The 112,790-nt window shown below is 68.2% G+C and carries 113 protein-coding genes and 3 pseudogenes (2 of these 116 running past the window's edge); 52 read left to right on the top strand and 64 right to left on the bottom strand.

Going from position 1 to position 112,790, the window contains the following annotated elements; all coding sequences use genetic code 11:
- Positions 1 to 472, top strand: partial view of a hypothetical protein gene (locus CGZ91_RS03230; protein WP_094452468.1) — the 3' portion only. Its footprint begins 35 nt before the window's first position; only the last 472 of its 507 coding nucleotides appear in the window; the start codon falls outside the window, past its left edge; its stop codon occupies positions 470 to 472.
- Positions 473 to 495: 23 nt separating this feature from the next.
- On the opposite strand, the gene CGZ91_RS03235 is transcribed toward CGZ91_RS03230, so the two are convergent.
- The 3 genes from CGZ91_RS03235 to CGZ91_RS03245 are packed head-to-tail and all read right to left on the bottom strand — an operon-like array spanning position 496 to position 3,304.
- The gene (locus tag CGZ91_RS03235) at positions 496 to 1,437 is read right to left on the bottom strand and encodes a ribose-phosphate diphosphokinase (RefSeq protein ID WP_094451761.1); all 942 of its coding nucleotides are present in this window, start codon (positions 1,435 to 1,437) and stop codon (positions 496 to 498) included.
- Between the two features lie 38 nt (positions 1,438 to 1,475).
- A complete protein-coding gene (locus CGZ91_RS03240; RefSeq protein ID WP_094451760.1) occupies positions 1,476 to 2,153 on the bottom strand; it encodes a response regulator transcription factor in 678 nt (225 codons plus the stop codon).
- Positions 2,150 to 3,304: a sensor histidine kinase gene (locus CGZ91_RS03245; protein ID WP_094452469.1), complete on the bottom strand. Its 1,155-nt coding sequence runs from the start codon at positions 3,302 to 3,304 to the stop codon at positions 2,150 to 2,152. The genes CGZ91_RS03240 and CGZ91_RS03245 overlap by 4 nt, the downstream gene beginning before the upstream one ends.
- A gap of 197 nt (positions 3,305 to 3,501) precedes the next feature.
- Between CGZ91_RS03245 and phoU the strand changes: the two genes are divergently transcribed.
- A complete protein-coding gene (phoU, locus tag CGZ91_RS03250; RefSeq protein WP_094452471.1) occupies positions 3,502 to 4,155 on the top strand; it encodes a phosphate signaling complex protein PhoU in 654 nt (217 codons plus the stop codon).
- A 40-nt stretch (positions 4,156 to 4,195) separates the two neighbouring features.
- Here the strand turns inward: phoU and CGZ91_RS03255 are convergent, their stop codons facing one another.
- A complete protein-coding gene (locus tag CGZ91_RS03255; RefSeq protein ID WP_094452473.1) occupies positions 4,196 to 4,945 on the bottom strand; it encodes a phosphoglyceromutase in 750 nt (249 codons plus the stop codon).
- Between the two features lie 55 nt (positions 4,946 to 5,000).
- Between CGZ91_RS03255 and CGZ91_RS03260 the strand changes: the two genes are divergently transcribed.
- Positions 5,001 to 5,774 (top strand): SDR family NAD(P)-dependent oxidoreductase, encoded by a 774-nt coding sequence (locus CGZ91_RS03260; protein WP_094452475.1) that lies wholly within the window; start codon positions 5,001 to 5,003, stop codon positions 5,772 to 5,774.
- Between the two features lie 6 nt (positions 5,775 to 5,780).
- Here CGZ91_RS03260 and CGZ91_RS03265 read toward each other — a convergent pair whose 3' ends face one another.
- The 5 genes from CGZ91_RS03265 to CGZ91_RS03280 are packed head-to-tail and all read right to left on the bottom strand — an operon-like array spanning position 5,781 to position 8,733.
- A complete protein-coding gene (locus tag CGZ91_RS03265) occupies positions 5,781 to 6,470 on the bottom strand; it encodes a hypothetical protein (protein WP_094452477.1) in 690 nt (229 codons plus the stop codon).
- On the bottom strand, positions 6,470 to 6,958 hold the full coding sequence (locus CGZ91_RS03270; protein ID WP_094452479.1) for a hypothetical protein: 489 nt from the start codon (positions 6,956 to 6,958) through the stop codon (positions 6,470 to 6,472). The genes CGZ91_RS03265 and CGZ91_RS03270 overlap by 1 nt, the downstream gene beginning before the upstream one ends.
- Positions 6,916 to 7,242 (bottom strand): hypothetical protein, encoded by a 327-nt coding sequence (locus CGZ91_RS14195; protein ID WP_179229190.1) that lies wholly within the window; start codon positions 7,240 to 7,242, stop codon positions 6,916 to 6,918. The genes CGZ91_RS03270 and CGZ91_RS14195 overlap by 43 nt, the downstream gene beginning before the upstream one ends.
- Entirely contained in the window at positions 7,239 to 7,586 is a 348-nt protein-coding gene (locus CGZ91_RS03275) for a hypothetical protein (protein WP_094452481.1), read from the bottom strand. The genes CGZ91_RS14195 and CGZ91_RS03275 overlap by 4 nt, the downstream gene beginning before the upstream one ends.
- A gap of 25 nt (positions 7,587 to 7,611) precedes the next feature.
- Positions 7,612 to 8,733 (bottom strand): GTPase family protein, encoded by a 1,122-nt coding sequence (locus CGZ91_RS03280; protein ID WP_229116386.1) that lies wholly within the window; start codon positions 8,731 to 8,733, stop codon positions 7,612 to 7,614.
- A 234-nt stretch (positions 8,734 to 8,967) separates the two neighbouring features.
- Between CGZ91_RS03280 and CGZ91_RS14200 the strand changes: the two genes are divergently transcribed.
- The 3 genes from CGZ91_RS14200 to CGZ91_RS03295 all read left to right on the top strand — a co-directional run bounded on the left by CGZ91_RS14200 (position 8,968) and on the right by CGZ91_RS03295 (position 13,721).
- Positions 8,968 to 9,786 carry a flagellar basal body-associated FliL family protein gene (locus CGZ91_RS14200; RefSeq protein WP_179229191.1) on the top strand — a complete coding sequence of 273 codons (819 nt, stop codon included), beginning with the start codon at positions 8,968 to 8,970 and terminating at the stop codon, positions 9,784 to 9,786.
- Between the two features lie 152 nt (positions 9,787 to 9,938).
- Positions 9,939 to 11,795, top strand: a complete 1,857-nt coding sequence (gene typA / locus CGZ91_RS03290; RefSeq protein WP_094452485.1) for a translational GTPase TypA — start codon at positions 9,939 to 9,941, stop codon at positions 11,793 to 11,795.
- A gap of 162 nt (positions 11,796 to 11,957) precedes the next feature.
- Positions 11,958 to 13,721 (top strand): L,D-transpeptidase family protein, encoded by a 1,764-nt coding sequence (locus tag CGZ91_RS03295; RefSeq protein WP_094452487.1) that lies wholly within the window; start codon positions 11,958 to 11,960, stop codon positions 13,719 to 13,721.
- A gap of 87 nt (positions 13,722 to 13,808) precedes the next feature.
- On the opposite strand, the gene CGZ91_RS03300 is transcribed toward CGZ91_RS03295, so the two are convergent.
- The 7 genes from CGZ91_RS03300 to CGZ91_RS14810 form a co-directional block, all read right to left on the bottom strand.
- On the bottom strand, positions 13,809 to 16,310 hold the full coding sequence (locus CGZ91_RS03300) for a glycoside hydrolase family 65 protein (protein WP_094452489.1): 2,502 nt from the start codon (positions 16,308 to 16,310) through the stop codon (positions 13,809 to 13,811).
- A complete protein-coding gene (locus tag CGZ91_RS03305) occupies positions 16,307 to 17,077 on the bottom strand; it encodes an HAD family hydrolase (protein WP_094452491.1) in 771 nt (256 codons plus the stop codon). The genes CGZ91_RS03300 and CGZ91_RS03305 overlap by 4 nt, the downstream gene beginning before the upstream one ends.
- 30 nt (positions 17,078 to 17,107) lie before the next feature.
- Positions 17,108 to 18,112: an asparaginase gene (locus tag CGZ91_RS03310; RefSeq protein WP_229116387.1), complete on the bottom strand. Its 1,005-nt coding sequence runs from the start codon at positions 18,110 to 18,112 to the stop codon at positions 17,108 to 17,110.
- Positions 18,113 to 18,122: 10 nt separating this feature from the next.
- The gene (locus CGZ91_RS03315; protein WP_094452493.1) at positions 18,123 to 18,608 is read right to left on the bottom strand and encodes a hypothetical protein; all 486 of its coding nucleotides are present in this window, start codon (positions 18,606 to 18,608) and stop codon (positions 18,123 to 18,125) included.
- 30 nt (positions 18,609 to 18,638) lie between these two features.
- Positions 18,639 to 19,619, bottom strand: coding sequence for a CAF17-like 4Fe-4S cluster assembly/insertion protein YgfZ (gene ygfZ, locus CGZ91_RS03320; protein WP_094452495.1), 981 nt, complete (start codon positions 19,617 to 19,619; stop codon positions 18,639 to 18,641).
- A complete protein-coding gene (locus tag CGZ91_RS03325; RefSeq protein WP_094452497.1) occupies positions 19,616 to 20,110 on the bottom strand; it encodes a nitrobindin family protein in 495 nt (164 codons plus the stop codon). Before CGZ91_RS03325 ends, ygfZ begins: the two co-directional genes overlap by 4 nt.
- A 196-nt stretch (positions 20,111 to 20,306) precedes the next feature.
- A complete protein-coding gene (locus CGZ91_RS14810; RefSeq protein ID WP_094452499.1) occupies positions 20,307 to 20,990 on the bottom strand; it encodes a winged helix-turn-helix domain-containing protein in 684 nt (227 codons plus the stop codon).
- Positions 20,991 to 21,022: 32 nt separating this feature from the next.
- On the opposite strand from CGZ91_RS14810, the gene CGZ91_RS03335 reads away from it, so the two are divergent.
- Positions 21,023 to 21,295 (top strand): hypothetical protein, encoded by a 273-nt coding sequence (locus CGZ91_RS03335; protein WP_144276762.1) that lies wholly within the window; start codon positions 21,023 to 21,025, stop codon positions 21,293 to 21,295.
- Here CGZ91_RS03335 and dtd read toward each other — a convergent pair.
- Positions 21,261 to 21,698, bottom strand: coding sequence for a D-aminoacyl-tRNA deacylase (gene dtd / locus CGZ91_RS03340; protein WP_094452503.1), 438 nt, complete (start codon positions 21,696 to 21,698; stop codon positions 21,261 to 21,263). The genes CGZ91_RS03335 and dtd overlap by 35 nt on opposite strands.
- The gene (locus CGZ91_RS03345) at positions 21,695 to 22,321 is read right to left on the bottom strand and encodes a hypothetical protein (RefSeq protein WP_094452506.1); all 627 of its coding nucleotides are present in this window, start codon (positions 22,319 to 22,321) and stop codon (positions 21,695 to 21,697) included. The genes dtd and CGZ91_RS03345 overlap by 4 nt, the downstream gene beginning before the upstream one ends.
- A gap of 97 nt (positions 22,322 to 22,418) precedes the next feature.
- Between CGZ91_RS03345 and mshD the strand changes: the two genes are divergently transcribed.
- From mshD to CGZ91_RS03385, 8 genes are all read left to right on the top strand, one after another.
- Positions 22,419 to 23,294: a mycothiol synthase gene (mshD, locus tag CGZ91_RS03350; RefSeq protein WP_094452508.1), complete on the top strand. Its 876-nt coding sequence runs from the start codon at positions 22,419 to 22,421 to the stop codon at positions 23,292 to 23,294.
- 11 nt (positions 23,295 to 23,305) lie between these two features.
- Positions 23,306 to 25,375 (top strand): RNA degradosome polyphosphate kinase, encoded by a 2,070-nt coding sequence (locus CGZ91_RS03355; RefSeq protein WP_094452510.1) that lies wholly within the window; start codon positions 23,306 to 23,308, stop codon positions 25,373 to 25,375.
- A complete protein-coding gene (locus CGZ91_RS03360; protein ID WP_094452512.1) occupies positions 25,372 to 26,214 on the top strand; it encodes an NUDIX hydrolase in 843 nt (280 codons plus the stop codon). The genes CGZ91_RS03355 and CGZ91_RS03360 overlap by 4 nt, the downstream gene beginning before the upstream one ends.
- Positions 26,215 to 26,376: 162 nt before the next feature.
- Positions 26,377 to 27,504: a phosphate ABC transporter substrate-binding protein PstS gene (gene pstS, locus CGZ91_RS03365; RefSeq protein ID WP_229116428.1), complete on the top strand. Its 1,128-nt coding sequence runs from the start codon at positions 26,377 to 26,379 to the stop codon at positions 27,502 to 27,504.
- Between the two features lie 120 nt (positions 27,505 to 27,624).
- On the top strand, positions 27,625 to 28,650 hold the full coding sequence (pstC, locus tag CGZ91_RS03370) for a phosphate ABC transporter permease subunit PstC (RefSeq protein ID WP_094452516.1): 1,026 nt from the start codon (positions 27,625 to 27,627) through the stop codon (positions 28,648 to 28,650).
- On the top strand, positions 28,650 to 29,891 hold the full coding sequence (gene pstA / locus CGZ91_RS14490; RefSeq protein ID WP_229116389.1) for a phosphate ABC transporter permease PstA: 1,242 nt from the start codon (positions 28,650 to 28,652) through the stop codon (positions 29,889 to 29,891). Before pstC ends, pstA begins: the two co-directional genes overlap by 1 nt.
- Positions 29,892 to 29,910: 19 nt before the next feature.
- A complete protein-coding gene (gene pstB, locus CGZ91_RS03380; protein ID WP_094452518.1) occupies positions 29,911 to 30,687 on the top strand; it encodes a phosphate ABC transporter ATP-binding protein PstB in 777 nt (258 codons plus the stop codon).
- A 97-nt stretch (positions 30,688 to 30,784) separates the two neighbouring features.
- Positions 30,785 to 31,627, top strand: coding sequence for a DUF2510 domain-containing protein (locus CGZ91_RS03385; protein ID WP_179229192.1), 843 nt, complete (start codon positions 30,785 to 30,787; stop codon positions 31,625 to 31,627).
- A gap of 72 nt (positions 31,628 to 31,699) precedes the next feature.
- On the opposite strand, the gene CGZ91_RS03390 is transcribed toward CGZ91_RS03385, so the two are convergent.
- Positions 31,700 to 32,962 (bottom strand): glycoside hydrolase family 3 N-terminal domain-containing protein, encoded by a 1,263-nt coding sequence (locus CGZ91_RS03390; RefSeq protein WP_094452522.1) that lies wholly within the window; start codon positions 32,960 to 32,962, stop codon positions 31,700 to 31,702.
- 47 nt (positions 32,963 to 33,009) lie between these two features.
- Positions 33,010 to 34,422 carry a mycothione reductase gene (locus tag CGZ91_RS03395; protein ID WP_094452524.1) on the bottom strand — a complete coding sequence of 471 codons (1,413 nt, stop codon included), beginning with the start codon at positions 34,420 to 34,422 and terminating at the stop codon, positions 33,010 to 33,012.
- A 63-nt stretch (positions 34,423 to 34,485) separates the two neighbouring features.
- Here CGZ91_RS03395 and CGZ91_RS03400 point away from each other — a divergent pair, with 63 nt between their 5' ends.
- Positions 34,486 to 35,247, top strand: a complete 762-nt coding sequence (locus CGZ91_RS03400) for an SDR family NAD(P)-dependent oxidoreductase (protein WP_094452526.1) — start codon at positions 34,486 to 34,488, stop codon at positions 35,245 to 35,247.
- A gap of 26 nt (positions 35,248 to 35,273) precedes the next feature.
- On the opposite strand, the gene ccsB is transcribed toward CGZ91_RS03400, so the two are convergent.
- The 17 genes from ccsB to CGZ91_RS14205 all read right to left on the bottom strand — a co-directional run bounded on the left by ccsB (position 35,274) and on the right by CGZ91_RS14205 (position 48,562).
- Positions 35,274 to 36,272, bottom strand: coding sequence for a c-type cytochrome biogenesis protein CcsB (gene ccsB, locus CGZ91_RS03405; protein ID WP_094451729.1), 999 nt, complete (start codon positions 36,270 to 36,272; stop codon positions 35,274 to 35,276).
- Positions 36,269 to 37,885, bottom strand: coding sequence for a cytochrome c biogenesis protein ResB (gene resB / locus CGZ91_RS03410; RefSeq protein ID WP_229116390.1), 1,617 nt, complete (start codon positions 37,883 to 37,885; stop codon positions 36,269 to 36,271). The genes ccsB and resB overlap by 4 nt, the downstream gene beginning before the upstream one ends.
- Before the next feature lie 32 nt (positions 37,886 to 37,917).
- Positions 37,918 to 38,628 carry a cytochrome c biogenesis CcdA family protein gene (locus CGZ91_RS03415; protein WP_094452991.1) on the bottom strand — a complete coding sequence of 237 codons (711 nt, stop codon included), beginning with the start codon at positions 38,626 to 38,628 and terminating at the stop codon, positions 37,918 to 37,920.
- 47 nt (positions 38,629 to 38,675) lie between these two features.
- A complete protein-coding gene (locus CGZ91_RS03420) occupies positions 38,676 to 39,251 on the bottom strand; it encodes a TlpA family protein disulfide reductase (protein ID WP_094452530.1) in 576 nt (191 codons plus the stop codon).
- 2 nt (positions 39,252 to 39,253) lie between these two features.
- The gene (locus CGZ91_RS03425) at positions 39,254 to 39,892 is read right to left on the bottom strand and encodes a histidine phosphatase family protein (protein WP_229116391.1); all 639 of its coding nucleotides are present in this window, start codon (positions 39,890 to 39,892) and stop codon (positions 39,254 to 39,256) included.
- A gap of 53 nt (positions 39,893 to 39,945) precedes the next feature.
- A complete protein-coding gene (locus CGZ91_RS03430) occupies positions 39,946 to 41,598 on the bottom strand; it encodes a bifunctional uroporphyrinogen-III C-methyltransferase/uroporphyrinogen-III synthase (RefSeq protein ID WP_229116429.1) in 1,653 nt (550 codons plus the stop codon).
- An 81-nt stretch (positions 41,599 to 41,679) separates the two neighbouring features.
- On the bottom strand, positions 41,680 to 42,384 hold the full coding sequence (locus CGZ91_RS03435; RefSeq protein ID WP_094452534.1) for a redox-sensing transcriptional repressor Rex: 705 nt from the start codon (positions 42,382 to 42,384) through the stop codon (positions 41,680 to 41,682).
- A gap of 88 nt (positions 42,385 to 42,472) precedes the next feature.
- Complete coding sequence (locus CGZ91_RS03440) at positions 42,473 to 42,736, bottom strand: glutaredoxin family protein (RefSeq protein ID WP_094451724.1); 264 nt, start codon at positions 42,734 to 42,736, stop codon at positions 42,473 to 42,475.
- Positions 42,733 to 42,834, bottom strand: a complete 102-nt coding sequence (locus CGZ91_RS03445) for a 30S ribosomal protein bS22 (RefSeq protein ID WP_094451723.1) — start codon at positions 42,832 to 42,834, stop codon at positions 42,733 to 42,735. Before CGZ91_RS03445 ends, CGZ91_RS03440 begins: the two co-directional genes overlap by 4 nt.
- A 78-nt stretch (positions 42,835 to 42,912) precedes the next feature.
- Positions 42,913 to 44,061, bottom strand: coding sequence for an ATP-dependent DNA ligase (locus tag CGZ91_RS03450; protein WP_229116392.1), 1,149 nt, complete (start codon positions 44,059 to 44,061; stop codon positions 42,913 to 42,915).
- A 9-nt stretch (positions 44,062 to 44,070) separates the two neighbouring features.
- Positions 44,071 to 44,301 carry a helix-turn-helix domain-containing protein gene (locus CGZ91_RS03455; protein ID WP_094451722.1) on the bottom strand — a complete coding sequence of 77 codons (231 nt, stop codon included), beginning with the start codon at positions 44,299 to 44,301 and terminating at the stop codon, positions 44,071 to 44,073.
- Between the two features lie 170 nt (positions 44,302 to 44,471).
- Positions 44,472 to 45,617: an acetoin utilization protein AcuC gene (locus CGZ91_RS03460; RefSeq protein ID WP_094452536.1), complete on the bottom strand. Its 1,146-nt coding sequence runs from the start codon at positions 45,615 to 45,617 to the stop codon at positions 44,472 to 44,474.
- A complete protein-coding gene (gene proC / locus CGZ91_RS03465; RefSeq protein ID WP_094452538.1) occupies positions 45,614 to 46,477 on the bottom strand; it encodes a pyrroline-5-carboxylate reductase in 864 nt (287 codons plus the stop codon). The genes CGZ91_RS03460 and proC overlap by 4 nt, the downstream gene beginning before the upstream one ends.
- Positions 46,477 to 47,502 carry an aspartate-semialdehyde dehydrogenase gene (locus tag CGZ91_RS03470; protein ID WP_094452540.1) on the bottom strand — a complete coding sequence of 342 codons (1,026 nt, stop codon included), beginning with the start codon at positions 47,500 to 47,502 and terminating at the stop codon, positions 46,477 to 46,479. Before CGZ91_RS03470 ends, proC begins: the two co-directional genes overlap by 1 nt.
- A 52-nt stretch (positions 47,503 to 47,554) precedes the next feature.
- Positions 47,555 to 47,800 (bottom strand): CPBP family intramembrane glutamic endopeptidase, encoded by a 246-nt coding sequence (locus tag CGZ91_RS14495; protein ID WP_229116430.1) that lies wholly within the window; start codon positions 47,798 to 47,800, stop codon positions 47,555 to 47,557.
- Entirely contained in the window at positions 47,686 to 48,390 is a 705-nt protein-coding gene (locus CGZ91_RS03475; RefSeq protein WP_229116393.1) for a hypothetical protein, read from the bottom strand. Before CGZ91_RS03475 ends, CGZ91_RS14495 begins: the two co-directional genes overlap by 115 nt.
- A 16-nt stretch (positions 48,391 to 48,406) precedes the next feature.
- Entirely contained in the window at positions 48,407 to 48,562 is a 156-nt protein-coding gene (locus CGZ91_RS14205) for a hypothetical protein (RefSeq protein WP_179229193.1), read from the bottom strand.
- Positions 48,563 to 48,805: 243 nt separating this feature from the next.
- On the opposite strand from CGZ91_RS14205, the gene CGZ91_RS03480 reads away from it, so the two are divergent.
- Both CGZ91_RS03480 and CGZ91_RS03485 read left to right on the top strand, forming a co-directional pair.
- A complete protein-coding gene (locus CGZ91_RS03480) occupies positions 48,806 to 49,099 on the top strand; it encodes a SemiSWEET family sugar transporter (protein WP_229116394.1) in 294 nt (97 codons plus the stop codon).
- A 161-nt stretch (positions 49,100 to 49,260) separates the two neighbouring features.
- Positions 49,261 to 50,565 (top strand): hypothetical protein, encoded by a 1,305-nt coding sequence (locus CGZ91_RS03485; protein ID WP_094452542.1) that lies wholly within the window; start codon positions 49,261 to 49,263, stop codon positions 50,563 to 50,565.
- 86 nt (positions 50,566 to 50,651) lie between these two features.
- Here CGZ91_RS03485 and CGZ91_RS03490 read toward each other — a convergent pair whose 3' ends face one another.
- Positions 50,652 to 51,092 (bottom strand): protein-tyrosine phosphatase family protein, encoded by a 441-nt coding sequence (locus CGZ91_RS03490; protein WP_094452544.1) that lies wholly within the window; start codon positions 51,090 to 51,092, stop codon positions 50,652 to 50,654.
- A 629-nt stretch (positions 51,093 to 51,721) separates the two neighbouring features.
- Between CGZ91_RS03490 and CGZ91_RS03495 the strand changes: the two genes are divergently transcribed.
- Complete coding sequence (locus CGZ91_RS03495) at positions 51,722 to 54,193, top strand: phosphoketolase family protein (protein ID WP_094452546.1); 2,472 nt, start codon at positions 51,722 to 51,724, stop codon at positions 54,191 to 54,193.
- A gap of 568 nt (positions 54,194 to 54,761) precedes the next feature.
- On the opposite strand, the gene CGZ91_RS03500 is transcribed toward CGZ91_RS03495, so the two are convergent.
- Both CGZ91_RS03500 and CGZ91_RS03505 read right to left on the bottom strand, forming a co-directional pair.
- Entirely contained in the window at positions 54,762 to 55,163 is a 402-nt protein-coding gene (locus tag CGZ91_RS03500; protein ID WP_094452548.1) for a four-helix bundle copper-binding protein, read from the bottom strand.
- A 208-nt stretch (positions 55,164 to 55,371) separates the two neighbouring features.
- Positions 55,372 to 55,959, bottom strand: coding sequence for a CueP family metal-binding protein (locus CGZ91_RS03505; protein WP_094452550.1), 588 nt, complete (start codon positions 55,957 to 55,959; stop codon positions 55,372 to 55,374).
- Positions 55,960 to 56,191: 232 nt separating this feature from the next.
- Here CGZ91_RS03505 and CGZ91_RS03510 point away from each other — a divergent pair, with 232 nt between their 5' ends.
- Genes CGZ91_RS03510 through CGZ91_RS03530 form a run of 5 tightly spaced genes read left to right on the top strand, consistent with a single transcriptional unit; the run spans position 56,192 to position 60,781 of the window.
- Positions 56,192 to 56,461 carry an SHOCT domain-containing protein gene (locus tag CGZ91_RS03510; RefSeq protein WP_094452552.1) on the top strand — a complete coding sequence of 90 codons (270 nt, stop codon included), beginning with the start codon at positions 56,192 to 56,194 and terminating at the stop codon, positions 56,459 to 56,461.
- Complete coding sequence (locus CGZ91_RS03515) at positions 56,458 to 57,921, top strand: multicopper oxidase family protein (protein WP_094452554.1); 1,464 nt, start codon at positions 56,458 to 56,460, stop codon at positions 57,919 to 57,921. Before CGZ91_RS03510 ends, CGZ91_RS03515 begins: the two co-directional genes overlap by 4 nt.
- Before the next feature lie 60 nt (positions 57,922 to 57,981).
- Positions 57,982 to 58,899, top strand: coding sequence for a cation diffusion facilitator family transporter (locus CGZ91_RS03520; RefSeq protein WP_094452556.1), 918 nt, complete (start codon positions 57,982 to 57,984; stop codon positions 58,897 to 58,899).
- 59 nt (positions 58,900 to 58,958) lie between these two features.
- The gene (locus tag CGZ91_RS03525) at positions 58,959 to 59,663 is read left to right on the top strand and encodes a response regulator transcription factor (protein WP_094452558.1); all 705 of its coding nucleotides are present in this window, start codon (positions 58,959 to 58,961) and stop codon (positions 59,661 to 59,663) included.
- Positions 59,660 to 60,781 (top strand): HAMP domain-containing sensor histidine kinase, encoded by a 1,122-nt coding sequence (locus tag CGZ91_RS03530; RefSeq protein WP_094452560.1) that lies wholly within the window; start codon positions 59,660 to 59,662, stop codon positions 60,779 to 60,781. The genes CGZ91_RS03525 and CGZ91_RS03530 overlap by 4 nt, the downstream gene beginning before the upstream one ends.
- Here the strand turns inward: CGZ91_RS03530 and CGZ91_RS03535 are convergent.
- On the bottom strand, positions 60,746 to 61,012 hold the full coding sequence (locus CGZ91_RS03535) for a DUF2933 domain-containing protein (protein ID WP_144276764.1): 267 nt from the start codon (positions 61,010 to 61,012) through the stop codon (positions 60,746 to 60,748). The two genes, CGZ91_RS03530 and CGZ91_RS03535, sit on opposite strands and share 36 nt — an antisense overlap.
- A 690-nt stretch (positions 61,013 to 61,702) precedes the next feature.
- Here CGZ91_RS03535 and cmtR (CGZ91_RS03540) point away from each other — a divergent pair.
- The 16 genes and pseudogenes from cmtR (CGZ91_RS03540) (at position 61,703) to CGZ91_RS03610 (ending at position 77,524) form a co-directional block, all read left to right on the top strand.
- Entirely contained in the window at positions 61,703 to 62,062 is a 360-nt protein-coding gene (gene cmtR / locus CGZ91_RS03540; RefSeq protein ID WP_028708027.1) for a Cd(II)/Pb(II)-sensing metalloregulatory transcriptional regulator CmtR, read from the top strand.
- Positions 62,059 to 62,655, top strand: coding sequence for a cadmium resistance transporter (locus tag CGZ91_RS03545; RefSeq protein WP_030153505.1), 597 nt, complete (start codon positions 62,059 to 62,061; stop codon positions 62,653 to 62,655). The genes cmtR (CGZ91_RS03540) and CGZ91_RS03545 overlap by 4 nt, the downstream gene beginning before the upstream one ends.
- 370 nt (positions 62,656 to 63,025) lie before the next feature.
- On the top strand, positions 63,026 to 63,667 hold the full coding sequence (locus CGZ91_RS03555; protein ID WP_094452564.1) for a DUF305 domain-containing protein: 642 nt from the start codon (positions 63,026 to 63,028) through the stop codon (positions 63,665 to 63,667).
- Between the two features lie 252 nt (positions 63,668 to 63,919).
- Positions 63,920 to 64,758 (top strand): annotated as a pseudogene (locus tag CGZ91_RS03560) (fructose bisphosphate aldolase).
- Positions 64,759 to 64,961: 203 nt separating this feature from the next.
- Complete coding sequence (locus tag CGZ91_RS03565; protein WP_094452566.1) at positions 64,962 to 65,189, top strand: heavy-metal-associated domain-containing protein; 228 nt, start codon at positions 64,962 to 64,964, stop codon at positions 65,187 to 65,189.
- A gap of 3 nt (positions 65,190 to 65,192) precedes the next feature.
- Positions 65,193 to 68,282 (top strand): heavy metal translocating P-type ATPase, encoded by a 3,090-nt coding sequence (locus tag CGZ91_RS03570; protein WP_094452568.1) that lies wholly within the window; start codon positions 65,193 to 65,195, stop codon positions 68,280 to 68,282.
- Between the two features lie 98 nt (positions 68,283 to 68,380).
- Positions 68,381 to 68,653, top strand: coding sequence for a metal-sensitive transcriptional regulator (locus CGZ91_RS03575; protein WP_229116395.1), 273 nt, complete (start codon positions 68,381 to 68,383; stop codon positions 68,651 to 68,653).
- A 110-nt stretch (positions 68,654 to 68,763) separates the two neighbouring features.
- Positions 68,764 to 69,831 carry a type II glyceraldehyde-3-phosphate dehydrogenase gene (locus tag CGZ91_RS03580; protein WP_094452572.1) on the top strand — a complete coding sequence of 356 codons (1,068 nt, stop codon included), beginning with the start codon at positions 68,764 to 68,766 and terminating at the stop codon, positions 69,829 to 69,831.
- A gap of 202 nt (positions 69,832 to 70,033) precedes the next feature.
- Positions 70,034 to 72,064, top strand: a complete 2,031-nt coding sequence (locus CGZ91_RS03585; protein ID WP_229116396.1) for a copper-translocating P-type ATPase — start codon at positions 70,034 to 70,036, stop codon at positions 72,062 to 72,064.
- An 84-nt stretch (positions 72,065 to 72,148) separates the two neighbouring features.
- Positions 72,149 to 73,057: a DMT family transporter gene (locus tag CGZ91_RS03590; protein WP_094452576.1), complete on the top strand. Its 909-nt coding sequence runs from the start codon at positions 72,149 to 72,151 to the stop codon at positions 73,055 to 73,057.
- Positions 73,054 to 73,671, top strand: a pseudogene (locus CGZ91_RS14915) (HAD family hydrolase); the annotation flags it as partial. The gene CGZ91_RS03590 and the pseudogene CGZ91_RS14915, both read left to right, overlap by 4 nt.
- Positions 73,672 to 73,964: 293 nt before the next feature.
- Positions 73,965 to 74,087, top strand: a pseudogene (locus CGZ91_RS14920) (hypothetical protein); the annotation flags it as partial.
- Positions 74,088 to 74,132: 45 nt separating this feature from the next.
- Entirely contained in the window at positions 74,133 to 74,330 is a 198-nt protein-coding gene (locus tag CGZ91_RS14500; RefSeq protein WP_229116398.1) for a hypothetical protein, read from the top strand.
- A gap of 313 nt (positions 74,331 to 74,643) precedes the next feature.
- Complete coding sequence (cmtR, locus tag CGZ91_RS03600) at positions 74,644 to 75,003, top strand: Cd(II)/Pb(II)-sensing metalloregulatory transcriptional regulator CmtR (RefSeq protein ID WP_026936347.1); 360 nt, start codon at positions 74,644 to 74,646, stop codon at positions 75,001 to 75,003.
- Positions 75,000 to 76,916, top strand: coding sequence for a heavy metal translocating P-type ATPase (locus tag CGZ91_RS03605; RefSeq protein WP_094452578.1), 1,917 nt, complete (start codon positions 75,000 to 75,002; stop codon positions 76,914 to 76,916). Before cmtR (CGZ91_RS03600) ends, CGZ91_RS03605 begins: the two co-directional genes overlap by 4 nt.
- Positions 76,916 to 77,524, top strand: a complete 609-nt coding sequence (locus CGZ91_RS03610; RefSeq protein ID WP_026936349.1) for a cadmium resistance transporter — start codon at positions 76,916 to 76,918, stop codon at positions 77,522 to 77,524. The genes CGZ91_RS03605 and CGZ91_RS03610 overlap by 1 nt, the downstream gene beginning before the upstream one ends.
- Before the next feature lie 385 nt (positions 77,525 to 77,909).
- On the opposite strand, the gene CGZ91_RS03620 is transcribed toward CGZ91_RS03610, so the two are convergent.
- A complete protein-coding gene (locus CGZ91_RS03620; RefSeq protein ID WP_094452582.1) occupies positions 77,910 to 78,713 on the bottom strand; it encodes a sugar phosphate isomerase/epimerase family protein in 804 nt (267 codons plus the stop codon).
- 105 nt (positions 78,714 to 78,818) lie between these two features.
- Between CGZ91_RS03620 and CGZ91_RS03625 the strand changes: the two genes are divergently transcribed.
- The 6 genes from CGZ91_RS03625 to CGZ91_RS03650 all read left to right on the top strand — a co-directional run bounded on the left by CGZ91_RS03625 (position 78,819) and on the right by CGZ91_RS03650 (position 86,280).
- Positions 78,819 to 79,454, top strand: coding sequence for a VOC family protein (locus tag CGZ91_RS03625; protein ID WP_094451808.1), 636 nt, complete (start codon positions 78,819 to 78,821; stop codon positions 79,452 to 79,454).
- A 41-nt stretch (positions 79,455 to 79,495) separates the two neighbouring features.
- Positions 79,496 to 80,578, top strand: coding sequence for a histidinol-phosphate transaminase (locus tag CGZ91_RS03630; protein WP_094452584.1), 1,083 nt, complete (start codon positions 79,496 to 79,498; stop codon positions 80,576 to 80,578).
- Positions 80,579 to 80,597: 19 nt separating this feature from the next.
- On the top strand, positions 80,598 to 81,626 hold the full coding sequence (locus CGZ91_RS03635) for a Gfo/Idh/MocA family protein (protein WP_094452586.1): 1,029 nt from the start codon (positions 80,598 to 80,600) through the stop codon (positions 81,624 to 81,626).
- A gap of 33 nt (positions 81,627 to 81,659) precedes the next feature.
- On the top strand, positions 81,660 to 83,054 hold the full coding sequence (gene radA, locus CGZ91_RS03640; protein WP_094451715.1) for a DNA repair protein RadA: 1,395 nt from the start codon (positions 81,660 to 81,662) through the stop codon (positions 83,052 to 83,054).
- Positions 83,055 to 83,071: 17 nt separating this feature from the next.
- On the top strand, positions 83,072 to 84,124 hold the full coding sequence (gene disA, locus CGZ91_RS03645; protein ID WP_094451714.1) for a DNA integrity scanning diadenylate cyclase DisA: 1,053 nt from the start codon (positions 83,072 to 83,074) through the stop codon (positions 84,122 to 84,124).
- 518 nt (positions 84,125 to 84,642) lie between these two features.
- Positions 84,643 to 86,280 (top strand): DUF222 domain-containing protein, encoded by a 1,638-nt coding sequence (locus tag CGZ91_RS03650; protein WP_179229194.1) that lies wholly within the window; start codon positions 84,643 to 84,645, stop codon positions 86,278 to 86,280.
- A gap of 833 nt (positions 86,281 to 87,113) precedes the next feature.
- Here the strand turns inward: CGZ91_RS03650 and CGZ91_RS03655 are convergent.
- Positions 87,114 to 87,965 carry a hypothetical protein gene (locus CGZ91_RS03655; protein ID WP_144276766.1) on the bottom strand — a complete coding sequence of 284 codons (852 nt, stop codon included), beginning with the start codon at positions 87,963 to 87,965 and terminating at the stop codon, positions 87,114 to 87,116.
- Positions 87,966 to 88,052: 87 nt separating this feature from the next.
- Here CGZ91_RS03655 and CGZ91_RS03660 point away from each other — a divergent pair, with 87 nt between their 5' ends.
- Entirely contained in the window at positions 88,053 to 88,913 is an 861-nt protein-coding gene (locus CGZ91_RS03660; RefSeq protein WP_094452592.1) for an HhH-GPD family protein, read from the top strand.
- Between the two features lie 37 nt (positions 88,914 to 88,950).
- Positions 88,951 to 90,240 carry an extracellular solute-binding protein gene (locus tag CGZ91_RS03665; protein WP_179229195.1) on the top strand — a complete coding sequence of 430 codons (1,290 nt, stop codon included), beginning with the start codon at positions 88,951 to 88,953 and terminating at the stop codon, positions 90,238 to 90,240.
- A gap of 16 nt (positions 90,241 to 90,256) precedes the next feature.
- Here CGZ91_RS03665 and CGZ91_RS03670 read toward each other — a convergent pair whose 3' ends face one another.
- The 11 genes from CGZ91_RS03670 to hpt all read right to left on the bottom strand — a co-directional run bounded on the left by CGZ91_RS03670 (position 90,257) and on the right by hpt (position 101,144).
- Positions 90,257 to 91,222 (bottom strand): hypothetical protein, encoded by a 966-nt coding sequence (locus CGZ91_RS03670; RefSeq protein WP_144276767.1) that lies wholly within the window; start codon positions 91,220 to 91,222, stop codon positions 90,257 to 90,259.
- 116 nt (positions 91,223 to 91,338) lie between these two features.
- Positions 91,339 to 93,858, bottom strand: coding sequence for an ATP-dependent Clp protease ATP-binding subunit (locus CGZ91_RS03675; RefSeq protein WP_094451707.1), 2,520 nt, complete (start codon positions 93,856 to 93,858; stop codon positions 91,339 to 91,341).
- Positions 93,859 to 94,045: 187 nt separating this feature from the next.
- A complete protein-coding gene (locus tag CGZ91_RS03680) occupies positions 94,046 to 94,381 on the bottom strand; it encodes a histone-like nucleoid-structuring protein Lsr2 (RefSeq protein ID WP_094452598.1) in 336 nt (111 codons plus the stop codon).
- A 205-nt stretch (positions 94,382 to 94,586) separates the two neighbouring features.
- Complete coding sequence (locus CGZ91_RS03685; RefSeq protein WP_144276768.1) at positions 94,587 to 95,237, bottom strand: hypothetical protein; 651 nt, start codon at positions 95,235 to 95,237, stop codon at positions 94,587 to 94,589.
- Positions 95,238 to 95,393: 156 nt separating this feature from the next.
- On the bottom strand, positions 95,394 to 95,897 hold the full coding sequence (locus tag CGZ91_RS03690; RefSeq protein ID WP_094452602.1) for a DUF3180 family protein: 504 nt from the start codon (positions 95,895 to 95,897) through the stop codon (positions 95,394 to 95,396).
- Positions 95,898 to 96,488: a 2-amino-4-hydroxy-6-hydroxymethyldihydropteridine diphosphokinase gene (gene folK, locus CGZ91_RS03695; RefSeq protein ID WP_094452604.1), complete on the bottom strand. Its 591-nt coding sequence runs from the start codon at positions 96,486 to 96,488 to the stop codon at positions 95,898 to 95,900.
- The gene (gene folB / locus CGZ91_RS03700; RefSeq protein WP_229116400.1) at positions 96,485 to 96,892 is read right to left on the bottom strand and encodes a dihydroneopterin aldolase; all 408 of its coding nucleotides are present in this window, start codon (positions 96,890 to 96,892) and stop codon (positions 96,485 to 96,487) included. Before folB ends, folK begins: the two co-directional genes overlap by 4 nt.
- Positions 96,885 to 97,823 (bottom strand): dihydropteroate synthase, encoded by a 939-nt coding sequence (folP, locus tag CGZ91_RS03705; protein ID WP_229116401.1) that lies wholly within the window; start codon positions 97,821 to 97,823, stop codon positions 96,885 to 96,887. The genes folB and folP overlap by 8 nt, the downstream gene beginning before the upstream one ends.
- The gene (gene folE, locus CGZ91_RS03710) at positions 97,820 to 98,407 is read right to left on the bottom strand and encodes a GTP cyclohydrolase I FolE (RefSeq protein WP_229116402.1); all 588 of its coding nucleotides are present in this window, start codon (positions 98,405 to 98,407) and stop codon (positions 97,820 to 97,822) included. The genes folP and folE overlap by 4 nt, the downstream gene beginning before the upstream one ends.
- A gap of 7 nt (positions 98,408 to 98,414) precedes the next feature.
- Positions 98,415 to 100,499: an ATP-dependent zinc metalloprotease FtsH gene (gene ftsH, locus CGZ91_RS03715; RefSeq protein WP_094452611.1), complete on the bottom strand. Its 2,085-nt coding sequence runs from the start codon at positions 100,497 to 100,499 to the stop codon at positions 98,415 to 98,417.
- A 93-nt stretch (positions 100,500 to 100,592) separates the two neighbouring features.
- On the bottom strand, positions 100,593 to 101,144 hold the full coding sequence (gene hpt, locus CGZ91_RS03720; RefSeq protein WP_094451700.1) for a hypoxanthine phosphoribosyltransferase: 552 nt from the start codon (positions 101,142 to 101,144) through the stop codon (positions 100,593 to 100,595).
- Positions 101,145 to 101,178: 34 nt separating this feature from the next.
- Here hpt and tilS point away from each other — a divergent pair, with 34 nt between their 5' ends.
- A complete protein-coding gene (gene tilS / locus CGZ91_RS03725) occupies positions 101,179 to 102,192 on the top strand; it encodes a tRNA lysidine(34) synthetase TilS (RefSeq protein WP_094452613.1) in 1,014 nt (337 codons plus the stop codon).
- On the opposite strand, the gene CGZ91_RS03730 is transcribed toward tilS, so the two are convergent.
- Genes CGZ91_RS03730 through CGZ91_RS03755 form a run of 6 tightly spaced genes read right to left on the bottom strand, consistent with a single transcriptional unit; the run spans position 102,165 to position 107,130 of the window.
- Positions 102,165 to 102,908 carry a hypothetical protein gene (locus CGZ91_RS03730; protein ID WP_094452615.1) on the bottom strand — a complete coding sequence of 248 codons (744 nt, stop codon included), beginning with the start codon at positions 102,906 to 102,908 and terminating at the stop codon, positions 102,165 to 102,167. The genes tilS and CGZ91_RS03730 overlap by 28 nt on opposite strands.
- Complete coding sequence (locus CGZ91_RS03735; protein WP_094452617.1) at positions 102,905 to 103,840, bottom strand: vWA domain-containing protein; 936 nt, start codon at positions 103,838 to 103,840, stop codon at positions 102,905 to 102,907. Before CGZ91_RS03735 ends, CGZ91_RS03730 begins: the two co-directional genes overlap by 4 nt.
- Positions 103,837 to 104,826 (bottom strand): VWA domain-containing protein, encoded by a 990-nt coding sequence (locus CGZ91_RS03740; protein WP_094452619.1) that lies wholly within the window; start codon positions 104,824 to 104,826, stop codon positions 103,837 to 103,839. Before CGZ91_RS03740 ends, CGZ91_RS03735 begins: the two co-directional genes overlap by 4 nt.
- Positions 104,817 to 105,302 (bottom strand): hypothetical protein, encoded by a 486-nt coding sequence (locus CGZ91_RS03745; protein WP_094452621.1) that lies wholly within the window; start codon positions 105,300 to 105,302, stop codon positions 104,817 to 104,819. The genes CGZ91_RS03740 and CGZ91_RS03745 overlap by 10 nt, the downstream gene beginning before the upstream one ends.
- A complete protein-coding gene (locus CGZ91_RS03750; protein WP_094452623.1) occupies positions 105,289 to 106,173 on the bottom strand; it encodes a DUF58 domain-containing protein in 885 nt (294 codons plus the stop codon). The genes CGZ91_RS03745 and CGZ91_RS03750 overlap by 14 nt, the downstream gene beginning before the upstream one ends.
- A gap of 12 nt (positions 106,174 to 106,185) precedes the next feature.
- Positions 106,186 to 107,130 carry an AAA family ATPase gene (locus tag CGZ91_RS03755; RefSeq protein WP_094451805.1) on the bottom strand — a complete coding sequence of 315 codons (945 nt, stop codon included), beginning with the start codon at positions 107,128 to 107,130 and terminating at the stop codon, positions 106,186 to 106,188.
- Between the two features lie 201 nt (positions 107,131 to 107,331).
- Here CGZ91_RS03755 and CGZ91_RS03760 point away from each other — a divergent pair, with 201 nt between their 5' ends.
- Positions 107,332 to 108,339 (top strand): RNA polymerase subunit sigma-70, encoded by a 1,008-nt coding sequence (locus CGZ91_RS03760; RefSeq protein ID WP_094452625.1) that lies wholly within the window; start codon positions 107,332 to 107,334, stop codon positions 108,337 to 108,339.
- A gap of 42 nt (positions 108,340 to 108,381) precedes the next feature.
- On the top strand, positions 108,382 to 108,738 hold the full coding sequence (locus tag CGZ91_RS03765) for a VOC family protein (RefSeq protein ID WP_094452627.1): 357 nt from the start codon (positions 108,382 to 108,384) through the stop codon (positions 108,736 to 108,738).
- A gap of 11 nt (positions 108,739 to 108,749) precedes the next feature.
- Here CGZ91_RS03765 and dacB read toward each other — a convergent pair whose 3' ends face one another.
- Positions 108,750 to 110,072 (bottom strand): D-alanyl-D-alanine carboxypeptidase/D-alanyl-D-alanine endopeptidase, encoded by a 1,323-nt coding sequence (gene dacB / locus CGZ91_RS03770; RefSeq protein ID WP_179229196.1) that lies wholly within the window; start codon positions 110,070 to 110,072, stop codon positions 108,750 to 108,752.
- A 177-nt stretch (positions 110,073 to 110,249) separates the two neighbouring features.
- Between dacB and CGZ91_RS03775 the strand changes: the two genes are divergently transcribed.
- Positions 110,250 to 110,798, top strand: a complete 549-nt coding sequence (locus CGZ91_RS03775) for an inorganic diphosphatase (RefSeq protein WP_324252636.1) — start codon at positions 110,250 to 110,252, stop codon at positions 110,796 to 110,798.
- Between the two features lie 78 nt (positions 110,799 to 110,876).
- Here CGZ91_RS03775 and CGZ91_RS03780 read toward each other — a convergent pair whose 3' ends face one another.
- The 3 genes in view from CGZ91_RS03780 to CGZ91_RS03790 are tightly spaced (each overlapping or abutting the next) and all read right to left on the bottom strand, a layout consistent with a single transcriptional unit that may run on beyond the window.
- Positions 110,877 to 111,416 carry a hypothetical protein gene (locus CGZ91_RS03780; protein WP_094452631.1) on the bottom strand — a complete coding sequence of 180 codons (540 nt, stop codon included), beginning with the start codon at positions 111,414 to 111,416 and terminating at the stop codon, positions 110,877 to 110,879.
- Positions 111,413 to 112,756: a DUF58 domain-containing protein gene (locus CGZ91_RS03785; protein WP_094451689.1), complete on the bottom strand. Its 1,344-nt coding sequence runs from the start codon at positions 112,754 to 112,756 to the stop codon at positions 111,413 to 111,415. The genes CGZ91_RS03780 and CGZ91_RS03785 overlap by 4 nt, the downstream gene beginning before the upstream one ends.
- On the bottom strand, positions 112,753 to 112,790 hold the end of the coding sequence (locus tag CGZ91_RS03790; protein WP_229116403.1) for an AAA family ATPase. It continues 1,057 nt past the right edge of the window; 38 of the gene's 1,095 nt are visible here — the last part of the coding sequence; its start codon lies off the right edge, out of view — the gene reads right to left on this strand; its stop codon occupies positions 112,753 to 112,755. Before CGZ91_RS03790 ends, CGZ91_RS03785 begins: the two co-directional genes overlap by 4 nt.

Raw genomic sequence — 112,790 nt, forward strand, 5'->3', positions numbered from 1 at the left:
TGTCTGCGCCGCAACCGTGGGTCTGACCGGCTGCGGATTCAATGCTGACACCCTGCAGCCCTACACCCAGGCCGACGGCGCCAACGTCGAGGCCGGAGACGTCAAGGTTCGCGATCTGGTGGCCGTCCTCGACGGTGAGGGCGAGGCCTTCCTGACCGGTCAGATCATCGCCGACGCCGACGACGAACTGGTCGAGGTGACCGGCCAGGCGATCGGTTACGACAACCAGCCCGCCGGCCAGCTCAGCGTCGATTTCGACCAGATCGAACTCACCGCCAACGAGCCCGCCAACCTGCTGTCCACCCCGATCAGGCTGACCTCCGACGAGCTGGCAGTCGGCTCCACCGTGCGCCTGACGCTGGTCTTCGCCAGCGGCGCCCAGGCCGAAGTGGTCGCCCCGGTGCATTCGGCTGATGACGCCGTCTACGGTTCGGCCTCCCCGCAGGCCCCCTCAGCGAGCCCGCGAGGCTGATCGTTCAGGTCAGCCGCACCCGGTCACTGGAAGAGGCTGCTGACCGATTCGCCGCAGTTGATGCGGCGGACGGCTTCGGCAAACAGCGGGGCCACGGTGCAGACCTCCATGTTGGGCAGCCGCTTCTCCGCGGCCAGCGGCACCGTGTTGGTGGTGAGGATCCGGTCAACGCCATCCAGCGAGCCCAACCGCTCGATGGCCTTGCCGGTGAACAGGCCATGAGTGCAGACGACTGCGATGGAGTTCACGCCGATCTCGCGCACCTTGATGATCAACTCGACCATCGATCCGGCGGTGGCGATCTCGTCGTCGAGGACGATCACGTCCTTGCCGGTGACATCACCCACGATGGTGTCGATCACCACCCGATCGTCGGCCAGCCGGCGCTTGGAGCCGGCTGCGACCGGTACGCCCAACAGCCGCGCGAACTGATTGGCCACCTTGGCATTGCCGAAGTCGGGTGAGACCACCACGGCGTTGGACAGGTCCTGGTCCTCGAACTGACGGGCCAGTTCCCAGACCGCGCTGAGGTGGTCCACCGGCATCGAGAAGAAGCCGTGCACCTGCTCCGAGTGCAGCGCCATGGTGACGACCCGGGTGGCGCCGGCGGTGTGGAGCATGTCCGCGACCAGACGGCCGCCGATCGAGATCCGCGGCGCGTCCTTCTTGTCGGATCGGGCATAGGAGAAGTGCGGGATGACGGCCGTGATGTGGGCTGCGGAGGCACCGCGGGCGGCATCCAACATCATCAACAGCTCAAAGAGATTCTCCTGTGCCGGCGGCACCAACGGCTGCACGATGTAGACGTCACGGCGGCGGCAGTTGGCCTGCAACTGCACCTGCAGGCAGTCATTGCTGAAGCGTGTGGTGTCCGAAGGCGACAGGTCCACGCCGAGGATCTGGCACATTTCCTCGGCAAACTCACGGTGCGCGGAACCACTGAAAACGGTGATGTCGTTGGCCACGCGCCAACCCTAACGGCAGCGGTGGCTGCCCGGGGCAATCAGCCCTCGAACTTGTAACCGAGCCCGCGCACGGTCACCAGGTAGCGGGGCCGGCTCGGGTTCTCCTCGATCTTGGCGCGCAGCCGCTTGATGTGGACGTCGAGGGTCTTGGTGTCGCCGACATAGTCGGCGCCCCAGATCCGATCAATCAGTTGGCCGCGGGTCATCACCCGACCGGAGTTGCGCAGCAACATCTCCAACAGTTCAAACTCCTTGAGCGCCAGCCGCACCGGCTCCCCGGCGACGGACACCTCATGGCGCTCGACGTCCATGCGTACGCCACCTGCCTCGATGACATCGGGGATCAGCTCCACGTCCTGGGCGCGGCGCAGCACGGCCCGGATCCGAGCGGTCAGCTCACGCTGGCTGAAGGGTTTGGTGACGTAGTCGTCGGCGCCCAACTCCAGCCCGACCACCTTGTCGACCTCGGAGTCCCGAGCGGTGACCATGATCACCGGCACGCTGCCCCGCTGGCGTAGTTGTCGGCAGACCTCGGTGCCCGACAATCCGGGCATCATCAGATCCAACAGCACCAGGTCGGCGCCGCCACGATCAAACTCGACCAGACCCTGCGCGCCGTCGGGAGCCGCGACTACGTCGAAGCCCTCCTTCTCCAGCATGTAGGTCAGCGCCTCGCGGTAGGAGTCCTCGTCCTCGACCACCAACACCCGGGTCACACTGCCTCCTGTCTGCGGCCGGCCTCAATCAGGGCCGGGATACGGATCGTGAACGTGGAACCCTGTCCGGGTTTGCTCCACACAGAGATGGTGCCGCCGTGCGCGGCGATCGTGTGCTTGACGATGGACAGACCCAATCCTGTCCCACCATTCGCCCGGGAGCGAGCGTAGTCCACCCGATAGAAGCGCTCGAAGATGCGATCCACGTCGGCCGGATCGATGCCGATGCCGTTGTCGGAGACGGTGATCTCCACGAACTCCTCGCCGTCGTCATCGACCATCCGGCTCGCCACCGCCACCCGGGCGCCAGGTTCGGAGTAGCGGATCGCATTCTGCACCAGGTTGGCCACCGCCACCGTGAGGTGCTCGGCGTCTCCGATGACCAGGCAGCCACGGTCGACTGCCCGGCTGATCGTCACCTCGCGGGCCTCCGCTTCGATCAGCGAGCGGGCCACCGCCTCGCTGAGCACCTCGTCCACCTCGACCTCGTCGGCGGCCATCAAGGGGTCATCGGCCTGCAGTCGGGACAGTTCGATGACCTGCTGGACCAGGGCGCTGAGCCGTGCCGACTCGATGTTCATCCGGCCGGCGAAGCGGCGTACCGCCTCAGGGTCGTCGGCGGCCTCCTCGACCGTCTCGGCCAGCAGCGACAGCGCCCCGATCGGGGTCTTCAACTCGTGACTGATGTTGGCGAGGAAGTCGCGGCGGGTGGCATCGACCCGGCGGGCGGCAGTCTCGTCCTCGACCAGCACGAACACCTGTCCGGTACGCAGCGGCATCACCCGGACCGACAGCACCACCGCGGGCATGCCCCGGCCCCGCTCGACGTCCACGCTGATCTGCTGCAGTCGGCTCTCACGGCGGGCCGTTCGGATCGCCTCCTGCACCTGCGGCGCAATCACGTGCCGGCCCCGCACCAGCCCCAGGCTGCGGACCCGGGGGCTGGAGCGCTGCACCAGTTCGCGTTCGTCGAGCACCAAGGTGCCGGCCCGCAGGCTGGCGAGGATCTCCTCGGCCACCGGCGGCAGCACGGTGTCGGGTTGGTCGGTCTGCTGGTGGCTGTTGCGGACCATACGGAACAGCCAGCCGGCCGCCACCACGGCGGCAGCTCCGATCAGCGCCCCCAGCGCCAGCCAGCCGACAATGTCCACGGCCCGATCGTGTCACACTCCGACCTCCCAGCAGGCGCAAGCGCCATCAGCTTTGCGGTCTGGACGGGATGTGCGCCCGACGGGCGAGCGTCCTATCATGAGAAGTTCAGAGGAAGTTCACTCAACCCTCGCCCGAGTGCGCGCCGGGGCCATCTGGAACTCCTACGTTTGCTGTCACCCCAAGGACGGAGGCATCGGTGCGCGACTCCTACCATGATCGACTCGATCTTCTGATGGCCGACCTGCTGGAGATGACTGACCGGGTCCGGACCGCTGTCCAGGACGCCACGCGCGCCCTGGCCGAGGCCGACGTGCAGCTCGCTGAATCGGTGATCTCCGGCGATCAGGCCATCGACGCGCTCGCCAGCGAGGTCGAACAGACCGGATTTTCGGTATTGGCGATCTCCTCACCGGTCGCCGGCGACCTGCGGATGGTCACCTCCGGGCTCCGTGTGGTGATGGCCCTGGAGCGGATGGGAGATCTGGCCGCTCACATCGCCAAGATCGCCCGGCTGCGCTATCCCGACCCTGCGGTGCCGCCGCGGATGATGGACAGTTTCCTGCGGATGGCCGAAGTGGCCGAAGCGATGGTGGCGACCGCCGGGCGTACGCTGCAAGACCGCGACGCCGACACCGCCGCCCAGCTCGACGCCAACGACGAGCAAATGGACAAGCTGCGCCGCGATCAATTCGTCGAGATTCTCGGCGACGACTGGGACGAGGGCGTCGCTGCCGCCGTCGATGTTGCGCTGTTGGGTCGTTACTACGAGCGTATCGCCGACCATGCGGTCTCGGTCGGCAAGCGAGTGGTCTTCCTGGTGACCGGGATCCAGCCCAGCGAACAGAACTGACTGCTCGCCGGACCGGATCCCTGCTCGGGTCGGGCCCTGGTTACTTCTTGCCCTGGTTCTTGACGGCCTCGATCGATGCGGCGGCTGCCTCCGGGTCGAGGTAGCGGCCGCCGGGATTCTCGGGCTTGCCGTCGGCGTCGATCTCGTACACCAGCGGAACGCCGGTGGGGATGTTCAGCCCGGCGATCTCCTCGTCGCTGATGCCGTCCAGGTGCTTGACCAGTGCGCGCAGCGAGTTGCCGTGGGCGGCCACCAGCACGGTGCGGCCGGCGAGCAGGTCCGGAAGGATCTGGTCGTACCAGTAGGGCAGCATCCGGGCGACGACGTCCTTGAGGCATTCGGTACGCGGGCGTACCTCGCTGGGCAGGTCGGCGTAGCGGGGGTCGTGGTACTGGGAGAACTCGTTGTCGATGTCCTGCTCGGGTGGTGGGGTGTCGTAGGAACGGCGCCACGTCATGAACTGGTCCTCGCCGTACTCCTCGCGGATCGCAGCCTTGTCCTTGCCCTGCAGCGCGCCGTAGTGACGCTCGTTGAGGCGCCAATGGCGCTTCACCGGGATCCAGTGCCGGTCGGCGGCGTTCAGCGCCAGCTCGGCGGTGTGGATCGCGCGACGCAGCACCGAGGTGTGCACCACGTCGGGCAGCAACTGCTCGGAAGCGAGCAACTCACCACCGTGCTGGGCCTCTGCCCGGCCCTTGTCGTTGAGGTCCACATCCACCCAGCCGGTGAACAGGTTCTTGGCATTCCACTCGCTCTCGCCGTGGCGGAGCAGAATCAGCTTCGAGGTCATACCGCCAGCCTAACGGCGTCCGCAGGCCATCCGCACCGGTGCGAAACTGGGGGCCATGAGCGAACCTGTCAGCACTTCCGTCCAACCGCACCAGCAGGGCCGGATCGCCGTCGTCACCGGTGCCAGCAGCGGCATCGGGGCGGCAGCCGCGACTGCCCTGGCCAAAGCCGGCTGGCAGGTCTGGTGCTGCGCCCGACGTACCGATCGGATCGAGGCGCTGGCTGAGCAGATCGGCGGCCACGCGCTGGCGCTGGACGTCACTGACCCGGTCCAGGTGGACCGGTTGGCGGCCACCGTCGGCGACCGGGTCGACCTGCTGGTCAACAATGCAGGCGGCGCGCTGGGCCAGGAACCCGTCGCCGAGGCGGACCTGGACCTGTGGCAGCAGATGTACGCCACCAATGTCATCGGCGCGGCCGCGGTCACCAAGGCGCTGCTGCCGGCGCTGCGCCGGGCCGAGGGGCAGGTGCTGTTCATCACCTCGACCGCGGCCGAGGCGGCGTACGAGGGCGGCGCCGGCTACTGCGGCGCCAAGATGGCCGAGCGTGCCGTGGCCCGCTCGCTGCGGCTGGAGTTGGTCGGTGAACCGATCCGGATCAGCGAGATCTCACCGGGCATGGTGCACACCGAGGAGTTCTCCTTGACTCGCTTCGGCGGCGACCAGGCTCGGGCCGACGCGGTGTATGCCGGCGTCGCGGATCCGCTGCTGGCGGCCGACATCGCCGAGGCAATCCTGTGGGTGGCAGAACGCCCCAGCCACGTCAACATCGACTCGATGGTGGTACGCCCGCGGGCCCAGGCCGCCAACCACAAGGTGCACCGCAGCTGAGTGGGCTCACCCCAGTCGTGCGGCCAGATCCTTGTCCAGGTTGTCGAGGCGGGCGCTGATGGCCGCCAACGAGCGGGCGAACTGCTCCTCGGCGGAATGATCCGGGACCGGATCGCCAGCCAGCGCCAGATCGGCGGCCTCCCAGAAGGCCCGGTTGACCGGTTCCAGTTCCCAATGGTCCTCGGTTGCGATCTCCACCCCGGCCACCTGTCGGGAGCGGTCCAGCAACACGGTCACCAGTCCGTCCCCACTGGCGAAGCCATGCCGCTCCAGCTCTACGCCAGTGGGTTCGCCATCGGCCTCCTGCCAGTCCTGGCCGCCCTGATCGGCGATGGCCTGCTCGAGCTCATCGGCGTACGCCGGCTCCTGCAGCAACACCTGCTGCATCCCCGACACCATGGCCTTGCGGGCGGCCTCGAGCGCCTGACCGAGCTCGGCGGCGTACTCGATGGCGGTGAGATTGACGACAGCCGGCACCCATTCCAGGTGCACCAGGCGCAGCAGCCCGGACAGGTGTACGCACACCTGCCGGCTTCGTGAGAAGCCTGAGGCCCGGAACTCGCTCAGCCACTGCGCCAGTGCGACGGCCTGGTCGAGTCCGGGCAACACCAGCCCGGGCACCAGTCCGTCGACCTCAGCCGCGATGGAATCGGCCAGGTCGGGGGCGGAGGCGCCGGCGGACTCGTCCTGGGTCATCACAGCGCCGCCACCGCGGGCGTGTCGGCCGCACCTGATCCGGAGATCGTCGGGCGCTTCGCCATCACCTCATCACTGGTCGGCACCGCGTCGACCTTGTCAAGCAGTGGCTTGACCTTGTCATGCATCTCCTTGACCTTGCGCAGCACCTGCTCGATCCGGTCCAGAATGGGCTTGTACTTGGCGATCAGGGTGGCGAGCTTCTGCAGCATCGCCATGATCTGCTGCAGCATCTGACCGACCTGGCCGACCACCTGGGCGACCCGAGCAACGACGTGGGAGACCTGGCCGATCGCGCTGATCAGCCAGGCCGCCAGCGACCCGCCAAAGGTGCTGGCGGCCGCTGCCTGAGCCACCAGGTAGGTCTGGATGAGTTGCTTCACCAGATCGGTGACGATGCTCCAGATCAGGTTGGCGGCCTCGGTGGCAACCTCGGCGGCCGCGTTCAGGATCTCCTGGGTGGCAGCGACGATCTGGCCGGTGGCCACGGTCGCCTCGCCGGCCTGGGTCCTGGTGTGCGGAAACCGTCGGCAGCCTCCCCGGTCCACCGGTCCACGCCGATCGCGTTGGTGCTGATGCTGGTGCCAAGTGTCTCCACCTGCTGTCCCAGGGTGAGGTATCGCTGACCAGCTTCGGTCAGCGCCGCCGGGGCACCACAGACCCATTCCAAGGCTCCCTGGAACCAGCTGCGCGCGAAGCCGAGGGCTCGGTCGACCAGCCCTGGCAGCATCGAGAAGACGCCCTTCTCCAGATCAAATCCGGCAACAGTCATCGCTGCTTCAGCTCCTGTCCGATGATCTCCGCGAGCAGGCTGTGATCGGTCTCGATCTCGCGGTAGGCCGCAGCCGTGTCCTGGGCGCGGTTGTTGGCGTTGGTGAGCAATGCGTTGGCGGTCGCGAAGGCTTCGGTGCCCTTCTCGACGTGTTCGGTGTACTTGTCATGCACCTGGGAGGAGACCATCGGCAGCCGACCGAACACGCCCCGGTCGAGGTGGAGGGCCTGGAACTCTTCGGTGTGGCGGGCCATCGTGTCCGTGAGTTCTTGGACCGAGGAGGCAAAAACATCCAGTTGTGCAGGGTCAACCGTGAAGCTGGACCCGGGAGCGACCTGACTCATACCTCAAAAAGAGGCAGCCAGCGGGTCAGTCCCGGTTGCGTCGACGGAAACGATTGGCGAACTCCTTGCGGAACACCTCGCGTACCTGATCGGTGTCGACGCTGCCGTCCTCCCGGTCAAAGGCACCTTTGGCGGCCATCTGACACACGGTCAGCCAGGCCCCACCGACCGCGGCGGTGAGCGCGCTGGCCACCGAGGCGCCGATGGCGCCGCCCACGATCGCGCCGGCACCCGGCACCAACTTCACCAATCCGGTGGCGATCCGCCGGCCACCCTCGGTGGCGGCGATCGACGACACCGCGGCCATCGCCGCGGCCGTGCCCAACGGCACGTTGTAGAGGTGAGCGATGCGGGCCATCATCGCCAGTTGCAGCGGCACCAGCACGGTGGCATCGGCGAACGGGATGGGCACCGCGGCGACGCCCGCGGCTGCCGCTACCGTCGAGGCAATCTGAACTTGGGCAGACTTGGCCTTGGCGGCCATGTCCACCCGTTGCGCCACGATGAGCGCGGTTCGGACGGCTTCTGGGCTGACGCGAAAGGTGGCCTGCAGCAGGTCGATCAAGCCGTGTGCCGACTGACCAGTGAACTGGTCCCCCACCGCGTTGGTCATCAAGGGTCGACCACCCACGATCGGCAGCCCGCGGGCCTCGATCGCATCGGCCAGCGCCACCGCATCCGGGTGGTAGTCGTTGCCATTCTTCGGCACCTGGGTGAGCACGACCAGCACCGGCAACTCCAGATCGGCCAGCTCCGTGACCAGGGCCGCCTCGGAATCCTCGAAACGTCGGTCCATCCCTCGTACGCAGTACCACGCGGCGTGGATCTGTTCGGCGATCGGCAGGTTGCGGCGCTTGGTGACCTCGGCCTGCAGGTCCTTCGCGAGCCGCTTGTCGTCTCGGCCGATCTCCACCCCCTTGGTGTCGAGCAGGCCGAGGGTGCCGCGCTGGTCCAGATACAGGTGGGAGCCCTCGGTGACGGGCGCTCCGATGCCGGTCTGCGCCAACGGTTCACCGAAGACGGCGTTGACCAGCGTCGACTTGCCGACGCCGGTCTTGCCGAAGATCGCGAGGTTGAAGCGCCCGAGCTGGTCGAGCTGTTTGTGGAACTCGGCCGTGAACGCACCCTGCTGAGGCAGATCAATCACGCGCCCATTGAATCGCATGCCACCAACCAACCGCCGACCACCAGCCGAGCGCCGTTGGTGATTCGCCCCGCAGGGAACCCGGGCCTGGCTGGCGATCGTCTCAGGCCGCGGATGCCTCGGCATCGGCCCGATTTGTGCGATTTGTCCCGACGGGACACGACGGAACGGCACCGAACCGATAGCATTGGACATGACCCACCCCAGTGTGGGCCCCGAACGAGGATGGGACGAGACATGAGCAACGGATATCCCCAGCAGGGCGGCGGTTTCGGCGGCCAGCAGGGCGGTGGATTCGGCGGTCAGCCCGGTGGAGCGCCTCAGGGTGGCGGCTTCGGTGGCCAGCAGGGTGGCGCCCCTCAGGGTGGCGGCTTCGGTGGCCAGCCCGGTGGCGCCCCGCAGGGTGGCGGCTTCGGCGGCCAGCCCGGCGGCGCCCCGCAGGGTGGCGGCTTCGGCGGCCCGCAGGGACCGCAGGGTGGCGGCGGCTTCGGCGGCCCGCAGGGACCCCAGGGCCCCCAGGGCGGCGGCTTCGGCGGCCCGCCCCAGGAGCCCAAGAAGTCCAACACCAACACGATTCTCGGGATCGTCGCCGGCGTCCTGGTGCTCGCGCTGATCGGTGGCGCCGTGTGGTTCTTCGGCTTCCGGGACGGCGACGACCAGGCTGACCCGCCGCCCACGACGGCGCAGACGACCGACAGCGATCCCACCGGAGGCACCGAGACCACCAGCTCGGCACCGACGAGCTCCGGTCCGACGAGCTCTCCGACCAGCTCCGGTCCGACCAGTTCTCCGACCAGCTCAGCCCCGACCAGCTCCGGTGACAAGGCGTCGCTGCAGGAGCTCGAGGACGGCATGACCAAGATCTTCGCCGCTCCGGAGGTGCTCGGCAGCGAGGAGCTGGGCCGCAAGCTTGCCGCCTGCGTCGCCCCGAAGATCTACGACGAGGTGTCCGACGAGACCGTCAACAACCTCGCCGCGGGACGCGACCTGATGAAGCAGTCCGAGGTCCCGTTCGTCACTGAGCAGATCCAGAGCTGCTCCAGCGAGATCGCCTGATCTGACAGCTTCCACTGACGTGGGCCCCACCCTGGCGGGTGGGGCCCACGTCTGCGTTCGGGCCGTCACGATGGTGCTCGATCGGCCACCGCGTTCTACACTCATCCACGGCCCGCGCCTCGGATGGGTCACCCAGACCGAAGGAGCCGCGTATGGCCACTCGTACCGACCTGCGCAATGTCGCGATCATCGCCCACGTAGACCATGGCAAGACCACGTTGGTGGACGGCATGCTGTGGCAGTCCGGGGCATTTCGGACCGGCCAGGACGTCGACGAGCGGGTCATGGATTCGATGGACCTGGAGCGCGAGAAGGGCATCACGATCCTCGCCAAGAACACTGCGGTGGCGTACACCACCCCCGCGGGCGAGGACATGACCATCAACATCATCGACACCCCCGGCCACGCCGACTTTGGCGGTGAGGTCGAGCGCGGCCTGGAGATGGTCGACGGTGTCGTGCTGCTGGTCGACGCCTCCGAGGGCCCGCTCCCGCAGACCCGATTCGTGCTGCGCAAGGCTCTGGCCAAGAAGATGCCGATCATCGTGGTCATCAACAAGGTGGACCGCCCCGACGCCCGGATCAGTGCCGTCGAGGAGGAGGTCTACGAACTGTTCATGGACCTGATCGAGGACGACGACGCCGACAACGCCCTGGACTTCCCCGTCGTGTACGCCTCAGCCAAGGCACGCCGCGCCTCCCGCAACCAGCCCGCCGACGGCGAGATGCCGGACAGCGACTCCCTGGAGCCACTGTTCGCCACCATTTTGGACACCATCCCCGCGCCCGAGTACACCGAGGGCGCCCCGCTGCAGGCCCATGTCACCAACCTCGACGCCAGCCCCTACCTGGGCCGGTTGGCGCTGTGTCGGATCGTGCAGGGCACCCTCAAGCGCGGCCAGACCGTGGCCTGGTGCCGCGCCGACGGCGCCGTCCAGAACGTCAAGCTGTCCGAGCTGCTCATCACCAAGGCGCTGGAGCGCGTCCAGGCCGATTCCGCCGGCCCGGGCGACATCGTCGCGATCGCCGGCATCCCCGAGATCACCATCGGCGAGACCCTGGCCGACCCGGAGAATCCGGTCCCGCTGCCGCTGATCACCGTCGACGAACCGTCGATCTCGATGACGATCGGCATCAACACTTCGCCGCTGTCGGGCCGCTCCGGCAAGCAACTGACCGCCCGGCTGGTCAAGGCCCGGCTCGATGCCGAGCTGATCGGCAACGTGTCGCTGCGGGTCAGCAACACCGAACGCCCCGACACCTGGGAGGTCCAGGGCCGTGGCGAGCTGCAGCTCGCCGTCCTGGTCGAGCTGATGCGCCGCGAGGGCTTCGAGCTGACCGTGGGCAAGCCCCAGGTCGTCACCCGGATGATCGACGGCAAGCTGCACGAGCCCGTGGAACGTCTCACCATCGACATCCCCGATGACTTCGTGGGCACAGTCACCCAGTTGATGGGCCTGCGCAAGGGCCACCTGGAGCAGATGGTCAACCACGGCACCGGCTGGGTCCGCGTCGAATACATCGTGCCGGCCCGCGGCCTGATCGGCTTCCGCACCGAATTCCTCACCGAGACCCGCGGCACCGGCCTGATGCACCACGTCTTCGAGGGCATGGCACCCTGGGCCGGCGAGCTGCGTACGCGCCCAACCGGCTCGTTGGTTGCGGACCGACAGGGCAGCGTCACCTCCTTCGCACTGTTCAACCTGCAGGAGCGCGGCACCATGTTCGTCGGCCCCGGCGACGAGGTCTACGAGGGCATGGTGGTCGGCGAGAATGCCCGCGCCGACGACATGGACGTCAATCCGACCAAGGAGAAGAAGCTCAGCAACGTACGGTCCTCGACCGGCGACGAGCTGGAGCGACTGGTGCCGGCGAAGCTGCTCAACCTGGAGCAGGCGATGGAGTTCTGCCGCGAGGACGAGTGCCTGGAAGTGACCCCGGACAAGGTCCGGATCCGCAAGGTGACACTGGCCGCCAACCAGCGCGCCAAGGAACGCCGCAAGTCCTGACTGGACGCGGGGCGTCACGGCTGACTGGACGCGGGAGGTTGCGGCGTACGAGACTGTTTTCGGCGCCGCACACCCGCTGCCGGGAAAGGTGTCGAACTGCGAGGCAACCTTCTCACCGGCTGACCACGTAGTTGATGGGGAACAGACCGAAGGGACCTGACAATGTTCATCAAACTCAGCCGCGCCGTCCTGGCCGGCTTGGCGATCTCCGCGATGGCAATCGGGGGCACAGGCATTGCCGCCGCCCAGACGCCGTCGGACACGCCGTCACCGACCAGCTCGCCGTCCCCGCAGCCCTCGGGCAGCCCGTCGGCCTCACCGAGCAGCTCCCCCACCGCCAGCCCGAGCGAGAGCCCCTCGGCAACCCCCAGCTCGCCCAGCACGAGCCCCAGCGCATCCCCGCAGCAGCGCGCCCCGCAGGCCAACGCGGTCAGCATCTCCAAGGAGAACCAGGCTCGGTACGACGCCTTGTCTGCCGAGCTGAAGTCAACCCTGGGCGCCGTCAAGGGTGACACCGTTCACGAGAACGGCCTGGTCATCGACCGCTTCACCAACGGCGCTCTGGTGTGGTCCAGCGACAACGGCTCCAAGGTGATCCAAGGCCACATCTACAACCAATGGAACCGGGATGCCGGCGCCCGCAAGGCGTTGGGCGCCCCCACCACCGACGAGGTGGCCGGTGACAGCAACTCCCGGGTCAGCTACTTCACCAACGGGATCATCAACTGGTCCGCCAGCACCGGCACCAACGCTGTCTACGGCGCGATCTACGGCCACTACAAGGCCAACCGTTCCGCACTGGGTCTGCCCACCAGCTCCGAATTCACCGGCCAGCGCGGCGCCAGGGTGACCCGTTTCCAGAAGGGTCTGGTCATCTGGACCGCCAAGACCGGTCCCCGCATCGTCAGCGGCAAGATGCTGGAGCACTACGGCGCGCTGGGCTGGGAGGGCGGCATCCTCAACGTCCCCAGCAGCGATGAGTTCACTGGGCAACGCAACCTCCGGGTGCAGCGCTTCGCTGGCGGCCTGATGGTCAACACCCCCGGTGTCGGCCCGCGCGAGGTCCACGGTCGGATCCTGGACCGGTACGCGGCGTACGGCTGGGAGGGCGGCGTCCTCGGCGCCCCGACCAGCGACGAGTTCACCGGCGGTCGTGGCGCGAAGGTCAACACCTTCGAGGGCGGCGTGATCGTCTACACCCCCAGCACCGATGCGCACGCCGTCTACGGCGCCAACTTCGACCGCTACGGTGCCCACGGCTGGGAGGGTGGCGTCCTGGGCGTCCCCACCACCGATGAGTTCAACGGCGCCAACGGTGCCCGTTCGCAGCGCTTCGCCAACGGCCTGATCATCTTCAAGCCCGGCATCGGCTCGTACGCCGTGCACGGCGCGATCCTGTGGCAGTACAGCCAGATGGGCTTCGAGGGCGGCGCGCTGGGCGCTCCGACCAGCGACGAGTACGCCATCAACGGCGGTGTCGCGCAGAACTTCGAGCGCGGCACGGTTCGCTACAACTTCTCCACCGGTGCGCTGACGGTCCAGACCCAGGCCAACCTGCCGGCCGAGTGCATCACCAGCGGCCGCGTGCTGTGCATCTCCAAGAACGACCGCAAGCTGCGCTACGTGGTCAACGGCAAGGTCGAACTGAGCCTCGACGTCCGCTTCGGCAGCGAGCTCACCCCGACCCGCAACGGTACGTTCAGCGTCTACTGGAAGCACCGCGACCACGTCTCCAGCATCTACGGCACTCGGATGCCGTTCTCGATGTTCTTCTCCGGTGGCCAGGCCGTCCACTACTCCGATGACTTCGCCCGCCGCGGCTGGAATGGCAGCAGCGCCGGCTGTGTCAACGTCCGCGACTGGGACCAGTTGGAGTGGCTCTACGGCCAGGTCCGTGAGGGCGACCGCGTGGTGGTCTACAACTGATCGGTGATTGATTCGCTGATCCACTGACAGCGCCGGCCAGGTGATCCTGGCCGGCGCTGTTGCGTTGTGGGTGGGGCGTCGGCGAGCTCAGACGTCGTCGAAGTTGACCAACTGCTCCAGCGGCATCGGGGTGGGCTTGCGTGCCGTCAGCAGGCTGCCGTCGCTGCGGTGGGTCGGGACCGCTTCGGGAGCGGCGGCACGATGGTCGACCAGCTCGGTCGACAGCGGATGCTCCGGGTCGATCTCATGGCGTACGCCACGGACCCAGATGGTCGCCGACCCCTCCTCGGTGGAGGCCTCGAAGTGCTCCCGGGTCGCCGCGAACCGCAGGCGTACACCATTGAGCTTGAGGGAGAACTCGATCCGGCCCAGTTCGTCGGACACGCGGGGATCGAAATGAGTCTCCGAGCCGACCGTCCGCATCCCGCCAAAGCCCTGCACCAGCGCGCACCAGACGCCGCCACAGGAGGCGACATGGACACCGTCGACGGTGTTGCGGTGCAGGTCGGCGAGGTCGGTGTAGAGGGAGTGCCGGAAGTACTCCATCGCCTCCTCCTCATAACCCACCTCCGCCGCAACGATCGACTGGACGACGGCCGACAGGCTGGAGTCGCCGGTGGTGATCGGGTCGTAGTAGTCGAAGTCGGCCCGCTTCTCCGCCAAGGTGAACCGGTGTCCCTGCAGGAAGAGCGCGATGACGACGTCGGCCTGCTTGAGGACCTGGTGACGATAAATCACCAGCGGATGGAAGTGGAGCAGCAGCGGCCGCTCACTGTCGGGGGTGGCATCCAGGTCCCACAGCTCTCCTTCCAGGAAGTGTGCGTCCTGCGGGTGTACGCCCATGGTCTCGTCGTAGGGGATCGCCATCGCGTCGGCGGCCCGCTGCCACTCATCCAGTTCGTCCTCGGTCAGGTCGAGGCGACGCTTGAGGGCCGCGTAGTGCTCCGGCGCCCGCTCGGCGAGCTGGTCGACGGCATACCGGGCATTCTCCAGGTTGGACTTCGCCATCACATTGGTGAAGAGGTTGTCGTTGACGACGGTGGTGTATTCGTCGGGCCCGGTGACGCCATGGATGTGGAAGGTCGTCACACCGTCAACGACCCGGAAGAAGCCCAGATCCGCCCACATCCGCGCGGTTTCGACGAGGATGTCGATGCCCTTGTCCCGCATGAAGGCCTCATCCCCGGAGACCAGCACGTACTGGCACAGGGCGTAGGAAATGTCGGCGTCGATGTGATACTGCGCGGTGCCGGCGGCGTAGTAGGCCGAGGCCTCCTCGCCGTTGATGGTCCGCCACGGGAAGAGCGCGCCGCGTACCGCCAGCTCGCCAGCGCGTTCCTTGGCCTTGCCCAGCATCGAGTGCCGAAACCGCAGCGCGTTGCGTGCCAGCTCGGGGTGGTTGTAGGTGAGGAAGGGCAACACGTAGATCTCGGTGTCCCAGAAGTAGTGCCCCGAGTATCCCGACCCCGTGACGCCCTTGGCCGGGATGCCGACGCTCTCGGCGCGGGCGCTGGCCTGGGCCAGCTGGAAGAGGTTCCAGCGGATCGCCTGCTGCACCTCGGGGTTGTCGGCGACCCGGACGTCGCAGTCCTCCCAGTAGCGCGCGTACCAGTCGGCCTGGTCAATGAGGTGCTGGTCCAGGCCGAACCGGACGGCGCGGTCGAGGGTACGCCCGGCGCGGTCGACCAGCTCGTGGACCGGCACGTTCGCGGCGCTGTGGTAGCTGGCGTACTTCACCAGCGAGACGGTGACGCCCTGCCGCGCCTCGACGGTGAAGATGTGCTTGGCGACGTCGTGGTAGATCTCCTGGGCGACCTCGTACTCACAGTCGGCCAGCAGTTCCTCGTGGACCGCTGCCGCGAGCGTCATGCCGGAATTGGCCAGCAGGTAGCCCAGCACGGCGCGCTTCTCGTCGATGCTGTCGTGCTTGGGCTGCAGCACCCGATGCTCGAATGCAGCCGCTCGCCGCGGGTCCTTGTTGGCTCCGTGACCGTTGCCGTTGGCGGAGTATTCGTCCTTGCCATCCTGCCGGTTCAGCAGTTGGGAGGAGATCACCACCGAGCCGTCGCCGTCCAGCAGGGTCACCTCCAGGCTCATGATCGCCAGGTGTCGCTGGGTCATGCTGACCAGCCGGCGCGTGACCACCCGGACCCGGCTGCCGCGGGAGGTGCGCCAGACCAGCGAGCGGGTCAGCACCCCGGTGCGGAAGTCGAGTTCGCGCTCGTACTCGGACAGGTCGGCCTGCCAGACGTTGAGCGGCTCGTCGTCGACGTAGAGCTTCATCACCGTGGCGTCAGGGGCGGTGATCATGGTCTGCCCGGTCCGGGCGAAGCCGTACGCCTCCTCGGCGTGCTGGATCGGGTAGGTCTCGTGGACGCCATTGAGGAAGGTGCCGTGGGCCGCGGTGGGCCGGGCCTCCTCGGGGGTGGCGCGGATGCCGAGGTAGCCGTTGCCGACCGCGAAGGTGGTCTCGGTGGAGCCGAGGTCCTCCAACTCGGGTCGCGTCTCGCGCAGTGCCCATTCGTCGGCCGGGAAGCGGGAACGGTCAAGCAGGGCGAGCCGCTCGGCCCGCCGCTGGTCCGGGCTCATCGCTGATCCTCCGAGCCTTCCTGCGGGGCGGGCGGCTCGAAGCTCGCCTCGCCGAACCACGCGGCGACCAGGTCGCCGAGGTCGCTGACCACACTGGTCGCGCCGGCCTCGCGCAGCGTGTCGGCGCCGGCGCCGCGATCGACTCCGATGACCTGAGCGAAGGAGCCGGCCGCACCGGCCTGGACGCCGGACACCGCATCCTCGACCACGACCGCGTCAGCTTCGGCGACCTCCAACAGCTCGGCGGCATACCGGAAGGTGTCCGGCGCAGGCTTGCCGGCCAAGCCCTCGCGGGCGGCGACCGACCCGTCGACGACCACGCCGAAGCGCTGCCGCAGGCCAGCAGCGGTGAGGACCGCCTCGGCGTTGCGCGATGAGGACACCACCGCGATCGGGGTGCCGGCCATCCACAAACGGTCCAGCAGGCGTACCGATCCCGGATAGGGCTTGACGCCCTCGCTGGCGAGCACCTGGGTGAAGAGCTCGTTCTTGCGGTTGCCCAGCCCGCAGACGGTCTCCTCGCCTGCCGGGTCGTCGACCTCACCCTCGGGAAGCTCGACACCTCGGGCGGCGAGCATCCCGCGTACGCCATCGAACCGCGGCAGACCGTCGATGTGGTCGAAGTAGTCATCGTCGGTGTACGCGGCCAGCCCACGTTCCTCGAAGAACGGGCTGAACAGAGCGGCCCACGCCTTGCGGTGGACCTCAGCGGTCGGGGTGAGCACCCCGTCCAAGTCGAACAGGACAGCACCTGGGGCAGTCGTCATGCGGCCAACCCTAGTCGGGTGGAACCTGATTCAGTCCAGCGCTGCGGTGATCTCGCCGACGGGTTCGCCGTGGCCGAGCACCGGCACCGATGCCAGTTGGTCCAGCGCGCCCTGGTCCGCTGTCACGTCCAAGTCGCGCAGCAGTGCAACCGCGATCGGCATCAGCGCCCGCGCCGACCCGTCGTCCATCTTGATGGCGATGCCATACCCGGACTCGAGGCCGATCGCCAGGCAGCCCTCGGCCCCGCCCTTGGTGACCAGTCCGCGTACGGCCCGGTGCAGCCGCAGCTCATCGGTGTCGCTGCCGCTGACGAACTGGGGGTAGGCCCGGTATGCCTGCGCCAACGCGGCTGGCGCGAACTCCTTGGTCGCAGCCCAGCGGCCGAAGCCACGTGCCAGACCGGTCAATGAGATCGACCACAGCGGCGCGCCACACCCGTCCACCGTCGCATCGCCCGGCTGCTGACCGCTGTACTCTGCGATCACGGCTTGGACCTCCTGCTGCAACGGATGCTCGGGATCGCGATAGGTGCTCACGTCGAGCCCGGCCCGGACACAAGCCAGCAGCATCGCCGCATGCTTGCCCGAACAGTTCATCAGGACCGGCGCCGGCGACGGCCCGTGCGCGTGCACCCACAGGTCCCGCGGCCGACCGTGGTGCGGCAGATCCGCCGGCGTCTGAAGCGCGGTCTCCGGCAACTCGGCAGCAGCCAGGATCCGGCGTACGCCGTCGATGTGGAAGTCCTCGCCGTGGTGGGAGGCCGCCGCCAGGGCCAGCAATTCCGCCTCCAGATTCATGCCGAGCCGCTGCATCGCGATCGCTTGGAACGGCTTGGCGGCGCTGCGCGGATAGAACGGCAACTCGACTTCGCCGATCCGGCGTACCACCCGACCGTCGGGGTCGGTCACCACTGCCCTGCCGTGATGCACCGATTCCACCAGCGGCCCGCGGCGCATCGTCGCGATGATCGGATCCAACGCCAGGGCGGCGGACTGCTGACTGGGATCGGCACTGGTCCTGCGGGAGGGGGTCATGTCGCAGATGTTAGTAGTGCACCGGATGGAGTTGACTGTGCTTGATGCGCCGGGCCAGTCGCGCCCGGCGCAGCGGCCAGCGGTTCAGCCTGAACCAGCACAAGTGCAGGTGGATCAGCAACCCCAGCACGAGAAACGCCACCGTCACCGGGGCCCAGATCCGGGCAAAGAAGGTCAGCATGGCGACCATGAACACCGCCACCACGAACATCACTGCGGCCGAGATCCGCGCCACTCCGAAACCGGCCAGCCCCGCGATCTTGGTCCGTTCCATCTTGATCAGGTCCGCTTCGGCGCGCGCCTGCGCACCCAACAGAACCAGGGTGATGAGCACCGGGATGTAACACAGGACGATGATCGGGGTCCGGAACTGCGGCTCAAGAAACGCGAGCACCACCAGTGCCGCCGCCAGCCCGAACCACGCCCTGGCCCGATACTGCCGATCGCTCAGCAGCGCCGGGAAGCGACTCTCCGCGAGCCCCTGCTCGGCCTTCACGCCTTCCCGACCTTCACCACTGCCGGACGCTCACAGCTTCGGCTTGATGTGCAGTCCAACCTCGGGATCGACCAGCGGCTCCTGGGCAGCGCTCAGCTCGGCGTCAACCAACAGTTCGGCATCCGCCGGTACACCACGGCGTACCACTCCCAATGCCACCGGGCCCAGTTCGTAGTGACGGGCCGCCGATCCGACGAAACCAATCTTCTTCCCTTCGTGGAAGACCTCGGTGCCGTGCGCAGGCAGTTCGTCGACGCTGCCATCCAGGTGCAGCAACACCAACCGGCGCGGCGGCCGCCCCAGGTTGTGCACCCGCGCGACCGTCTCCTGACCCCGATAGCAGCCCTTCTCCAGATGCGTTCCCCACAGCCCCAGTTCGTTGGGGATGGTGCGGTGGTCGGTCTCACAACCCAGCCGCGGCACACCGGCAGCAATCCGACGCGCCTCGTACGCCCACACCCCGGCCTGATGGTCGAAGTGCCCCAGGAAGTCCGCCACATGGTCACGCGGCACGAAGGCCTCTCGCCCGCCCAGCGAATCGGCGGCGCTGCGTGTGATGAGATGCTCGGGCAAGCTGGCCGGCGGCGTACCGATCGACCAGATCACGGCCAGGTCCGGCGTCCGCTGCGTCACCTCGACGCGCAGCATGAAACGCATCGAGTCCAGAAAACCGGCCAGCGCCTCGCCGGCACCGGGCTCGGTGTGGATCCAGGTGTTCTCTCCGTCATCGACCAACTGCATCGCATGCTCGATGTGCCCCCGCGCCGACAGCAGCAGCGCGGTGGTGCCGACTCCAGCGGGCAGCGCGCGCAACTCCTGACTGGTGAGGTCGTGCAGCCAGCTGAGCCGATCCGGGCCGCTGACCTGCACGACGTCGCGGTGCGACAGGTCCACGACCACAGTGCCATCACCGTCAGCGGCCCGCTCCATCAGCCGCTGCTCCTTGTTGGGGTCGCCCAAGTGCCAGACGGCGCCGGCGTCGACGCCCGCCTCGACCATGACCGACATCATCCCTCCGCTCGGGCCAATCGGGCCCACAGATAGGTCTGCATCTCGTGCTCCTCGGTGGCCCGGTCCAAGGTCCACAGCAGGTCACCCTCGACGTGACCATAGAGCCGGTGCCCGGCGGTGAAGGTGACCTCGGAGCTGGTGGAACGGATCACCGCATCGGTCTTCAGCTCGATCTTCTTGCCGGTGACGTCGCCGTACCACATCTCGATCCGGCCCTCGGCGTTGCTGAGCAACAGTTCGACCTGGTTGCCGCCAGCGGGACGCCAGAATCCGCTCTCCATCGCCAACGGCTTGGTCGCCTTGCCGGCCTCGTCGACGGCGAACATCTGTGACATGTAATGCAGGTAGGGCCCACCGTTGTGGGCGACATCGACCTGCTGGCCGTACTCGAACTCGCCCTCGCCGGGCCAAGTCCCCTTGCCGCTGCCCTCCCAGCGACCGATCAGCCAGGACAGTCCCAGCAGGCTCTCGTGCAGATTGTCGGGGGCCACGGATGCTCCTCAGGTCGGTTGGTCAGTGCCGGGTTGGTCAGAGATGACGTTGTGGGGCTGTCGCGCATCAGTCCACGTCGCGACGCTGCCGCCAGCCCAACCTCACCAGCCCCGCCAGCGCGGCGAGGCCGACCGCGGCCACCACGATGGCGAAGATGATGGTGGCGAGGGTCGACGGGTTGGGCACGGGGCCAGTCTAGGTGCTGTCTGCAGTGCCGTGCGGTGACTCCGGGGTGCGGGCGCTGAAGCGGTAGCCGACATTGCGTACGGTCTGGATCAGCCCCTCCCGGTCCGGCCCGAGCTTGGCGCGCAGCCGGCGTACGTGCACGTCCACGGTCCGGGTGCCACCGAAGTAGTCGTATCCCCAGACGTCCGCGACCAGCTGCTGCCGGGAGAACACCCGGCCGGCGTGGCCGACCAGATATTTCAACAACTCGAACTCGGTGTAGGTCAGGTCGAGTGGGCGGCCGTCCAGACTGACGCTGTTGGCGTACTCATCGATGATGATCCCGCCGGCCACGATCGTGGACAGTTCCGAGCCACGCGCGAGTCGCAGCCGCGCCGCGAGTTCGGCGGGGCCGACATCGGGCAGCAGGATGTCGGTCATCCCCCAGTCCGCGTTCACCACGGCCATCCCGCCCTCTCCCAGCACCGCGATCAGCGGCCGGCCAGCGAACAGCGTGGCGAAGTTGCGGGCAAAGGCGCGGGCCGCAGCCAGATCGGTGCGGGCATCAAGCAGGTACGCCTCCGCGTCACCCCACTGCTCCCACCGCGAAGCATCCGGTGGCAGGGTGCGGATGGTGTGCCCGAGCAGCTCCAGCGCCGGCACGATCTCGGTCGCCGACTGCGACGTGGAAGTGAAAACGACGATGAGGGACATCGCTTCTCCTTCCGGTGGAGCACAATCGTGGCATGCACACGGTGCGCCTGAGGTATCCCGCCGCATTGCAGGAAGCGGCCGGCTGCGAATCGGAGTCGGTGGCGGCGGCCAGCCTCAGCGACGCAATCGCCCAGCTGCGGCAGCGGCACGCCACCAACGGGGCCTACCTGGCGATGATCGCCGCGGCCACCGTCGCGTGGCCCGGCGGGTCATTCCGGGTCGACGACCCGGCGTTGCGCGACCCCCTGACCACAGCGCTGGTGGTGCAGTTCACCGCGGTGCCGGCACCTCCAGCAACACCGTGACCGGCCCGTCGTTGACCAGCTCGACCTGCATGTTTGCCCCGAAGATTCCGGTCTCGACGTGGGCGCCCAGGTCCCGCAGGGCCCGGATGTAGGCCTCGACGAGCGGCTCGCTGACCGGCCGCGGCGCAGCCGCCGACCACGACGGCCGGCGCCCTTTGCGGGTGTCGGCGTAAAGGGTGAACTGACTCACCACCAGGAAGGGCGCATCCCGGTCGGCCGCCGAGGTCTCGTCGGCCAGGATCCGCAGCCCGTGGCTCTTGCGCGCCAGCTCGACCGCATGGGCCCCGGTGTCGGCATGGGCCACCCCGACCAGCACCACCAGACCGGGCCGGGGCAGTCGCCCGACCACCTCGCCGGCCACCCGTACCTCGCCGCTGAGGGCTCGCTGGACCAGTGCCCTCACGACTGCTCCGTCCGGTCCGAGGGCCCGCTCTCTGCCTCCCCCTCGGACTGCTCAGCCTCGTACGCCGCCCACTGCCGGCGTTGTTCCGCCTCGAAGGCGGCGTCCTTGGCCGCAGCGCGGCCCGCCACTGCGGCGCTGATGCGCTGCGCGTGATGGTGCGGCAGCCCCGACGGGCCGCTGTCGCGTACGTAGTTGACCCCGGACAGACCGACCGCGCCGATCCCGGCAGCGATCGCCACGATGGTGGCGGTGTAGGCCGTCGTCGAGCCCTGCACCCGGATCACGACCGCCAGTCCGGCCCACATCAGGCCCAGCGCGGCAAGATAGCCGCCCAGGTGCAACCACCAGGACACCTGCCGCAGCCGAGGCGTCCAGTCCTTGGCGGGCCGGCGCCACCACCAGGCCTGCAGCACGGCGACGGCACCGACCAGGGCGGCGCAGACGAAGGCAACCACCGGCCACGGCTGCAGGCCGGTGACAAAACGGGGTGCGTACGCCATGGCCCAGCCAGCCGCAGCCGCCGAGACGACGCCCAGCACCGCCCCGATCCGAACAGCGAGCAGCACCAACCTGCGGTCGACTGGATGGTCGAGGGTCGGGCGGGTGGTGGAACCGGAACTCACCGCACCACTCTAGGCCTCCGGCCGCGGCGTCAGGAGCACGGCAACCGGCCGGCGGGCAGTCCGCCAGCTGTCGCGCCGGTGTGGGAAACTGCCGCACATGGCCCACAGCACCCCCGCGCCCGTCGTTCACCACGGCGACCTCCCGCATCCGGCAGCGGTTGCCTCTCTCGTCGAGACCGCCGCCGCCCATGACGGCGTCCCGGCACTCAATGAGGCTGCCCTGCGCGCACTGCGACAGGCCAAGCAGCCTGACCAGTGGTGGGTCACCGCCGACGGTGAGCCGGCCGGTGAGCCGCTGGCGTACGCCGCCCTCGACGCCGGTATCGGGCAGCTGGTGGTCCACCCCGAGCACCGCCAGGACGGGCTCGCCGAGGCCTTGCTGGCGGCAGCCGACATCGACAGCTGGTGGGCCTTCGGTGACCTGGCCGACGCCCGCGCCGTCGCCGAACGCCTACAGATGTCCCCGGTGCGTACGCTGCTCAAGCTCGGCCGCCCGCTGGCCGAGGTCGGCCCCGAGCCGATCCCCGACGGCGTCGTCATCCGGCCCTTCACGCCGGCCGATGCAACCACGGTGATTGAGATCAATGCCGCCGCCTTCGCCCACCACCCCGAGCAGGGCGCGATGGACGAGAATGACTTCCTGGGCCGCGCCGCCGAAGAATGGTTCGATCCGGCCGGACTGCTGCTGGCAGTACGCGAGGAGCAGGTCATCGGCTTCCACTGGACCAAGGTGCACCGCGACGGCACCGGCGAGGTCTACGTGCTGGCGGTACGCCCCGATGCCGCCGGCGGCGGGATCGGCCGGGCGCTGCTGGCAGCCGGCCTCGACTTCCTGCGGCAGCGCGGCTGCACCGAGGTCATCCTCTACGTCGAGGGAGACCAGGAACGGGTGGTGCGGATGTATCGCGCCGCCGGCTTCGAGACGCTGTCCACTGACGTGGTGTACGCCAGCGCGGGAGATGACCAGGAGTGAGCAGCCCAGCCATGTCCGCCCTGCCTGCCGATCGCTACCTGGACCGGGAGATCTCCTGGTTGGACTTCAACGAACGGGTTCTGGACCTGGCACGGGACCGGGACCGGGTCCCGCTGCTGGAGCGCGCCAAGTTTCTCGCGATCTTCAGCTCCAACCTGGATGAGTACTACATGGTCCGGGTCGCCGGGCTGAAGCGGCGCATCGCCGCCGGCGTCGCCACCCCGGGCGCCAGCGGACTGATGCCGCGCGACCTGCACCAGCTGATCCTGGACCGGACCCGGGAGCTGACCACCGAACAGGCTCGGGCCTACCGTGACGACATCGCCCCCGAGTTGGCAGCCGAAGGCATCCGGGTGGTCGGTTGGGACGATCTGTCCCCCGATGAGAAGAACCGGATGCACACGCTCTTCGCCGAGCGGATCTATCCGGTACTGACCCCGCTGGCAGTGGATCCCTCCCACCCCTTCCCCTACATCTCGGGGCTCTCGCTCAATCTGGCCGTGATGTTGCGCAACCCCTACACCGGCGCGCAGCAGTTCGCCCGGATCAAGGTGCCACCCCTGCTGGACCGGTTGATCAAGCTGGCGGAGGGCCGCTTCGTTCCGATCGAGGACGTCATCAAGCAGCACCTGAACCAGGTCTTCACCGGCATGCAGGTGCTGTCCTGCGACACCTTCCGGGTCACCCGCAACGAAGACCTGGAGGTCGAGGAGGACGACGCGGAGAATCTCCTCTTCGCCCTGGAACAGGAGTTGCTGCGCCGCAAGGTCGGTCGCCCCCCGGTCCGTCTCGAGGTGGAGGCCGGGATCGATGAGGAATTGCTGGATCGGCTGATCCGCGAGCTCGACATCTCCACCCGCGAGGTCTTCCAGGTCGATGGCCCGCTCGACTTCACCAGTCTGTTCGCGGTGGCCGACGAGGACCGCGAGGACCTGTCCTATCCGGCCTTCCTGCCGATGACCCATCCCGATCTGGCGGAGGTCGAGACCGCCAGCCCCGCCGACATGTTCTCGGCGCTGCGCCGCCGTGACGTGCTGTTGCAGCACCCCTACGACTCCTTCGCGACCAGCGTCCAGCGCTTCATCGAGCAAGCAGCCGCGGATCCTCACGTCCTGGCGATCAAGCAGACCCTCTATCGCACCTCGGGCGACTCCCCGATCATCGATGCGCTGATCGACGCCGCACAGGCCGGCAAGCAGGTGCTGGCGGTGGTCGAGATCAAGGCCCGTTTCGACGAACAGGCCAATATCGCCTGGGCCCGCAAGCTGGAGGAGTCCGGCTGCCACGTCGTCTACGGCATGGTCGGGCTGAAGACCCACTGCAAGTTGGCGTTGGCGGTGCGGGACGAACGCGACGGGCTTCGTCGGTACGCCCATGTCGGCACGGGCAACTACAACCCCAAGACGGCCCGCAGCTACGAGGACCTCGGGCTGCTGACCGCCAACCCGATCATCACCGAGGACGTCGCGCGGGTGTTCAACCACCTGTCCGGGATGACGCACCACTCCAGCTACCGTCGGCTCCTGGTCGCCCCGGACGGGCTGCGGGTGGGGTTGTTGGAACAGATCGACAAGGAAATCGCCAACCACCGGGCCGGGCTGCCGGCGCGGATCCGGATGAAGGCCAACTCGCTGGTCGACGAGGCCGTCATCGACGCCCTCTACCGAGCCTCCCAGGCCGGCGTATCGGTCGACCTGTTCATCCGCGGCATCTGCGCGATCCGCCCCCAGGTGCCCGGGCTGAGCGACAACATTCGGGTCCGCAGTGTGCTGGGTCGATTCCTGGAACACTCCCGGGTGTTCTGGTTCGCCAACGGCGGCGCCCCCATGGTCGGCATCGGCTCGGCGGACATGATGCACCGCAACCTGGACCGCCGGGTCGAGGTGATCGTGCTCATCAGCAATCGGCGTCACGTCGACGAGCTGACCGAGATGTTCGACCTCTGCTTCGATCCCGGCACCGCGGCCTGGGAGCTCACCGACGGCGACTGGAGGATGCGCACCAGCGACGACCAGGGCAACCTGCTGCGAGACTTCCAGGAGACCACGATCCAGCTCAAGGGAAGGCGACGCCGGAAATGATCCGAGCTGCGGGCGCAGTCGTGATCCGCGACGGCCACGTCCTGGTCGTCCACCGACCCCGTTATGACGACTGGTCGATGCCCAAGGGCAAGGTGGAACGCAATGAGGTGACCCCGGTCACCGCGCAGCGCGAGGTGCTGGAGGAGACCGCGGTCGCGGCCCGGCTGGACTGGCCACTGCGCACCACCCGGCACCGGGTCGGGGACCGAAAGAAGCAGGTCTGGTGGTGGCGAGCCAGTGTCCGCGCTGAGGCCGAGATCCGGCCCCCGGACAGCGAGGTCGACAAGGTCGAGTGGTGGCCCATCGACCGCGCCCGTGAGCAGCTCAGCTATCCCGACGAACAGGAGTTGCTGGGTCGGGCCCTGGCCGCCCCCACCGACGGCGGATTGGTGCTGGTGCTGCGACATGCCAAGGCCGTCAAGCGGTCCGTCTGGGAGGACGCCGAACCCGAACGCCCCCTCAACAAGCAGGGTGAGCGCGAGGCCTGCGACCGCCGCGATCTGATGGCGGCGTACGGCGTCGACCAGATCTGGACCTCGCCGTGGCGACGCTGCTGGCAGACCGTGGCCCCGTACGCCGTCACCACCGGGCTGCCGGTGCGCTCGGTACCGGGACTGAGCGAGGACCACGTCGGCGATGTGGCCGGCATCGAGAAGATCATGGCCGAAGCGATGGCCCTGGCTCGCGGCGGGGCTCGTGTCGTGGTGTGTGGCCATCGACCGCTGCTGGACGACATGTTGACGGCCGTCGGCGCTGTACCGCGGCCACTGCGGCCCGGCGAGAGTGTCGCGGTGCATGTGGCCGGGGCCGACCATTACCAGCAACACGACCTTTCGTGACCGACCCGTGCACGATGGTTCATCACCTGTTCACCAAATGTGCTGACTTCGGTCACCTGGGACCCCTACCTTCACTGGTGGCAGAGATGACAACTTTGCCCGCACGCCTTGGCTACTCGGGCGTTGCGATCCCTCAAGCCACGAAGGAACTCACTCGTGTCGATGAACCGCTTCGCCAAGATCGCCGCTGTCGCGGCTGCCTCCACTCTGGTGCTGGCCGCCTGTAGCAGCGAGTCCGCTGACCCGACCCAGCCCGCTTCGAGCGGCCCGGCGACCTCCTCGTCCTCCTCCTCGGCTTCGACCGAGACCGGTGGCGGCACCGGCTTCACCCCCGAGTGCCCCGGCGGCCAGCTCACCGGTTCCGGCGCCTCCTCGCAGGTCACCGCTGTGACCGAGGTCATCTCCGCCTATTCCGCCGAGTGCGGCGACACCCAGATCGAGTACACCGGCCCCGGATCGGGCGACGGCATCAAGGCCTTCGTGGCCAACCAGGTTGACTGGGCCGGCTCCGACTCCGTCCTGAAGGACGATCAGACCACTCAGGCTGCTGAGCGTTGCGGTGGCAACGACGCCTGGAACCTCCCGATGGTTGTTGGCCCGATCGCTTTCGCCTTCAACATCGACGGAGTCGACGAGCTGAACCTCACGGCCCCGGTCGTCTCCAAGATCCTGCTGGGCGAGATCACCAGCTGGAACGACCCGGCCATCGCCGAGCTGAACCCCGACGCCACCCTGCCGGACCAGGCCATCTCGGTCTTCTTCCGCTCCTCCTCCTCGGGCACCACCGAGAACCTGACCAAGTATCTGGCCGAGGCCGGCGAGTGGCCGCACGAGCCCTCCAAGGACTGGGCCGGCTCCGTTGGTGAGGGCCGTCCGGCCACCGCTGACGTCGCCGACTCCGTCGCCAACACCCCCGGCGGCTTCTCCTACATGGAGTGGGGCGCAGCCTTGGAGCGCAACCTGGGCGTTGCTTCCCTCGACGGTGCTGAGCTCAACCCCGAGAACGTCGGCTCGGCTCTGACCGCTGCTGAGAACGTCGGCGAGGGCAACGACATCCGTCTCGAGCTCAAGTACTCGGGTCTGCCTGAGGGCGCCTACCCGGCCATCATGGTGACCTACGAGATCGTCTGCTCCGCTGGCGGCCCCGAGAACACCGAACTGCTGAAGGACTTCCTGGGCTACTGGGCCTCCGAGGACGGCCAGGCTCCCCTCGAGGACCTCGGTTACTCCCCGCTGCCGGCCGAAATGATCGCTCAGGTCGAAGAGGCCATCGCTGCCATCGAGGCGTGATCCATCCTCCTCACCGCCGGTGACATCCAAGGAACGGCCCCCTCGCCTCGGGCGAGGGGGCCGTTTCTGGGGTCAAAGCCTTGACCTGTCCGCAAGCTCCACGCTCTGATAGGGAGTGCGATGTCCAGCAATGATGTTCCCCCGCCAGGGGATGACCCGACGCCCCGCCGTGCCGTCACGACCCAGGAACGCGGCGGCGAGACCGACCGCGCCGCTCACGCGAAGGTCAGCCGGGTCGGCGACCGTGCCATGACGATCTCGAGCACGGCAGCCAGCGCCATCATCGTGCTGGCGGTGGCATTCGTCGCACTTTTCCTCACCACTTCGGCGGTGCCCGCGCTATTGGCGAACAATGCCAACTTCTTCGGCACCAACGAATGGACGATGGATCCGAACAACCTCCGGTTCGGCATCCTCGGCCTGCTGTGGACCACCGTCCTCACCTCGACCATCGCCTTGCTGTTGGCGGTGCCGGTCTCGGTCGGCATCGCCCTGCTCATCACGCACTACACCCCCAAGCGCATCGGGCAGCCGATCGCCTTCGTGGTGGACCTGCTGGCGGCAGTGCCCTCGGTGATCTTCGGCCTGTGGGGCTTCCAGTTCCTTGCTCCCTTCCTGCGCCCCTTCTCGGAGTTCCTGCGCTCCACGGTCGGCGCGGTCATCCCCGGCTTCCGCGGCGGTCTGGCCGTCCCGGACGGTTCGGCCTTCACCGCCGGCATCGTGCTGGCGATCATGATCCTGCCGATCATCACTGCGCTGTGCCGCGACTCCTTCGCGCAGACGCCCCGTGACGAGATCGAGGCCTCGCTCGCCCTCGGCGCCACCCGCTGGGAGGTCATGCGGATGGCCGTGCTGCCCCATGGTCGTTCCGGTGTGGTCGCCGCCGCGATGCTGGGCCTGGGGCGCGCCCTCGGCGAGACCATCGCCGTGATGATCATCCTGTCCACGCCCGGCTCCGGCCCGATCGACTTCTCGATCTTCGCCGGCGGCGAGACCTTCGCTTCCACCATCGCCTCCAACCAGGGTGAGTTCAGCCATCCGTTGACCACCGGTGCGTACATCGCTGCGGGCCTGACGCTCTTCCTGATCACCTTCGTCGTCAACGCGCTGGCGCGCGTGGTCGCCGACTCCGGAAAGGCCAAGTGATGAGTGCATCTGATGACACCTCCGTGGCAACTCCTGACCTCGACTCCGCCACCACTGAACTCACCCCGGCCGGCGGCAACCCTGGCGGTCTGGACCTGCGCCGCCCCAAGGGCAGCCGCACCTTCGTCGATGTACTGATGCGGGCGCTGATCTGGGGCTCGGCGGTGCTGGCCCTGGCTCCCCTGCTGTGGATCCTCATCTCGGTCACCATGCGGGGCGCCCCCCTCAACGTGATGGCTCCGCCGGACTACACCCAGCTGTGCGTCACCGACGAGGGTCGTGACGCCACCCGTGCCCCCACCGAGGCCTGCGGCACCGAGTACTTCGCCGAAGCCCCCGACGGTTACGAATGGCGCTGGGTGGGCGGTGGCCGCTACCCCGAGGTGGGAGCCCCGTTCAACACCTACGGCACCCTCAGCCTGAACCGGATCGAGCGGGAGTTGGAGAACAACCCCGACCTGATCGTCCGGGTCACCTCCGACGAGGGCGCCGGCTGGCTGCTGACTCCGTCGATGGAGTGGTGGACCGAACCGCTCGGTGCTGCCACCCCGCAGACCCCGCGCGGCGGTGCCCTGCACGCCATCTACGGCTCGGTGGTGGTGACGGCCCTGACCACCTTGGTTGCGGTCCCGCTCGCCCTGTTGGGTGCAGTCTTCCTCGTCGAGTACGCCCGCGGCACCCGGCTGGGCCGGGTGGTCTCGTTCTGCGTGGACATCCTCACCGGTATCCCCTCGATCGTGGCGGGCCTGTTCATCTACACCCTGCTCATCACGACCCTGGGCATGGGCAAGTCCGCCTTCGCCGTGGCGCTGGCCCTGATGATCCTGATGATCCCGGTGGTGCTGCGCTCCACCGAGGAGATGCTCAAACTGGTGCCCAACTCGCTGCGCGAAGCTTCGTACGCCCTCGGCGTACCGAAGTGGAAGACGATCATGTCGGTCGTGGTCCCCACGGCCCGCAGCGGCATCTTCACCGGTGTCATCTTGGGCATCGCCCGAGTCATGGGCGAGACGGCTCCCTGGCTGATCCTGGTCGGCTATGCCACGAATCTGTATCTCAATCCGTTCAGCGGTAGCATGGGCGCGCTGCCCACGATGATCAACACCAGTCGTGTGATCGCTCCGCAGTTCCCCGGTTACGACCGGACCTGGGGTGCAGCGTTCACCCTGATCTTCATCGTCATGTTGCTCAACCTGCTGGCCCGCGCCATTTCCCGGGCCGGCCAGTTGAAGCAGAAGTAAGCCGAAAGGACCATCAGTCATGGCCAAGCGCATTGAGGTCGAGAACCTCAACGTCTACTACGGCAAGTTCCACGCCGTCCAGAACGTCAACCTGACGGTCGAGCCGGCTTCGGTGACGGCCTTCATCGGCCCCTCGGGCTGCGGCAAGTCGACCGTGCTCCGCACCCTGAACCGGATGCACGAAGTCATCCAGGGCGCCTACTGTGAGGGCGAGATCCGGCTCGACGGCACCAACCTCTACGGTCAGGGTGTCGACCCGGTCGCGGTCCGGCGGCTCGTGGGAATGGTCTTCCAGCGCCCCAACCCCTTCCCCTCCATGTCGATCTACGACAACGTCGCTGCGGGCCTGCGCCTCAACGGCGAGCGCCGCAAGAAGGTGCTCGACGAGGCGGTGGAGAAGTCGCTGAAGGCAGCCAACCTCTGGAATGAGGTGAAGGACCGGCTCGGCTCCGCCGGTGTCGGCCTGTCCGGTGGCCAGCAGCAGCGTCTGTGCATCGCCCGCGCCATCGCCGTGGAGCCCGAGGTGGTCCTGATGGACGAGCCGTGCTCCGCCCTGGACCCGATCTCGACCCTGGCGATCGAGGACCTGATCGGTGAGCTGAAGAGCGACTACACCGTCGTCATCGTCACCCACAACATGCAGCAGGCAGCCCGGGTGTCGGACCAGACGGCCTTCTTCAACCTCGAGGCGCAGGGCAAGCCCGGCGCCCTGGTGGAGATCGACAAGACCGAGACGATTTTCTCCAACCCCGCCAAGAAGGCAACCGAGGACTACATCACCGGCCGCTTCGGCTGATCCATCCCCCACTCTCCCGAACGGGCTTCAGCGGTTGCGCTGGGGCCCGTTCTGCGTCAGGGGTCGGCGTACCCTCCTCGGTGGTTACGATGGTGGCGTGAGCGCACAACCAGGCTGGTATCCCGACCCTGCCGGTCAGCCCGGCATGTACCGCTACTGGGACGGCCAGCAGTGGGCCGCCGAAGCGAGCCCAACGCCTGGCGGATCAGGCGCGCCATCCGACTCCGGTGACTCCCAGGGCGGCGGCCGCAGCGGCCCCGGCCTGTGGATTGCGATCGCGGTGGGCGCCCTGGTGATCGTGCTGATCGCGATCTTCGCCATCCCACGACTGGGCGACGTGCTGGGCGGCGACGGCACCGAGGTGCCGCCCTCCCAGGGCGATGTCTGCCCGCCCGCTCCCGAGACGCCGATCCCGCCCGACGACCAGCCCGGCGACGGCCGGGTGCACGGCGGCGGTATGTCCTATCCGCTGCTGGGTTCACCGTGGGGTGCGCCCGAGATCGAGACCCGGATGCCGTTCGGTGCCGGCGTCATCGGCCAGATCGTCACCGTGGAACCGAACTATGCCCCCGGTCAGAGCTGGGTGGCCTCGGTCCACATTGGCCGGCTGGTCGCCGGTGACGGCTTCTACAGCCCCGAGGCTGCCTCCGAGATCGTGGTGCGCTGCATCCTGGGATCCTTCTACGGCGACAACGAGGTCACTCGCAGTGACCAGATCAACGAGGCCCGCACCGTCGAGGGGCACGAGGCCTGGCTGGTCGAGACGGAGCTGAGCTTCGACATCGAAAACCTGCGCACCACCAACGAGACGGCCATCATCCTGATCGTCGCGATCGACGCGGAGTCGGCTGGCATCTTCTTCGCCTCCATCCCCAACACCGCCCCGGAGTTGCTGCAGCCGGCGCGGGACTCGATGGACGCGATCCGGATCGAGGGCTGACGCCCTACTGACCCACGTCTGTCATTGACCCACGTCTGTCATTGACCCACGTCTGTCATTGACCCACGTCTGTCACTGACACAGCATCAGGCCGCGGGCGGCCTTGGCGCCCAGCACTCGGCTGGCCGACTCGGTGATCCGTTCCCGAAACGCCGGGTCGGCCTCGGCCTTGGCCAGCAGCGCGTCCGCCATCTCCTGCTGCAGTGCCGGGTTGGCGTTGATCACCAGGTCCCCGCCGGCCTGGATGAACAGCACCGCCCGCTCCCCGGCCGGTACCGCCTCCCCCGAGGGTAACTGGGCAGCGGCCTCGGCCTCGCCGAGGTCATCGGAGATCACCAGCCCGCCGTAGCCGAGCTGTTCGCGCAGCAGCTGCTCGATCAGCGCCGGGGAGTAGACACCGGGGTGGTCGGGGTCGATCCGGGTGTAGGTCGCCGAGGAGATCATCACCATGTCAGCGCCGGCGGCGATGGCCTGCTGGAAGATCGTGAGTGACGGTGAATCCGGGCCGGTGACCTCATCGCGTACGTCGGCGCTCAGGTCGGTGTTGCCCTCCACCTCACCCAAGCCCGGGAAGTGCTTGACGGAGGTGCCCATCCCGGCCGCGTCCATCCCTTCGATGAACGCCTCGACCTGCACCGCGACTGCCGCCGGGTCCGAGCCGTAGCCACGATCGAGTCGGCCGATCGGCTCATTGGTGGTCATCTTGTCCTGCGGCACGACGTCGCCGACCGGAGCCAGATTCCAGTCCACGCCTGCATCCTTGAGCTGGGTGGCCCAGGTCTCGGCCTCGGCTCGCAGCTCGTCCGGGTCCAGCTCCGCCTGCTCGGCAGCCGAGGGGATCCGGTCGAAGCCTGACCCTCGCAGTCGCTGCACCTGGCCGCCTTCCTGGTCCGCAGCAACGGCGAGCGGCAAGGGTACGCCGCTGCTCTCGCGTACCTGGTCGGTCAACTCGCGGACCCCGGACACCCCGCCGGTGTAATTGCCCAGCAGCAGGATGCTGCCGGTGTTGGTACTGCGCATCACCTCGAAGAGGTCCTCCCCCACACCGGAGTTGGTCTGCACGCCAAGCATCAGCAACTGCCCGACCTGCAGCTCCAGTGGCAGGTGTTCCACGATCGAGCGGCACTGCGACACCTCGGGCGGCACCGTGACGCTGGGAACCGGGTCGGACGGAATCGCGGTCGGTTCCTCGGTCGAGGTCTCCACCGAACCGACCGGCGAGGGTGGCGGCTCCGGGGCCGGACCAGCCGAACAGGCCGCCAGCAGTGCCAACGCCAGACCGAGTCCGACCAGGCTGAGCCGGCGGCGTCGAGCCGGGGACGCAAAGGGGGACATGGCAGGGACTCCTGTTCGGACGAAAGCGTGACTCAGTCTAGGTGTGCTCAGGAACGCGGCTCGGCGCTTGCCTCCTGCAGCGCCAGCAGGGCGTTCTCGACCACCTCGGTGAGGGCGGGATGGATCCAGTACTGGCCGCGCGCCAGCCGGCGCAGCGGCAGGTCGAAGCTGAGCGCCTCGATGATCGGCTGGATCAGCATCGACGCGTCCGGACCGATGATGTGACCACCCAACAGGCGGCCGTCCCGGTCCCCGACCAGCTTGCAGAAGTGGCCCTCGTCCTCCAACGCCCAGCCGTAGGCGGTGGCGGCGTAGTCGGTGGTGCCGGTCACCACGTCGTAGCCTTCCCGGCGCGCCTGCTGCTCGGTGAGGCCGACGCTGGCGACCTGCGGGTCGCTGAACACTGCCGCCGGCACGAAGCGGTGGTCGGCGGGCTCCAGATGGTCGGGGTGGGTGATGTTGTGGTGGACGATGCGGCCCTCGTGGTTGGCAACGTGCTTGAGCATCCACGGGCTCGACACGTCGCCCAGCGCCCAGACCCCGTCGGCGCTGGTGCGCTGATAGGCGTCCACCCGGATCCGGCCCTCCGCCACCTCGACGCCGGCCTTGTCGAGGTCGAGGTCGAGGTTGGGTTCCCGTCCCACCGCGACCAGCACCAGATCGGCGTCGTAGTCATACTCGACCTCGTCGTCGTCGGTGGTGAGCACGCGTACGCCCCCGGCCACATCGTCATCGCCGCCGGGCACCAAGCCGGTCACCTGCTGACCCAGGTGGATCCGTACCCGCTTGCCCAACAGTTCCGTGAAGCGTTCCCGGACTGCCTCGTCCTGACCGCGCAGCAACAGGTCACCGCGGTGGATCATGGTGACGTCGACGCCCAGCCCGGAGAAGATGTGGGCAAACTCGGCGCCGACGTAACCGCCGCCGACGATGATCAACTGACGGGGCAATTCGTCGATGCGCATGATGCTGTCGGAGGTGTGCACCAGACCGGCCAACGCCTCGGCGTGGTCCTCGTTGATCCAATCCGGCACCACCGAGCTGGAGCCCGTCGCGATGACGACCTGGTCCGCGGTGAATTCCTGGTCGCCGACCTTCAGCTGACGTGGTCCGGTGAAGCGGGCCTCGCCATGGAAGACGGTGACATTGTCGAGCCCTTCGCGATAGTCCAGACCGCCGGCGGAGATCGCATCGATGCGCCCGAAGATCCGGTCCCGGATGGCGTCCCAGTCCGCGGTCAGCGTCGCGGGCGTGAGGCCGAGTCGGCCCGCCTCGGCGGCCGCCACCGCCAAATCAGCTGGTTTGACGTACATCTTGGTCGGAATGCAACCCCGGTTGAGGCAGGTGCCGCCGAAGATCTCCGACTTCTCGACGAGTGCCACTTTCTTGTCGGCGAACGCCTCATCAATGATCGAATTGCCGGTGCCAGAACCAATGACGCAGAGATCGAAATGCTCCATGGCCCCATCCTGCCACCGACACCCCACCCGATCGGGACAGCGTCTCCAGCTACCGTTGGCGGCATGGAGCAACGACCCAAGACTGTCCTCATCACCGGCGCCACCGGCGGACTGGGACGTGCCTATGCCGAAGCCTTTGCTCAGCGCGGTTGCCGCCTGATCCTCAGCGGGCGACGGCCCGCCGCGCTCACCGAACTGGCCCAGCACCTCAGCAGCCGGCATGCCGCCGAAGCCACCATCGTCCCGGTGGATCTGGGCGTTCCGGGTGCGGCCCAGGAGATCCTGGATGCGGTCGAGGAACCGGTGGACGTTCTGGTCAACAACGCCGGCTTCGGGCTCAAGGGTGAGGTGGTGACTGCGGACCCGGCCGAGGTCGCCGAGATGATTCAGCTCAACTGCGGTGCACTGGTCCAGCTCGCGCACGGTTTCGGCGCCCGGATGGCCGCTGCCGGACGCGGCGAGATCATCAACGTCGCCAGCACCGCCGCCTTCCAGCCGATTCCGACGATGGCGGCGTACGCGGCGTCCAAGGCATTCGTGTTGTCCTTCAGTGATGGCCTGGCCGCCGAGTTGGCCCCGGCCGGCGTACAGGTGCTGGCGATCTGCCCCGGTCCGACCGAGACCGGCTTCTTCGAACGTGCCGGCGATCCCGACGCGATGGCGATGCGGCGTACCCCAGAAGATGTGGTGCGGACCACCCTGTCGGCGCTCGCCTCGGGCCGCTCAGTGGCGGTCGACGGCACCATGAACGGACTGATGGCCTTCGCGAACCGGCTGGCGCCCCGGTCGCTCGCGCGGGCGATCGCCCAGCGTTACGTCGCCTGAATCAGCCCTGTCCTTGAATCAGCCGCTCAGATGCCTGCGTAGGAGTGCAGGCCGCTGAAGAGCAGGTTCACCCCGACGAAATTGAACCAGAAGCACACCAGGCCCACGATCGCGATGATCGCCGCGGGCTTGCCACGCCAGCCGGCGGTGACGCGGGCGTGGAGATAGCAGGCGTACACGACCCAGGTGATCAGCGACCAGGTCTCCTTCGGGTCGAAGCCCCAGAACCGGCCCCAGGCATACTCGGCCCAGATCGCGCCGGCGACGATCGTGAAGCTCCACAGCGGGAACGCGAAGGCATGCAGGCCGTACGCCAGCCGATCGATCCCCTCCGAGCTGGGCAGCCGCGACAGATAGCCGCCAACGCTGCCCTTCTTTTCGGCGTGGGCCTTGACCAGATAGAGCACCGAGGCGAGGCCGCCGACGGTGAAGACCGCCGAGCAGATGACCGCGGCGACGATGTGGATGATGAACCACACCGAGTGCAGTGAGGGCACCAGCGGGGCGACGTCGACGAAGAAGACCGTCACGGCCAGGCCGAGCGCGATCGACGCGAACCAGGACAGCGGCAGGCCCAGCCAGCGCACCTGCGTGAAGCGCATCAGCACCAGGAAGATGCCGACGGCGAAGACCGTCGAGCTGATGGTGAATTCGTACATGTTGGCCCACGGCGTCCGGCCGGCCGCGATGCCACGGGTGACCATGCCAACGAGGTTCAGCACCCAGCCGATCGCCATGGTGGCGACCGCCATCCGGCCGAACTGTTCCAGCCGCAGTGAGGCCTTCTCCTGATGGGGGTCAGCCGGCAGGTCGTCGCCGTCGAGCGTGACGGTTGAGTCGGCAGCATCCGAGCCAGCGCCGCCCGCGCCAACAGCGGCCTTGGTCCGGGTCCGGGTCCGGGTCGCGACCGCGACCGGCTTGAGTCGGCTGCCGGCAGCCCACTCGAAGGTGTAGAGCACGGCCGCGAGCGCGTAGATGACCATCGCGCTGTGGATGCTCAGGTTGGAGATCTGCTCGATGGTCATGTGTCCTCCTCGCCCGGGTCGGCTGCAGTTTCCTCGCCGACCTCGTCGGGTTCATTCTCGCTCAGGCCGACGGCGTCGGCGAATGCGTCCAGTTCCTCCCGCAGGCCGGTACGTCCGTCCACCCGGTCCAGCCCGGCCACGGCGACCTCGTCACCGGTGAGTCGCAGGAACATTCGGCGGGGGCGCACGAACAGCGAGGCCGAGACGCCGATGACCCCCAGGATGGTGAAGCCGACGATCACCCACAGGCCGGGGCTGGAACTCACCTGCACCTTGATCCACCGGTTGAAGCCGACGAAGGCGATGCTGCCCTGGCCGTCGGGGAGCACCATCTGCTCCCCCGGCTTCAACCGCATCCGCAGGGTGTCGGTGCCGTCGGCGTTCTGGACCGGTTCCAGACCGCTGGTGTCCAGCACGTAGACGTTCTGCGGGATGCCGGTCTCCTCGGCTTTCGGCGGCCCGCTCCAAGCATTCAGGAAGAGTTCGGGGTTGTACGCGTCCGGAAACAGGGAGACTGGGCCGAGTTCGTTGTCGATGTCGGCGGTCGGCAGGAAGAAACCTTCGAAGGCCAGCCGCTCCGGGCGTCCGTCAGGAGCGTTGATGATGCCGGCGGAGCTGAAGTTGCCGTCCTGGGGCAGGAAGACCACTGCCCCGGCATAAGCAATGTCCCCGTTGCCGTCCCAGACCTCGACCACCGGGGCGTACCCGTGCTGGATCAGGTGGACGGTGCTGCCGCCGATCTGGAGTGGCTTGTTGACCTCCAGCATCCGGTCCTGGGGATCTCGGCCCGGCTCGGTCACCACGGCGTGGGCCCGGAACACCCGGGCAGCGCCGCGCTGCACCGGACCGGTTTCGAACTCCACCTCGAAGGCGTCCAGCCCCAGGTGGAAGGGTGCCATCTGCTCCGGATCCACCATGGCTCCGTGGGTGAAGGAGTCGTACTGCACCAGACTGTTGGAGAACCCCTGCCCCTCCACCACGACCGCTTCGCCCTTGAAGGACCACAGGCTGTTGATGCCGACGCCCAGCAGGACGCCCACGAGCGAGATGTGGAAGACCAGGTTGCCGGCCTCCCGCAGGTAACCGCGTTCGGCCGAGACCGAGTCGGCCTCCCGTCGCACCCGGTAACGCCGCGACTTCAGCCATTCCTCGGCCCGGTCCAGCACCGTGTCGGTGCCGGCGTCGACCGTGCCGGTGGCGCTGGTCGGCAACCCGCCCAGCTTGCGAGGCGTACGCGGGGGCTGCCGCCGCAGGGCGCGGGCGTACACCCGGACCCGGGGGATGATGCAGCCCAACAGGGACACGAAGAGCAGCAGATAGACCGCGCTGAACCATGCCGAGTTGTAGACGTCGAACATCCCGATCGCATCGAGCACCGGCCCGATCCGCGGATGCTGATCCAGATAGTCCTCGACCTGGAAGGGCACGGTCGGGCGCTGCGGCAGGATGCCGCCGGGGATCGAGGCCAGCGCAAGCAGGAACAGCAACAACAGCGCGGTCTTCATCGAGGTCAGCTGACCCCAACCCCACTTCAGCGTCGCCACGACCGGATTGGGCTTCTTCTTCCGGGGCTTCTGGGGCGAGGTCGGCTCGGCCGCCGTCGCCTCGGTCACAGACCCATCGTTGCTCACAGACCCGTCTTTGCTCATAAAATCGCTCCGAACTGGGCCGACCACTGCCGCAGCTGGGCAACCGCGAGGTCCCACAGCCCGGTCAGCAGGGCGATCCCGACCAGCACCATCAGGGCGCCGGCGATGATGGTGAGGGTGCGCTGGTGCGAGGTGATCCACGTCAGCTTCGGACTCAGCCAGGGGTACGCCAATGCCCCCAGCAGGAACGGCAGCCCCAACCCCAGTGAATAGACCGTCGCCAGCAATGCGCCGCGGCCGACGGTGCCCTCATTGGCAGCCAAGGACAACACCACCGCCAGGGTCGGGCCGATGCAGGGGGTCCAGCCGAGCCCGAAGATGACCCCGAGCACCGGCGCAGCGGCCACCCCGGCCCGGGGCAACCAGCTGATCTTGCGTTGCTGGTTCAGCAGCGGCACCAACCCCCAGAACGCCACGCCAGCCACGATGATCGCGACGCCGAGAGCGATCTGGAGCGGTCGCTGGTTGATCAGCAGGAACCGACCCACGGTGCCGGCCAGCGCACCGCTGGCCGCGAAGACCGCAGTGAAACCAAGGACGAAGCCGGCGGTGCCCGCCACCATCCGCGAGCGGCGCTTGCCCGCCAGGACATCGGCGGCGCCGAGGCCGGAGGCATAGGAGAGGTAGCCCGGCAACAGCGGCAGCACGCACGGGGAGAAGAAGGAGACCAGGCCGGCCACCAGCGCCAGCGGGACCGCCAGCAGCATCGACCCGGACAGCGCCTGCTGCACCCAGCTGTCGGCCTGAAGGAGGATCACGAGGCCACCTCGTCGACCAACTGCACCAGGCTGGTCGCCGAAATCACGCCCAGCACCCGGGCGGCGATCCGGCCCTGCCTGTCAATGATGATGGTGGAGGGAATCGCCCCCGGCGGGACGTGGTCGGCAAATTCCAGCAGCAGCCGGCCGTCGGGGTCATAGAAGCTCGGATAGGGGATCTCGAAGGTCCGCACGAAGGCCCGTGCCTGGGCCGGGTTGAGGTCCCGGTTGTTGATGCCGAAGAAGTCGGCCCGGTCAGCCAGCTCTGCGGCGGCCGTGACCAAGTCGGGGGCTTCCTTGCGGCAGGGGGCACACCACGACCCCCACACGTTCAGCACGATGGCTCGGCCCGGCTCGGGCAGGCTGATCGGGTTGTCATCCAGGTCGGTGCCGGTCAGCCGGGGTGCCAGCGTACGCCGGTCCTCGGCGATGGTGGTGACGCCACTGCCGCCGACATAGCCGCTGCCCGGTTCGGAGGTGCGCTGCTCGCCGTCAGCGGAACAGGCCGCCAGCGCCACCGGTGCCGCGACTGCGGCTGCCAGCAACGACCGACGACTCCACCGACGCTCCACCCTCAGGCCCCTGCCACGAACTTCTTGGTCTTCTTCGCCGGCAGCAGGTCGGCGCAGGGTTCGGCGTAGCCGGTGAACTCTGCGTGTCCGTCGGTGACAGTGAAGGAGGTGATGGAGGCCAGCGTGCACTCACGCTTGCGCGGGTCGTGGACCAGGCGACGCCCCTCGGCGGCACAGCGGGCCATCCAGATCGGCAGCTGGTGGGCCACCACCAACGCGGTGCCTCCGTCGCCGGCGGCAGCCGCGGCATCGGCCATGGCGGCCTGCATCCGGGTCACGATCGACTTGTAGGGCTCACCCCAGCTGGGCTGCAGCGGGTTGCGCAGGTGCCACCAACTCTTCGGATTGACCAGCGCGGAGGACTTGGCGCTGAAGACCTTGCCCTCGAAGACGTTGACGGCTTCGATCACCCGCTCGTCCACCGTCAGCTCGAGGTCGGCATGGTTGGCGTGGATCGGCGCCATGGTTTCCTGGGCGCGCTGCAGCGGTGACACCCGCAGGTGCGTCAGCGGCCAGTCGGCGGTGTGCTCACCGAGCCGATCGGCCATCTGCAGGCCCAGCTGGGACAGTCCGTAACCGGGCAGTCGTCCGTAGAGGACCCCCGTGGGATTGTCGACCTGACCGTGGCGCACGAGGTGCACTGTAGCAGTGGACACAAAATCCCTTTCGTTTGTCGAAACGGCTCACCAGCGCGTCAGCGACGCCGACGCGGCTGCTTCAGCTCGGACGGTTTCAGGACCGGCTCGCCCTGCTCCTCCAGCTCCGTGCGCCGTTCGGCGGCGAAGGTCGCCAGCGCGTCGGCCAACACCACCGGATCCGGTTCGGCGGCCACCACGCTGACGGTCAGACCGTGCTCTTCGCAGGCCTCGGCGGTCGCCTGCCCAATCGCCGCGACCAGGGTGTTGGCGTGCGGCTTGCCGGCGATGCCGACCAGGTTGCGTACCGTCGAGGAGGAAGTGAAGCACACCGCGTCAAAGTCGCCACTCTTGATGGCTTCGCGGACCTCCACGGGCGGCGGCGCGGCGCGTACGGTGCGGTAGGCGGTGACCTCCTCCACCTCCCAGCCCAGCTCGACCAAGGTCGCTGCCAGCTGCTCGGTGGCCAGGTCAGCTCGCGGCACGAAGATCCGGTTGATCGGATCGAGCACGTCGTCGTAGGGCGGCCACTCCTCACCCAAGCCGTGGGCGGTCTGTTCGCGCACCGGCACCAGGTCCGGCTCGATGCCCCAGTCACGCATCGCCTGAGCGGTCTCGGCATTGACCGCCGCGACCTTCAGGCCGGACAGGTCGCGGGCGTCCAGGCCGAAGTGGTCGAACTTCTCCCGGACCGCCTTGACCGCGTTGACCGAGGTGAAGCACAGCCACTCGTAGCGGCCAGCAACCAAGCCCTTGATGGCGCGGTCCATCTGCTGCGGCGTCCGCGGCGGCTCCACCGAGATGGTGCCGACCTCCTCCGGGTCCGCGCCGTGGCCCCGCAGCCGGTTGGCGATCTGGGTGGCGTCGTCCTTGGTGCGCGGCACCAGCACCCGCCAACCGAACAACGGCTTGGACTCATACCACGCCAGTTCCTCGCGATTCTGCAACGCGGCACCCAGCATCAGGTGGATCCGGCCATCGGCATCCGATTCGAAGGTCTGCACCTCGGCCAGCGACATCACGACGGAGCTCTGCTGGTTGGAGCCGCCGCGGGAGGTCACCACGACCTCGTCCTCCGCGTCCCGGCCCGCCGACAGCGCGGCCTCGACAAAGGCCGCCAGATGCTGACCGCGGGTGGCGATGACCAGGGTGCCCTCGCCCCACTGGCTGGCGCCGACCTTGGTGAACTCGCCATTGAGGGCCGACACGAAGTGGACCCCGGACGGGCTCGACATGGAGATGCCGACGTACTCGGGGATCGCCGTGAGGCTGGAGACTCCGGGAATCACTTCGAAGGCCAGACCCGCACGTACGCAGGCAGCGGCCTCCTCGGCGACGCCGCCATCCAGGAAGGGGTCACCGGCGACCAGGCGTACGACTCGTTTGCCGCCCCGGGCGAGCTTGGCGATCTTCTTGGCGCGCACCGACGGACGCAACCGGCCCTCAGCGCTCAGGTCGACGACCTCGGCCTCGCCACCGGGACTGATCGCAGCGTGATTGAAGAGCTCGCGCTGCTCGGGGGTGTCCAGCACCACTGCGGCAGCCTCGGCGATGGCGCGCACTGCCCCCAGCGTGAGCAACTCGGGGTCGCCGGGCCCGGTGCCGACATAGATCACGTGCCCGGGCGGGGGCCCAGCCACCAGCCGGTCCAGCGACGCGGACGGCGTCGTGGAGCCCTTGCCGGCGGTGCCAGCCTTCATCGCCGTCGTCATTGTCACCGATATCCTCCCGTTGGGGGTCCCGTAGAAGTGATCTTCTCGCGTCCGGCGCACCTTGGCAACCGAGCGTCTATATCACGCCTGCAGGGACGCCCGGGAGGCACCCCCAGATGTCGGATCGACCACCGCTTGCCTCGGGTCCTGACTCACCTGGGCGTGGTAGGCCAAGATCTGCAGTTCGAGTCCCAGATCCACCGTGCGCACGGTCACCTGCGGCGGGACGGTCAAGGTGGTGGGCGCAAAGTTCAGCACGCTGGTGATGCCGGCAGCGACCAGTGCGTCGCAGACCTTCTGGGCCTCGGCCACCGGAGTGGCGATGACGCCGATCGCGGGATGGTCCAGGGCAACCACCTCGGCCAGCCGCTCCATCGGCTGGATCCGATGCCCGTGCAGCAGTTCGCCTTCGCGGGCCGGATCCGCGTCGATCAGGGCGACCACCCGGAAGCCACGGGCAGAAAATCCGGCATGGCCGGCCAGGGCACTGCCCAGGTTGCCCAGTCCGACGATCACCACCGGCCAGTCGTGGGTCCAGCCGATCTCGTCGCCGATCTCGGCGCGCAGCGTGTCGACGTCGTAGCCCACCCCACGCGTGCCATAGCTGCCCAGCGAGGACAGGTCACGGCGCAACTGGGCCGGATGAACGCCGCAGGCGTGGGCGAGCTGGTCGGACGAAACGGTGTGGGTGCCGTCGGCGGACAGTTCGGCCAGCACTCGGAGATATCCGGGCAACCGGGCCAACGTGGCACCGGGGATCGGCTGCTGGGACCTCGCTTGAGTCACTGCCGCCCCCTCCGTCCGTGCCGGAGCGCTGCCGCCACCGGTCCCGACCGAGACTAGGGGTTCGTGAACCGAATCACAAAGCCCTCGATCAACGGCTGAGCGCAGTCCTCAGCCGTTCCGGGTCGACCCGCCAGTAGTCGTGCTGGACACCGTCCACGAAGGTGACCGGGACCTCGTCGGTGTGCCGACTCCGGATCTCCTCCGACACCTCGGTGTCGATGTCGACCGTGCGCCAGGCAACGCGAAGGTCCCGGCACACTTCCTCGATGACCACCAACGCTTCGGTGCACAGGTGGCAGTCGGGGCGTACCAGGACCTCAACCCTGACGCGCTCGCGCGCGTCAGCGGTCACTTGCCGGCGCGACGACGCTGGACGCGGGTGCGCTTGAGGAGCTTGCGATGCTTCTTCTTGGCCATCCGCTTGCGACGCTTCTTGATGACTGAGCCCACGGGGGATCCCTTCGACTGTGCATGTGGCAGGCCTGTGTGACAACAGGCAACCCCGTAAGGCTACGCGATCGGGGCAGGTCAGCTCAAACGCGGGCCGCCGGAGCCCGGCTCGGCACCCAGCACCTCGGTCAGCGAGAACCCTTCCGGGGGCTCCAACTGGTCGAATCGGCAGGACTGCGGCGTCCGGTCCGAACGCCAGCGGACGAAGTTGGTGTTGGAGCGAAACCGATAGCCGTCGTGGAGGTAGTCGTACTCCACCTCCAGCACCAGCAGTGGCGAGGTCAGGTGTACCTCGTCGCGGGGTTCCCGCCAGCGCATGATGCCGTCCGGCACCCGGGCCCCGCTCCGAGCAGCTGCTGCGGGTCCCCACGGGTGTTCGTCGTGCGCCTCGCTTTCGCGCGGCACCTCCAGTTCGGCAAACATCCGCGCCAGGTCGGCTCGGGCCGCGTCAGGAAACCCGGCACAGACCCCGACCAGGTGCATCACGCCGGCGTCGTCGAACAGCCCGAGCAGCACCGATCCCAAGCTGGGATGGGTCTCGCTATGGTTGCGGTCGGTCCGGAAGCCGGCCGCAACGACATCGGCGGTACGCCGGTGCTTGACCTTGACCAGCGCCCGCTGGCCCTCCTGATAGCTGCCCTGCAGCGGTTTGGCCATGACGCCGTCCAGACCGGCGGCTTCAAACTTCGTGAACCACTGTTCGGCCACCGATCGGTCCCGAGTCACCGGCGAGAGCAACAGTTCCTTGGGCCAGTCAGGCGCTCCCCCATCACCCGCGCTCCCATCACCAGCACCGGCCCACAGCGCCTCCAGGAGCTGCCGGCGTACCTCGAAGGGCTGGTCCAGCAGCACGGTCTGGTCGAAACCGAGCACGTCGAAGGCGATGAAGTGGGCCGGGTGCAGCTGCGCCAGCCGGTCGGCGCGGATCGCGGTGGAATGCCGGGAGGCGAGCCGGGTGTACTGCAGCTTGCCGTCCTCGATGATGACGACCTCGCCGTCCAGGATGCAGCGTTCCGGCAGCACCGTCGCTGCCCGCACCAACTCCGGGAAGTACGCGGTCAGGTCAGTCCCATGCCGCGACCAGAGCCGGACCTCGGTCCCATCCCGCACCAGGATGCAGCGCCAGCCGTCCCACTTGGGCTCGTACGCCATCCCAGCCGGGATGCTGGCCTCGGGCCGCGCCAACATCGGCGCGATCGGCCGTCGCCACAGGTCGTTGCTGGTCACAGGTCCGACTCAGCCGACGTCGTAGAAGGCACCCTCGAGGTAGGCATTGACGGCCTGCTCCGGGACCCGGAAGCTGCGGCCGACCCGGACGGCCTCGAGCTCGCCGCTGTGGATCAGTCGATAGACCGACATCTTCGACACACGCATCAGTTCAGCGACCTCGGCAACGGTCAGAAAAGTCACCGAAGGTGTGATCGACCTCGCGCCGGCGCGCTCGGGGCCGGTGGGGCTGGGAGACATGGGACACCTTTTCCGTCTCGGTCATGGGCCCGGCTTCCCCTCCGGACCGCGGTCGAGACAGATGTGATGCTAGTGGCAAACGGGGCAGCTGTGACCAGGGGGGGCAGAATAAGTCTCAAGGTCGTCTGAGACTCGGCGACACGCCGCAGCCTCACCCACGAGGACAGGGCTCAGTATTCGGGATCCAGTCCGAGCTCGGGAAAGACGGCTCGGCGGGTCGTCATGATGGCCCGATCAATCTCGTTGGCCGGGTCGTAGCCGTCCTCGAAGCAGGCGAAGTCCTCACTGCCGCCATCCCCCATCCGCAGCGGCGCCCCCTCGCCGACCAGCTCCCGCCACGCCTGGGGCGTGGCCAGGTCATAGTCGATCCGTTCGCCGGCCACCGTCGCCAGCAGGTGGGCCCACGCCCGCGGCACCGCATTGCCCGGTGAGTAGCCACCGCCGCCGGTCACCACCCACTTGCCCTGACAGAGTTCGTCGGCGAGGTCGGCGATCATGGCGTACGCCCGCCGCATCGATTCGACGCCGAGCGCCAGCCCGGTCAGCGGGTCCTCCCGATGCCCGTCAGCGCCGTGCTGGGAGATGATGATGTCGGGCCGGAACTGACGCACCACCGCCGGCACCACCGCTTCGAAGGCGCGCAGCCAGCCCTGGTTGTCGGTGCCCTCAGGCACCGGCAGGTTGACCGTGGCGCCGATCCCGTCGCCGACGCCCACGTCGGTGCCGTGGCCGGTGCCGGGAAACAGCGTCAGCGGGGATTCGTGGATGCTGACGGTCAGCACTGAGGGATCGCCCTGGAAGGCGAGCTCGACGCCGTCGCCGTGGTGCGCGTCGACGTCGATGTAGGCGATCCGGGCGCAGCCGAGCCGCTGCAGTTCCTTGATGCCGGCGACCACGTCGTTGTAGATGCAGAACCCGCTGGCCTCCGCAGGCATCGCGTGGTGCCAACCGCCGGCGATGTTGACCGCACGGCTGACCTCCCCCTGCCAGACTGACCGGCAGGCGTCGACGGTCGCCGCCACGGTGCGCGCGGCGATGTGGTGCATCCCGATCACCAGCGGGTTGTCAGTGGTGCCGATGCCGTACGCCGGGTGGGAACGGTTGCTGCGGACCGCCCGGATGTAGTCGTCGTCGTGGGCGCTGCGGACCAGTTCGACATCGACCTCGCTGGAGGGACGCACCTGAAACTGGTCGACGACTCCGAGGTAGCGCGCCAGTTCAATCGCAAACCGAGTCCTGCCCACGGACAACGGATGGGTGCCGCCGAACCCGTAGAGCAGGAGTTCGTCGTCGTGCAGCAGCAGCGGCCGGGTCACCGGGACTCGTCAGCAGGGGCGCCCAAGGCCCGGTTCCGTTCGGTGGCCGCAGCAATCGCGGACAGGAATGCGGCGCGTACGCCGGCACTCTCCAGCGCGTTGATCGCGGCCGCGGTGCTTCCGGCGGGGGAGGTGACCTGTTCCCGCAGTACCGCCGGATGCTCGCCTTCGACCAGCAGCGCCGCGGCGCCGGCGAAGGTCTGACGGACCAGATCGTCGGCGACGGTACGCGGCAGGCCTTGGTGCACGCCGGCCTCGATCATCGCCTCGGCCACCAAGGCCAGATAGGCGCCACCCGACCCGGAGACCGCTGCCAGCGCGTCCTGCTGGGCTTCGGGGATCTCGACGGTGCTCCCGACGGTCTGCATCACCTCGACGACCCGGGCGAGCGCCTGCTCGTCGGCGTGCCGACCGGCCGAGATCCCGCTGACCCCGGCACGCACCAGGCAGGCGGTGTTGGGCATCACGCGTACCACCGACAAACGGGCCAGCTGCACCCGGCCGGTGGATTCGAGCGCCGATTCCATTGCGGCGCACGTGATGCCGGCGCAGAGCGAGGCCACCACGGTGTGCGGGGAGAGCCCCTCAACGACGGAGGCGAGCACGTCGAGGGCGGCGTACGGCTTGACCGCGACCACCACCAGATCGGCGTCGGCGACTGCCTCGGGGGAGGTTTCGGTGACCTCGATGCCGTACTTCTCGGCGACCGCCGCCCGGCCCTCGGGCCGTCGGTGGGTGGCCGTGATCCGGTCGGCGGGCCAACCGGCCGACAGCATGCCGCCAATGACGGCACCAGCCATCGTCCCGGCACCCAGGAAGCAGACCCGGGGCCGGTCGGTACGCTCACCGCCAGTCGACATCAGGCCAGCAGCTCCGCGATCTGGACCGCGTTGAGCGCGGCCCCCTTGCGCAGGTTGTCGCTGGCGCAGAAGAGCACCAGGCCCTTACCGTGCGGCACCGACTGGTCGGCGCGGATCCGGCCCACCAGGGTGACGTCGACGCCGGCCGCGTCACGCGGGGTGGGCGCCTCCGTCACCTGTACGCCCGGGGCATCGCCCAGGATCTGGGTGGCCTCCTCGGCGCTGATCTGGTCGTCGAACTCGGCGTGGATCGCCAGCGCGTGACCGCTGAAGGTGGCCACCCGGACACAGGTGCCGGCGACCAGCAGGTCGGGCAGGTGGAGGATCTTGCGGGACTCGTTGCGGAGCTTCTGCTCCTCGTCGGTCTCCCCGGTGCCGTCGTCGACCAGCGATCCGGCCATCGGCAGCGCGTTGAACGCGATCCCCTTGATGTAGGGGGCCGGGTCACCGCCCAGCTCGGGCCGGCCTCGGAAGGGCAGTTCAGCCATGCCGTCGGCGTCGATCACCGCGGTCGTCTGGTTGGCGAGCGCCGCGACACCGGCCCCGCCGGAACCCGACACCGCCTGGTAGGTCGCGACGCGAAGCCGGGACAGCCCGGCCCGGTCGTGGAGCGGCTTCAGCACCGGCATCGCCGCCATGGTGGTGCAGTTCGGGTTGGCGATGATGCCGCGCGGGGTGCGCCGGGCATCGTCGGGGTTGACCTCGGAGACCACCAGCGGGACCTCGGAATCGCCACGCCAGGCAGAGGAGTTGTCGATGACGGTGGCGCCCGCAGCGGCGACCTTCGGGGCGTACTCGAGGCTGGCCTGCTTGCCGGCGGAGAAGAGTGCCAGGTCCAGGCCGGCGAAGTCGGCGCGGGCAACGTCTTCGACGGTCACCTGCTTGTCCCCGAACGGCAACGTGGTGCCGGCGGAACGCTCAGAGGCGAAGAACCGCACCTCCTCGATCGGGAACGAACGCTCGAGCAGCAACTGCCGCATCACGCCACCGACCTGGCCGGTGGCACCAAAAACTCCAACACGCATGGGGCCAGCCTACGCGGTCCGGCGCCCCCGAGGCTGCCGAGTTCAGCAGCGGTCAGAGCCAGTCGACGACACCGGCCAGCAGGGCGTACCCGACGAAGGCGACGATGTCGAGCCAGGTGTGGACCACCACCATCGGCCCGACCCGGCGCCAGCGAGCGAACAGCACCACGAACAGTGCGCCCATCAGCAGGTTGCCGACGAACCCACCCGGGCCTTGGTAGAGGTGATAGCTGGCACGCAGCAGCGCCGAGACCGCCAGCACCAGCCACCAGCCGTGGCCGAGCTGCCGGAGCCGGATGCAGAGGTAGCCCAGGACCACCACCTCCTCCAGGATGCCGGCTTATCGGCATCGAGCCCGACGACGGGGTAGGGCAGGGCGTCGGCGATCAGCTCGATCGCGCCCACCACCCACCGGTGGGCGGGGTTCTTGATCGCGACGTTGCTCGTCCACCCGGTGAACACGTCGGTCGCGGTCAGCGTCCAGGCGAACTCCCCGGCCAGGGAGTGCCCGCAGTGAGCGACCAGGTCGACCTCGAAGAACCCCGGCCGGGCCTCCATCTCATCGGTCGAGCGGCGCACGGACAGCTCGCTGCGCAGCGTCGCCGAGGGCCGGGTCGCGGCCTTCGCCGGCGGGTACCGAGCCGCCCGGGTCGGGGCGAGGTAGCGGTCGATGGTGGCCGGGGACATCGCCACCAGCTCGGCGCGCACCTCATCGGTGAGCCGGTCGGCGACCTTGCCCAGCTCGCCGTGGGCCTCCAACGCAGCCAGGGTGTCGGCCATGACCGCGGCGAGGTACTTCCCGCACGGCTCTCCGGCCAGCGTCCAGACCTCGATCAGCACCTTCAACGCGTCATAGGAGTCCCCCCGCCCCCGCGGCTTGCGCACCACAGCCCGCGCCGGCCCCCTACGGGCACGGGCCGCGGCCAGCGCCCGGCGCGCGTTGGGCCCGCGACCACCCCGTCGCCCCGCACAACTCATCGAGCATCCGGCCCTTGACCTTCTTCGACGCCCCCGCGTACTGACGGGCGTACTTCTTCGTGATCTCCCGACGTGCCGCCATCGACAACCCTGAACCCATCCGGCCAGCCCGCCGCCCACAGCCCCGCCAACCGAGTAGGACGGCACCGCGTTTCGCGAGCAAAACCCATCTGAGGCACGCGACCCGTTTCGCGAGCACATTAGGTGAGTCTCGTCGCGTGATGGCGACCTCCTCCGGGCGATCGCTACTATTGTTACATCCTCGTGTCGCCCCCCGTGTTGTACGGACGAGGACCAGAGCCAGGGCCACCAGTAGGAGGCCCACATGGTGCTCAGTGACGTCCTTGGTCTTGCGGCAGCGGCGTGGGGAGTCGTGATGGCGATCGCACCCGCCTTGCAGATTCACCGGATGCTGCGAACCCGTTCTGCCGACGATGTATCGCTCGGGTACTTCGCCCTACTCATCCCCGGCTTTCTGCTTTGGGTCTTCTACGGACTGTCCCGACACGATTGGCCGTTGGTGATCCCGAACACCGTCGCCACGGCCGTGGCGCTCGTTACCATCGCAGTCGCCGCGCGGCTCAAGCGCATCAGCGCACCGAACGATCTGGACCGCTGAGCCGATGGCCGACACCTCCACGTGGCGGTGACCTGCCCTGTCGACGTTCGGTAGCGCCAGTACCCAGCGGGACAGGTCAGCGGGCGTGGACGTGGCGTCACGTGCGTAGCTGACGGCACCGGTACCGTTGATACGAAGAACTGGCGGGGGGAGGTAACGATATGGATGCCGACATGATCCCCCTCGGTGAGCGCGCACTCCGCAGCATTCTGGATCATGTGCTCGCGGTCGGCGACGAAGCCGAGGCGAGCTACCTGGAAATCAAGAGCAGTCTCGACCTGGCCAGCACTGAAGGTGTTGCGAAGGTCGCGAAGTTCCTTCTCGGAGCTGCCAACCGTCGCCCCCAGGAAGCCGCCCGTCACTTCCACGGCTACGCCGTACTCGCTATTGGCGCGCAGAAGGGCCGGTCGCAAGGTGTTCCTCGTGGTGTTGAGGCGCACGAGCTTGAAGACCGGCTCCGGCCCTACCTGGGACCACAGTTTCCCGCGTTCGAGTTCGGAAGAATCAGTATCGACGACGACCGCGAGGTGCTGTTCGTCGTCGCACAGCCACCGCAGGACGGACAGACGATCTTCCCGTGCCACAAGAGCTTTCAGGGCGTGAAGCGTCAAGACAACCTCGATGACGGGGCCATCTACATGCGGGGAGCCAGCAACACCCGCCCCGCACGAGCAGGTGAAGTTCTGGCTCTCGTTGAACGGGCTCGTGGCGGCGGCAAGTCACCGATCAATCTCGACGTCGAAATCCACGGAGCCATCAGCCGGGTTGAACGGGTCAACGAAGTACTGGAGCGCCTCTACGAGTTCGAGGAAGAAGAGTTCAATAAGCCGCGAAAGCCGACAGAAGACGCCCCGCCGTCAGCACTTCTCGTCCGGAACGTTTTCGGCAGAACGCAGCCACCAGAGCCCGGGGAACGAGCGAAACGACTTGAAGCGTGGCGGAGCGAAAAGCCCACCCATACCGAGCGCGGGCGAGGGCACTTCCTGGGTGTTGCTCTTTCTGGCATAGGCATCCGGGTCCTCAGCCACGACCGGTTCGTCGCCAAGCCCCATCTCATCGTGACTTTCCACGACTGCGAAGTGTTCGACTACCGCGAATCCGACGACGCCGACTACAGGAAGGTGGTCGAACCCATCGTGCGAAGGCAGGACCCATACGGAATCGGATTCGACCCTTCCGACCTCCGGATCGCGGCGCGCGGATACCCGGTGAACTGGAGCAATCACGGCAACAATGCCGAAGTCACCGTCACGCCTGAGTCGTTTCGTCCCAACGTGCCGTGGACGAGCGACGAAGACGACTACGTGATCCTCGCGCGCGATCCACAAGCGAGCGCGGTGGTCGTCACGTGGGTCCTGACCGAGGACGGCAACGACACCGTGACCAGAGGCGAACTGGAGGTCGCGACAGGGGAGCTCACCGACGCGGCCGACTTGCTCAAAGCAGCATTCTTCAAAGACCGATAATTGCTAATGCTCCGCGGGCACCGCGTAGCACGATTGCAGGGGGTTGCAGGCCCGTACCTCATTCAGGACGTGCGCAACCCCAGCGCTCACGTACCGAGGCGCTCCGCAGCCTTTCTGACCCACTGCCGCTGCCATCGGGTTTCGACTGCGCGCGGGTGGTAGTTCTCGCGCACCCAGGCGACGGCCTTATCGGGCGCCACTCCACTCATGACAGCGAGGAGTGCCATGGCGGTGCCCGTGCGGCCCACTCCGCCACCGCAGGCAATCTCCACGCGCTCGAACTCCGCCCGTACATGAGCTTCACGTAGTGCGCTGATCACGTCGTCCGTCGAGTCGGGACGACGAAAGTCCGGCCACTGAACCCACCTGTACGGCCTACTCTCGATCTTTGGGTCCTTACCGAGCAGGTAGAGGGCGAACTCAGGAGCCGCGATGTCGCCGCGAGGACGCCGGAGTCCCGCGCCCCGGATGCGACGGCCGTCCGGGAACTCCACGAGTCCGCGCACTGCTCCTTCCCAAGTGCTCATGCAGCCACGTTAGTTCCAGAGCCCGGGCCTACGCGGGAGCAGACTCAACTTCGATCTGCAAGAGGTGTGGCGACTCGGAGACAGGGCGAAGCGAGGACCTCTTCTGTGCGCTGCCAAGGGAGACTGCGTCGCTCATCGACGGAAGCAGGGCGAGATCCGCACGGCTGAGAAGCCGGCCGCCGCGCTCGTCGTCAGCTGCGTGCGCTCTGTCACGTCCAGGGAGACCAGATTCGATTCACGTCTCGACGGCGACTGCGGGCCCTTTTTCGTTCTTGCTGGCTGGGCGCCCACGGCACGAGGGCTTCCAATTAGGACTCGTCCTGCGCACTCTTCCTGCCGTCCCTGCGCTACTTCGGGGGTGGTCATGGCACTCGCTCACTGTTGCAACTGCGCACTACGCTGCAGCGCCGCTCCTCAGGTGAAATGTCAATCGGCTACATGGTGTTCCTGCTGTCGGGCTTCTTATCCCTGTGGGTCAGTTACGAAATCGCTTCTGGGTGACATCGCCCTCGTCATCCCCCAACACCTGGGGCGGTGTCGCCGTTCGATTGTGGCGAAACGATGTTCCTTCAGTGACGTCTGGGCGAAGTGCGAAGACTTCTTCGGGCGCGGGCTGACATGGTGGAGGTATGACTCGTGACGCGCGGGTGGCCGGAGGGGCTGCCGAGGACAAGACCACCGAATACCTGCTTGCACCCGACGACGCCGCGGCCGTCGATGCGTGGTGGCGGGCAGCGAACTATCTCGCGGTCGGACAGATCTATCTGATGGGCAACGCGCTGCTGAAGCGTCCACTGGCGGAAGAAGACATCAAGCCCCGGCTGCTCGGGCACTGGGGGACCTCCCCGGGGCAGAATTTCCTGTATGCCCACCTCAACCACCAGATCATCCAGCGCAACCTGGACATGATCTACCTGAGTGGACCCGGTCACGGCGGCCCGTCCCTCGTAGCCGCCTCCTGGCTGGAGGGCACGTACTCGGAGGTTTACTCCCACGTCGGCACGGATGCCCGCGGTGTCGACGAGCTGTGCAGACAGTTTTCCTTCCCGGGCGGCATCCCCAGCCACGTCGCACCCGAGACGCCCGGATCGATCCACGAGGGCGGCGAACTCGGCTACGTTCTGTCTCACGCCTACGGCGCGGCATTCGACAACCCGGACCTGATCGCGGTGGCAGTGATCGGTGACGGCGAGGCCGAGACCGCGCCGCTGGCGACGGCGTGGCACAGCAACAAGTTCCTCGACCCGCAGGTGGACGGCACGGTCCTACCGATCCTGCACCTCAACGGCTACAAGATCGCAAATCCCACCATCTTCGATCGAATTCCGCGCCAGGAGTTGGAGTCGCTGCTAGTCGGGTACGGCCACAAGCCCTACTTCTTCGAGGGCGGCTTCGACGACGAGGACATCACCAACACGCACCGGCGGTTCGCCCGCTTACTTGCCCAGGTCCTTGACGAGGTCGTCGACATCCGCGCTCGCGCTGCCGACGGACGCCTCACCGAGCGGGCGCGGTGGCCGATGATCGTCTTCCGTACTCCGAAGGGCTGGACGGGGCCGCAGGAGGTCGACGGACTGCCGGTCGAAAACAGCTGGCGCAGCCATCAGGTCCCAATGTCTGCCGTCCGCGGCAACGAGGAGTACACCCGTCTGCTGGAGAGCTGGATGCACAGTTACCGCCCGGAGGAGCTCTTCGGTCCCGAGGGGCGGATCATGGACCTCGTCGCGCAGAACAACCCGGTCGGCACGCGGCGAATGAGCGCCAACCCGCACGCCAACGGTGGTCTACTCACCCGCGACCTGGATCTGCCGGACTTCCGTGACTACGGCGTCGACGTCCCAGTACCGGGTGGCGCCACCGTGGAAGCGACACGCGTACTTGGTGGCTGGGTGGCCGACGTCGTGGACCGGAACCGGCAGACCTTCCGGGTCTTCGGACCCGACGAGACCCACTCCAACCGGCTCGGCGCCGCGGTGGAAGCGGGCGGCAAGGCCTGGCAAGCAGAACTGCTCGACACCGACGTCGACCTGTCCCGCACAGGCCGGGTGATGGAGGTTCTATCCGAGCACCAGGTACAGGGCTGGCTGGAGGGCTACCTGCTCACGGGCCGTCACGGGCTGCTCAACAGCTACGAGGCATTCATCCACATCATCGACTCGATGTTCAACCAGCACGCAAAGTGGCTCGACTCCAGCCGGGACATACCCTGGCGAGTACCAGTGCCCTCGCTGAACTATCTCTTGTCTTCCCACGTGTGGCGTCAGGACCACAACGGGTTCTCCCATCAGGACCCGGGCTTCCTCGACGTGGTGATGAACAAGACCGCCGACGTCACCCGCATCTACCTGCCCCCGGACGCCAACACGCTGCTGTCGACATTCGACCACGTGCTGCGCACCCGCAACTACGTCAACGTCGTGGTCGCCGGCAAACAGCCCGGGCCGCAATGGCTGACGATGGATGAGGCCGTGCTGCACTGTACCCGCGGCATCGGTATCTGGGACTGGGCCGGCTCTGAGGAGCCGGGCAGCAAACCTGATGTCGTGCTTGGGTGCGCTGGCGACGTGCCCACGATGGAAGCGATCGCCGCGGCCAGGCTGCTGCGCGAGCGGCTGCCGGAGTTGAAGGTGCGGGTGGTCAACGTGGTGGACCTCATGCGGCTGCAGGACGAGCGGGAGCACCCGCACGGCCTGAGCCACCGCGACTTCGATGCCCTGTTCACCGCCGACCGGCCAGTAATCTTCGCGTTCCACGGCTACCCGTCACTGGTACACCAGCTGACCTACCGGCGCACCAACCACCACAACATCCACGTGCGCGGCTTCAAGGAGAAGGGCACCACGACCACACCGTTCGACATGCTGATGCTCAACGACCTGGACCGCTATCGACTGGTCATCGACGCCATCGACCGGGTGGGTCTGGCCGAGCGGGAGTCGTCCCTGCGCCAAGAGATGCTCGACTCCCGAGTACGCGCCCGCCAGCACACCCGCAAGCACGGCCAGGACCTCCCCGAGGTGACGCAGTGGGTCGTGCAGGACGGCGACAACACCCAGGGTTCGGGCGCGCCCGGCTCCGACACCGGCGGGGACAACGAGTAGCGGAGCTCACCCCCCGGCGTCCGCGCCGACCCACATGCGGCGCCCCCCCGATCCAGCTAAATGGATCGCTCAGCCCGTGGCGGGATAAGAGCGTGTCACCGACACGGGTGCAGAGGGAGATCTGCTCGTCCTGGAGGAGCCGGTCGATCTGCGCCCGGCAGTCGGTGCCGTCGACGCTGACCTCAGGCAGGGTCACTCCAGCATGCCTCCAGTTGCGGCTACGCGTTGGCGAACGCAGTGCATCCCTGATCCCGCAGTGCATCCCTGATCCCAAGGGCACGACCGTAGCTGGAGGCTGAGCAGCACACCGGTGCAGTCCTCCCGAGGCCAGTTGGTCGAATCGGGTAGCAAGCACCTCGGCGGGCCGGGCGCCATGCCCGACCGCGCGCTCTGCATGTATTCCTCTGACTCCGTGAATGCTCAAGCTGGCGGCTACGGCCTCCGATGGCGCCATGTGGCTTGGAAGCGCACGCGGCGTCGCTCAACATTTGGGATGCCCTTGGCCCGCCCGCCCGGTGACGCTGGACGCCCCCCACGTCTTGAGTGGCGAGCGGTCGGTGGCGACGGGTTACCCGATGGCGGCGAGCAGTTCGTTGCAGGCTTGTTCGCAGGCCCGGCACGCGTCGGCGCAGATGCGGCAGTGTTCGTGGTGGCCGGCGTGCTGCTCGCACTCGTCGCCGCAGGACTTGCAGGCCTGGGCGCAGGCCTGGAGTTGGGCGCAGGTGAGGTTGGCGTCGTAGCCGGTATGCCGGGACAGGACTCGGGCGGTGGTGGCGCAGATGTCAGCGCAGTCGAGGTTAGTGCGGATGCACTTGCGCAGGTCGGCCACCATCTCCTCGCTCAGGCAGGCATCGGCGCAGGCCGTACATGCCTGGGCGCACGCCACGAGTGCGTCGACGGTGCGGGCGAGCAGGTCTCGGTCGAGGTTGATCGCGGCCGGGTAGGTGTTCATCATCTCGGCGGTCTTCATGGCTTGCTCCCTCATGTGATTGGGTGCGACGCCGGAGCGGACCGGGCGCCGCAGGGTCCTTCTGACGCTACGGCGTCACGATGGGTGATACGCCGGTGAATCGATGAAGGTTCCATGAAAAACGGGGGTCCATCAGGATGGTGAAATCGGCGTCTGCCGGCGCGGGCTCTGCGGTGCCCGTCCCCGCTGACCGAGGTGTGTCTCATACTCAGGCGTCAATCCGGAGTGTGGTCAAACAGGTCGCCCCGTCCTCGCGGGTTGAGAACGGGCTCTGGCCGGTGCGCCCGTCATAGGTGACCTCGATGGTGCCGTCGACCTCGCGCGGAAGCCAGAACCCGACGAAGCCGTTGTCAAACGTGGTGGCCTGCTCATCGACGAGGACCTCGCCGGTCTCGTCGACGATGCGCACGCCGATGTCCTCGTTGGCCAGCTCGCCGCGACACGTGGTCAGAGAGTGGTAGTAGCACTCGTGGGTCTGATCGACGTAGGGCGCCACGGATAGATAAAACCGGTCCTCTGCCAGCGGGACCATGACCTCCTGCTCAACATCGGCGAGGACAAGCTGGTCCGCGCGCACGGATGCCATGAGGTCAGTCGGCCGCTCGGCCACGGGCATCCGGTCGAGGTGGTCGACGATCTGCTGCCCGTCCATGCCATCGAGGTCGTGCGCCGCGAGAAAGTCGGCCTGCGCGGCGGTGTTGGCTGGGGGGCTGGCCGTCGGGCTCGCGTCGGGGGTGGCGGAACATCCGGCGAGCACCAAGGCGAACGCGGCAAGGAGGATCACGGGTCGTTTCATACAACGCATTCTGTGACAGGCCCACCGACCTCAGTGTGGTCGAGCGTTGAAGATTCGATGAAGATCGACGGGCGGGGCGGGGCCTCGGCGGGCCGATCTGCTTGACTCGATCGGGAGGTTCTCCGCACATGTCGGATGTCACCGATGACCACTGGGATCGAGGGGACGACCAATCCCCCGGTGCATCCTGTGATCCCGGTCCGGAGCGGGCACTGAGTGATGGAGGTGAGGTATGGGTTGGAACTGGGGCCACATGGGCGGGTGGGGCATGGTCTGGGGCTGGCTTTTCCTGGCGCTGTTTGTCGTGGGCCTGGTCGTGCTGATGGTGGTCCTGGTCCGGCTGCTGAGCGGTCGCGATCGGCGGTCCGACGAGGTGCACAGATCAGGGCGGAGTCGGGCCCGGGAGGTGCTCGACGAGCGATACGCCCGTGGGGAGATCGATGACACCGAGTACGACGAGCGCCGCCGGCGCCTGGACGAGCCGGGGAGGCCTGAGGCGTGAGGCCCATCACTCGGCGGGAGGCGCTCCGGCTCGGCATGCTCGGCGGCTTCGGCGTCCTGGTCGGTGGGGTGGGGTTGTCGTGGAGCGGCTTGCCCTGGCTAGCCCCGCGCTCCAGCTCGATCGGGGGCGGCGGAGGGTCCCTGGTGGAGCCGGAGGTGCTGCGCAGCTGGGGCGGGGTGCTGCGGGTCGAACTGGTCGCCGTCCGCCAGGAGTCGACCGTCGCTGGGCGGCGGGCCCGAGTGCTGACCTACAACGGCACGGTGCCGGGCCAGACCTGGCTGGTCCGGCCCGGGGATCGCATCGAGGTGCGGCTGCGTAACGAGCTGGACATCCCGACCAACCTGCACACCCACGGACTGGAGGTCTCCCCGCAGGACAACGGGGACAACCCGTTCCTGTCCATCGAACCCGGCCAGGTCTTCGACTACCGCTTCGATCTGCCCGCGGACCACCCGCCCGGGGTGTTCTGGTATCACCCGCACCGGCACGGCACGGTCGCCGATCAGCTGTTCGGCGGCTTGTACGGTGCCCTGATCGTCGAGGGCGATCAGGTGCCGGTCAGCCGGGACCGGGTGTTGGTCGTCTCGGACCTCTCGCTGACTGCGGACGGGCAGGTCGCCTCGGTCTCGGGCCCGGAGGTGATGATGGGCCGCGAAGGGGAGTTGGTCCTGGTCAACGGTCAGCACCTGCCGCAGCTGTCGGCGCGTCCCGGGCAGCGGGAACGCTGGCGGGTGATCAACGCATGCACCTCGCGCTACCTGCGCCTGGCCCTGCCCGGGCAGCGTCTGGAGCTGCTCGGTGTCGACAGCGGCCGGGAACCAGCTCCGCGGGCGGTGGAGGAGGTGCTGCTGGCGCCGGGTAACCGGGCCGACCTGCTGGTGAGCATGCGCGCCGGCACCAGCGAGTTGCGCACGCTGGGTCATGACCGCGGCGGGATGGGGATGATGGGCGGCGGTGGCCTGTCCGGGCCGGGCACCTTGGCCACGCTGACTGTCAGCGGCGATGAGGCCGCTGCCCCGGGCCCGGTGCCTGACCGTCCGGCGGTTCCGGATCTGCGCGACAAGCCCGTCGCCGGGCAGCGGGAGATCGCGTTCACCATGACCATGGGGACGATGATGGGCCCCGGCCGGGACATGATGGATCTCGGGTTCGACGGTCGCGCCTTCGACGCCGACCGGATCGACCAGCAGGTGAGCGCCGGGACGGTGGAAGAGTGGGTCATCACCAACCCCACCCCGATGGACCATCCGTTCCACCTGCACGTGTGGCCGATGCAGCTCATGGAGACGGGCGGGCAACCGGTGAGGGAGCCGACCCGGCGCGATGTCGTCAACGTCCCCGCCCGCGGCCGGGTGCGGGTCCTGGTCGACTTCGCCCGCCACCCGGGGCGCAGCGTCTACCACTGCCACATCCTCGACCATGAGGACGCCGGCATGATGGCCAGCGTCGAGGCCCGCTGACCACAGGACACCCCGGTCCCGACGAGCAGGAGAATGCATGAGTGACGAGCAGGAGAATGCATGAGTAATGACCACGCCGCAGGCGGGCACGTCCCCGCCCACGCAGATCGCCGCGCGTTGCGGATCTCCGGGGCATTGACCGGGGTGTACTTCGTCATCGAGCTGATCGTGGGGCTGTGGTCGGGGTCGGTGGCCGTGCTCTCCGACGCGTTCCACACCTTCTCAGCCGTCGGTGGCGTGCTGATCGCGCTGGTCGCCCAACGCCTCAGCCAGCGTCCGGCCACCGGCAGGGAGACCTTCGGGTGGGGGCGCGCCGAGATCCTCGGGGCCCTGTTCAACGGGGTCTTCCTGGTCGTCATGGCCGGGTACGTGTTCTGGATGGGGGCGATGCGCCTGGCCGACCCGATCGAGCTGCCCACCACGGTCATGCTCTGGGTCGCCGCCGGCGGCATCGTCACCGAACTGATCGCCTTCTGGCTGCTCTACCAACGGCAGAAGACCAACCTGAACCTCAAAGGCGCGTTCTGGCACATCCTGCAGACCTTCGTCGGCAGCCTCATCATCATCGTCTCCGCCGTGGTGATCCGGCTGACCGGGTTCCTGGCGATCGACCCCCTGTTGGGGATGGCCTTCGGGCTGGTGCTGCTGTGGGCATCCTGGACCATCCTGCGCTCGGCCATGCGCATCCTGCTCCAAGGCACTCCGGAGCACCTGAACGTGCGCGAGGCGACGGCACAGCTGGAGGACATTGACGGGGTGGCCGACGTGCACCACGTCCATGCCTGGACCATCACCTCCGGGCGCACCGTCTTCTCCGCCCACCTACGCGTGCCCGACCTGCCTGCGACCGGCGACCGGGTCCTGCACCAGGCCACCGCCCTGCTCCAGGACCGCTTCGACGTCTACTTCTCCACCCTCCAGCTCGAACAAACCTGCCCGAGCCAAGAGAACGCCACAGACATCGACATCACCAGATAGCTCACCACCCTGCGCATGGCCTCGCCGACGGGTGGCGCGCTCTTTGGGAGAATAGGGGCATGATTTCGATGGATGGCCTGCCGCGCGTGCTCGTCGTGGACGACGAGGCGCCGTTGGCGAGATTGGTGGCGAGTTACTTCGAGCGCGACGGGTTCGAGGTCGAGACGACGGGCAGCGGTCGCGAGGCGATCAACCTGACTCGGCAGCTTGACCCGGGCGTGATCGTCCTCGACCTCGGTCTGCCCGGGATCGACGGGGTCGAGGTCTGCCGCACGGTGCGCACCTTCTCGGACTGCTACATCGTCATGCTCACAGCGCGGGTGGAAGAGGTCGACAAGCTCATCGGCCTGTCGGTGGGCGCCGACGACTATGTCACCAAGCCGTTCAGCCCGCGTGAACTCCTCGCCCGGGTGCGGGCCATGCTGCGCCGCCCGCGTTCGAGCCTTGACCCGGATGCGCAGGCCAGACGGTTCGGTGCCCTGACGGTGGACGCCGCCGGCCGCGAGGTCCACCTGCACGCAGAGCCGGTGGAACTGACCCGCACGGAGTTCGACGTGCTGGCCGCGCTGGCGGCCCGACCGCGGATGGTCTTCGCTCGGCGCCAACTCATCGAGGCGGTCTGGGGTGAGGGCTGGGTGGGTGATGAACACCTGGTCGACGTGCACATCGGGCATCTGCGGCGCAAGCTCGGCGACGATCCCACCACCCCGATCTTCATCAAGACCGTCCGCGGGGTGGGGTACCGGATGGGCAGCGGCGAATGACACGGCTGTCGGGACTGGCTGCGCGCCTGCTCGCAGCCACGGCGGTTGTCGTGTTCGTGGGCTGGGCGACCGCCTGGGTGGTCGTGGCCGCCGTCGGCCCCGCCATCTTCCATGACCACATGATCCAGGGCCAGGCAAGTGAGCCCGGCGTGGTCCAACACGCCGGGGAGGCCTTCCAGTCCGCCTCGGCACTCTCCTTGGCCGGGGCGTTGCTCGCCGCCCTAGTCGCCTCTGTCGTGGTGAGCCTGTTCCTGGCTCGGCGGGTCAACGGCTCTCTGGTGGCGGCCACCGACGCCGCCCACCGCGTGGCAGCCGGCGATCATTCCGCTCGCGTGCCCCGGGTAGGGCTGGGCCGGGAGTTTGACGAGTTGGCCGAGGCGTTCAACACCATGGCGACGGACCTGGCGGAGGTCGAGACAACCCGCACCCGGATGCTGGGGGACCTCGCTCACGAGATGCGCACCCCGCTGGCCACCCTCGACGGTTACCTCGAAGCCATCCTGGACGGGGTGCGCGGCGCCGACGAAGAGACGATCACGCTACTGCGGGACCAGGTCGCCCGCCTGTCCCGGCTCGGGGAAGACATCGCGCTGGTGACCACGGCACAGGAGGGCGGGCTAGCTATGCACCGTCGGGAGGTCACCGTCACCGCCCTGCTCGCCGCGGCGCACGCCGAGGCGCAGGCTCGCTACCTGGAGCGCGGCGTCCAACTGGAACGCGCGGTCTCAGCCGCAGCGGCGCAAGCCCGGGTGGACGCCGACCCCGACCGGCTCGCGCAGGTGCTGACCAACCTGTTGGACAACGCCATGCGGCACACGCCGGTCGGCGGGAGGGTGGAGCTGAGCGCGGACCGACAGGGATCGACCGTCGTGCTCCGGGTGACCGACGACGGAGAGGGCATCACCGCCGAACACCTGCCCCACCTGTTCGACCGGTTCTACCGGGCCGACACGGCCCGGGACCGCGCCCACGGCGGGTCCGGGATCGGGCTCGCGGTCGTCGACGCCATCGTCCGCGCCCACGGCGGAACAGTCAACGCCACCAGCGCGGGGCCAGGCCAGGGCGCCACGTTCACCGTGACGCTACCGGCGGGCGGATTCGCTACCGTCACCGGGTGAGCGGTCTGCCGAGGGGTGCTCGGCCGGTGGTGGGGCATCACCGCCCCGGTGTGCGTGACCATGGGCGCCGTGGCCCATGAACATCATGCCGATCATCATCAGCGGGCAGGCGAGCAGGGCAGCCAGTGGGAGCGCTTCACCGAGCGAGCGGCCTGCGGCGAGCAGGGCCAACACGACCAGCGCAGCGATCCCTAGCATGCCGAGCAGGTGCGAACGGTGGTTGGTGTGCATGGGATGCTTCTCCTTGATCGTCGGCGCGGACGGGGAAAATCGTCGCCACGGCCCAGATGCCGAGCGTGACATAGAGCAGGACGACCGCCGTGAGCGTCAACCAGATGGTGGATTCCATGTCCGCTCCTCCTCGTTCAAGGCCCACCCTCAGGCACGTCGCCGGTGCTTCGGGTAGAGGAATGACGAAGAAACCCTGAAGCCTCCGCCCCGGTTCGGCCGAGGCCGATGTCCGCTGGCGAATCAGGACGGAATCCAGTCCACGGCCGACCGACAGCGCCTCGTTGCCTCCTGCCCCCGCCGAAGACTTCCGCATGAGCGGCTCGCCACTGGTCCTGGATATCCCGGAGGTCCAGGATTTCCGAACCCACGCGAGCGATGCTCCACGACCCGGGCCGAGGAGGCGCACGACCGGGGTTGGTGCGGCCACCCGAGGTGTCCGGTCATCTTCCGGGTTCGGTCGCAAACGCTCACTGGTGGTCGGCTGGCCGGCGTACCCGCGGCGGGCGGGTCACGCGGCGACCCTGTGGCCTTGGCCGTTATGTGGCGGGGTTCTGTCGCCGCTTCGTGAGTTCCCTGATGATCGGGCGAATCGTCCCGTGGGTCGATCCCCAACTGACACAGCCTCGTTCGCACGCTTAGCGACTCCGGGCTGCGTAAAACCACTTCAGTCCTCGCTGTATAGTTCAGCGCATGCTGACCATTGCTTCTCGCCTGGACGTGATGAACCGGTTGGGCCGCGCGCTGGCCGACCCGACCAGGTCCCGGATCATCCTGACGCTGCTCGACCGGCCGGCCTACCCGGCAGAGCTGGCCCGCGATCTGGACCTCACACGCTCCAACGTGTCCAATCATCTGGCGTGCCTGCGCGACTGCGGCATCGTTGCTGCCGAACCCGAGGGCCGCAAGACGCGCTACGAGATCGCCGATCCCCACCTGACGCAGGCGCTGACCGCCCTGGTTGACGTCACCCTCGCGGTTGACGAGAACGCCCCGTGCATCGATCCTGCCTGCTCGGTGCACGGATGCGACGCAGCAGAGGCGGGCGCGTGATCCTGGCTGCGGTCCTGCAGGCAATCGGCCTGTTCATCGCGACCAACATCGACGACATCATCGTGCTCTCCTTGTTCTTCGCCCGCGGCGCGGGCCAACGCGGGACGACCACCCGCATCTTGGTCGGCCAGTACGTGGGGTTCGCCTGCATTCTCGGTGCCGCTGTGCTGGTGACTATCGGAGCCGGAGCATTCCTGCCCTCAGCAGCTATCCCGTACTTCGGGCTCATCCCCCTGGCCCTCGGTCTCTGGGCTGCATGGCAAGCCTGGCGCGGAGACGATGACGACGATGACGCCAAGGTCACGGGCACGAAGGTCAGCGCGTGGACCGTCGCAGGAGTCACCTTCGCCAACGGCGGAGACAACATCGGCGTCTATGTCCCCGTCTTCCTCAGCGTGGAACCCATCGCAGTGGTCGCCTACTGCCTCGTCTTCCTCGCGCTCGTCGCGGTCCTGGTCGTAGTCGCCAAGTTCGTTGCCACCCGGCCGCCGATCGCTGAAGTCCTCGAGCGCTGGGAACACATCCTGTTCCCCATCGTCCTGATCGGCCTCGGCATCGTCATCCTCGTCAGCGGAGGAGCGTTCGGTCTCTGACGGAGCCAAAGCGAACGAGAGAGGTCGCCAGGCTCGACGCTCCGGTATAGGGAGGAACGACTCTTCCCCCAGATCGAGCGCGTCCTGAAGATCAACGAACTCGACACCATCACCAACGACGTCATCGAAGCCGCCGCCAGCACTCTCGTCATCGGCGTCAGTTGACCGGGCCCGCCACATATCACCTACAGAACCCCGCCATTTAACGGCGCAAGCCACAGGCGACCCCTTCGATCGCGGACGTCATGAAGGTCTCGACCGAATTCGATGAAGAGGTGATGAAGATCGCCCGCCCGGCTGGAAGCAGCTCCCGTGTTCTTGCTTCACTCAGACGGAACCCTACGTAGCCATCTTTAAGGAGCAGTTCCCTGTGAAGAGCACCTCCCGCCTCGCCGCTGGTGCCAGCGCGCTTGCCCTCGCCCTGACCTTGGCCGCCTGCGGAAGTCCGCAGGACCAGGCTGACCCGACCGGGCCCGACACCGTGACCCAGGAGCCGGGTGGGACGCAGACCAGCGGGCCGGCCGGTGAGGGGGAGATCGATCAGGCCCACAATGGCGCCGACACGATGTTCGCGCAGATGATGATTGTCCACCACGAGGGCGCCATCGAGATGGCCGACCTGGCCGTGAATCGGGCCGCCTTGGATGAGGTCCGGACCTTGGCCGAGGGCATTTCCGCCGCCCAGGGGCCAGAGATCGAGCAGATGACCTCCTGGCTGGAAGCCTGGGGTGAGAGCACCACGCCGATGGACGACATGGAAGGTCACGGCGGCATGGACATGGATGGGATGAGCCAGGAGGAAGCCATGGCCGAACTCGAAGGACTATCCGGGACCGAGTTCGACCGGCGGTTTCTGGAGTTGATGATCGCCCACCACGAGGGCGCCGTAACCATGGCCGAGGACGAACTCACCGACGGGCAGAACGCACAGGCGCGCGAACTCGCACAGAAGATCATCGACGACCAGCAGGCTGAGATCGCCGAGATGGAGCAGCTGCACCAGACCCTGTGACCGCCCTCGGCTGGCGGCGGTCCGCCCCTCCCCCACAAACCCAAGGCGGGCCACCGCCCACCGCGCGAGGCGGCGGCATCGTCAAGTTCGGTGACCTTCAACGCGCAGGGGCACTTCCTGTGAACTTCCTGTGGCTGGCCATCGACAGCGAGCGAATTGCGGGAACCGATTCGCCGAACGAAGAGGAGAAACACGAGGAACTGACGTATGGACATGGATCAGGCCGAAAGACTCAGGACCGGCACCTGATTCGTGGCAGCCCTGGATCAGAGCGGGGCAGCACGCCGAAGGCGCTGGGACTGTACGGGATTGGCGAGGACGCCTACACCGGCCACCAGCAGATGTTCGACCTGGTGCACCAGATGCGCACCCGGATCATCACAAGCCCGGCTTTCGACGGCGACCGCGTGATCGGGGCCATCCTGTTCGAGGACACCATGGACCGGGACATCGAGGGAGTCCGGACAGCTGAGTACCTGTGGACGGTCAAGGGCATCGTCCCGTTCCTCAAGATCGATCGGGGCCTGGCCGCCGAGACCGACGGCGCCCAACTCATGAAGCCGATCCCCGACCTGGACGCCCTGCTGACCCGCGCCGCTGCGAGCAGATGCTTCGGCACCAAGATGCGCTCGTTCATCCGTCTCCCCGGTGCCAGCCTGACCCAGGTCGTCGCCCAGCAGTTCACCCTCGCCCGGCAGATCCTGCGTGCCGGTCTGGTTCCCATCGCCGAGCCCGATGTGGACATCCACAGCCCCCGCAAGACCGAGGTGGAAAGGCAACTCCGCACGAGTATCCGCACCGAACTGGAGCGGCTGGGCCAGGACCAGGCAATCATCCTGAAGCTGACTCTGCCCGAGGTCGACGACTTCTATCAGGAGTTCGTCGCCCATCCGCGGGCGGTTCGCGTGCTGGGGCTGTCCGGCGGCTACACCCGGGCCCAGGCCACTGCCCGACTGGCTCGAAATCACGGGGTGATCGCCAGCTTTTCCCGCGCGCTGACCGAGGGCCTGGCCATCGACCAGACCGACGAAGAATTCGACGCCGTTCTGGACGAGGCGATCGAATCGATCGCCGACGCATCGCGCACCTGACCGCAGCCGCGGCGGGACGAGCGCCGGGGTGGAGCAACCGCGGGAGAAGGTCCAGCATCATCGCCGCGCCTCGCGCGTCCGCCCGGGCACGACGGCGTCTTCATCGAATCTTGACTGTTTCACAGCCAAAACCCCACCCCACCCGGCGTTACATGGAAGAGCGATACCACCTACCGGTATCGGGTTGCGGAAGGAGACGGCGGATGAGCACGGCGACGTATGAGGTCGAGGGCCTGACGTGCGGGGCCTGCATCGGCGAGGTGCTCGGGAAGGTCCTCGACCTCGCGGGTGTCGACGAGGCGACGATGGACCGCACCGCGGACGCGTACTCCCTGACCGTGGTCGGCGCCCCTGCCCCGGACATCGAGGGTGTGCGCGGGGCGCTGCGAGCCGGGGGCTTCACCGTGACAGTGCGTGAGTCGGAGGTGTGAGCGGTGAATCTCAACGACTGGCTGGTGGTGGGTGTGGCGCTGGCGGTGACGGTGCTACTGGGCTGGTACTTCTTCGGGCCGAAGAAGTCCCGCCGGGCCGAGGTGGCCGATGGTGTCCAGGAAGTGACCGTCACCGTCAAGGGCGGCTACAGCCCGGACCTGATCGAGGTCCAGCCGGGAGTGCCGGTGCGGCTGGTGTTCGACCGCCAGGAGAGCGGCGAGTGCTCCTCGCGGGTGGTCTTCCCCGACTTCAAGATCAATCAGACGCTGCCCGCGAACGCCCAGACGGCGGTGCAGTTCCTACCCGAGGTGCCCGGGGAGTACACCTTCGCCTGCGGGATGAACATGCTGCACGGGCGCGTGCGCGTGGTGGACCGGCCCGGACCTACCACGATGATCCCGACCGAGACGGCCGTCGCGGTAACCGACCAACCCCGGCCGGTTACCGACGTGCCGACCGAGCCAGCGCCCGGTGTCCGGGTCGATGACGGAGTGCAGGTGGCGCAGGTCACGATCCGCGGCGGCTACCACCCCGACACCGTGCGGCTCGCCCCCGGTATGCCCACCCGGCTGGAGCTAACCCGCCAAGAGCAGGCGGCGTGCTCGGAACGGTTCGTGGTCCCCGCCCTCGGGGTGGACGTGGAGGTGCCCGCCTTCGCAACGACCACTGTCGAGCTGCCGGCCCTGCCGGAGGGCCGCCACGAGGTCACCTGCGGGATGGACATGCTGCACGGGGCCATCGACGTCGGTAACCACGACGACCGGGACCACGGTGATGCCCGGCACAGCGGAACCGGTGACCGCGCTACGCGCACTTCGCCGGGCGAGGACGCCGAGGCGCGGGAACGGGCCGCGGAGATCAGGGATCTGCGTCTCCGGGTCATCGTCGGCACCGTCTTGACGCTGCCGGTGCTGCTGGCGGTGATGGTCCACGAGTTCTTTGCGGCGACCTGGGTGCCCGAGGCGTTGCTGAACTCGTGGGTGCAGCTGGCGCTGATCACCCCAGTGTTTGTCTATACCGGCTGGCCGATCCACAAGACCGGATGGCTGGCGCTGTCACACCGCACTGCGGACATGAACTCCCTGATCACTCTCGGCACGATCGCGGCCTACGGGTACAGCCTGGTGGTGACCTTCGCCCCCGGCGCGGTACCCATCGAGGCCCGCGAGGTGTACTACGAGGCGGTCGGGGTGATCCTGACCTTGATCCTGCTGGGCCGCTGGTTGGAGACCAAGGCCAAGGCCGGCACCGGAGAGGCGATCCGGGCCCTGATCGGGCTGCAGCCGCGCACCGCGCGGGTGGTCCGCCGCGGGGAAGAGTTCGAGATCGGGCTTGAGGACGTCCTCGTCGGCGACGTGGTCGTGGTCCGTCCCGGCGAGAAGCTGCCCGTCGACGGCGAGGTGGCGGAGGGCAGCTCGGCGGTGGATGAGTCGATGGTGACCGGGGAACCGATCCCGGTGACCAAGACGGTCGGGGACACGGTGATCGGGGCCACGATCAACCAGACCGGCGCGTTCCGGTACACCGCCACCAAGGTCGGGGCGGACACGATGCTGGCCCAGATCATCAGACTGGTCCAGGAGGCGCAGGGCTCCAAGGCCCCGATCCAGCGGCTGGTGGACAAGGTGTCCAGCTATTTCGTGCCCGCGGTCATCGGCATCGCGATCTGGACGTTCGTGGTCTGGGCGCTGGTCGGGCCGGCCCCGGCGCTGGTGTTCGCGCTGGTGGCGGCGGTGTCGGTGCTCATCATCGCCTGCCCTTGCGCGCTGGGGCTGGCCACCCCGTTGTCGATCACCGTCGGCACCGGCAAGGGCGCCACCCACGGCGTCCTCATCCGCTCCGCCGAGGCGCTGGAGACCGCGCACAAGCTGGACACGGTGGTGCTGGACAAGACCGGCACGATAACCCAGGGCGCCCCCGCACTGACCGACGTCCTGCCCGCCGAAGGATTCACCGAGACCGAGCTGCTGATCCTGGTGGCGGCGGTGGAGCGCTCCTCCGAGCACCCGCTGGCCGCGGCGATCGTCGCCGGGGCCACCGGGCGCAGCCTAGACCTGCCAGCGGCCACCGCGTTCGACTCGGTCACCGGGCAAGGCGTGCGCGCCCTGGTCGAGGGCCGTGAGGTCGCCGTCGGGAACCGGCGCCTGCTGGAGGGTGCCGGCGTGCGGGTCGAGGCGGCCGCGGCCGACCGCCTGGCGGCGGACGGCAAAACGCCGATGTTCGCGGCGATCGACGGCCGTTTCGCCGGGGTCATCGGCGTGGCCGACACCGTCAAGGACGGCTCCGCGGCTGCCGTCGCCGCACTGCAGGCCCGCGGCATCGACGTGGTGATGATGACCGGCGACAACCGGGCCACCGCCGCCGCGATCGCCCGCCAGGTCGGCATCAGCCGGGTGGTCGCCGAGGTCATGCCGGAACACAAGGCCGCCGAGGTCCAGCGCCTGCAGGCCGAGGGCCGGGTGGTGGGGATGGTCGGGGACGGCATCAACGACGCTCCCGCCCTGGCCCAGGCCGACGTCGGCTCCGCGATCGGCACCGGCACCGACGTGGCGATCGAATCCTCCGACATCACCCTGATCTCCGGGTCGCTGTCCGGTCTGGTCACCGCGGTGGACTTGTCCCGGGCCACGATGCGCAACATCCGCCAGAACCTGGTCTTTGCCTTTATCTACAACGGTCTGGGCATCCCGATCGCCGCCGGGGTGCTCTATCCGGCGCTGGGCTGGATGCTCAGCCCGATGATCGCCGCGGCCGCGATGGCCCTGTCCTCCCTGTCGGTGGTGACCAACGCCAACCGGCTGCGCGCCTTCACCCCCAGGCCGATCCCCGAGGTGACGCAGGTCCCCGCCACCGACCCGGTGGTGGAGGTCGGGCACGGACCCGACGAAGAGAACACCCCCGAAGAGAAGGAGAACAACATGTCCCAGAAGCCCACAACGGTCACCGATCCCGTCTGCGGGATGAACGTCGAACCGTCAGCGGCCGCGTCGAGCCTCGACCACGAGGGGCAGACCTACTACTTCTGTTCCAACCACTGCGCCGAGAGCTTCCGGGCCGATCCGGCCAAGTACACCGGGGCGGGCACGCCCTGACCTCAGATTCGCCTGGGAGGCACCCGCGCATGGCTGCGGTGCCTCAGAGAAAGGTGCCTCAGAGAAAGGAGGACAGACCGATGACAACCATCCGGCCCGTGACGGGTTCGCGAGACGACGTGCTCGTCCGGCTGGCGCGGATCGAGGGTCAGTTCCGCGGCATCGCCCGCATGGTCGAGCAGGACAAGTACTGCATCGACGTCCTCACGCAGATCGCGGCCGTCAACCGGGCCCTGCAGTGCGTGGCGCTGGCCCTGCTGGAGGGCCACATGAGCCACTGCCTCATCGACGCCGCCAGCACCGGCGGCCCGGAACATGACGCCAAGCTCAAGGAGGCCTCCGCCGCCATCGCCCGCCTGGTGCGCAGCTAACCACCCATCGACGGGCCGCTAGGTGTGGACCGCGCGCGCCGGCGCGCTGAACCCATCACCACAGATCACGAACACAGACCACAAACACGCAGGGACCGGGAGGTCAACACATGAACGTTCAGGTTGCCGTCAACGGCTACGGGGTCATCGGTAAGCGAGTCGCCGACGCGGTGCGCTCGATGCCGGACATGGAGTTGGTCGGGGTCGCCGATGTGGCCCCCGATTGGCGCATCCGCACCGCCGCCGAACTCGGCATCACGGTGTATGCCGCCACCGAGACGGCTGGCACAGCGATGCGCGAGGCCGGCGTGCCGGTGGCCGGCACCCTGACCGACCTGCTTGACCAGGTCGACGTCGTTGTCGACACCACGCCAAAGCGAGTTGCTGCCACCAACCTGCCCACCTACCAGGCCGCCGGGGTCAAGGTGGTGCTGCAGGGCGGGGAGTCCCACACCACGACGGGGCACTCCTTCGTCGCCCAGGCCAACTACGCCAGCGCGCTGGGCCGGGACATGACCCGGGTGGTCTCCTGCAACACCACCAGCATCGTGCGCGTCCTCGGCGCCTTGCAGGATGCCGGGCTGCTGGCCCGGGCCCGCGGGGTGCTGATCCGCCGGGCCACCGACCCCAGCGAGTCCCACGAGGGCGGGATCATGAACACAATGGTGCCCGAGGCCGCCATCCCCTCCCACCAGGGACCGGACGCCAAGACCGTCCTGCCCGAGTTGGACGTGGTGACCATCGCCGCCAAGGCCGCCCACACCCAGACCCACAACCACTTCTGGACGCTGCAACTGACCCGTCCAGCAGACCGGGAGGACGTCCTCCAGGCCCTGCGGTCGGCACCGCGGATCGCGTTCATCCGCATGTCCGACGGGCTGACGGCGCTCAACACGACCGTGGAACTCATGCGCGACCTGGGCCGGCCCCGCGGGGACATGTGGGAGGTCGCGCTGTGGGAGGACGTCCTCAGCGTCGACGGCGACGAGGCCTACCTGACCTACCAGGTCAACAACGAGGCCATCGTCGTCCCGGAGACCATCGACGCCATCCGCGCCCTGACCAGCACGGCCCGCGACGCCGCCACCTCCATCGGACTGACCGACGAGGTCCTCGGCATGCGGCAGGAGTTCCTGGCCGCTGCAGGTCTGCCGTCGGGCCGGACAGCGCAGGGCTGATCGAGTGAGGAGATAACCAATGTCAGAGGCAGACCCCAATAAGCGCCATCACCGGGGTGCGGACCGCGGATCGGGTGAGTCCATCCGTCGGAACGCTGGGCACCGTGCCGGCGAGCACCGAGATCCACCGACAGCACCTCCCGCTGCATCACGCGGGCGGAATCAGCTCACCGAGGCCCCGGCTCCGGGGCACGACGAGGTCGTGAGTCACCCCGGGCATGCAGCGCACGATCCGCAGCTTGGCCCGGATGATCATGCTGGGCACGACAAGCATGAAGGCCACACCCCGGAGATGTTCCGCAACCGGTTCTGGGTTGCACTCGTCCTGACACTGCCGGTCGTGTTCTGGGCCGAGCACATTCAAGAGCTACTTGGCTACCAGGCGCCAGAATTTGCGGGTTCCACCTGGATTCCTCCGGTGCTGAGCACCGTGATCTTCATCTACGGAGGATGGATCTTCGTCCAGGGGGCCTGGCACGAGCTGCGGGCCCGGCTCCCGGGCATGATGACGCTGATCGCCCTGTCCATCAGCGTGGCGTTTGTGTTCTCGTGGGTGGTGCAGCTCGGGCTCCTCGATGCCGAGCCCCTGTGGTGGGAGCTGGCCACCCTGGTGACCATCATGCTCCTCGGGCACTGGGTGGAGATGCGTTCGATCGACCAAGCCCAGGGCGCGCTTCAGGAGTTGGCGAAGCTGCTGCCGGACCTGGCGACGCGCATCACCGACGGCGGCGAGGAGACCGTGGCCGTGGCGGAGTTGCAGGACGGCGACGTGGTGCTCGTGCGACCCGGTGAGAGCATCCCCGCTGACGGGGTCGTGCGACGCGGAACAAGCGAACTCAATGAGGCGATGATCACCGGGGAGTCCCGCCCAGTGAAGAAGAGCGAGGGGCAGGACGTCCTCGCCGGGACGATCAATGGCGAGGGTTCCCTGCGGGTGGAGGTGACCGGGACCGGAACGAACACCATGCTCTCGGGAATCATGCGGCTGGTCTCGGAGGCGCAGGGGTCGAAGTCCCGAGCCCAGCATCTGGCCGACCGTGCCGCTCAGCTGCTCACCGCGGTGGCCCTGGTTGCCGGCGTCTTGACCCTGATCGTGTGGCAACTCCTGGGGGCCCCTATCGACTTCTCCATCGTACGCGTGGTCACGGTGCTCGTGATCGCCTGCCCGCACGCGCTGGGCCTGGCCGTCCCGCTGGTGGTGGCGATCTCGACCACCCTCGGTGCCCAGAACGGGCTGCTGGTGCGCGATCGAAGGGGCCTGGAAGAGGCCCGCCTCTTGAACGTGGTGGTCTTCGACAAGACCGGCACCTTGACCCTGGGTGAGTTTCGCGTCGTGAATCTGGCGGTAGCGGATGGCGTCACGGAGGAGGACGCCCTGCGGATCGCTGCCGGTGTCGAGGCGGAATCTCAACACCCCATCGCCCGGGGGATCGTCACCACGGCGCAGGACCGTGGAATCGACGTTCCCTCCCCAGAGGGGTTCCGCTCGATCACCGGCAAGGGCGTTGCGGCGTCGGTGGATGGAGCGGAGTACCACATGGGTGGACCCCGTCTTCTCGAGGCCGAGGAGGCACACGTGCCTGAGGCCCTGCGGGCGGCCGCGGCCCAGGCCTCCGAGCGGGGTCAGGCGGCCATCTACCTCCTTCAAGACGGCAAGGCCCTGGGCGTGTTCGTCGTGGCGGACGCCGTCCGCGAAGAGAGCCGTGAGGCAATCAGCGCGCTCCACGAGCGTGGTATCGAGGTGGCCATGCTCACCGGCGACTCGTGGCCAGTTGCCAACGCGGTGGCTGAGGAGCTGCAGATTGACACCGTGTTCGCCGAGGTGCTGCCCGAGGACAAGGCCTCAAAGATCCGCGAGCTGCAGCAGGAAGGCCGGAAGGTGGCCATGGTGGGCGACGGAGTGAACGACGCTCCGGCGCTGGCCACCGCTGACCTCGGGATCGCTATCGGCGCCGGAACTGACGTCGCCGTGGAAGCCGGTCACATCGTGCTTGTTCGGTCCGATCCCCGCGACATCCCTCGAATCGTCACATTGTCCAGGGCCACGTACCGAAAGATGATGCAGAACCTCTGGCTGGCAGCCGGGTACAACATCGTGGCCATCCCACTGGCAGCAGGGGTACTGGCCGGGTGGGGAACTCTCCTGACGCCAGCGCTGGGTGCGGTACTCATGTCGGCGAGCACCATCGTCGTCTCCCTCAACGCTCAGCTGTTGAGAAGGGTCGAGATGTAGCTGGCCACCCCCGTCACCCCCGTCGTTGCCAGCGACCCCCTCGGCCGGGAGTCCGGAGCGCCGCGACCACCGCGCGCTGGCCGCATGATCTGGATCACCGCAGCCTGGGGCGCGTGCTTCGTGGCGATCGAGTGGGGCCTGCGGGACGCGCCCGTCCTGTGGTACGCCGCGCTGCGGGCCCTGCTCGCGGGTGCCGCGCTGGTCGCGCTGGGTGCTACTCAACGCCGCCCGGCACCGGCAGCGGCACGGGACTGGGCCTGGATCACGGTGCTGGGACTAGTGAACGTGACCGTCGCGTTCGCTGCGATGTTCGCCGGCGTCGACACCGGTGCGACCGGCACCGCGGCGGTGTTCGCGAATGCTCAGCCCCTGCTCATCCTGGTCCCCGCGTGGTGGCTGTACGGAGAGAAGCTGTCGGCCCGCACCAGTGCCGCACTGGGCCTGGGCTTCATCGGCCTGGTTTTGGTCGCGGTCCCTGGCGGCGGAGGCAGCGGGGCCGTGCTGTCGCTGGTGTCCGCCGCGGCGGTCACCGCCGGGACGCTGCTGTCCCGGCGCCTGCGCGGAGTCGATGTCGTGGTGTTCACCGGATGGCACCTGCTCGTCGGCGGGGCCGCCCTGGCGGTGGTGGCTGCGGTGGCGGAGGGACCTGCGGTGATCGTCTGGACCCCACGGTTCGTGCTCGCCCTGCTCTTTCTCGCCCTGGTCGGCACGGCGGCCACCACGGTGGCGTGGTTCGCGGAGGCGCGCCGTTCGCGCCTTGACACACTCACCGCCTGGACGTTCCTCACCCCGGTCGTCGGGATCGGGATCGGTTTTGCGGTGCTCGGCGAACGCCCGACTGGGTGGACCGCCGCGGGTCTGGTCGTGGTCCTGGCCGCCACGTGGATCGTGTTGCGGCGCCCGGCCCCACCAGCGCCACACCGACCGACCGATCCGGCGCCGGCGGCGGACCCTCCGGTTGATCCCCATTACCGATCTGGAGGCGCGCGATGACCCGGACGACGACACACGAGCAGGGTCGACCGCCCGCACCGGCAGGCGCCACGCCCCCGCAGGAGGCGGTGATTTTCGACCTGGACGGCGTCGTCACCAACACCGCCACCGTGCACGCTGCCGCCTGGAAGCGCCTCTTCGACGAGGCGCTGGCCGACCCCCGGCTGGACGGCGGCCCGTACGCTCCCTTCGACGTCACCGAGGACTACCGGCGCTACGTCGACGGGCGCTCCCGCGAGGACGGCGTGGCCGCCTTTCTGGCCGCCCGCGGCATCGAGATCAAACCGGGCGCTGATGGCGGGGCGGCCGACGACTGGTCGGTACGCGGGCTCGCAGCACGGAAGAACCGGATCTACCTCGACCTGCTCGCCGAGCAGGGCGTGCGGGTGTTCCCCGGCACGGTGGACCTGCTGCAGCGTCTGCGGGCCGGTGGGGTGCCGGTGGGCCTGGTGACCGCCAGCCGCAACGCCGAACAGGTGCTGGCCGTGACCGGACTGAACGGGCTCTTCGACGTGGTCGTGGACGGCCGGCAGGCCGAGGAACTCGGTCTGCCGGGCAAGCCCGACCCCGCCATGTTCCTGCGGGCGGCCGAACGGCTCGGCGTCGACCCGGCCCGCGCGGCGGTGGTCGAGGACGCCGTCGCCGGGGTCCGTGGCGCCCGGGCCGGGGGTTCGACCTGGTGGTCGGGGTGGACCGGGCCGGTGATCGTGCCGCCCTGGAGGCCGCCGGGGCCAGCATCGTCGTCACCGACGTCTCCGAACTGGACCTCGGGGCGCTGCGCGCCGACCCCTGGACCCTGGTCTATGCCGGGTTCGACCCGGCCCACGGGACCCACCGGGCGCTGGCCAACCGTCACCTGCGCGTCCTGGGCGCCGACACGCTCGGCGACGGCTCCCTGCTGGTGGAAGTGGAGACCACGCAGAGCCGGATCCGGATCGCCACCGCAGCGCGCACCACCATCACCGGCGCGGCCGCTGCACCTCCCGTGCCCGAACTCGTCGGAGACCGGCACGCCCAGCTCTTCCAGTTCTCGCTCCGGGACCGCGTGCCGGTGACGGTCGACAAGACGGTCACGATGTTCACCTCCAAAGACCGGGCGATCGCCGCCCCCGCGCTGGCCGCAGCCGGTGAACTGGGCTGGGCGCGCGGCGGGTTCACCGACCTGCTGCCCGCCCACGAAAACGCCTGGGCGCGGCTGTGGGACCGCTTCGGCGTCACCCTGGACGCCGACACCCAGACCCAGCTGGTGCTGAACCTGCACGTCTTCCTGTGATGTCTCACGAGATCGTGGACGGTTGTGTCTCGGGACATCGTTGACGGTCGGGTGTCTCATGAGTTCGTGGACGGTCGGTTCTGGGTGGGGCCGTGCCAGCCGTGGCGGGTCGCGGGCTTCTCGTAGGTCGCGATTGTGTGTCCTTGTGCGTCGGTGAGGGTGACGGTGCCGGCATCCCAGCTGATCGCGACGTGTACTGGTAGCACCGATTGTTGCTGAGTCGCGTATTCATCAGATGTCGACTGCTGTTTCGCCTTGTGGCGGAGGCTGATGCATCTGGCGATTGATCAGCCTGTGCTGTATAGTTCAGTGCATGCTGACTATTGCTTCTCGACTCGACGTCATGAACCGGCTCGGCCGGGCCATGGCGGATCCGACGCGTTCCCGGATCCTGATGACCCTGCTCGAGGGACCGAGCTACCCGGCGGTGCTCTCGCGTGAGCTGGAGCTGACTCGCTCGAACGTGTCGAACCACCTCACCTGCCTGCGCGACTGCGGCATCGTGGTCGCTGAGCCGGAGGGTCGCCAGACTAGGTATGAGATCGCTGATCCGCACCTCGCGGCCGCTCTCATCGCGCTGGTGGATGTGACTCTGGCTGTCGACGAGCACGCTCCGTGCGTGGACTCGTCGTGCACCGTTCCGGGTTGCTGCGGAGCGGGAGCAGACGCGTGAGCGCGGCATGCGGCTGCGAGCACGAGCCGACGACCACGGCAGTCGATGAGAGCGAGGAGAAGGAGCGGCCCTGGTGGAGGGACCGCGGGATCATGGTGCCGGTCTTCTCCGGTGTCGCGTTCCTCGCTGGTCTGATCCTTGAGTGGTCCGGCATGGAGATCCCGGCACTGGTGCTGTTCTGGGTCGGCTTGCTGCTGGGCGCGTCGACGTTCACGCCGGGCGCGATCCGGAAGCTGTTCAAGGGCAAGCTGGGCATCGGGCTGCTGATGACGATCAGCGCGGTCGGCGCAGTCGTCCTCGGCTACGTCGAAGAGGCTGCGGCGCTGGCGTTCCTCTACTCGATCGCAGAGGCGCTGGAGGACAAGGCGATGGACCGCGCCCGCGGCGGGCTGCGAGCGCTGCTGAAGCTGGTCCCCGACACCGCGACCGTGCGCCGCGACGGCGCTTTGGTGGAGATTGCGGCGAAGGACCTCGCGGTCGGGCAGGTCATGGTGGTTCGTCCCGGCGAGCGGATCGCGACCGACGGAGTCGTCCGTGCGGGGCGCTCCAGCCTGGACACCTCGGCGATCACGGGCGAGTCGATCCCGGTCGAGGTCGAGCCCGGCGACGCCGTGTCGGCCGGCGCGATCAACAGCGCCGGTGCGCTGGAGGTCGAGACGACGGCGGCGGGCACCGACAACTCGCTCACGACCATCGTGGAGCTGGTGGAGCAGGCGCAGGCGGAGAAGGGCGAGCGAGCGCGCCTCGCGGACCGGATCGCGCGCCCGCTGGTCCCGGGCGTGCTGGTCCTCGCGGCCCTGGTCGCCCTGGTCGGCTCGCTGTTCGGGGACCCGGAGCTGTGGATCACCCGAGCCCTCGTCGTCCTCGTCGCCGCCTCCCCGTGCGCGCTGGCGATCTCGGTGCCGCTGACGGTGGTCTCGGCGATCGGCGCGGCGAGCAAGTTCGGCGTGATCATCAAGTCCGGCGCGGTGTTCGAGCGCTTCGGCACGGTCCGCCACGTCGCCGTCGACAAGACCGGCACCCTCACCGGCAACGAGCCCGCCGTCACCGCGGTCCTCGCCGCGGACGGCGTGACCGACGCCCAGGCGCTGGCCTGGGCGGCCGCGCTGGAGCAGCACAGCACGCACCCGCTGGCCGCGGCGATCACCGCCGCAGCCCCCGGAGCCCAGGCTGCGGAGGGCGTGACCGAGCAGGCCGGGCACGGCATCGAGGGCAAGATCGACGGGACTCGGATCACCGTCGGCAGCCCCCGCTGGCTCGACGCCGGGGTGCTCGGCGACCAGGTCGCGGGCCTGGAGGAGCAGGGCATGACCGTTGTGATCGTGCACCGCGACGGGGCCCCTGTCGCCGCGATCGGCGTCCGCGACGAGCTGCGTCCCGAGGTCCCCGAAGTGGTGCGGACTCTCGCGGCGCAGGGCGTCGGGGTGACGATGCTCACCGGCGACAACGCCCGCACGGCACGGGCGCTGGCAGCGCAGGCCGGTATCAGCGACGTGCGCGCGGAACTGCGTCCCGAAGACAAAGCGACCGCGATCGGGGAGCTGTCAAAGGCGGGGTCGGTTGCAATGATCGGCGACGGCATCAACGACGCCCCCGCTCTGGCCGCCGCGGACATCGGCATCGCGATGGGCGCGACCGGCTCGGACGCGGCGATCGAGTCCGCCGACGTCGCGTTCACCGGCCACGACCTCCGCCTCATCCCGCGCGCGTTCGACCACGCCCGCCGCGGACGCCGCATCATCAACCAGAACATCGTCCTGTCGCTGCTGATCATCACCGCGCTGCTGCCGCTCGCGCTGTTCGGCGTCCTCGGACTCGCCGCTGTGGTGCTGGTCCACGAGATCGCCGAGGTCGTCGTGATCCTCAACGGACTCCGCGCCGCCCGCACGCGTACCCCACGGCTGGAGAGCTGATGCTTGCGACCATCGGCTCCGCGATCGGCTTGTTTGCTGCGACCAACATCGATGACATCGTCGTGCTGACCGTGCTGTTCCTGGCCTCCAGCCGAGGGAAGCCGCGACCGTGGCAGATCGTCGCAGGCCAGTACCTCGGGTTCATCACCCTCGTCGTGATCAGCGTGATCGCCGCGCTCGGCCTGACCATCGTCCCCGACGAATGGGTGGGCTTCCTCGGCCTGATCCCGCTCGGCATCGGCATCTGGACCCTCGTGCGGGGCCTGCGACGCAACGGTGACGACGATGACGACGACGAGAAGATCACCGCGGTCGGGCTGTGGGGCGTCGCCGGGATCACGATCGCCAACGGGGCCGACAACATCTCCCTCTACACGCCGATCTTCCGCACCAGTTCGCCCGGCGACGTCGTCGTCATGATCGCGGTGTTCCTCGTCCTCGTCGCCGTCTGGTGCGCTGCTGGACGCCTGATCGGAACCCACAAGGCCGTCACCGAAACGCTTGAACGCGTCGAGCACTGGCTCGTACCCGTCGTGTTCATCGGCCTGGGCCTGTTCATCCTGATCGATTCCGGCGTCATCGTCCGCCTCGTCGAGGTCCTCGCATGACCCCGGACGCGGCTGCCGATGCTGAGCTGACGTCGGGAGAGCGGCAGCAGAGGGGGCGTTGGCGGCTCACGGCGGGGGCACTCGCGCTCGGCGGGCTCGTCCTCCTGATCGATCAGGGGACGAAGGCATGGGCGGAGGCCATGCTCACAGTAAAGCCAGGGCCGATCGGGGGTGACGGCGACGTTGAGCCGGGTGGTCTGTTGGCTGATCGGCTCGGGGTTGGTGGCGGATCGGATGAAGTTGAGGATGGAGCGGACTGCCGAATGTCCGAGGCTGACCGCCAGCACCAGGACCACCTCGATGGTCAGGCCACGGCGGTGGTCGGGGTTCACCGGGGTGACCCAGTCCGTGCCGAAGATCCGGCTCATCGTCAGTCGTCCGCGGTTCATCCGGCGAGGTGACGCCGGGTGAAGGCCAGCGCCTCGGCCAGCACCTTCTCCCGTTGCGCCTTGCTGCCCGCCGAGCGGGTGTTGACCTCGAGGATGACGTCGCCGGTGAAGTCAACCTCCACCAGGTGCCTCAGCAACTCGTCGGCGTGCTGGTCGCCCTCACCGGGCGACAGGTGCTCGTCCTTGAAGGAGCCGCGGCCATCGGTGAGGTGGACGTGTCGCAGTCGCTCACCCCAGCTGCGCGCCAGCTCCAACGAACTGCCGCCGGCGGTGGAGGCGTGGGAGAGGTCCAAAGTCAGGTGCTCGTAGGGCAGATGGGTGGGGTCCCAGTGCGGCAGGTACGCCTCGGCGTGCACCCGCTGCTGACCGGGCACCTTCCACGGATACATGTTCTCCATGGCGATGGTGACCCCGTGCTTGGCCTCCAGCTGTGGAATCAGCTCCGGGAAACCTTCGGCGTCCTTGCGCTGCCACCGAAACGGCGGGTGCACCACGACCGTCGGCGCACCGAGCTCCTCAGCAACCTCAGCAGCGCGGGTGAGCCGGGCCGTCGGCGTACGCCCCCACACTGGCTTGGAGACGAGCAGGCAGGGGGCGTGGATCGCCAGCACCGGGACCTGGTGGAAGGCCGCCAGCTTGGCCACCGCGACCGGGTCAGCGGCGATCGCATCGATGCCGACCATCACCTCGACACCGTCGTAGCCGAGCTTGCCGGCGACCTCGAAGCCACTGGAGGTGCCTTCGGGATAGACCGACGAGGTCGACAGGGCGACTCGGCGGATGTCAGCGGACTCAGTCACGCCATCAGCCTAGTTGCTCCCCGCTGCACGGGGCTGCGGCGATCGACTGCCATGATTCGGGAGCCTCGATTTCCCGTTCCCGCGTGGTTGCTGGACAATGACGCCATGCATGTCGACCACCTCATTTTTGCAGCCGGTCCCGACGGGATCTCCAGTGTCGTCGACCAGCTGAGTGAGCAGCTGGGCGAACGTTTCCGCGACGGCGGCTTCCACCCGCGGTTCGGCACGCGCAATCACATCCTCCCGCTGGCGGACCGTCGCTACATCGAGGTCGTCGAGGTGCTGGACCACCCGGCAGCCGACAAGGCGCCCTTCGGACAGGCCGTGCGGGCCCGTTCCGAGATGGGCGGCGGCTGGCTGGGCTGGGTCGTCTCGGTCGAGGACCTGAAGCCCTATGAGTCGCGGCTGGATCGCGACGCCGTGCCCGCCTCGCGACAGTTCCCCGACGGCCGTCGGCTGGAGTGGAAGCAGATCGGCATCCGTGACCTGATCGCTGACCCGCAGCTGCCCTACTTCCTCAAGTGGGGCTCCCAGCCCGAGCTGCTGCCCAGCGCCCTGGGCGGCGACATCTCGGTGGCCCGGATCGAAATGTCTGGTGACCGCAACCGGGTCGAGGAATGGCTCGGCGTCGAGGTCGGCGACTCCTTCGACGGCATCCAGCTCGAGTGGAGCTCCCCCAACGCCTACCCCGGCGTCAACGCCGTCACCTTCCTGACCCCGAACGGCCCGGTCCGGATCTGAACCGCCGACCGCGACCCGGACAGGAGAACTAAGCTGGCCGGGTGACGCAGTCGTTTCGTTCCCCCCTGTCCTTCCGGTCATCGCTGGCCGGGATCCCCGCGTACGCCGCTGGCAAGCCGGCTCCTCAGATCCCCGGCCTGACCAGCTTCAAACTGTCCTCCAATGAGGTCCCCTTCGGACCGTTGCCGCAGGCGGTCGAGGCCGCACATGAGGCGCTGGTGGCGGGGCAGCTCTATCCCGATGCGGGCGCCGCCGCGTTGCGGCTGGCGATTGGCGGCTTCCACGGTCTGCCCGAGGACCAGGTGCTGGTCGGGTCCGGCGCCGTCGGCGTCCTCTACGAACTGTTGACCGCACTGTGTGAGGCCGGCGACGAGGTGGTGTACGCGTGGCGCTCCTTCGAGGCGTACCCGATCGCCGTACAGCTGACCGGCGCCAGCTCGGTGCGGGTGCCGCTGACCGCTGAGGCCGGCCACGACCTCCCGGCCATGGCGGCGGCGATCACGCCGGCCACCAAAGCCGTCATCATCTGTACGCCCAACAACCCGACCGGTGTCGGCCTCAGCCACGACGAGATCGCCGACTTCCTCACCCAGGTGCCTGACACGGTGGCCGTCATCCTCGACGAGGCCTACCACGAGTTCGACGACTCCCCGGATCGGGTGCGGGCCGTCGAACTGCTGGAGCTCCACCCCAATCTGGTGGCGTTGCGGACCTTCTCCAAGGCGTACGGGCTGGCCGGGCTGCGCATCGGTTACGGCCTGGCGCGCGCGGAGGTGGTCGCCGAGGTGGGCAAGGCACACCTGCCGTTCTCTGCCAGCAGCGCCGCCCAGGCCGCTGCGATCGCGAGTCTGGAGCACAGCGACGCCGGCCTCGCCCGGCTGCGTCCGGTGCTGGCCGAGCGGGCCCGGCTGGTGGCCCTGCTCGCCGAGAGCAACATCGAGGTGCCGAGCACCTCGGCCAACTTCGTCTGGCTCGAGACCGGTGAACGTACCGATGAGATCGCCGAGGCACTGAGCGCCGACGGCATCACCGCCCGACCGTTCGCCGGCGAGGGGATTCGCGTCTCCGTCGGCACCGCCGAGGCGACCGACCGGGTCGTGGGGGCACTGCTGCAGGTCTGGTGAGCCGCGTAAGGTCTAGGCCATGAGCGACAGCCAGATCCGGGTCGGCGTCATCGGCGCCGGCGGCAATACCCGACGCCATCACATCCCCAAACTGCAGGCGATTGACGGCGTCGAGGTGTCTGCGGTCAGCAACCGCAGCGTCGAGTCGGGCCAGCGGGTCGCCGACGAGTTCGGGATCGCGCAGGTGTACGCCGACTGGCCCACCCTGATCGCCGACGACAGCCTGGACGCGATCGTCATCGGGACCTGGCCCGACATGCACGCGCAGCTGTCGATCGCCGCGCTCGAAGCCGGCAAACATGTCCTGTGCGAGGCCCGGCTGGCGCGTACCGTCGCCGAGGGCCGCGCGATGCTGGCCGCCGCCCAGGCCCGTCCCCAGTTGGTCGCGCAGGTGGTGCCGGCGCCCTTCACGCTGGCCAGCGATCGCACCATCGAGTCGCTGTTGGCCACCGGCACGCTCGGCGACCTGATCAGCGTCGAGGTGGTGGAACGGTCCGTCGTGGATCCCGGGGAGCCGCTGCTGTTCCGGCACCAGCGCCGGCTCAGCGGGGTGAACGTGATGACGCTGGGGATCCACTACGAGTCCCTGCGTCGCTGGCTCGGGGACGCCACCCGGGTGAATGCCGTGGGCCGCACCGCGGTGGGTCGCCGTCCCGACGCCGACGGGGTGCTGCGCCCGGTCGACGTGCCGGATCACTTGGAGGTCACCGGCGTACTCGCCAGCGGCCCGCAGCTGCGGATCCTGCTGAGTCAGGCCACCGCGCCGGCGGGCGGGCAGGCCAACGGAATCTACCTGTACGGCACCACGGGCACTTTGCACATTGCTGGCGAGCAGCTGACCCTGCACCGGCTCGATTCAGCTGCCGAAGAGGTCGAGTTGATCTCGCCGGTCGGCTGGCGGGTCGAGGAGGAGTTCATCGGCGCCATCCGCGGTGAGGAGCCGGTCCGCTTCACCACCTTCGCCGACGGGGTGGAATATCTGCGCTTCACCGAGGCGGTGGACCGCAGCCTGCACGAGCACCGACAGGTCAGCCTGAGCGAGATCTGAGATTCTGTCGGTCCCTCACCGTAGGCTCTGGGTGTGGCGACAAAGACGAAGAAACCGGGCTTCCACTGCACCGAGTGCGGCTGGACCAGCCTGAAGTGGGTGGGCCGCTGTGGCGAGTGCCAGGCCTGGGGCAGCATCACCGAGGATGCCGCACCCAAGCTGCGCCACGTCGCCAGCCAGGTGCCGACCAGCAAGGCGGTGCCGATCACCGAGGTGGAGGCCGGGGCCGCCCGGCGTACGCCCACTGGGATCGGCGAGTTGGACCGGGTGCTCGGCGACGGCCTGGTGCCCGGTGCGGTGGCGCTGTTGGCCGGTGAACCAGGCGTCGGCAAGTCGACCCTGCTGTTGGAGGTGGCCGCCCGTTGGGCCGAGCGGGGCCGCCGCACGCTTTATGTGACCGGCGAGGAGTCCGCCGCCCAGGTCCGGATGCGGGCCGGGCGTACGGGCGGCCTCGCCGACGAGCTCTATCTGGCCGCCGAGACCGACCTTGGCACCATCCTGGGACATGTCGAGGAGGTCGAGCCGAGCCTGATGGTGGTCGACTCGGTGCAGACCATCGGTACCGCTGAGGCAGACGGCTCACCGGGCGGCGTGACCCAGGTGCGGGAGGTGACCGGCGCCCTGGTCCGGGTCGCGAAGCGGCGCGGGATGGCGGTGATGATCGTCGGCCACGTCACCAAGGACGGCGCCATCGCCGGGCCGCGGCTGCTGGAACACCTGGTCGATGTGGTGCTGAGTTTCGAGGGCGAACGGCACAGCGGCTTCCGGATGGTCCGGGCCACCAAGAATCGATTCGGACCGGCCGACGAGGTCGGCTGTTTCGAGATGGTCGAGTCGGGCATCGTCGAGGTGCCCGACCCGTCGGGGCTGTTCACCTCAGGGCTGGAGGCCACCGCCCCGGGCACCTGCCTGAGCGTGGCAATGGAGGGCCGGCGGCCGCTGATGACCGAGGTGCAGGCCCTGGTCGCGACGGCCAGCAACCAGAACAATCCGCGCCGGATCACCCATGGCGTCGACCATTCCCGGGTGGCGATGGTGTTGGCAGTGTTGGAGCAGCGGCTGCGGCTGCCGGTGCAGACCCGCGACGTCTACGTCTCCACCGTGGGTGGAGCACGGATGGCCGAGCCGGCCGCGGATCTGGCGATCGCCGTGGCGGTGGCCTCAGCCTTCCTCCAGCGCCCGGCACAGCTGAGCAGCGAGTCCAGCCACCCGGTGGTGGCGCTCGGTGAGGTCGGACTGGCCGGCGAGCTGCGCAGGGTGCCGGGCACCGATCGACGAGTCGCCGAGGCACGCCGGTTGGGCTATGCCGACTGCGTCGTACCCCAGGCCGGATCCGACCGCGCCGAGGGCAAACGGGTGGAGCGGGTGCGGACCGCCGACACGGTCCGCAATGCGCTGTGGTCCCTGGGACTGATCAAGGGCGACTGACTCCGTAGACTTCCGCCATGGCTGCCGATCCGACCGACTCCCCGGCGCGTACCGCCGACCGCGTCGCGCGCTACAAGGCGCTGCTGGCGCCCGGGTCCGGTCTCCGCGAAGGCCTGGAACGGATCCAGCACGGGCGTACCGGAGCGTTGGTGGTCCTCGGCTACAACCGGGACGTCGCGGGCCTGTTCACCGGCGGCTTCGGCATCGACGTCCCGTTCGCACCGACCTCACTGCGCGAGCTCGCCAAGATGGACGGCGCCATCCTGCTGTCCTCGGACCTGTCGCGGATCCTGTACGCCGGCGTACACCTAGCTGCGTCGCCGGAGATCCCGACCGTGGAGACCGGAACCCGACACGGCGCCGCAGACCGGTTCGCCCGCCAGACCGGCGTACCGGTGGTGACGGTGTCGGCGTCGATGTCGACCATCGCCCTCTTCCTCGAGGGCGAACGGCATCCGATCCTGCCGCCCGGCGAGCTGATGAACCGGGCCAACCAGTTGCTCAAGACCCTTGGCCAGTACGCCGATCGGCTGCGTCAGCTGCTCGCCACGTTGACCACTGCCGAGTTGCATGACCAGGTCACCGATCGGGATGTGGCCTCCGTGCTGCAGCGCTGGGAGATGTCGCGGCGGCTGCACGTGGAGACCAGCGCCGCGGTTCGCGAGCTTGGCACCGACGGGCGGCTGTTGGGACTCCAGTTGCAGGAGTTGTGGCCCGACCTGAGTGGCCAGATCGAACTTCTTGCCCTGGACTACACCACCGTCGAAGGCGACCCGTTGGACGTGACGGCGCTGGCCGCGCTGTCCACCCATGACGTGCTGAACCTCGACCTGGTGCTGCGCGAGCTGCGGCTCGCCCCCGACGACATGGGCGGACACGGCCACCGGGTGCTGGCACAGATCCCCGGACTGCCCTCCACGGTGGGGCCGCGACTGGTGGCGCACTTCGGCACCGTGCAGAATCTGGTGGCCGCGCCGCAGCACGAGTTGCAGGGCATCGAGGGCGTCGGAGAGCAACGGGCCAAGGCGATCCGGGAGGCGCTGCTGCGCCTCGAGGAGCCCGGCGGCTAGGACGAGCGGCCGACCAGACTGTTCAGGTGAGGATGGCGTCGTGCCTGACGAAGAGGGTGTCGCGGCAGACCGCGACCGTATCGACCGTGAACTGCGAGCTCTCGAACCGATCACTCATCGCCTTCCACGGTGGCGGTTGGGATCACCGACGCAGCAACGATGACGGGGCGGCAGGTTGGTCTGCCGCTGCGGCTGGCCGTGCGCAACTACAGCCCGCTGTAGCTGTGCAGGTCAAACGGCCCGAATCACCTGCGCAACGACTGGATGCTGTAGTTGTGCAGGTGAAACGGGCCGAATCACCTGCGTAGCGACTGGATGCTGTAGTTGTGCAGATCGGCCTCGGCGATCCAGAAGCTCCTGGACGTTCACTGGCGCGGGCTCGCTCAACCACCGCGCCATGAATCATCAGAATTAGTGTTCGATTTGTGACTCGATACTCTAGTGTTTGTCGGCCCTCGCAAGTAGACTAAGGGCATTCAGTCGAACATCAGTTCGGCGCACCGATGGAGGTGAATCCCGTGACCGATCCCCACACCGCAGCGCTCGAGGTGATCTCTGAGATCCGTGCCGCTCGGCAGGAGAGGTTGGAGGCGGAGGCGCGGGAGTTCATGAAGGTCGCCGAGTTTGCCGACCTCTACGACGCCGACTGGTACGCCATCGAATACCCGAACGGCCCCGGCCCGGTAGGCGAACGTTTGGTCCGTCCTGGCGGTGAGGGGACGCCGTTGGTCGGCGAGTTCTGCGTCCTCGAGTTGGGTGCGGCGCTGGGGATCTCGGGTGACGAAGCACACCTGTTGCTCGCGGATTCACTCGCGTTGCGGGGTCGGTTCCCGAAGACGTGGACAGTGCTCGGTGAAGGCAAGCTGCGGGTGTGGCAGGTACGCCGCCTCATCGGCGAAACCCGCGAGCTGCCCGTCGAGCTGTGCACCAAGATCGACGCCCAGGTCGCCGAGTTCGGGACCTCCATGGGCAAACAAGCCCTCAAAAACCTGATCGAAGCCATCGTCCTCGAACACTCACCCGAAACCGCACAGACTGCGCACGAGGCGCAGCTCGCCGGCCGGCATGTATCGATCGACCACCGCGGCGACGGCGTCATCCGTGAAATCCATGCCAGCGTCGACGTGACCACCGCGATCCACCTCGACGCGCAACTGAATCGGATCGCGACGATCATCGGCCAGAGCCAACTCCGCAACCGCCAAGCCGACACCACTACAGGCGATGTGCCAGCGACCATGGACCCGCGCGAGATCCGCAGGGCCCTCGCGTTGGGGATCCTCGCGACGCCGGCCCGGGCCCTGCACCTGCTCCAGGAATCGCTGATCGACCAGCTCGACGATGCCGACCTGGCGTCCGCACCGGACGAGGGCCACCTCCACGACAGCGCCACCGTCGGTGCGGTCGAGCAGACCAACGCGACCGGTTGCTCGATGGCGGGCTCGCCGACCCACCTGTGTGGTCAGGTCACCGTCGACCCCACCAAACTGCTCCCGAAAGCCCAACTGGTCGTCCACGTGACCGATGCCAGCTTGAAGGACGGCGGCGTTGCCCGCGTCGAAGGCGTCGGCCCGGTCCTCACCAGCTGGTTGAAAGACCTGCTCGCCGACTCCCACGTGACCGTCCGCCCCGTGTTGGCACCCGACCAAGCCTGGGCAACCGAGGCCTACGAAATCCCCGAAGCCATGCGGGAGTGGGTGACGCTCCGAAACCCGACCTCAATCTTCCCCTTCTCCACCCGCAACAGTCGCAAGCTCGACATCGACCACACCATCCCTTGGGCGCCGACGCGACCGACGACCGCGCGCGACGGCGGTCAGGAATTGACGGTCCGCGACTCGGGGATTGCTTCACTTCGCGAGTCGGCCACCCCAATGACTGGCGCACCGACGCGACTCACGGGCGTGCCCGATCCCGATCCAGACGACCGGGCTCGGTCCAACGCGGACCCGCCCCTCACCCGGCTCGAGAATCTCGGCCCACTCGACCGAAAGCCGCACCGAGCAAAGACCCACGGCGGGTGGCAGGTCTGCCAACCGAGTCCAGGCGTCTTCATCTGGACATCACCGCTCGGACTGAAATACCTCGTGACCCCCAGCCACACCTGGCTGATCCACGACCCGAACGAATCCATCTCGGTCGCCTCAGCAGCCTGACCGAGGGCCCCGTAGACCCACCGCCGATCCGCCGCTCGCCCACCACTGCCTGATCTCCCGGGCACCCACCGGGGGCCATCAGGCTGACCGGGGTCGACCTTGGTGACGGATTCGGTGGGTTTGCTGTCTGGACTGGTCGCGCACCCGGTCGACGGCCTCCCAGCACTTCGTTGATCTTGGTGAGACCGGCGACTTCCTCTTCGCGACGCCGCACGTCTTCCACTCGGGCGGCCCGTACGCGGGCCAACTCGAGCTCGAGCTGCTTGATCCTCTCGCTGTCGCCATCAGTCATGGCGGCGAAATCCCTCACAGCCGTCGCCTACCCACCACGCCGCCCTGCAGGCACTCGGCGTACGCCCCCAGCGGACCTGCGCAACCACGGTCCCGCGTGGTTTACGCACGCGATTCGGGCCAGCGGACCTGCACAACTACAGCCCCACGTAGTTGAGCCCGCGGCACGGCCCAAGCGAGTCGCACGATGGCCGGGACCCCGGGCGTACGGAGGACGAAACCTCAACTTGTTGAGCTTTCGCGCCCCAAGCCGAATCTGGCCCCCGAACCCCAACGTGTTGAGGTTTCGACTTCCCAGTGCCGTCCGACGGCTCAAAGGTGGGCGTTGGGGGCGGTGTCGGGGTGTGGCGGGCGTACCGGAGCGGTACCCGACGCAGTCGGAGCCCGCGTAGGTGGGCGGACGCCGCCCCCAACCCCACCGGAGGCAACGATGAACTGGTGGAGCTAAGGCCCAGCGGGAACCAAGTCCAGATCAGCGGGCGAGCCGACTCGAGTCCGACGACTGCAGGACGAGGCGCGAGACCAGGTCAGCGCGAGCTGACTCAGCCGCGGACCACGTCCAGGACCAGGCGCTCGGTCGCACCATCGGCCAGGGAGATCGTCGCCACGTAGGTGCCCGGGTTCAGCGAGTCGGAGAGCTTGCAGCCCTGGGACCGCTGAACCGTCCACTCCATCGTCCAGTCCACCGCCTGCTGCGGCTCGAGCATCGCCTGCTTGGTCGGGAACCATGCCTGGCAGTCACGGCTGGACCAGATCCGGTCCTTGCCCGAGGTGATGAGCAGCTCAGTGTTGGACTGGTCCAGCGTCAACTCACATGCCTGCTCGGCATTGTTGATCGCCGACAGCTGCAGCTGGGCCGGCGCGCCCATCGGCGTACGCCGCTCCCCCATCAGCACCAACGTCACGGCCTTGGGATCGCATTTGTGCGGACCCTCCGGGGCCGGCTCGGGTGCCGGCGCCGGTGCGGGCTGGTCACCCTCCGGGCCGGGCGCGGGCTCCTGCTCCGGGTGCGGCTCGCCCTCGGGCGCAGGTGCGGACTCCGGGGCCGGCGCGGGCGCCGGGCTCTCGAACCCACCGCCCCGCTCGGCGGGAGCCTGATCCGTCTGAGACTCGGACGACTCCGGCGCCTCGCCGGGGGTCTCCTCGGGCAGCGGGTCGCCGGGCGGCAGATCGCCCTCACCGGAGTTCTCGCTGGCGTTGGGTTCGGTCGAGGACGGGCTCTGTTCGGTGGTGGGGGCCGACAGCGGCTGCGCTTGCCCCGACCCACCATTGAGCAGGGTGACGCCGACACCGAGGCCGACCACCAGGACCAGCGTCACCGCAAGCACGACGCCGCGACGCAGCCAGTAGACTGACTGACCTTCCGGTCCGACGGGATGCAGCAAGCTCCTCATGGGTGGACCATAATCAACGGCTTCCGTCACACCCGGTTGCCACGCCGAGAACCCCACAACAACGGGCATTTTTCACAAGGACGTTCGATGGATCGCAGCAGCACCGTCACCGCGATCCGATCATGGTTCGCCGACAACGCCCGCGATCTGCCGTGGCGTCGGCCCGAAGCCACCCCCTGGCAGATCATGGTCAGTGAATTCATGCTCCAACAGACCCCGGTCGCCCGCGTTCTCGGCCCCTGGCAGGCATGGGTGGACCGGTGGCCCGAACCCGCCGCCCTCGCCGCGGCGCCGACCGGCGACGCGATCCGAGCTTGGGGCCGCCTCGGCTACCCCCGACGAGCCCTCCGGCTGCACGCGGCCGCGACCGCCATCACCGACCGCCACGATGGTCAGGTCCCCGACGACCACGACCAACTCCTCGCGCTGCCTGGCGTCGGCGCGTACACCGCCGCCGCCATCCACGCCTTCGCGTTCGGCGGCACCGCCCCGGTCCTCGACACCAACGTCCGCCGGGTGCTGCTCCGGCTCAGCTCGACCACCGCCCTGCCGCCAGCCCACATCACTCGAGCCGAACGCGACCAGGCTGCCGACTGGGCACCCGACCATCGCCCCGACCAGTGGTGGGCAGCCGCCATGGAGCTCGGCGCCCTGGTCTGCACCGCGCGTACGCCTGACTGCACCAGCTGTCCGGTCGCCTCGGCCTGCACCTGGCTCGCGGCGGGCCAGCCACCCCCGGACCAACCTCGCCGCGGACAGGCCTGGGTCGGCACTGATCGGCAGTGCCGCGGCGCGCTGATGGCCGTGCTGCGATCCCACGACGGCGAGGTGTACACCGACGAGCTCGCAGCGGCGTGGCAGGACGGCGCCCAGCGGGAACGCTGCCTCGCATCACTGGTCGCCGACGGTCTGATCGTCGTCACCGATGTGGGACACCGGCTGCCGTGACTCGGCCGAAACCGGTCGACATGACTATCCTTGCCGGGTGCCCCTGTCCCGTCGCGCCCTGCTGAGCGCCGCCGCGTTGTCCGTGGTGGCCGCCGGCTGCACCCCGGTCGAGGACATCGCCACGCCCACCCGGCGCCGCTTCGACAACGTCGCACCGGCCCGCGAGGTCACCTGGTGGACCAGCACACCCACCGGCGAGGAGCTCATCGAAGAGGCCTTGGCGATGCGGTTCACCAACGCCAATCCCGAGCTGCGTGTCGTCATCCGTCGCTTCGAGGACCAGCCCTCGCTGATGAGTGAGTACGAGGCCACCGCTCCGGCCGCGCGACCCGACCTGTTCACCATCAACAGCAATGCCTGGTTCGACCTGATGCAGCGGCGCGCAATCCTGCCGCTCAACGAACTGCTCACCTACACCGCCGCTCCGTCTGGCGACCTGCGGGTGCCGCTGGTCAACGCCTTCATGCACGAGGGCGAGATCTGGGGCCTTCCCTTCGTCATGTCGATCCCGGCGATGTACTTCAACCGGGACCACTGGGCCAAGGCGCAGCTGCCCGACAACTCGCCGCCGCTGTGGTCCGACCTCACCGACTGGGCCACGCTGCTGCGGCAGGCCACCCCCGAGGTCCCCAGCGTGTACGCCGACCCGCTGCTCACTCCGCTGGCGCCCTGGCTGCTGCAATCCCGACTCTGGGCCCTCGACGGGGCCCTGTCCGAAGGCTGGCAGAGCCGGATCACTGACCCTCAGACCATCGCAGCGCTGCGATATCCGCAGACCGCGGCTGCCGAAGGCTGGCTCACCACCCCGGACGACCCGATCCAGTCGTTGCTGGACGGTGAGGTCTCGATCGCCATGGGCACCGTCACCGACCTGCCCCGCGTGGTCGCCTCCGGCGCCAATATCGGCATCGGCGGCGTCCCCGGCGCCCGGCTCTCCGGCGTCACTGCCACGGTCGGCGGCAGCGGGCTGGCCATCAGCTCCGAACGGGACCGCAGCCATCAGTTGACGGCCGCGATGTTCCTGCGCCACACCATCGAGACCACCATCTCGGTGCCGGTGGCGCGCTGGACGGGCGCGATCCCGGTCCGGATGGCCACCTCGGTGAACGACATCGTCGAACCGCTGGCACCGATGCGGCACATGATGGATCTGATGCTGCCCAACGCCCGCCAGCAGGATTTCTTCCGGACCCGGCTGCCCGGCGCCGACGCCCACATCAGCGCAGCCTTCGCGGCCAGCCTGACCGGCGACATCCCTACGATCGCCGCCGACCTCGACGCCGCTCTCCAGATGATCTTCGACGAGCAGGTCCAGCCGAACCTCTGAGTACGCCGCGGTCCGGTCAGTCGAGGTCCGCGATCAGCGCCTGCTGATCGGCCACATCCGCCTCCACCTGAGACAGGTCCCCGGCTGCCTCGGCCAACTCCTGTTCGACGGCGACCAACTCGTCCTCGGCGGCGCGCAGCCGCTCCGTCAGGTCATCGCGCCGGGCCCGGGCACGTTCGGCACGCTCCGCGACCCGTTCGTGGGCCGTCTGGGCTCGGTCCCGGGAGCGCACCAGCCCGGCCAGCATCCGTTCGGCTCGGTCCCGCATCGCCTGCCGTCGTTCAGCCTCCAGCCGGGCCTGTTCCTTCGCCCGTTCTTCCTTGGCCTGTGCTTCGGCCCGCTCCCTCGCAGCTCGATCCGCGGCGGCTTCCTGGTCCTCGGGTCCGGCGACCCGCAGTTTCGGGCGGTCCGACGGTTCGGGCGTACGATCCGCCGGCTCCACCGGCAAGAGTTCGGGATCGGCGGCCAGCGCATTCTCGAGGTCGACCCGGCCAAACCCGGCATAGCTGAGGCTGCGCGCCAGCGTCCCCGATCGCAGCGCCGCCTCGGCGTCAGGATCGGCCAATGCTGCGCCCAACGTTGCGTGGATCTCGTCGAGCGTGGCCTGGCTCGGCGAGGCGCCCTGCTCCCGCACCAGGTCGGCCACCTCGCGTACGGCCTGGGCCTCGAGCTGCTTGCGCTGCGCGCTGAAACCCGCCAACTCCGCCACCGACAAGGTCTGGTGGGCGGCCCGCATCGGCTCAGCCAGCTCCAGGAACTGCATCAGCAACGGCAGCTGTGCTCGTACCGCCCGGTTGAGATGGCCGGCCGCGACCGTGGGCCGCCGCAGTTTGCTGATCCGCTGGGCGAGGTCGCGGTCCTTGACGGCCTTGGCCCGTTTCACCCAGGCATCACGTTGGCTGGTGAAGTCGCGGGGGTCCAGTGCGTACAGCTGGTCGGCGATCGCGCGCAGCGACGGCAACCGCGCCTCCCCCTCAGCCATGTCCGCCACGATAGCCGGGCAGCACACAGCTGCGCCCGCACCTCTCCCAGTGAACACAGGGCGGTGCGGGCGCAGCAGGTCAGGCATTGGTTGAGCGGGGGCCACTCAGCGAGGGATCACTCGCCGGTGGCGCCACCCTCGTCAGTGGCCAGTTCCAACTCCGAGGGGCTGTCGGGCAGATCCGACTTGGCCGTGCCCTCGAAGGTGAAGGGCTGTTCCTTGTCGCCTTCGTTGACGTCGACCCGGACGATCTGACCGGCACCGAGCTCGCCGAACAGGATCTTCTCGGCCAGCACGTCCTCGATGTCCCGCTGCAGGGCGCGGCGCAGCGGCCGGGCTCCCAGCACCGGATCGAAGCCGCGCTTGGCGACCAGTTCCTTGGCCGGCTGGGTGAGTTCGATACCCATGTCGCGGTCCTTGAGGCGCACCTCGATCTCGGCGACCATCAGGTCGACGATCCGCTCGATGTCCTCCTGGGTGAGCTGACGGAAGACGATGATCTCGTCGATCCGGTTGAGGAACTCGGGACGGAAGTTCTGCTTGAGTTCCTCCGCCACCTTGCCCTTCATCCGCTCGTAGCTGCCCTCGGTGTCGTTGGCGGCCGAGAAGCCCAGGTTGACGGTCTTGGCGATGTCGCGGGTGCCCAAGTTGGTCGTCATGACGATGACGGTGTTCTTGAAGTCCACGACTCGACCCTGCGCATCGGTGAGGCGACCCTCGTCGAGGATCTGCAGCAACGAGTTGAAGATGTCGGGGTGTGCCTTCTCGATCTCGTCGAACAGGACCACGCTGAAGGGCTTGCGGCGCACCTTTTCCGTGAGCTGGCCACCCTCCTCGTAGCCGACGTATCCGGGCGGGGACCCGAACATCCGCGAGGCGGTGTGCTTCTCGGAGTACTCCGACATGTCCAGCGTGATGAGGGCGTCCTCGTCACCGAACAGGAACTCGGTCAGCGCCTTGGTCAGCTCGGTCTTGCCGACGCCCGAGGGGCCGGCGAAGATGAACGAACCGCTGGGGCGCTTCGGGTCCTTCAGGCCAGCGCGGGTACGCCGGATGGACCGGGCCAACGCCTTCACGGCCTCGTCCTGACCGATGTAACGCTTGCCGATCTCCTGCTCCATGTTCAGCAGACGCGAGGACTCCTCCTCGGTGATGCGGAACACCGGAATGCCGGTGGCGCTGGAGAGCACCTCGGCGATCAGCTCGTCGTCCACCTCGGCCACGGTGTCGGTGTCGCCGACCTTCCAGGCCTCTTCCTTCTCGGAACGTTGGTTGAGCAGCTTCTTCTCGTCGTCGCGCAGGCGAGCAGCACGCTCGTAGTCCTGCCCGTCGATGGCAGCTTCCTTCTCCAGACGCACCTGGGCGATCTTCTCGTCGAACTCGCGCAGGTCCGGCGGGGCGGTCATCCGCTTGATCCGCAGGCGAGCGCCAGCCTCGTCGATCAGGTCGATCGCCTTGTCGGGCAGGAACCGGTCCTGCACGTAGCGGTCAGCCATCGTCGCCGCAGCGGTCAGCGCCTCGTCGGTGATGGTGACGCGGTGGTGCGCCTCGTACCGATCCCGCAGCCCGCGCAGGATGTCGATGGTGTGCGCGATCGAGGGCTCGGCGACCTGGATCGGCTGGAACCGCCGCTCCAGAGCCGCATCCTTCTCGATGTGCTTGCGGTACTCGTCCAGGGTGGTCGCACCGATGGTCTGCAACTCGCCGCGGGCCAGCATCGGCTTGAGGATGCTGGCGGCATCGATTGCGCCCTCGGCGGCACCCGCACCGACGAGGGTGTGGATCTCGTCGATGAACAGGATGATGTCGCCGCGCGACTTGATCTCCTTGAGGACCTTCTTCAGGCGCTCCTCGAAGTCACCGCGGTAACGCGAACCGGCTACCAACGCGCCCAGGTCGAGGGTGTAGATCTGCTTGTCCCGCAGCGTCTCGGGGACATCGCCGCGCACCACGGCCTGACTGAGACCCTCGACGACGGCGGTCTTGCCCACGCCGGGCTCACCGATCAGCACCGGGTTGTTCTTGGTGCGGCGCGACAGCACCGTCATGACCCGCTCGATCTCCTTCTCACGACCGATGACGGGGTCCAGCGCATTGTCCTTGGCGGCCTGGGTCAGGTTGCGACCGAACTGGTCCAGCACCGAGGAGGAGGACGGCGCCCCCTGCTCGGGCGCACCGGCGGTGGCGGCTTCCTTGCCCTGGTAGCCGTTGAGCATCTGCAGCACGGTGCTGCGCACTCGGGCCAGGTCGGCGCCCAGCTTGATGAGCACCTGGGTGGCGATGCCTTCGCCCTCCCGGATCAGACCCAGCAGGATGTGCTCGGTGCCGATGTAGGAGTGATTGATCTGGATGGCCTCGCGCAGGCTCAACTCCAGCACCCGCTTGGCGCGCGGGGTGAAAGGAATGTGACCGGTCGGCGCCTGCTGACCGTGACCGATCATCTCGACGACCTGTTCGCGGGCGTCCTCCAGCGTCACGCCCAGCGAATCGAGGGCTTTGGCGGCAACGCCTTCACCCTCATGAATCAGTCCGAGCAGAATGTGCTCGGTGCCGATGTAGTTGTGGTTGAGCATCCGTGCCTCGTCCTGAGCCAGTACGACGACTCGGCGAGCACGGTCAGTGAACCGCTCAAACATCCGAACTCCCTACGGCGCGGCTGCGCCCCTCGACAACAGTCCGGGTGGACTGGATGACCAGTCTAGTGACTGCCTCCACACCTCGAACCTCCCAGCCCTGACTGGACCACGTGCTGATTCAACCGTGCCGCACCGACAACAATTCCCGCCAGCGAACGAGGTTCGCTGGCAGCGAACGGAAAGCCGGTCAGTGAGCGGCTTCGTACCGCTCGCGCACCTCGCGCGAGACCCGGCCCCGTTCGCTGACCTCGATTCCGTTGGACTGCGCCCAAGCCCGGACCACGGTGTCGGGGGTACCGATGGTCTGGCGGGACCGCTTGCTGCGCTTGGTGGTGGGGGCAGCGCCGGCGGGCAGCTTACGGGCGTGACCGATCCACTGCGCCATCGCCTCACGGAACTTGACCTCATTGCTGTCATTGAGGTCAATCTCGTACGCGGTGCCGTCGACGGAGAATTGAATGGTGTGCGACGCCTTCGAGCCATCGATGTCGTCTTCGAGAATGATGTGCATGCGCTGAGCCATCGGGACAACCTTCCTCTGTGCCGCAGCTGAATATCGGGGGTGATATCGATCCATTTCGGATCAAATGCGGCGAACGCGGCCAAGCGTATCCAGATTGGATCCGCCCCGGCAAGATAAACCGGGATTTCTGTGCTGCCTGGAGTGGAGAACACAAAACCCGCAAGCACTGCGCTTGCGGGTCTGTGGTGTGAACAGCTGGGCAGGTTCAGGCTTGCTGGCGCTCCTGCATGGGCTCATCAAGGATGCCGGGGGCGAGCTTCTGCAGGTCGACGACGGTCGGGAAGCTGCTCTCATTCCACACCGCGCGGGGATCGGGCAGCGCATCCCATTCGGACACGGCGGTGGGATCCACCTGGGCCCGCCGCGGCAGCGCCAGCACCTCGGCGTCGTCACTGGCGAGCAGCGCGGCCAGCTCGGCCTGGACGGCCTCGAGGGCGGCGCGCAGCTCGGCGTTCTGGGTGGCCAGGTCGGCATTGTGCTGCTTCAGAGTGGCCTGATTGCCGCGCTCGGTGGACAGCGCAGCCTGAAGCTCGGCGATGGTGCGCCGCAGTTCCGCGACCCGCTCCTGAGAGGCTTGGTTACGGCCCGACAGCACGTCAAGGACCTCACGGTTGACCTGGCGGTCCTCCTGCAGCTTGCCGGTGAGTCGGCCGGTGGTCTCCCGCAGCTCGACCCGCGAGGCCTCACGCTGGGCGGTGACGCGAGCTTCGACCTCACGCCACGCGATCAGCACGGCGCCGAGACCGGCGAGCACCGCGACGGCGATGCCAGCACGAATGATCCACGGACCGCCGAAAGCGGCTCCGGTGGCAAGAAGGGCGCCCGAAGCAAGCACCACCAGCGAGATCACTCGCATCCGGTGGGGTTGTTGCGCACGACTGCGGCGGGCGGCACTCGAAGAAGGGCCTGGGACTGGTGAAGAAGATGCCGTGTTCACATTGCGGAGTCTAGCTGGCGGGCGTCAGACTTCCTACACCGCCATGCCACTCTTGATGAGATTTCCCGAAGGAATTCAGGTTGGGTCAGCGGGCCTGCGACAGGCACGTTCGAGCACTCGCCCGGCCACCATCACAGCAAGGCAGGCAACGGTGGTGATGCCCGCCATCACTACCCGTTCCCGGGGTGCCGCAGCCTCCCATTGGGTCAGCCACAACAATGCGTACGCCAGGTAATGGCCGCCCAACAGGGCGCCGGCAACCCCGCCGGCTCGCCCGGCCACCAAGCGGGCCAGGAAACGGGGTGCATCCTCGGCCAACCACTGTTTCCGTTCGGCCTTCATCCGCTGCGCCTGCCACCCCAGGATCCCGGCGAAGATCGCCAGCGCCACCGGCACGGGCCACGGCACCATCGGCGCCTGGAAGGCGAAGGACCGGCTGGTCACCACCACCAGCCAGGCGAGCACCGCCCCCAGCGCGGCGGCGGCCACGAAGTGCAGCGGGGTGAGCAAGCCCAGGTTGCCGCCCTCGGACTCGGGTGGGTCCTCGGCGGGCTCAGGCGGGAGCTGGGAGTCGCGCACTCAGTCCTCCAGCGCCAAATCCTCCCGGCGCTTCACCGTGCTGCTGTCCACCTTCGCCAGCAGGTCCTGGATCGGGCCATGCCCTGGCAGGTCCGCCTTGGGCTCAATCTCAACCCACGGAGCCAACACGAAGGCGCGCTCGTGGGCGTGGGGATGCGGCAGTTGCAGTGCCGGCTGATCCATCTCGACCTTGCCCATCACGATCAGGTCGACGTCGAGCGTACGGGGCGCATTCGCCTCACCGCGGGTGCGCCCGAAAGCATCCTCGATCGCCATGGTGCGGTCCAACATCGTCAGCGGTTCCTGGTTGGTCTCGGCCAGCACCACCACGTTGAGGAAGGCGGGGTCCTGGGAGACGTCACGCCCCTCACCCTCGGCCTGCTCCGGCGAGCTCCACGGCTTGGTCTCCCAGACCGAGGAGACGTCCACGATGAACAGGTCAGGGGTCTCGCGCAGCGCCATCAATGCCCCCTGCAGGTTGGCGAGCCGATCGCCCAGATTTGATCCCAGGCTCAGGACGACGGGCCGCAGCGGCTTCATCCCGCTCAGGGTGTCGGCATCGATGGCGAATGGATTCAGGGTTTCGCTCACTTGGCTTCCTTCTCGGTGAGGCGGTCACGGCGCACCGTCACCACGATGTCGTCCACCAGCAGCCCCACGGGGGCGTGGGGCTTGTGGACACTGACCTGCACGCTCGTGATGAGCGGCTGCTGCAGACATTCCTCGGCAATCTCGTGCGCCAGCCGTTCCACCAGATTGACCGGCTCGCCGACGATGCGGTCCCGGACCAGCTGCGCCAGAGCGCTGTAGTCGACAGAATCAGACAATTCGTCGCTGGCGCCGGCGGGTGCCAGGTCGAGCCAGCAGATCAGGTCGACCACGAAGGGCTGCGCATGGAAACGCTCGTGCGGCAACAGGCCGTGCTTGCCACTGGCCTGAATGCCGTGGATCTCGATTCGGTCCCCACCCCAGGGCCCGGGCAGGACGTCAGTCACGGCCCTCACCTCGCTCACTGTGCCCACTTCTGGTCGGGTCCGCACCATATCCCACCGAGGCAAGGGGCCGCTGACGATCACGTAACGCTTCGGCAACACGGACGGCGTCGCACTGGCCGACGACCTCATGGGTACGCACCGCCCAGACTCGGTGCTGGGCGACCAGGGCGGTGATCGCTGCGGTCGCCACGTCCCGTTCCAGGGGCGGTCGCGGTTGCCCATCGGAAGCCAGCAGCGTCCCCAGGAAGCCCTTGCGGGAGGCGCCCACCAGCAGGGGCCACCGCCGACCGGCCAGCTGGGACAGCCGGTCCAGCGCAGCCAGCAACGTCCAGTTGTGCTCAGTAGTCTTCGAGAAACCCAGGCCGGGATCCACCGCCAACAGGTCCGGTCGGATGCCAGCCGCGAGCGCCGCCTCCACCCGGGCCTCGAGCTCCTGGCACACCTCGGCGACCACGTCGGCGTACACGGCCTGTTCCTGCATCCGTTCGGAGTGGCCCCGCCAGTGCATGGTGATGTAGCCGATGCCGCTGGCGGCCACGACCGGGAGCATCTCCGGGTCAGCCAGGCCGCCCGACACGTCGTTGATGAAGGCCGCGCCGGCCTCGGCGCTGGCGTGGGCCACCTCGGCCCGCATGGTGTCCACCGACACCGCCACTCCCGCAGCTGCCAAGGCGGTCACGATCGGCACCACGCGTGACCGTTCGACATCGGCCGGCACCCGCTGGGCACCCGGCCGGGTCGACTCGGCGCCGACGTCGACGATGGTGGCGCCCTCGGCAACCATCCGGCGGGCATGCCGAAGCGCGGTCTCGGGTGCCAGGTGGGTGCCGCCGTCGGAGAAGGAATCCTCGGTGAGGTTGAGGATGCCCATCACACGGGTGGGGCCGGACGCCAACAGGGCGACCGGTGCGGGACGGCGTCCGCCGCTCATCGACCGCCGGCCCCGTGCTGGATCAGTGACATCGCCTCGGCCCGGGTGGCGGGCCGGCGCAGCATCCCGCGGACCGCGCTGGTGACGGTGCGGGCGCCGGGCTTGTGGACGCCACGCATCGACATGCACAGGTGCTCGCAGTCGACCACCACGATCACACCCCCCGGTTTCAGGCTGTCCACCAGCGCATCGGCGACCTGGGTGGTGAGGCGTTCCTGGATCTGGGGACGGCGGGCGTACACCTCCACCAGTCGGGCCAGCTTGCTGAGTCCCGTGACCCGGCCCTGGTCGCCAGGGATGTAGCCGACGTGCGCCACCCCGGTGAAGGGCAACAGGTGGTGTTCGCACATCGAGGCGACCTCGATGTCGGTCACCAGCACCAGTTCGTTGTGGTCCAACTCGAAGGTGGTCTCGAGCACCTCGGCGGGTTCCTGGCGCAGGCCGGCGAAAAGCTCGCCGTACGCCCGGGCCACCCGCGCCGGAGTGTCCCGCAGTCCGTCCCGGTCGGGATCCTCACCGATCCCGACCAGGATCTCGCGTACGCCGCGACGGACCCGATCCTCGTCGAAACCTGACTCGTTCACCGCCGACTCATTCGTTGGTGGCGGGGCCCTGCGGGCCGAGCGGACCCTGCGGACCATGGGGACCTTGCGGACCGGAACCACCGGCGCCACCCAGCGGGCCCGGCGGAACGTCGGTGGGGCCCTGGACACCGCCGGGCGGCAGCGCGCCGCCGCCACCGCCGGCCTGCTGGTCCTCGGGCACCGGAGGCGGCGTCACCGGCGGAATCATCGACGGTTCCCGGTCCGGCGAGCCGGTCCAGGCCGGCCGCTTCGGGTGCCGCTTGAGGGCAGCGAAGATCTGCTCGACCTGATGCTTGTTGAGGGTTTCGTGCTGGAACAGCTGGCGCACCAACTCGTCCAGCACGTCCCGGTTGTCCTGCAGCACCTGGTAGGCCTCCTGATGGGCCTGGTGGATCAGTCGGGCGACTTCCTCGTCAATGATCCCGGCAACCTCCTCGGAGTAGGTCCGGTTGCCGCCACCACCCATCTCGCGGCCCAGGAACGGCTCCTGATCGCCGGCGCCGAACCGGATCGCGCCGAGGCGTTCAGTCATGCCGTACTCAGTGACCATCGAGCGCGCCACCTTGGTTGCCTTCTCGAGGTCATTGCTGGCGCCGGTCGTGGGATCGTGGAAGATGAGTTCCTCAGCGGCCCGGCCGCCCAGCATGTACGCCAACTGGTCCAGCAACTCGCCGCGGGTGTTGGAGTACTTGTCCTCATCGGGCATCACCATCGTGTAGCCCAGCGCGCGACCGCGCGGCAGGATCGTGATCTTCTGCACCGGGTCGGTGGCCGGCATCGCCGCCGCCACCAGCGCGTGGCCACCCTCGTGGTAGGCCGTGATGAGGCGTTCCCGCTCGTCCATGATCCGGCTGTGCTTCTGCGGTCCGGCGATGACGCGGTCGATCGCCTCGTCCAGGTCCCGGGCGGTGATCTGCTGGGATCCCGACCGGGCGGTCAGCAGCGCGGCCTCGTTGAGAACATTCGCCAGGTCGGCACCGGTGAAGCCGGGCGTACGACGCGCCACCGACGCCAGATCGACATCGGCGGCGAGGGGCTTGCCGTTGGCGTGCACGTTCAGGATCTGCAGGCGGCCGGCCAGGTCGGGGGCCTCGACGGCGATCTGGCGGTCGAATCGGCCCGGACGCAGCAGCGCAGGGTCGAGCACGTCGGGGCGGTTGGTCGCCGCGATCAGAATGACGCCACCGCGAACATCGAAGCCGTCCATCTCGACGAGCAACTGGTTGAGGGTCTGCTCACGTTCGTCGTGGCCACCGCCCATGCCGGCGCCACGGTGCCGGCCGACGGCGTCGATCTCGTCGATGAAGACGATCGCGGGCGCGTTCTCCTTGGCCTGTTCGAAGAGGTCCCGGACCCGGGAGGCGCCGACGCCGACGAACATCTCCACGAAGTCGGAGCCGGAGATCGAATAGAACGGTACGCCGGCCTCGCCGGCCACTGCCCGGGCCAACAACGTCTTGCCGGTGCCGGGCGGGCCATAGAGCAGGACGCCCTTGGGGATCTTGGCACCGACAGCTTGGAACTTCGCCGGCTCTGCCAGGAACTCCTTGATCTCCTGCAACTCCTCGATGGCCTCCTCGCATCCGGCCACGTCACCGAAGGTGTTTTTCGGGGTGTCCTTGGAGGCAGCCTTCGCCTTGGACTTGCCGAACTGCATCACCCGCGAACCGCCACCCTGGGCGGAGTTGAAGATGAACAGGATGATCATGCCGATCAGCAGGAACGGGATCAGCGTGCTCAGCAGCGTGGTGAGGAAGCCCGGGGTCGGGTTGAGGCCCTGCCAGCTGTCGAGCGAGCCCTCAGCGACCCGTTCGTTGAGCCGGGGAATGATCTGCTGGGCCTGGTCACCGACCCAGACCGCCTTCATCTTGGTCTCGGCCTCGTCCTTCATCGTGACCTGGATCGCCTGCTCGTTGTCGATCAGGACAACTTCCTTGAGCGGCTCATCCCCCTCGATGACCTGGATCACGCGGGACGTGGGCTCTTCGGTGAAGCCGTCAGCGTTTCCGAGGAAGTCGATCAGCAGGCCAATCATGACCAGACCGAGCAGGATCCACAGGAAGGGGCTTCGCGCGATGCGAGAGAAGTTCATGGCCTACCTAGATCAAGGGAGTAACGCCCCAACCTTAGTGGACGCCCGAAGCGCGGCCACATCCTCGCTGCAGACCGGCCGAACGGGCCTGGCTCAGCGATAGATCTCGGGCTTCAGCGTGGCGACGTCGGCCAGGTTGCGATAGCGCTGGGCGTAGTCCAAGCCGTAACCGACCACGAACTCATCGGGGATGTCGAAGCCGATGTACTTGACCTCGACATCGTTCTGGATCGCCTCGGGCTTGCGGAACATGGTCATGATCTCCAGGCTCTTCGGCTCCCGGGAGCGCAGGTTGGAGACCAGGTAGGACAGCGTCAGGCCGGTGTCGATGATGTCCTCGACCACCAGCACGTTGCGGCCGTGGATGTCATTGGTGAGGTCCTTGAGGATGCGCACCACACCCGAGGACTGGGTGCCCGAACCGTAGGAGGAGATGGCCATCCAGTCCATCTCACAGTGAGACTTCATCAGTCGCGACAGGTCAGCCATGACCATCACCGCTCCGTTGAGGACACCCACCAGCAGCAGGTCCTCGCCGCGATAGTCCGCGTCGATCTGGGCTGCCACCTCCGTGAGTCGTTCCTGCACCTGCTGGGAGGTGTAGAGCACCTGCTCGAAGTCCTGACCAATGTCGGTTGCGCGCACGGCCTCACCCTAGCCGCTGGGGTAGGTTGCCGCCATGGCCAAGCGGGAGTTGGGCCCGGCCGCCGAGCAGGTCGCCCGGGCCGTCGACACGTTCACCGGCCACGGCGACTGGGGGGTGGCCTGTTCCGGTGGTCCCGACTCGATGGCGTTGGCCGCTGGCCTGGCGTGGGTGGCCCGCCGCCGGCAGGTGCGCTGCCCGGTCTGGCTGGTGGACCACCAGCTGCAGCCAGGCTCCGGTGAGGTGGTCCGCCGTGCCGCCGCCGCGCTCACCCAGAAGTTCCGCGCCCAGCTCGATCCCCGGGTCCTCACCGTCACCGTCATCAGCGACGGCTCCGGTCCGGAGGCGGCGGCTCGCGGCGTACGCCTGGCGGCGCTCGCCGCGGCGGCCCGGCACCTCGGCGTCGGCGTCCTGCTCGGGCACACCCTGGACGACCAGGCCGAATCGGTCCTGTTGGGGTTGGCGCGCGGATCCGGCGCCCGGTCGCTGGCCGGGATGCCGCAGCAGCGCGACCACGACGGCGTACGCCTGGGGCGGCCGCTGCTGGGACTACGGCGGGCGGTGACCCGTCAGGCAGCCGAGGAATGGGGTTTGCCGGTCTGGGATGACCCGCACAATGCCGACCCCCGCTATGCCCGGGTGCGCGTCCGGGATCGGGTGCTGCCCACGCTGGCGGCCGAGTTGGGACCCGGCATCCCCGAGGCGCTGGCACGGACCGCCGACCAGCTGCGCGTCGACAGCGACTGGCTCGACCAGCAGACTCCCACGCTGCCAGCCGAACCCCGCTGTGCCGAGTTGGCCGACCTGCCCGCGCCGCTGCTGCACCGCTCGCTGCGGGACTGGTTGCGGGAGGCAGGCGGTGAGGTCACGTCCGGGCACCTGCTGGCCGTGGTCGGCCTGGTGCACGACTGGCACGGTCAGGGGCCGCTGCAGTTGCCGGGGCTACAGGTCAGCCGCCGCGCCGGCCGGCTGGTCCGTCACCAGCCCACCGATCACCAGCCCACCGATCACGCGCCCATCGATCACCAAGGCCGCTCGACCCGAGGCTGACCGGTCTCCCGGCTGTCCCAGTCGCGGCGTTCGGCCTGGCGCTGTTCGCCCTGGCGGTTCTTCTCCTCCAGCTGACGTTCCTTGTCGCCCTTGTCACCATCATTGGAGGTCGGCGACTGCGTCGGCGTACCGCTGGGCGTGGAATCCGAGCTTGGCTCCGGGGTGGCCTGACTCAGCTTCTCCTCCAGCCGGGCGATGGTGTCGGTGCGGTCGGTTTCCTGCTCCGGCACCTCACACCGGTGCTGCTGGAGCAGATCCAGTGCCTGCTGCCAGCGCTGCCGCGACCCCGTCTCGTCCAACTGGCCGGCCAGTTCGTCGCCGTGCAGTTCCCAGGTCCAGGCGAGGTTGTTCGCCACCAGACAGGCCTGCTCCTTGGGCGCCTGCTCCAGCGCCTGGCCCAGCGACTCTGCGGCCGGTTCCCACTGGCTCTGCTTCGCCAACGCGGTGCCATGGTTGAAGTGCGCAATCCAGGGCTGGAAGACGTTGCCCTGTTCGAGCTGTTCAAACTTGCGTGAAGCCGAGCCGTGGTCCTGCTGTTCGTACGCCTCGCGGCCCTGCTGGTTGGTGACCGACATGCCGATGGTTTTGAAAGCGAAGATCGCCAACAGCACCACGATCGGGATGACGAAGGGCAGCACCCGGCGGCGCTGCTGGCGGCTGCGCAGTTCCGGCGTGAGCCGGGTGGGCCGATTCGGCTTGCTGGGGTCGGTGCTCACATCAACTCCTGTCGCAGTCGCTGATGGCGCCGCATCTCCACGGCACCGTCCCAGACCACCAGCGCGACCATCGCCAGCGCCGGCAACCAGTAGAGCGGGAAGCCAGTCTCGACCTGCTGGTCGCTGTCGACGGTGGTGGCCTCGGGCAGTTGGACGTCGACCTCACCAGCACCGGTACGCAACTGGTACTCACCACCGAGCTGGTCGGCCATCGCCTGCAGATTGGCCGGGTCGAGCTTGGAGATGCCGTCCTGAGCCTTGTTGTCCTTGATCGTCTTGTCCTCATAGATCATCGTGGCGCCCTGTTCGGTGCCGTAGCCGAAGACGTAGGCCTGGTCCACCAGCTCGGCCAGCGGTTCGAAGGACTCCGGCGGGGTGTCGACGGTCTGCTCCCCATCGGACATGACGATCACCATCCGGGCTCGTTCCGGGTTGCGTTCCTTGGCGGCCGTCAGGGCCTCCTTGGCCGCCTCGACGCCGACCGAGATGCTCGATCCCTTGCCATAGAAGGGATCGCGTACGCCCATGATCTCCAGGTGGTGTTGCACCGCGACCGTGTCGTTGGTGAAGGGCATCTCCAGTCGTGCACTGTCGTCGAAGACCAGCACCCCGATGTTGATGCCCGGGTACTGCTCGATCAGCTGACTCGCGTCGGCCTGAACGCCGGCCAGCCGGTTCTGGCCGCCGTCGTGGTCGATTGCAGCCATGCTGGAGGTCCGGTCGATCATCAGCAACAGGTCGACCTCCTGCACCGCCGCCTGGTTGGAGGTGGTGCCAGCGGTGGGCCGCAGCGCAACCAGCAGCAGGCACAGCACCACGCCGAGGCGACGCCAGGCAGTCGGCGTACGGAGCTGGTTTCGGTGGACGAAGCCGACCGCGCCCGCTGCCAGCAGCGCGATGACGACCATGATCCAGTCCGGATGCAGACTCATGCCTGCCTCCCGCGTTGCCACTGGGCCACGGTGGCGCCGATCACGCCGACCGACACCAGCACGAAGCCGATCCACGGCAGGTCAGTGGTGAGAATCTGCTCGGGCCCCTCGAGTTTGCTCGCCTCAGTCTGTTCGATGGCATCGACGATCTCGGTCACCGAGGTGCCGTCGTCGACCGCCCAGGCGTTGCCGCCGGTGCGCTGTGCCTGCTCGTGCAGCTCGGAGTATTCACCCTCCTTGCCATACCTCACCTCGGGCGCCAGGCCGTAGATCGTGACGCCGCGTTCGACAGCGACATCGGTGGCTTCGGGCAGTGAGAAGATCGAGGTGTCACCGGTCTCATTGTCGGTGGCGAACACCACCGAACGGGACCGCGGCGGATCGGTGACCGGGCCGAAGTGATCCAGGCAGGACATCAGTCCGTCGCCGACCAGCGACCCCTCGCCGGTGCCCTCCAGGGTGCCGGTGGTCCAGGTGACGTCGAAGTCCTCGATGGCGGTCTTGCCGCGGTTCAGTTCCTCCACGATGAAGGCAGTGTCGGTGGTCAGCGGAAACTTCAACAGCGAGGTGCTGGACCAGATCATCAACCCGATCCGTTCCCCCTCGAGCTGCTGGGCCAGCTCGACGTAGGACTCGAGCATCGGAATCAGGACCTCGTCCATCGAATCGGACACGTCCAGACACAACAGCACATCGCGGTTGCGCAGTTCGGGGCTCTCGCTGCTCACCGCCGACAGCCGGCCGGTCAGCAGCAACGCACCGCTCGCCGCCACGACCAGGCACACCAGCTGGATCAGCGACCAGCGCATCGCCCCTTGCACGCGGTGCCGGTAGCGGGGCAGCGACCGGACCCGCTCCAGGTTGGCCGCAGCCATGCCCTCCCGTGGCGCTGCGGGGGCCTCGGGCGTACGCCGCCACCACCAGATGCCGGCGCCGGCAATCGCCAACGCCAGCGGGATCGCCAGCCACCAGAAACTCAACGCCATGTCATCACCAACTGCTGAGCGGCCTGGGCAGCCGGATCGACGGGGCCGGCCTCATCCGGGGCGAAGTTGGGCGGATAGATGTTCGCGACGAAGTCGGCCAGGCCGGGCAGCCCGGCATGGGCGTTGACGTGGTCGCGCAGGTCACTCAGGGTCATGTGGGACACCGGAATCCGGGAGGCGGTCGTGACGAAGCCACGGACCAGCCGACTGATCTGCTGGTGTGCCTCGCGGCTGCTGATCGCACCCTGGTGGCTCGCCTGTCGGATCTGCTCGATCTCGTCCGCGGTGCGCTGACCGAGCGCCTGGATGTCGATGTGAGGAGGCGGCGGCGGTGGTGGGGGCGGCGGCAACGGCCGGGGTCGGGTGTACCACCAGGTGCCACCGACCAGGCCGACGATCAGGATCACCGCGATGATGCCCGACACCAGCCAGCCGGCGGCGTAGGGCACCGGCGGGTAGAGCTCAGGCGGTACCACGGCGATGCCTCTCCAACAGCGTGAAGGTCGCCCCGATCACTTCGTCCTCGGACTGCAGGTGCGCCGAGGCGATGCCGAGCCGGTCCAACTCCCGGCGCCGGGTGCGGTGCCGTTCCTCGGTCTGCTCGGCGATCTCCTCGCGGAGCCGCTGGTCCCCGCCCAGCCCCGGCAGCAACCGCCGCCGGGAACCGACCTCGACCAGTTCCTTGCCGGCGAGCCGGGGATCGGTCGGGTCCACGTCGCCGATCGTGACGAAGAGCACCTCGTGCTGGGCCCGAAGCCGCCGCAACTGCAGCAACTGCTGCTCGGTGAGCGGCTGGTCGTCGGCCACGATCAGCATGATTGAGCTGCGGCGCAGCGACTTCACGGCCTGAGTCAGGCAGGCGTCCAGGTCGTACGCCGCCGAGTCGGTCTGGCAGCGGTCCTGGATCTGCACCAGCATCCGTTCCAGGGCAATCTCGGTGCTCGCGGGCCGGGCGGCGCCGTCGCCCGCCTGGTCGGCGATCAACAGACCGACCCGGTCACCGTGCCGGGTGGCGAGGTAGCCCACGATCCCGGTCACCAGGATCGCGAGGTCGCGCTTGCTGGTCGTCGGATCGGCCATCGCCGCCATCGGGGCGCCAGTGGCCACCACCACCATCACGGTGTGCTTGCGGTCGGCCACGAACCTCTTGACCAACAGTTCGCCGTGGCGGGCTGAGGCCTTCCAGTCCAGGTCCTTGATGTCGTCACCGCGGACATACTCACGCAGGTCGAAGAAGTCCATGCTGCGCCCCGTGTGCACGGAGGCGTACTGGCCCTCCAGCAGACCGCGTACCTTGCGGTGCGCGTGCAGGGCCAGCTTGGTCTTGACCTTGGTCAGCAGTGCCACGGCGACGCCCGATCAGGGAGTCGGGACCGCGGTGAACACCGCGTCGATGAGGTTCTCCGGGTTCACCCGGTCAGCGACCGCCTCGAAGGTGAGCACCAGGCGGTGCCGCAGCAGGCCGTAACGCAGCTGGCGTACGTCCTCGGGCACCACATGGCCACGGCCGTTGATCAGCGCCACCGCGCGGGCCACACTCAACATCGCGATCGAGCCACGCGGGCTGGCACCGAACTCGAGGTACGCCGCCATCTCCGGCCCAAGGAAGTGCTGCGGATGCCGAGTCGCATTGATCAGCGCAATGATGTAGCGCTTGATCGCCGCATCGACATAGACCCGGTTGGTCATCGCCTGCAATTCGAAGACGTCCTCGGGACGCAGCACGCTGGTGGTGCGGCGTTCGTCGAGGGCACCGGACTCGATCCGGTTCAGGACCTCGAACTCCTCCTCCATGGAGGGGTAGTCGACGATCTCCTTGAGCAGGAAGCGGTCCATCTGGGCCTGCGGGAGGACGTAGGTGCCCTCCTCCTCGATGGGGTTCTGGGTCGCCAGCACCATGAACGGCTCGGGCAGCTTGTGGGTGTCGCCGCCGATGGTGGTCTGGCGCTCCTGCATCGCTTCCAGCATCGCCGACTGGGTCTTCGCGCTGGAACGGTTGATCTCGTCCAACAGGACGAAGTTGGCGTGCACCGGACCAAGCTGGGTGTCGAAGCGGTTGTGCTGGGCGTCATAGACCTGGGTGCCGATGATGTCGCTGGGCAGCAGGTCAGGCGTGCACTGGACCCGGGAGAACTCGGCGTTGATGGTGGAGGCGAGCGTGGAGGCCGCCAGGGTCTTGGCCAGACCCGGCACCGACTCCAGCAGGATGTGGCCCTTCGCGAGCAGGGTGACCAGCAGCGACTGACTGAGCCGCTCCTGTCCGACCACCTTGGTCGCGAAGGCCTCCCGGACAGCAGCCAACATCTGCCCTGCGCGCTGCAACTCCTGGGGATTCAGCGGCGCACCGCCGGGCTGCTGACTCACAAAAACTCCTGAGGTCCTCGGGTAGCGCCACCGGACAGGGGGCCGCAGACATCGTAGCGACCGACCGTGGCAGGAGGGCAGCGTCACTCCCCCGACCGAACACTTCTGTCGACTCGTGCAGTCTGTAGTGGTGTGAGCGACATGACGGAACACGTCCCCGAGGACAACATCACCGAGCTGGTCGGTGAGTACCGGCACGAGCTGGTGCTGCATGCGTATCGGATGCTCGGTCGGTTGGATGAGGCCGAGGACGCCGTGCAGGACGCGAGCCTGCGGGCATGGCGGGGGCAGCAAGGCTTCCGGGGCGAGTCGTCGGCGCGGACCTGGCTGCACCGGCTGGTGACCAATGTGTGCCTCGACCTGCGCGCGAAGGGGGAGCGCCGCTCGTCGATCTTGGCGGAGGGGACCGTACGCGACGGCGTCGCCGCCCCGATCGCGGCCACGGTGCCGTGGCTGCAGGCCTGCCCCGACAGCATGCTTGACGCGGTGGCGGCGCAGCCCGAGGTCGATGCCCGGCTGACCTCACGGGAGACCGTCGAGATCGGCTTCATCGCGGCCCTGCAGCATCTGCCGGACCGGCAGCGGGCGGTCTTCCTGCTGCGCGACACCGCCGGTTGGTCGGCGCGGGAGACGGCAGATCAGCTCGAGATGTCGGTGACAGCGACCAACTCGGCGCTCAACCGTGCGCGCACCACGATGCGCGAGGTGCTGGGTGCCGGCCGCGAGGAGTGGTCCAGGTCGGAGACGAGCGCTACCGAGGACGCGTTCGTGGAGCGCTGGGTGACGGCGGTGGAGGCGGGCGACGACGGGGCGATCGCGGCCCTGCTCGACGAGCAGGTGGTGGTGAGTCATCAGCCCGCAGCGGGGCAGGACACTGACCAGATTGGTTGGTACGCCGGCGTGGCCACCGTCATCAAGGCATGGGCTCCAGCGCTGCACACCGAGCCGTCGCTGGACATGAGGCTGCTCCCGCTGCGAGTGAATCGGCAGCCGGCGCTGGCCTCCTACATCAGGGTGCCCGGGCAGCCGGGCCGCCAGGCATTCGGACTCGAGATCCTGCGGCTGCACCACGGCCGCGCGATGGAGGTGATCAATCTGCGTGCCGACCAGTTCCCCCAGTTGGGGTTGCCCGAGGCACTCGACGACTGATGCGACCACTTCAACGGCTCAACCCCATCGAAAGGACGACAGATGTTTCCCACCACCACGATCTTCATCACCCGCTACGTTGCCGACCATGAAGCCGCGATCCAGTGGTACACCGACTTCTTCGGGGAGGCGGCGTCCGGCGTGCCGGTGCCCAACTGCCGCGAATGGGAGCCGCGCCCCGGCGTGATCTTCCAGGTCATCGAGCAGCCTGACCAGGCCGGCAGCACCACCTTCACCTTCGGGGTCGAGGACCTCGCCGGCGTACGGACCCGGCTTGCCGAGACATCGCTGACCGAGGAGACCTCATGGCAGGTGAAGGGCTTCGACGCCCTCACTTACACCGAGTACGCCGATCCTGAAGGCGTCCGCACCGGACTGCTCAACATCAGCCCGCGCTGAGGCGCGTTGGTTCAGCCGACCGCGCAGCCACAGCCGGCCAGGGCCGCGCCGATCTCGTCGACGTAGCGCCGCGCATCCCAGGTGTCGGCGGCGTCGTTGAGAATCACCGAATAGATGTAGACCTCGCCATCGGCGCCGACCAGATAACCCGTCAGTGAAGTCACGCCGGTCAGCGAGCCGGTCTTGCCGTGCACGTGGCCCCGCCCGGGCGCGGCCGGGCCGGACTCGAATCGGCCGGCCAGACTGCCGTCCACGCCGGCCGTCGGCAGTCCGGTGAACACCGACTGCAGATCCGGGCGGGACAGCGCCAGCTGGATCAGGGACGCGAGGGTACGCGCGGTGAGCCGGTTCTCCCGGGACAGCCCGGACCCGTCAATCACCCGGTCGGCCTCATGGCGTACGCCGAGTTCGGTCAGCCGTTCGGTGACCACCTGCTGGGCTGCCTCGATCGTCCCCGGCTGCCCGGCCGCAATTGCGATGTGCCGGAACACCACCTCGGTGTAGTCGTTGTCGCTGACCATGAGCAGGTGGCGGACCAACACGTCCAGTGGCGGCGACTCGACGCTGGCAAGGTGTCGGGCCTGCTCCGGCTGCTGGCTGGCCTCCCCCAACGTCACGGTGATGCCTCGCTCCTGGAGCAACTGCGCAAAGACGGTCGCCGCACTGCGGGCGGGGTCGGCCTGCCGGGCGCCTGATCCGGGCGCCTGCCGGGCCCCGTCCACCCACAGCGCCGAGGTCGGCGCAGCCTGGTTGCCGTACCCCGGCGGCCAGGTCGGGTTCCAGCCGGCACCGGGAAACAGGGTGGCGTCCCAGTGCAACGTCACCACGTTCTGGCCGGCCAACTGCTCGGCGGTCTGGTCGGCCAAGTCCGTCAGTGTCGCGTCGTCGGCCTCGGCGCCGTTCTGGTCGGGCGCGGTCGCCAGCGACGGATCGCCGCCTCCGACCAGCCACAGCTCGCCCTCATGGGCGACCACCTCGGTGGTGAAGCGATGATCCCCACCCAACGCATCCAGCACCAGTACCGCGGTGGCGACCTTCATCGAGGAGGCCGGCATCAAGCCAGTGTCGGCGCCCCGATTGATCAGCTCTGCCCCCTCGCTGTCGAGCACCACCATGCCCAGTTGGCCCTGCGGCGGCGCGACGGCATCCAGCCGGGCGGCCAGCGCCGGCAGGTCGATCGGGTCGGCGCCGAGGTCATCCGGCAACGCCAACGGCGCCAGGGCCGGGGCAACACCCGGCGGCTGGTCCTCCTCGTGCAGCACCGGCGCACCGGCCGCCGAGTTCGGCGCCCAGATCCCGAGCGCATGCAACACCGGCGACAACGCAAGCAGCACGACCAGCCATACGGCTACAGTGACCCCAAGGAGGGCAAGACCAGAGCGCGAGGTGGTCCGCTTTGAGCCAGCCGCCCGCTTCCTTGTCACAGGTCCTCCTTCTCGCCACAGGCGTCGCGACCGCGGCGCCTCGACCATGATAGGGAGTCCCACCCCGTGAGCGACGCGTCCTACTCCTTGCCTCTCGAGGACGATGCCCCCGTGGAGGGCGGCATCACCTTCGATGTCACCATCGAGATCCCCAAGGGCACCAAGAACAAGTACGAGATGGATCACAAGACGGGCCGGGTACGCCTGGACCGCACGCTGTTCACTGCGACGGCGTACCCGTCTGACTACGGCTTCGTCGAGGGCACCCTCGGTGAGGACGGCGACCCGCTGGACGCCTTGGTGCTGTTGCCGGAGCCGACCTTCCCGGGCTGCCTCATCGAGTGCCGCGCCATCGCGATGTTCCGGATGAAGGACGAGGCGGGCGGTGACGACAAGGTCATCTGCGTACCGACGGCGGACCGCCGACAGGCCAAACTGCAGGACCTCGACGACATCCCCAACTACCAGCTCCTCGAGATCGAGCACTTCTTCCGGGTCTACAAGGACCTGGAGCCCGGCAAGTCCGTCGAGGGCGCCACCTGGACCGGCCGGGACGGTGCGGTCGCCGAGATCCAGAACTCCATCGAGCGTGCCAAGGGCACCCCCTTCGAGCACCACCACGTCAACCTGGCCTGAGGGCTGACGTACGACACAACCCCAGCGGCTCGGCCGCTGGGGTTGTGCTGTTTCTCGGTGGTTCGAGCGTACGCGGGGTCAGTCACCCCAGGTGTCGGACTTGCGGCCCCACCCGGTCGTGAAGTCGCGGGGTTCGGCCCCCAGCCACCAGACCAGCAGGCCGACCGCGGCGACACCGGCCACCATCACCGGCAGCGCCAAGCCGCCCACGCCCCAGCCGAAGCTGCCCAGCGCCAGGAAGACCAGGCCCACCAGCACCGGAGCCAGGACCACCCAGACGGCATAGCCGCCCAATCGCTTCAGCACGGCCGGGTCATGGTCGGCCCACCGCGGCGCCGAGCCCCGGGCGACACCCACCATCAGCGCCCCGCCGAAGCTCGCCGCAGCGATCACGGTGCGGACCTGCAGCTCCTCGATCGTGGTGACGTGGAGATACATCACCGGCAGCAGCATCGCCGCGCCGGCGGGAGAGTCCGGGCTCACCAGCCACGCGATTCCGATGGCGCAGGCGATCACGGTGATCGGGTGCAGTTCCCCGACCTGGGTCCACGTCACCACCAGCCCGATCAGCACCAGGGCGACGTGCAACAGGACCAGTTTCAGATGTGAATTGCTCATGCGCGTGCCCTCGGTGCGTTGGCGGTGCGGCTGACCTGCAGCAGGACCTCTCCGAAGGAGGTCGAGTCGTGCGCGTTGACGACCGGGACGCCGCGGTACTGCAGCTCCTCGATCAGGGTCTTGCGCCGTTCCCGACGTCGCTGCCAGGTCTCCGCCTTGGCATTTTTCTGGCCCTCCTCCTCGCTCTCCAGGTCTTCCTCCTTGAGGTGGGCCGGGAAGGTGTCGATCACCACGACGTGGTCACCGGCCACCAGCGAACTGGCAGCGATCTGGGCGATCTCGGGCCAGATCAGCGGCGAGAACAGCACCACCAACGCGCTGTTGGCGCGCTGCATGGACCGCATCTGGTTGTAGTAGAGGACGGTGCCGTCGTTGTAGTGGGCGGACCGGCCACCGTCCGGCGTTCCGATCAGGGCCCGTTCCACCCGCAGCAGGTGCGAGGACCCCGACGTGGCGCGCAGCTGACGTCCGGTGCCGGCAATGTCAATCATCCCGACCCGATCCCCGAGCCCGAGGAAGTGGTCGGCGAGGCCGGCCGCCAGGCGTACGGTCACGTCATTGCTGGAGGCATTGCCGTCCAGCCCGGTCGAGCCGCCCAGGTCGTCGCGCACGTCAAGCACCAGCTGGACCTGGGTGTCGCGTTCGTTCCAGGTCGAGTTGACGTAGAGGTCGCTCGAGCCGCGCGCCATCGCCCGGGAGGTGACGCGCCAGTTGATCCGCTTGAGCCGGTCCCCGGTGCGGAACATGCGTACGTCGGCCAGTTCGCCCGAGTCGCCCGGCGTCCGCGAGGTGTGACCGCCCACCACACCCATCGGTGAGGGAACGTTGCGACCAGCGTTGATCCGGGTGTGGCTCGGCATCACCGTCAGGTGCGGCAACCGCTGCACCAGCCCGGGGGCCCGCCAGCCACCGTCGGCAGTCTCGACAGCGGTGTTGAGGGACCCCAAGCTGTGGTGCCCCCAGCGCATCGGACGGATCGCGATGGCCATCGACAGCGACTTCTCGCCGACGGCGGCGACCGCGAGCTGGCCACCCTCGGTGGTGCGCACCCACGGCGTACGCGGGTGCACCACGGTCACCGTGCTGTGGTCGGGTAGGCCGCTCATGGTCGCGACGATGGTGGCGTCCTCACCTTCACGCACCGCACCCTTGGGCGCACGTACGGTCATCTCCACGCCGCCCTTGGGGCGTCGGGATCCGACGATGAACAGGTACGCCAAGCTGGGCGCAGCCAGCACCAGCAGCGAGGGCCGGTGCAGAGTCATCGCCAGCACGACGCCGACGATGCTGACCAGCAGCGCGCCCCACGCCGCCCAGGACAGCCGCCACTGCGGGGTCATCGCTGCGCAGCCGCGCCGGTGTTTGCGTCGCTCG

This window comes from Parenemella sanctibonifatiensis, assembly GCF_002250565.1.
Lineage (GTDB): Bacteria > Actinomycetota > Actinomycetes > Propionibacteriales > Propionibacteriaceae > Parenemella > Parenemella sanctibonifatiensis.

Coding starts and splice junctions, on each gene's coding strand:
- CGZ91_RS03495 (WP_094452546.1), top strand. CDS start 51,722: ATGACTCGTGACGCGCGGGTGGCCGGAGGGGCTGCCGAGGACAAGACC.
- CGZ91_RS03530 (WP_094452560.1), top strand. CDS start 59,660: ATGACACGGCTGTCGGGACTGGCTGCGCGCCTGCTCGCAGCCACGGCG.
- CGZ91_RS03260 (WP_094452475.1), top strand. CDS start 5,001: ATGAGCGAACCTGTCAGCACTTCCGTCCAACCGCACCAGCAGGGCCGG.
- CGZ91_RS03510 (WP_094452552.1), top strand. CDS start 56,192: ATGGGTTGGAACTGGGGCCACATGGGCGGGTGGGGCATGGTCTGGGGC.
- CGZ91_RS03390 (WP_094452522.1), bottom strand. CDS start 32,962: ATGTCCCCCTTTGCGTCCCCGGCTCGACGCCGCCGGCTCAGCCTGGTC.
- CGZ91_RS03525 (WP_094452558.1), top strand. CDS start 58,959: ATGATTTCGATGGATGGCCTGCCGCGCGTGCTCGTCGTGGACGACGAG.
- pstB (WP_094452518.1), top strand. CDS start 29,911: ATGGCCAAGCGCATTGAGGTCGAGAACCTCAACGTCTACTACGGCAAG.
- CGZ91_RS03400 (WP_094452526.1), top strand. CDS start 34,486: ATGGAGCAACGACCCAAGACTGTCCTCATCACCGGCGCCACCGGCGGA.
- CGZ91_RS14500 (WP_229116398.1), top strand. CDS start 74,133: ATGTTCACCTCCAAAGACCGGGCGATCGCCGCCCCCGCGCTGGCCGCA.
- CGZ91_RS03760 (WP_094452625.1), top strand. CDS start 107,332: ATGACGGAACACGTCCCCGAGGACAACATCACCGAGCTGGTCGGTGAG.
- CGZ91_RS03430 (WP_229116429.1), bottom strand. CDS start 41,598: ATGACGACGGCGATGAAGGCTGGCACCGCCGGCAAGGGCTCCACGACG.
- CGZ91_RS03655 (WP_144276766.1), bottom strand. CDS start 87,965: ATGAGGAGCTTGCTGCATCCCGTCGGACCGGAAGGTCAGTCAGTCTAC.
- proC (WP_094452538.1), bottom strand. CDS start 46,477: ATGTCGACTGGCGGTGAGCGTACCGACCGGCCCCGGGTCTGCTTCCTG.
- CGZ91_RS03500 (WP_094452548.1), bottom strand. CDS start 55,163: ATGAAGACCGCCGAGATGATGAACACCTACCCGGCCGCGATCAACCTC.
- pstC (WP_094452516.1), top strand. CDS start 27,625: ATGTCCAGCAATGATGTTCCCCCGCCAGGGGATGACCCGACGCCCCGC.
- CGZ91_RS03305 (WP_094452491.1), bottom strand. CDS start 17,077: ATGACGACTGCCCCAGGTGCTGTCCTGTTCGACTTGGACGGGGTGCTC.
- CGZ91_RS03310 (WP_229116387.1), bottom strand. CDS start 18,112: ATGACCCCCTCCCGCAGGACCAGTGCCGATCCCAGTCAGCAGTCCGCC.
- pstS (WP_229116428.1), top strand. CDS start 26,377: ATGAACCGCTTCGCCAAGATCGCCGCTGTCGCGGCTGCCTCCACTCTG.
- CGZ91_RS03785 (WP_094451689.1), bottom strand. CDS start 112,756: ATGACCCCGCAGTGGCGGCTGTCCTGGGCGGCGTGGGGCGCGCTGCTG.
- ygfZ (WP_094452495.1), bottom strand. CDS start 19,619: ATGATGTCGGTCATGGTCGAGGCGGGCGTCGACGCCGGCGCCGTCTGG.
- CGZ91_RS03470 (WP_094452540.1), bottom strand. CDS start 47,502: ATGCGTGTTGGAGTTTTTGGTGCCACCGGCCAGGTCGGTGGCGTGATG.
- CGZ91_RS03480 (WP_229116394.1), top strand. CDS start 48,806: ATGGTGCTCAGTGACGTCCTTGGTCTTGCGGCAGCGGCGTGGGGAGTC.
- CGZ91_RS03275 (WP_094452481.1), bottom strand. CDS start 7,586: ATGAGTCAGGTCGCTCCCGGGTCCAGCTTCACGGTTGACCCTGCACAA.
- CGZ91_RS03735 (WP_094452617.1), bottom strand. CDS start 103,840: ATGAGTCTGCATCCGGACTGGATCATGGTCGTCATCGCGCTGCTGGCA.
- ftsH (WP_094452611.1), bottom strand. CDS start 100,499: ATGAACTTCTCTCGCATCGCGCGAAGCCCCTTCCTGTGGATCCTGCTC.
- CGZ91_RS14200 (WP_179229191.1), top strand. CDS start 8,968: ATGAGCAACGGATATCCCCAGCAGGGCGGCGGTTTCGGCGGCCAGCAG.
- CGZ91_RS03300 (WP_094452489.1), bottom strand. CDS start 16,310: ATGAGCCCGGACCAGCGGCGGGCCGAGCGGCTCGCCCTGCTTGACCGT.
- CGZ91_RS03360 (WP_094452512.1), top strand. CDS start 25,372: ATGATCCGAGCTGCGGGCGCAGTCGTGATCCGCGACGGCCACGTCCTG.
- CGZ91_RS03255 (WP_094452473.1), bottom strand. CDS start 4,945: ATGACCTCGAAGCTGATTCTGCTCCGCCACGGCGAGAGCGAGTGGAAT.
- ccsB (WP_094451729.1), bottom strand. CDS start 36,272: ATGACCATCGAGCAGATCTCCAACCTGAGCATCCACAGCGCGATGGTC.
- CGZ91_RS03625 (WP_094451808.1), top strand. CDS start 78,819: ATGCATGTCGACCACCTCATTTTTGCAGCCGGTCCCGACGGGATCTCC.
- CGZ91_RS03505 (WP_094452550.1), bottom strand. CDS start 55,959: ATGAAACGACCCGTGATCCTCCTTGCCGCGTTCGCCTTGGTGCTCGCC.
- CGZ91_RS03565 (WP_094452566.1), top strand. CDS start 64,962: ATGAGCACGGCGACGTATGAGGTCGAGGGCCTGACGTGCGGGGCCTGC.
- typA (WP_094452485.1), top strand. CDS start 9,939: ATGGCCACTCGTACCGACCTGCGCAATGTCGCGATCATCGCCCACGTA.
- CGZ91_RS03265 (WP_094452477.1), bottom strand. CDS start 6,470: ATGACCCAGGACGAGTCCGCCGGCGCCTCCGCCCCCGACCTGGCCGAT.
- CGZ91_RS03355 (WP_094452510.1), top strand. CDS start 23,306: ATGTCCGCCCTGCCTGCCGATCGCTACCTGGACCGGGAGATCTCCTGG.
- CGZ91_RS03520 (WP_094452556.1), top strand. CDS start 57,982: ATGAGTAATGACCACGCCGCAGGCGGGCACGTCCCCGCCCACGCAGAT.
- CGZ91_RS14195 (WP_179229190.1), bottom strand. CDS start 7,242: ATGACTGTTGCCGGATTTGATCTGGAGAAGGGCGTCTTCTCGATGCTG.
- cmtR (WP_028708027.1), top strand. CDS start 61,703: ATGCTGACCATTGCTTCTCGCCTGGACGTGATGAACCGGTTGGGCCGC.
- CGZ91_RS03590 (WP_094452576.1), top strand. CDS start 72,149: ATGATCTGGATCACCGCAGCCTGGGGCGCGTGCTTCGTGGCGATCGAG.
- CGZ91_RS14810 (WP_094452499.1), bottom strand. CDS start 20,990: ATGTCCCTCATCGTCGTTTTCACTTCCACGTCGCAGTCGGCGACCGAG.
- mshD (WP_094452508.1), top strand. CDS start 22,419: ATGGCCCACAGCACCCCCGCGCCCGTCGTTCACCACGGCGACCTCCCG.
- CGZ91_RS03295 (WP_094452487.1), top strand. CDS start 11,958: ATGTTCATCAAACTCAGCCGCGCCGTCCTGGCCGGCTTGGCGATCTCC.
- CGZ91_RS03755 (WP_094451805.1), bottom strand. CDS start 107,130: ATGTTGGCTGCTGTCCGGGAGGCCTTCGCGACCAAGGTGGTCGGACAG.
- folP (WP_229116401.1), bottom strand. CDS start 97,823: ATGAGCGGCGGACGCCGTCCCGCACCGGTCGCCCTGTTGGCGTCCGGC.
- CGZ91_RS03740 (WP_094452619.1), bottom strand. CDS start 104,826: ATGGCGTTGAGTTTCTGGTGGCTGGCGATCCCGCTGGCGTTGGCGATT.
- CGZ91_RS03780 (WP_094452631.1), bottom strand. CDS start 111,416: ATGAGCAATTCACATCTGAAACTGGTCCTGTTGCACGTCGCCCTGGTG.
- pstA (WP_229116389.1), top strand. CDS start 28,650: ATGAGTGCATCTGATGACACCTCCGTGGCAACTCCTGACCTCGACTCC.
- CGZ91_RS03675 (WP_094451707.1), bottom strand. CDS start 93,858: ATGTTTGAGCGGTTCACTGACCGTGCTCGCCGAGTCGTCGTACTGGCT.
- CGZ91_RS03415 (WP_094452991.1), bottom strand. CDS start 38,628: ATGCTGCTGGCGGTCCCGCTGGCGCTGGTGGCCGGCCTGGTCTCCTTC.
- CGZ91_RS03395 (WP_094452524.1), bottom strand. CDS start 34,422: ATGGAGCATTTCGATCTCTGCGTCATTGGTTCTGGCACCGGCAATTCG.
- CGZ91_RS03455 (WP_094451722.1), bottom strand. CDS start 44,301: ATGTCTCCCAGCCCCACCGGCCCCGAGCGCGCCGGCGCGAGGTCGATC.
- CGZ91_RS03490 (WP_094452544.1), bottom strand. CDS start 51,092: ATGAGCACTTGGGAAGGAGCAGTGCGCGGACTCGTGGAGTTCCCGGAC.
- CGZ91_RS03580 (WP_094452572.1), top strand. CDS start 68,764: ATGAACGTTCAGGTTGCCGTCAACGGCTACGGGGTCATCGGTAAGCGA.
- tilS (WP_094452613.1), top strand. CDS start 101,179: ATGGCCAAGCGGGAGTTGGGCCCGGCCGCCGAGCAGGTCGCCCGGGCC.
- CGZ91_RS03485 (WP_094452542.1), top strand. CDS start 49,261: ATGGATGCCGACATGATCCCCCTCGGTGAGCGCGCACTCCGCAGCATT.
- CGZ91_RS03765 (WP_094452627.1), top strand. CDS start 108,382: ATGTTTCCCACCACCACGATCTTCATCACCCGCTACGTTGCCGACCAT.
- CGZ91_RS03670 (WP_144276767.1), bottom strand. CDS start 91,222: ATGGCTGAGGGGGAGGCGCGGTTGCCGTCGCTGCGCGCGATCGCCGAC.
- disA (WP_094451714.1), top strand. CDS start 83,072: ATGGCTGCCGATCCGACCGACTCCCCGGCGCGTACCGCCGACCGCGTC.
- CGZ91_RS14205 (WP_179229193.1), bottom strand. CDS start 48,562: ATGGCGGCACGTCGGGAGATCACGAAGAAGTACGCCCGTCAGTACGCG.
- cmtR (WP_026936347.1), top strand. CDS start 74,644: ATGCTGACTATTGCTTCTCGACTCGACGTCATGAACCGGCTCGGCCGG.
- CGZ91_RS03685 (WP_144276768.1), bottom strand. CDS start 95,237: ATGCGAGTGATCTCGCTGGTGGTGCTTGCTTCGGGCGCCCTTCTTGCC.
- CGZ91_RS03680 (WP_094452598.1), bottom strand. CDS start 94,381: ATGGCTCAGCGCATGCACATCATTCTCGAAGACGACATCGATGGCTCG.
- CGZ91_RS03635 (WP_094452586.1), top strand. CDS start 80,598: ATGAGCGACAGCCAGATCCGGGTCGGCGTCATCGGCGCCGGCGGCAAT.
- CGZ91_RS03335 (WP_144276762.1), top strand. CDS start 21,023: ATGCACACGGTGCGCCTGAGGTATCCCGCCGCATTGCAGGAAGCGGCC.
- CGZ91_RS03610 (WP_026936349.1), top strand. CDS start 76,916: ATGCTTGCGACCATCGGCTCCGCGATCGGCTTGTTTGCTGCGACCAAC.
- CGZ91_RS03660 (WP_094452592.1), top strand. CDS start 88,053: ATGGATCGCAGCAGCACCGTCACCGCGATCCGATCATGGTTCGCCGAC.
- CGZ91_RS03535 (WP_144276764.1), bottom strand. CDS start 61,012: ATGCACACCAACCACCGTTCGCACCTGCTCGGCATGCTAGGGATCGCT.